The organism is Flavobacterium sp. JLP (assembly GCF_015350755.1).
Lineage (GTDB): Bacteria > Bacteroidota > Bacteroidia > Flavobacteriales > Flavobacteriaceae > Flavobacterium.
The window spans coordinates 1-115,343 of the sequence record NZ_JADKPS010000008.1 but is presented as its reverse complement, the minus strand read 5'-3'; the positions used below and the strand labels follow the sequence as shown (position 1 = coordinate 115,343).

General features: G+C 32.9%; 106 protein-coding genes and 3 tRNA genes (1 of these 109 running past the window's edge). 59 read left to right on the top strand and 50 right to left on the bottom strand.

The window, feature by feature from the left end:
• The 4 genes from IRZ83_RS17520 to map all read right to left on the bottom strand — a co-directional run.
• On the bottom strand, positions 1-2,316 hold the 5' portion of the coding sequence (locus IRZ83_RS17520) for a DEAD/DEAH box helicase (RefSeq protein ID WP_228520718.1). 633 nt of this gene lie to the left of the window's left edge; only the first 2,316 of its 2,949 coding nucleotides appear in the window; it begins with the start codon at positions 2,314-2,316; its stop codon lies off the left edge, out of view.
• A 70-nt stretch (positions 2,317-2,386) separates the two neighbouring features.
• Positions 2,387-3,160, bottom strand: coding sequence for a methyltransferase domain-containing protein (locus IRZ83_RS17515; protein ID WP_194570512.1), 774 nt, complete (start codon positions 3,158-3,160; stop codon positions 2,387-2,389).
• An 80-nt stretch (positions 3,161-3,240) separates the two neighbouring features.
• Entirely contained in the window at positions 3,241-3,615 is a 375-nt protein-coding gene (locus tag IRZ83_RS17510; RefSeq protein ID WP_194570572.1) for a GxxExxY protein, read from the bottom strand.
• 58 nt (positions 3,616-3,673) lie between these two features.
• The gene (gene map / locus IRZ83_RS17505) at positions 3,674-4,492 is read right to left on the bottom strand and encodes a type I methionyl aminopeptidase (RefSeq protein ID WP_194570511.1); all 819 of its coding nucleotides are present in this window, start codon (positions 4,490-4,492) and stop codon (positions 3,674-3,676) included.
• Positions 4,493-4,746: 254 nt separating this feature from the next.
• Here map and IRZ83_RS17500 point away from each other — a divergent pair, with 254 nt between their 5' ends.
• Positions 4,747-6,000: a DUF445 domain-containing protein gene (locus IRZ83_RS17500; protein WP_194570510.1), complete on the top strand. Its 1,254-nt coding sequence runs from the start codon at positions 4,747-4,749 to the stop codon at positions 5,998-6,000.
• Positions 6,001-6,128: 128 nt separating this feature from the next.
• Here IRZ83_RS17500 and gpmI read toward each other — a convergent pair whose 3' ends face one another.
• The gene (gene gpmI / locus IRZ83_RS17495) at positions 6,129-7,646 is read right to left on the bottom strand and encodes a 2,3-bisphosphoglycerate-independent phosphoglycerate mutase (protein ID WP_194570509.1); all 1,518 of its coding nucleotides are present in this window, start codon (positions 7,644-7,646) and stop codon (positions 6,129-6,131) included.
• Positions 7,647-7,787: 141 nt separating this feature from the next.
• On the bottom strand, positions 7,788-10,217 hold the full coding sequence (locus IRZ83_RS17490) for a DUF5916 domain-containing protein (protein WP_194570508.1): 2,430 nt from the start codon (positions 10,215-10,217) through the stop codon (positions 7,788-7,790).
• 300 nt (positions 10,218-10,517) lie between these two features.
• On the opposite strand from IRZ83_RS17490, the gene IRZ83_RS17485 reads away from it, so the two are divergent.
• Complete coding sequence (locus tag IRZ83_RS17485; RefSeq protein ID WP_029273258.1) at positions 10,518-11,240, top strand: murein L,D-transpeptidase catalytic domain family protein; 723 nt, start codon at positions 10,518-10,520, stop codon at positions 11,238-11,240.
• On the opposite strand, the gene IRZ83_RS17480 is transcribed toward IRZ83_RS17485, so the two are convergent.
• Together IRZ83_RS17480 and IRZ83_RS17475 are read right to left on the bottom strand one after the other, a co-directional pair.
• A complete protein-coding gene (locus IRZ83_RS17480; RefSeq protein WP_194570507.1) occupies positions 11,229-12,812 on the bottom strand; it encodes a murein L,D-transpeptidase in 1,584 nt (527 codons plus the stop codon). The two genes, IRZ83_RS17485 and IRZ83_RS17480, sit on opposite strands and share 12 nt — an antisense overlap.
• 1 nt (position 12,813) lies before the next feature.
• Complete coding sequence (locus tag IRZ83_RS17475) at positions 12,814-13,251, bottom strand: GNAT family N-acetyltransferase (RefSeq protein ID WP_194570506.1); 438 nt, start codon at positions 13,249-13,251, stop codon at positions 12,814-12,816.
• 134 nt (positions 13,252-13,385) lie between these two features.
• Between IRZ83_RS17475 and IRZ83_RS17470 the strand changes: the two genes are divergently transcribed.
• A tRNA-Gly gene (locus IRZ83_RS17470) sits at positions 13,386-13,458 on the top strand.
• 105 nt (positions 13,459-13,563) lie between these two features.
• Positions 13,564-13,636: transfer RNA gene (locus IRZ83_RS17465), tRNA-Gly, on the top strand.
• Positions 13,637-13,776: 140 nt separating this feature from the next.
• On the opposite strand, the gene pepE is transcribed toward IRZ83_RS17465, so the two are convergent.
• Positions 13,777-14,484: a dipeptidase PepE gene (pepE, locus tag IRZ83_RS17460; protein ID WP_194570505.1), complete on the bottom strand. Its 708-nt coding sequence runs from the start codon at positions 14,482-14,484 to the stop codon at positions 13,777-13,779.
• 164 nt (positions 14,485-14,648) lie between these two features.
• Between pepE and IRZ83_RS17455 the strand changes: the two genes are divergently transcribed.
• The 7 genes from IRZ83_RS17455 (at position 14,649) to IRZ83_RS17425 (ending at position 20,734) form a co-directional block, all read left to right on the top strand.
• The gene (locus IRZ83_RS17455) at positions 14,649-15,416 is read left to right on the top strand and encodes a carboxypeptidase-like regulatory domain-containing protein (protein ID WP_194570504.1); all 768 of its coding nucleotides are present in this window, start codon (positions 14,649-14,651) and stop codon (positions 15,414-15,416) included.
• A complete protein-coding gene (locus IRZ83_RS17450) occupies positions 15,403-16,131 on the top strand; it encodes a carboxypeptidase-like regulatory domain-containing protein (RefSeq protein WP_029273264.1) in 729 nt (242 codons plus the stop codon). Before IRZ83_RS17455 ends, IRZ83_RS17450 begins: the two co-directional genes overlap by 14 nt.
• Positions 16,121-16,876: a hypothetical protein gene (locus IRZ83_RS17445; protein WP_194570503.1), complete on the top strand. Its 756-nt coding sequence runs from the start codon at positions 16,121-16,123 to the stop codon at positions 16,874-16,876. The genes IRZ83_RS17450 and IRZ83_RS17445 overlap by 11 nt, the downstream gene beginning before the upstream one ends.
• Entirely contained in the window at positions 16,873-17,379 is a 507-nt protein-coding gene (locus tag IRZ83_RS17440) for a DUF6702 family protein (RefSeq protein WP_194570502.1), read from the top strand. Before IRZ83_RS17445 ends, IRZ83_RS17440 begins: the two co-directional genes overlap by 4 nt.
• Before the next feature lie 66 nt (positions 17,380-17,445).
• Positions 17,446-19,692, top strand: coding sequence for a M1 family metallopeptidase (locus IRZ83_RS17435; RefSeq protein WP_194570501.1), 2,247 nt, complete (start codon positions 17,446-17,448; stop codon positions 19,690-19,692).
• Between the two features lie 117 nt (positions 19,693-19,809).
• Entirely contained in the window at positions 19,810-20,169 is a 360-nt protein-coding gene (locus IRZ83_RS17430) for a twin-arginine translocase TatA/TatE family subunit (RefSeq protein ID WP_194570500.1), read from the top strand.
• A 1-nt stretch (position 20,170) separates the two neighbouring features.
• The gene (locus IRZ83_RS17425) at positions 20,171-20,734 is read left to right on the top strand and encodes a phosphatase PAP2 family protein (RefSeq protein ID WP_194570499.1); all 564 of its coding nucleotides are present in this window, start codon (positions 20,171-20,173) and stop codon (positions 20,732-20,734) included.
• 95 nt (positions 20,735-20,829) lie between these two features.
• Here IRZ83_RS17425 and IRZ83_RS17420 read toward each other — a convergent pair whose 3' ends face one another.
• Positions 20,830-21,471, bottom strand: coding sequence for an O-methyltransferase (locus IRZ83_RS17420; RefSeq protein WP_194570498.1), 642 nt, complete (start codon positions 21,469-21,471; stop codon positions 20,830-20,832).
• Between the two features lie 107 nt (positions 21,472-21,578).
• Positions 21,579-21,944, bottom strand: coding sequence for a hypothetical protein (locus IRZ83_RS17415; RefSeq protein WP_029273271.1), 366 nt, complete (start codon positions 21,942-21,944; stop codon positions 21,579-21,581).
• Positions 21,945-22,155: 211 nt separating this feature from the next.
• Here IRZ83_RS17415 and rlmN point away from each other — a divergent pair, with 211 nt between their 5' ends.
• Positions 22,156-23,205: a 23S rRNA (adenine(2503)-C(2))-methyltransferase RlmN gene (gene rlmN / locus IRZ83_RS17410; RefSeq protein ID WP_029273272.1), complete on the top strand. Its 1,050-nt coding sequence runs from the start codon at positions 22,156-22,158 to the stop codon at positions 23,203-23,205.
• A 162-nt stretch (positions 23,206-23,367) separates the two neighbouring features.
• Here the strand turns inward: rlmN and IRZ83_RS17405 are convergent, their stop codons facing one another.
• A complete protein-coding gene (locus tag IRZ83_RS17405; RefSeq protein WP_194570497.1) occupies positions 23,368-24,228 on the bottom strand; it encodes a hypothetical protein in 861 nt (286 codons plus the stop codon).
• A 160-nt stretch (positions 24,229-24,388) separates the two neighbouring features.
• Here IRZ83_RS17405 and IRZ83_RS17400 point away from each other — a divergent pair, with 160 nt between their 5' ends.
• The 5 genes from IRZ83_RS17400 (at position 24,389) to dnaG (ending at position 30,171) form a co-directional block, all read left to right on the top strand.
• Positions 24,389-25,366 carry a polyprenyl synthetase family protein gene (locus tag IRZ83_RS17400; RefSeq protein ID WP_194570496.1) on the top strand — a complete coding sequence of 326 codons (978 nt, stop codon included), beginning with the start codon at positions 24,389-24,391 and terminating at the stop codon, positions 25,364-25,366.
• 183 nt (positions 25,367-25,549) lie between these two features.
• Entirely contained in the window at positions 25,550-26,110 is a 561-nt protein-coding gene (locus IRZ83_RS17395) for an RNA polymerase sigma factor (RefSeq protein ID WP_029273277.1), read from the top strand.
• Positions 26,097-26,813: a hypothetical protein gene (locus IRZ83_RS17390; protein ID WP_194570495.1), complete on the top strand. Its 717-nt coding sequence runs from the start codon at positions 26,097-26,099 to the stop codon at positions 26,811-26,813. The genes IRZ83_RS17395 and IRZ83_RS17390 overlap by 14 nt, the downstream gene beginning before the upstream one ends.
• Before the next feature lie 125 nt (positions 26,814-26,938).
• Entirely contained in the window at positions 26,939-27,985 is a 1,047-nt protein-coding gene (locus IRZ83_RS17385) for a hypothetical protein (protein WP_194570494.1), read from the top strand.
• A 125-nt stretch (positions 27,986-28,110) separates the two neighbouring features.
• Positions 28,111-30,171 carry a DNA primase gene (gene dnaG, locus IRZ83_RS17380; RefSeq protein WP_194570493.1) on the top strand — a complete coding sequence of 687 codons (2,061 nt, stop codon included), beginning with the start codon at positions 28,111-28,113 and terminating at the stop codon, positions 30,169-30,171.
• On the opposite strand, the gene IRZ83_RS17375 is transcribed toward dnaG, so the two are convergent.
• Positions 30,168-30,797, bottom strand: coding sequence for a response regulator transcription factor (locus tag IRZ83_RS17375; protein WP_026730588.1), 630 nt, complete (start codon positions 30,795-30,797; stop codon positions 30,168-30,170). The two genes, dnaG and IRZ83_RS17375, sit on opposite strands and share 4 nt — an antisense overlap.
• A 94-nt stretch (positions 30,798-30,891) precedes the next feature.
• Entirely contained in the window at positions 30,892-31,698 is an 807-nt protein-coding gene (gene nadE, locus IRZ83_RS17370) for an NAD(+) synthase (protein WP_194570492.1), read from the bottom strand.
• 100 nt (positions 31,699-31,798) lie between these two features.
• On the opposite strand from nadE, the gene gldB reads away from it, so the two are divergent.
• Entirely contained in the window at positions 31,799-32,755 is a 957-nt protein-coding gene (gldB, locus tag IRZ83_RS17365; protein ID WP_029273282.1) for a gliding motility lipoprotein GldB, read from the top strand.
• Positions 32,755-33,090, top strand: coding sequence for a gliding motility protein GldC (gene gldC / locus IRZ83_RS17360; RefSeq protein ID WP_194570491.1), 336 nt, complete (start codon positions 32,755-32,757; stop codon positions 33,088-33,090). Before gldB ends, gldC begins: the two co-directional genes overlap by 1 nt.
• Positions 33,091-33,178: 88 nt before the next feature.
• On the opposite strand, the gene yihA is transcribed toward gldC, so the two are convergent.
• Together yihA and IRZ83_RS17350 are read right to left on the bottom strand one after the other, a co-directional pair.
• Positions 33,179-33,799, bottom strand: coding sequence for a ribosome biogenesis GTP-binding protein YihA/YsxC (yihA, locus tag IRZ83_RS17355; protein WP_029273284.1), 621 nt, complete (start codon positions 33,797-33,799; stop codon positions 33,179-33,181).
• A gap of 42 nt (positions 33,800-33,841) precedes the next feature.
• Positions 33,842-34,606 carry an alpha/beta fold hydrolase gene (locus tag IRZ83_RS17350; RefSeq protein WP_029273285.1) on the bottom strand — a complete coding sequence of 255 codons (765 nt, stop codon included), beginning with the start codon at positions 34,604-34,606 and terminating at the stop codon, positions 33,842-33,844.
• A gap of 378 nt (positions 34,607-34,984) precedes the next feature.
• On the opposite strand from IRZ83_RS17350, the gene IRZ83_RS17345 reads away from it, so the two are divergent.
• From IRZ83_RS17345 to IRZ83_RS17240, 22 genes are all read left to right on the top strand, one after another.
• Complete coding sequence (locus IRZ83_RS17345; protein ID WP_029273286.1) at positions 34,985-35,458, top strand: division/cell wall cluster transcriptional repressor MraZ; 474 nt, start codon at positions 34,985-34,987, stop codon at positions 35,456-35,458.
• Entirely contained in the window at positions 35,433-36,341 is a 909-nt protein-coding gene (rsmH, locus tag IRZ83_RS17340; protein ID WP_194570490.1) for a 16S rRNA (cytosine(1402)-N(4))-methyltransferase RsmH, read from the top strand. Before IRZ83_RS17345 ends, rsmH begins: the two co-directional genes overlap by 26 nt.
• An 18-nt stretch (positions 36,342-36,359) precedes the next feature.
• Entirely contained in the window at positions 36,360-36,707 is a 348-nt protein-coding gene (locus tag IRZ83_RS17335) for an FtsL-like putative cell division protein (RefSeq protein ID WP_029273288.1), read from the top strand.
• Positions 36,698-38,707 (top strand): penicillin-binding protein, encoded by a 2,010-nt coding sequence (locus IRZ83_RS17330; RefSeq protein ID WP_194570489.1) that lies wholly within the window; start codon positions 36,698-36,700, stop codon positions 38,705-38,707. Before IRZ83_RS17335 ends, IRZ83_RS17330 begins: the two co-directional genes overlap by 10 nt.
• Complete coding sequence (locus IRZ83_RS17325) at positions 38,704-40,167, top strand: UDP-N-acetylmuramoyl-L-alanyl-D-glutamate--2,6-diaminopimelate ligase (RefSeq protein ID WP_029273290.1); 1,464 nt, start codon at positions 38,704-38,706, stop codon at positions 40,165-40,167. The genes IRZ83_RS17330 and IRZ83_RS17325 overlap by 4 nt, the downstream gene beginning before the upstream one ends.
• Before the next feature lie 52 nt (positions 40,168-40,219).
• On the top strand, positions 40,220-41,455 hold the full coding sequence (gene mraY, locus IRZ83_RS17320) for a phospho-N-acetylmuramoyl-pentapeptide-transferase (protein ID WP_194570488.1): 1,236 nt from the start codon (positions 40,220-40,222) through the stop codon (positions 41,453-41,455).
• Positions 41,456-42,787 (top strand): UDP-N-acetylmuramoyl-L-alanine--D-glutamate ligase, encoded by a 1,332-nt coding sequence (gene murD / locus IRZ83_RS17315; RefSeq protein WP_029273292.1) that lies wholly within the window; start codon positions 41,456-41,458, stop codon positions 42,785-42,787.
• Positions 42,788-42,876: 89 nt separating this feature from the next.
• The gene (locus tag IRZ83_RS17310) at positions 42,877-44,190 is read left to right on the top strand and encodes an FtsW/RodA/SpoVE family cell cycle protein (protein ID WP_029273293.1); all 1,314 of its coding nucleotides are present in this window, start codon (positions 42,877-42,879) and stop codon (positions 44,188-44,190) included.
• Positions 44,191-44,232: 42 nt separating this feature from the next.
• Entirely contained in the window at positions 44,233-45,318 is a 1,086-nt protein-coding gene (murG, locus tag IRZ83_RS17305) for an undecaprenyldiphospho-muramoylpentapeptide beta-N-acetylglucosaminyltransferase (protein WP_029273294.1), read from the top strand.
• A 221-nt stretch (positions 45,319-45,539) separates the two neighbouring features.
• Positions 45,540-46,889, top strand: a complete 1,350-nt coding sequence (murC, locus tag IRZ83_RS17300; protein WP_194570487.1) for a UDP-N-acetylmuramate--L-alanine ligase — start codon at positions 45,540-45,542, stop codon at positions 46,887-46,889.
• A complete protein-coding gene (locus IRZ83_RS17295; protein WP_029273296.1) occupies positions 46,876-47,598 on the top strand; it encodes a cell division protein FtsQ/DivIB in 723 nt (240 codons plus the stop codon). The genes murC and IRZ83_RS17295 overlap by 14 nt, the downstream gene beginning before the upstream one ends.
• Positions 47,599-47,604: 6 nt before the next feature.
• Positions 47,605-49,014, top strand: a complete 1,410-nt coding sequence (ftsA, locus tag IRZ83_RS17290) for a cell division protein FtsA (protein WP_194570486.1) — start codon at positions 47,605-47,607, stop codon at positions 49,012-49,014.
• Positions 49,015-49,099: 85 nt separating this feature from the next.
• On the top strand, positions 49,100-51,088 hold the full coding sequence (gene ftsZ, locus IRZ83_RS17285) for a cell division protein FtsZ (protein WP_194570485.1): 1,989 nt from the start codon (positions 49,100-49,102) through the stop codon (positions 51,086-51,088).
• 203 nt (positions 51,089-51,291) lie between these two features.
• Positions 51,292-51,741, top strand: coding sequence for a GatB/YqeY domain-containing protein (locus tag IRZ83_RS17280; RefSeq protein ID WP_194570484.1), 450 nt, complete (start codon positions 51,292-51,294; stop codon positions 51,739-51,741).
• 76 nt (positions 51,742-51,817) lie between these two features.
• Positions 51,818-51,891, top strand: a tRNA-Arg gene (locus IRZ83_RS17275).
• Positions 51,892-52,204: 313 nt separating this feature from the next.
• Positions 52,205-53,899, top strand: coding sequence for a helix-turn-helix domain-containing protein (locus tag IRZ83_RS17270; RefSeq protein WP_194570483.1), 1,695 nt, complete (start codon positions 52,205-52,207; stop codon positions 53,897-53,899).
• Between the two features lie 134 nt (positions 53,900-54,033).
• Positions 54,034-54,213, top strand: coding sequence for a hypothetical protein (locus tag IRZ83_RS17265; protein WP_194570482.1), 180 nt, complete (start codon positions 54,034-54,036; stop codon positions 54,211-54,213).
• A gap of 12 nt (positions 54,214-54,225) precedes the next feature.
• Entirely contained in the window at positions 54,226-55,935 is a 1,710-nt protein-coding gene (locus IRZ83_RS17260) for a S8 family serine peptidase (protein ID WP_194570481.1), read from the top strand.
• 5 nt (positions 55,936-55,940) lie between these two features.
• Positions 55,941-58,130, top strand: a complete 2,190-nt coding sequence (locus tag IRZ83_RS17255; protein WP_194570480.1) for a lantibiotic dehydratase family protein — start codon at positions 55,941-55,943, stop codon at positions 58,128-58,130.
• Entirely contained in the window at positions 58,087-58,992 is a 906-nt protein-coding gene (locus IRZ83_RS17250; protein WP_194570479.1) for a thiopeptide-type bacteriocin biosynthesis protein, read from the top strand. Before IRZ83_RS17255 ends, IRZ83_RS17250 begins: the two co-directional genes overlap by 44 nt.
• Before the next feature lie 85 nt (positions 58,993-59,077).
• The gene (locus tag IRZ83_RS17245) at positions 59,078-59,875 is read left to right on the top strand and encodes a zinc-dependent peptidase (RefSeq protein WP_194570478.1); all 798 of its coding nucleotides are present in this window, start codon (positions 59,078-59,080) and stop codon (positions 59,873-59,875) included.
• Between the two features lie 28 nt (positions 59,876-59,903).
• A complete protein-coding gene (locus IRZ83_RS17240) occupies positions 59,904-60,353 on the top strand; it encodes a hypothetical protein (protein ID WP_194570477.1) in 450 nt (149 codons plus the stop codon).
• 43 nt (positions 60,354-60,396) lie between these two features.
• Here IRZ83_RS17240 and IRZ83_RS17235 read toward each other — a convergent pair whose 3' ends face one another.
• The 4 genes from IRZ83_RS17235 to IRZ83_RS17220 form a co-directional block, all read right to left on the bottom strand.
• Positions 60,397-61,143 (bottom strand): hypothetical protein, encoded by a 747-nt coding sequence (locus tag IRZ83_RS17235; RefSeq protein WP_157495108.1) that lies wholly within the window; start codon positions 61,141-61,143, stop codon positions 60,397-60,399.
• A 179-nt stretch (positions 61,144-61,322) separates the two neighbouring features.
• Positions 61,323-61,787 (bottom strand): DUF962 domain-containing protein, encoded by a 465-nt coding sequence (locus IRZ83_RS17230; protein WP_194570476.1) that lies wholly within the window; start codon positions 61,785-61,787, stop codon positions 61,323-61,325.
• A 114-nt stretch (positions 61,788-61,901) separates the two neighbouring features.
• Positions 61,902-62,603 (bottom strand): hypothetical protein, encoded by a 702-nt coding sequence (locus IRZ83_RS17225; protein WP_194570475.1) that lies wholly within the window; start codon positions 62,601-62,603, stop codon positions 61,902-61,904.
• Positions 62,604-62,746: 143 nt separating this feature from the next.
• Positions 62,747-63,976: a TMEM143 family protein gene (locus tag IRZ83_RS17220; protein ID WP_194570474.1), complete on the bottom strand. Its 1,230-nt coding sequence runs from the start codon at positions 63,974-63,976 to the stop codon at positions 62,747-62,749.
• Between the two features lie 352 nt (positions 63,977-64,328).
• Between IRZ83_RS17220 and IRZ83_RS17215 the strand changes: the two genes are divergently transcribed.
• The gene (locus IRZ83_RS17215) at positions 64,329-64,937 is read left to right on the top strand and encodes a YkgJ family cysteine cluster protein (protein ID WP_194570473.1); all 609 of its coding nucleotides are present in this window, start codon (positions 64,329-64,331) and stop codon (positions 64,935-64,937) included.
• 1 nt (position 64,938) lies between these two features.
• Here the strand turns inward: IRZ83_RS17215 and IRZ83_RS17210 are convergent, their stop codons facing one another.
• The 5 genes from IRZ83_RS17210 to IRZ83_RS17190 form a co-directional block, all read right to left on the bottom strand.
• On the bottom strand, positions 64,939-65,406 hold the full coding sequence (locus IRZ83_RS17210; RefSeq protein ID WP_029273315.1) for a hypothetical protein: 468 nt from the start codon (positions 65,404-65,406) through the stop codon (positions 64,939-64,941).
• 591 nt (positions 65,407-65,997) lie between these two features.
• Positions 65,998-66,270, bottom strand: coding sequence for a SinR family protein (locus tag IRZ83_RS17205; RefSeq protein WP_194570472.1), 273 nt, complete (start codon positions 66,268-66,270; stop codon positions 65,998-66,000).
• 44 nt (positions 66,271-66,314) lie between these two features.
• Positions 66,315-68,102, bottom strand: coding sequence for a DUF6119 family protein (locus IRZ83_RS17200; protein WP_194570471.1), 1,788 nt, complete (start codon positions 68,100-68,102; stop codon positions 66,315-66,317).
• Between the two features lie 249 nt (positions 68,103-68,351).
• Positions 68,352-69,065 (bottom strand): LytR/AlgR family response regulator transcription factor, encoded by a 714-nt coding sequence (locus IRZ83_RS17195; protein WP_194570470.1) that lies wholly within the window; start codon positions 69,063-69,065, stop codon positions 68,352-68,354.
• A complete protein-coding gene (locus tag IRZ83_RS17190; RefSeq protein WP_317174577.1) occupies positions 69,038-69,952 on the bottom strand; it encodes a sensor histidine kinase in 915 nt (304 codons plus the stop codon). The genes IRZ83_RS17195 and IRZ83_RS17190 overlap by 28 nt, the downstream gene beginning before the upstream one ends.
• Positions 69,953-70,209: 257 nt before the next feature.
• Here IRZ83_RS17190 and IRZ83_RS17185 point away from each other — a divergent pair, with 257 nt between their 5' ends.
• The 5 genes from IRZ83_RS17185 to IRZ83_RS17165 all read left to right on the top strand — a co-directional run bounded on the left by IRZ83_RS17185 (position 70,210) and on the right by IRZ83_RS17165 (position 75,172).
• Positions 70,210-71,199 (top strand): hypothetical protein, encoded by a 990-nt coding sequence (locus IRZ83_RS17185; RefSeq protein WP_194570469.1) that lies wholly within the window; start codon positions 70,210-70,212, stop codon positions 71,197-71,199.
• A gap of 27 nt (positions 71,200-71,226) precedes the next feature.
• Positions 71,227-71,439: a hypothetical protein gene (locus IRZ83_RS17180; RefSeq protein WP_029273322.1), complete on the top strand. Its 213-nt coding sequence runs from the start codon at positions 71,227-71,229 to the stop codon at positions 71,437-71,439.
• A 301-nt stretch (positions 71,440-71,740) separates the two neighbouring features.
• Entirely contained in the window at positions 71,741-73,270 is a 1,530-nt protein-coding gene (locus tag IRZ83_RS17175; protein WP_194570468.1) for a SulP family inorganic anion transporter, read from the top strand.
• A 63-nt stretch (positions 73,271-73,333) separates the two neighbouring features.
• Positions 73,334-74,242 carry a helix-turn-helix domain-containing protein gene (locus tag IRZ83_RS17170; protein WP_194570467.1) on the top strand — a complete coding sequence of 303 codons (909 nt, stop codon included), beginning with the start codon at positions 73,334-73,336 and terminating at the stop codon, positions 74,240-74,242.
• 90 nt (positions 74,243-74,332) lie between these two features.
• Positions 74,333-75,172 (top strand): oxidoreductase, encoded by an 840-nt coding sequence (locus tag IRZ83_RS17165; RefSeq protein ID WP_029273325.1) that lies wholly within the window; start codon positions 74,333-74,335, stop codon positions 75,170-75,172.
• A 226-nt stretch (positions 75,173-75,398) separates the two neighbouring features.
• Here IRZ83_RS17165 and IRZ83_RS17160 read toward each other — a convergent pair whose 3' ends face one another.
• From IRZ83_RS17160 to miaB, 8 genes are all read right to left on the bottom strand, one after another.
• Positions 75,399-76,613: an ectonucleotide pyrophosphatase/phosphodiesterase gene (locus IRZ83_RS17160; RefSeq protein WP_194570466.1), complete on the bottom strand. Its 1,215-nt coding sequence runs from the start codon at positions 76,611-76,613 to the stop codon at positions 75,399-75,401.
• A gap of 241 nt (positions 76,614-76,854) precedes the next feature.
• Positions 76,855-78,483, bottom strand: coding sequence for a chaperonin GroEL (gene groL, locus IRZ83_RS17155; RefSeq protein ID WP_029273328.1), 1,629 nt, complete (start codon positions 78,481-78,483; stop codon positions 76,855-76,857).
• Positions 78,484-78,566: 83 nt separating this feature from the next.
• The gene (gene groES, locus IRZ83_RS17150; RefSeq protein WP_012023920.1) at positions 78,567-78,842 is read right to left on the bottom strand and encodes a co-chaperone GroES; all 276 of its coding nucleotides are present in this window, start codon (positions 78,840-78,842) and stop codon (positions 78,567-78,569) included.
• Positions 78,843-78,982: 140 nt separating this feature from the next.
• Entirely contained in the window at positions 78,983-79,324 is a 342-nt protein-coding gene (gene secG / locus IRZ83_RS17145) for a preprotein translocase subunit SecG (RefSeq protein ID WP_029273329.1), read from the bottom strand.
• Positions 79,325-79,327: 3 nt separating this feature from the next.
• Entirely contained in the window at positions 79,328-80,626 is a 1,299-nt protein-coding gene (locus IRZ83_RS17140; protein ID WP_194570465.1) for a tetratricopeptide repeat protein, read from the bottom strand.
• Between the two features lie 93 nt (positions 80,627-80,719).
• Entirely contained in the window at positions 80,720-81,223 is a 504-nt protein-coding gene (locus IRZ83_RS17135; protein ID WP_029273331.1) for an LptE family protein, read from the bottom strand.
• 98 nt (positions 81,224-81,321) lie between these two features.
• On the bottom strand, positions 81,322-82,575 hold the full coding sequence (locus IRZ83_RS17130; protein WP_194570464.1) for a sigma-54 interaction domain-containing protein: 1,254 nt from the start codon (positions 82,573-82,575) through the stop codon (positions 81,322-81,324).
• Positions 82,576-82,725: 150 nt separating this feature from the next.
• Positions 82,726-84,171, bottom strand: coding sequence for a tRNA (N6-isopentenyl adenosine(37)-C2)-methylthiotransferase MiaB (miaB, locus tag IRZ83_RS17125; RefSeq protein ID WP_194570463.1), 1,446 nt, complete (start codon positions 84,169-84,171; stop codon positions 82,726-82,728).
• Between the two features lie 515 nt (positions 84,172-84,686).
• Here miaB and topA point away from each other — a divergent pair.
• The 8 genes from topA (at position 84,687) to IRZ83_RS17085 (ending at position 95,675) form a co-directional block, all read left to right on the top strand.
• Positions 84,687-87,203 carry a type I DNA topoisomerase gene (gene topA, locus IRZ83_RS17120; RefSeq protein ID WP_194570462.1) on the top strand — a complete coding sequence of 839 codons (2,517 nt, stop codon included), beginning with the start codon at positions 84,687-84,689 and terminating at the stop codon, positions 87,201-87,203.
• A gap of 3 nt (positions 87,204-87,206) precedes the next feature.
• Positions 87,207-88,358 carry a formimidoylglutamase gene (locus tag IRZ83_RS17115; protein ID WP_194570461.1) on the top strand — a complete coding sequence of 384 codons (1,152 nt, stop codon included), beginning with the start codon at positions 87,207-87,209 and terminating at the stop codon, positions 88,356-88,358.
• Positions 88,359-88,621: 263 nt separating this feature from the next.
• Positions 88,622-90,022 (top strand): gliding motility lipoprotein GldK, encoded by a 1,401-nt coding sequence (gldK, locus tag IRZ83_RS17110; RefSeq protein WP_029273336.1) that lies wholly within the window; start codon positions 88,622-88,624, stop codon positions 90,020-90,022.
• 58 nt (positions 90,023-90,080) lie between these two features.
• A complete protein-coding gene (gldL, locus tag IRZ83_RS17105) occupies positions 90,081-90,728 on the top strand; it encodes a gliding motility protein GldL (RefSeq protein WP_029273337.1) in 648 nt (215 codons plus the stop codon).
• 51 nt (positions 90,729-90,779) lie between these two features.
• Positions 90,780-92,318 (top strand): gliding motility protein GldM, encoded by a 1,539-nt coding sequence (gene gldM, locus IRZ83_RS17100; RefSeq protein ID WP_029273338.1) that lies wholly within the window; start codon positions 90,780-90,782, stop codon positions 92,316-92,318.
• Between the two features lie 46 nt (positions 92,319-92,364).
• Positions 92,365-93,354 (top strand): gliding motility protein GldN, encoded by a 990-nt coding sequence (gene gldN / locus IRZ83_RS17095; RefSeq protein ID WP_029273339.1) that lies wholly within the window; start codon positions 92,365-92,367, stop codon positions 93,352-93,354.
• A gap of 181 nt (positions 93,355-93,535) precedes the next feature.
• The gene (gene gldN, locus IRZ83_RS17090) at positions 93,536-94,525 is read left to right on the top strand and encodes a gliding motility protein GldN (RefSeq protein ID WP_194570460.1); all 990 of its coding nucleotides are present in this window, start codon (positions 93,536-93,538) and stop codon (positions 94,523-94,525) included.
• A 76-nt stretch (positions 94,526-94,601) separates the two neighbouring features.
• Positions 94,602-95,675, top strand: coding sequence for an NAD(P)/FAD-dependent oxidoreductase (locus IRZ83_RS17085; protein ID WP_194570459.1), 1,074 nt, complete (start codon positions 94,602-94,604; stop codon positions 95,673-95,675).
• Here the strand turns inward: IRZ83_RS17085 and IRZ83_RS17080 are convergent.
• Positions 95,656-96,039 (bottom strand): DUF983 domain-containing protein, encoded by a 384-nt coding sequence (locus IRZ83_RS17080; protein ID WP_029273342.1) that lies wholly within the window; start codon positions 96,037-96,039, stop codon positions 95,656-95,658. The genes IRZ83_RS17085 and IRZ83_RS17080 overlap by 20 nt on opposite strands.
• A 66-nt stretch (positions 96,040-96,105) precedes the next feature.
• On the opposite strand from IRZ83_RS17080, the gene IRZ83_RS17075 reads away from it, so the two are divergent.
• Complete coding sequence (locus IRZ83_RS17075; RefSeq protein WP_194570458.1) at positions 96,106-98,019, top strand: ABC-F family ATP-binding cassette domain-containing protein; 1,914 nt, start codon at positions 96,106-96,108, stop codon at positions 98,017-98,019.
• 113 nt (positions 98,020-98,132) lie between these two features.
• Here IRZ83_RS17075 and IRZ83_RS17070 read toward each other — a convergent pair whose 3' ends face one another.
• Positions 98,133-99,095: an App1 family protein gene (locus tag IRZ83_RS17070; protein WP_029273344.1), complete on the bottom strand. Its 963-nt coding sequence runs from the start codon at positions 99,093-99,095 to the stop codon at positions 98,133-98,135.
• A 62-nt stretch (positions 99,096-99,157) separates the two neighbouring features.
• Between IRZ83_RS17070 and IRZ83_RS17065 the strand changes: the two genes are divergently transcribed.
• Positions 99,158-100,027: a diacylglycerol/lipid kinase family protein gene (locus tag IRZ83_RS17065; protein ID WP_194570457.1), complete on the top strand. Its 870-nt coding sequence runs from the start codon at positions 99,158-99,160 to the stop codon at positions 100,025-100,027.
• Positions 100,028-100,047: 20 nt separating this feature from the next.
• Here the strand turns inward: IRZ83_RS17065 and IRZ83_RS17060 are convergent, their stop codons facing one another.
• Positions 100,048-101,193 (bottom strand): GNAT family N-acetyltransferase, encoded by a 1,146-nt coding sequence (locus IRZ83_RS17060; protein ID WP_029273346.1) that lies wholly within the window; start codon positions 101,191-101,193, stop codon positions 100,048-100,050.
• 117 nt (positions 101,194-101,310) lie between these two features.
• Entirely contained in the window at positions 101,311-101,799 is a 489-nt protein-coding gene (locus tag IRZ83_RS17055) for a DUF1761 domain-containing protein (protein ID WP_029273347.1), read from the bottom strand.
• Between the two features lie 179 nt (positions 101,800-101,978).
• Here IRZ83_RS17055 and IRZ83_RS17050 point away from each other — a divergent pair, with 179 nt between their 5' ends.
• Both IRZ83_RS17050 and IRZ83_RS17045 read left to right on the top strand, forming a co-directional pair.
• Positions 101,979-102,692: a Two component regulator three Y domain protein gene (locus tag IRZ83_RS17050; RefSeq protein ID WP_194570456.1), complete on the top strand. Its 714-nt coding sequence runs from the start codon at positions 101,979-101,981 to the stop codon at positions 102,690-102,692.
• A gap of 307 nt (positions 102,693-102,999) precedes the next feature.
• A complete protein-coding gene (locus IRZ83_RS17045) occupies positions 103,000-103,305 on the top strand; it encodes a hypothetical protein (RefSeq protein WP_194570455.1) in 306 nt (101 codons plus the stop codon).
• Positions 103,306-103,430: 125 nt separating this feature from the next.
• Here IRZ83_RS17045 and IRZ83_RS17040 read toward each other — a convergent pair whose 3' ends face one another.
• From IRZ83_RS17040 to IRZ83_RS16980, 13 genes are all read right to left on the bottom strand, one after another.
• A complete protein-coding gene (locus IRZ83_RS17040; protein ID WP_194570454.1) occupies positions 103,431-103,937 on the bottom strand; it encodes a hypothetical protein in 507 nt (168 codons plus the stop codon).
• Positions 103,938-103,939: 2 nt separating this feature from the next.
• On the bottom strand, positions 103,940-104,893 hold the full coding sequence (locus IRZ83_RS17035) for a hypothetical protein (protein ID WP_194570453.1): 954 nt from the start codon (positions 104,891-104,893) through the stop codon (positions 103,940-103,942).
• Positions 104,877-105,290, bottom strand: a complete 414-nt coding sequence (locus IRZ83_RS17030; protein ID WP_194570452.1) for a hypothetical protein — start codon at positions 105,288-105,290, stop codon at positions 104,877-104,879. Before IRZ83_RS17030 ends, IRZ83_RS17035 begins: the two co-directional genes overlap by 17 nt.
• Before the next feature lie 103 nt (positions 105,291-105,393).
• On the bottom strand, positions 105,394-106,578 hold the full coding sequence (locus IRZ83_RS17025; RefSeq protein ID WP_194570451.1) for a hypothetical protein: 1,185 nt from the start codon (positions 106,576-106,578) through the stop codon (positions 105,394-105,396).
• Complete coding sequence (locus IRZ83_RS17020; RefSeq protein WP_029273354.1) at positions 106,578-108,482, bottom strand: type II secretion system protein GspD; 1,905 nt, start codon at positions 108,480-108,482, stop codon at positions 106,578-106,580. Before IRZ83_RS17020 ends, IRZ83_RS17025 begins: the two co-directional genes overlap by 1 nt.
• 4 nt (positions 108,483-108,486) lie before the next feature.
• Positions 108,487-109,893, bottom strand: a complete 1,407-nt coding sequence (locus IRZ83_RS17015; RefSeq protein ID WP_029273355.1) for a GspE/PulE family protein — start codon at positions 109,891-109,893, stop codon at positions 108,487-108,489.
• A complete protein-coding gene (locus tag IRZ83_RS19645; RefSeq protein ID WP_410505351.1) occupies positions 109,893-110,351 on the bottom strand; it encodes a prepilin peptidase in 459 nt (152 codons plus the stop codon). The genes IRZ83_RS17015 and IRZ83_RS19645 overlap by 1 nt, the downstream gene beginning before the upstream one ends.
• A 25-nt stretch (positions 110,352-110,376) precedes the next feature.
• Complete coding sequence (locus tag IRZ83_RS17005) at positions 110,377-110,811, bottom strand: type IV pilin protein (RefSeq protein ID WP_029273357.1); 435 nt, start codon at positions 110,809-110,811, stop codon at positions 110,377-110,379.
• Between the two features lie 35 nt (positions 110,812-110,846).
• Positions 110,847-111,968 (bottom strand): type II secretion system F family protein, encoded by a 1,122-nt coding sequence (locus tag IRZ83_RS17000; protein ID WP_194570450.1) that lies wholly within the window; start codon positions 111,966-111,968, stop codon positions 110,847-110,849.
• Positions 111,968-112,465: a type II secretion system protein J gene (locus tag IRZ83_RS16995; RefSeq protein ID WP_029273359.1), complete on the bottom strand. Its 498-nt coding sequence runs from the start codon at positions 112,463-112,465 to the stop codon at positions 111,968-111,970. Before IRZ83_RS16995 ends, IRZ83_RS17000 begins: the two co-directional genes overlap by 1 nt.
• Positions 112,446-112,790, bottom strand: coding sequence for a hypothetical protein (locus IRZ83_RS16990; RefSeq protein ID WP_029273360.1), 345 nt, complete (start codon positions 112,788-112,790; stop codon positions 112,446-112,448). The genes IRZ83_RS16995 and IRZ83_RS16990 overlap by 20 nt, the downstream gene beginning before the upstream one ends.
• Positions 112,765-113,976, bottom strand: coding sequence for a hypothetical protein (locus IRZ83_RS16985; protein ID WP_194570449.1), 1,212 nt, complete (start codon positions 113,974-113,976; stop codon positions 112,765-112,767). Before IRZ83_RS16985 ends, IRZ83_RS16990 begins: the two co-directional genes overlap by 26 nt.
• Positions 113,976-114,818, bottom strand: a complete 843-nt coding sequence (locus tag IRZ83_RS16980; protein WP_194570448.1) for a toxin-antitoxin system YwqK family antitoxin — start codon at positions 114,816-114,818, stop codon at positions 113,976-113,978. Before IRZ83_RS16980 ends, IRZ83_RS16985 begins: the two co-directional genes overlap by 1 nt.
• Positions 114,819-115,343 lie beyond the last annotated feature (525 nt).

The following is a 115,343-nucleotide window of genomic DNA, read 5'->3' as shown; positions in this document are numbered from 1 at the left end:
AGCTTTTGATTTTTCCTGTTCGTATAATTTTTCCTGTTCAGGATCCATGTCGCAATAATAAATCTGCTCTGTTAATTCAGGTAGATCTTTCAAAACCTGTTCTTTGGTTCGTCGCAAAATATAAGGCTGAATAAGATTTTTTAATTCAGATAAGCTATTTTGATCCTGCTTTTTCTCAATCGGAATTTTAAAATTTTCTGCGAAAAAATTATAACTGCCTAAAATATCAGGATTTATAAATTGCATCTGCGACCATAAATCGTCGAGTGAGTTTTCAATAGGCGTTCCGCTCAGCGCAATTTTGTGAGCAGTATTTATTTTATTTATAGCTTTAAAAATCTTAGAATTCTTATTTTTAATGTATTGGCTTTCGTCTAAAATTAAATAACGGAAATCATATTTTTCTAAAATTGAAACATCACGATGAACGATGCTGTAGCTGGTAAAAATTAAATCGGTTGATTCTAATCTATGTGCTAATAATTTTCTGTCGTTACCCACATATTGCATTTTCGAAAAATGCGGTGTGAATTTTCCAGCTTCATTAAACCAGTTAAAAACCAATGAAGATGGTAACACAATCAAGGTTTTTAGTGGTTCTCTTTCTATCGTAGTTTCATTCGCAAACAAATCAAAATTTGTTGTTTTAGTTTTAAACCCCAATTGTTCTTGCACTGCAACGAGAACGGCTAAAGTCTGTAATGTTTTTCCAAGTCCCATATCATCGGCCAGACAAGCTCCTAAATTAGAGTTAAAGTGACCCAAAAGCCATTTTACGCCCTCGATTTGATAGGGTCTCAGCGTTGCTTTCAGCAAATCTGAAGCAGTATATTCAGCTTGCAGCATTACATCTTTTTTGATTTCCGCAATTGCATCTAAAGCAGTGAAATTACTTTTACGCAAAAGCAGTTTTCCGTTTTCTGTATTGGATAATTTTGCCAGTGAACTGTATTTGCTGAGCCATTCTAACGGAATCAAAAAATAGTTTCCGTCAGGCAGTAAAAACAGCCTTTCCTTGCTTTTTATATTTGGGATAATCTCACTAAAATTAATAGTAAAATCTCCAATTGTAATGATTATTTTAATGTCAAACCAATCTTCTTTTGTGTCGTCTTTAGAAGCTGAAATAGTATGATTTCCAGTAATAATTTCTTTGCTTTCAAGTTTTAGATTTTGGATAGAAAATCCTAAACTTTCCAAGTTTTCTTTATGATCAATAACGAATTGAATATTGACATATGGATCATGAATTTCTGCATCAGAATTCAATCCAAATAATTCATTTTTGATTTTTATTAAACCAATTTCAAGCAATTTCTGTGTATATATTTCTTCGTCAGCACTTCTTTTAAACTGAATTATTTTAGGTTCATTAACAATGCTGAAATCAACAAAAGAATGTATTTTTTTCGTTTTGCTGGCATCAAATAAATAACCATTATAATCAAAATAAAGATTAAGATAATAACAGTTTTTAAAGAAATCGTAAACAGGCTGTATAGTGCTGGAAACAATTTTATCACGAAGCTCTATTTCAAAACCAGTTGCTTCAATATCAATTTTTTTAGCGATTTCAGGAATAAAATTTTTAAAATAATTATCGACTAATTTTGAAGGTATTTCGATTGATTTTTTCTTTAAAAAAGGCTGTAGTTTTTTAGTATTAAGGTCTTTTAGCTGTCCTAATTTTTTATCGACAATCAACCAGCCCGGCTCATCTAAAAGAATTTCAACACTCTTGTTCATTGGCAAAAATGAAGTTTCATTTTCTTTTAAGGAAAGCGTATAAGTAATACCTTCGACATGTTTGTCAAACTGAATTTGAGGTTCAAAATAAAGCGGATTGGTATTCACTCTCGAACGATAAAAATCTTTTTCAGGTCCGATGTTGAGCGAAAGCGGAAATTGCTCCTGTACGATTAAAGTATAAAAGGAACTTAGGTTTAGCTGCAAATGCTGGCGAATGGCAAAATCAATTTTAGAATCTTTTTGCAGATCAGCAATTGTTTTTGCCGATTTGATTTTAGCACTGAATTTTTTGAAAATAAAGTCAAGCTTTAAAGATTCGCAGGCACTAAGTATTTTTTTTGTATTGGAATCTAAATTTTCAAAAGAAATTCCAAAACTCTCAAGCACGTTTGTACTAGCTTTTTTATCTAAATATTTAATTTCAGTAGTATTCTCAACTATATAAGCTGTTGGAATATAAGTATTCAGATTTTTTTCAAAACTGATGTCAAAACAAAATTGAAATGATTTTGAAGGTTCCAAGATTTGAGATTTGGTTGGTATGATTTTGATTAGGCTTATAAACATAAAAAGTTTTCAAAATTGGGCTATTCTGAAAACTTTTTAAATGAACTTATATTACTTATATGGTGGAAAACTAATTTTCTGGTTTGAAGCAGAGGGGAATAATTTCGCCTTTTGCCAAGCAGTATTTTTCAACCAATTCTGGTGTCATTTTATTAGTATAATCTTCTTCAATAACAATAAAGCCTATGCTTCTTAATTTATCGAAATAATCACGGCCGTAAATGCGAACGTGATCGTATTGTCCGAATATTTTAGCACGTTCTTTTTGATCTGTAATCGAATCGTCTGCAAATGTAATTTCACGCGATAAATCCTGTGGAATTTGAAGAATAGCCATTCCGCCTGGTTTTAATACGCGAAATAATTCCTGCATTGCTTTCGTGTCATCCGGAATATGTTCTAAAACGTGATTGCATAAAATCACATCATATTCATTGTCTTTAAAAGGCAAATTACAGATATCTGCTTTTACATCTGCAAGGGGCGAAAACAAATCGGTTGTGGTATAATCCAGATTTTTCTGTTTGCGGAATAGTTTGTAAAAAGCTTGTTCTGGAGCAAAATGAAGCACTTTTTTTGGCGCTGTAAAAAAATCGGTCTGATCGTTTAAATACAACCAAAGCAAACGATGTCTTTCTAACGAAAGTGTACTTGGTGAAAGTACGTTATTACGTTGTTTTCCGTATCCGTAAGGCAAAAACGATCTGAAACTTTTCCCGTCAATAGGATCTGTAAATTTATCTCCTTTTAATGATAAGGCTAAAATTGGACGCGCCACATAACTCAAACGAATTAATAATGGGCGGGGAATTGTATTTAAAATAATTTTAAAAAGTTTCTTCACGATTAAATAAATTTGAACACGAATTTCACCAATTGACACAGATTAATGCTTTGGTAAATTTCACGAACTTTTGATTTGGGTTAAAGTATTATTCGTTTGTACTTGAGGCTGTCTTCACCAAAATTAACTAGTAAACCTAGTTTGTTTTTTGATGCAGCTAAATAATTTAATGTCTGCTTGATCTCGCTTGTTGATAATGCTGCAATTGCTTTTAACTCTAAAATAATTTCATCGAAAATAACAAAGTCTGCAAAATAATAACTGGGCAAAATAATGTCTTTATAGGCGATGTTATATCTTAATTCTCTGTTATAAGGAATTTCATTGCGTTGAAACTCATATTCCAAAGCATCACCATAAACTTTTTCACTATGTCCTTTTCCTAAAACTTTATGGACTTCCATACAGATTCCAATAATCTTATAGGACTCTTCTCTTAAATATAATTCACTCATCATTCATTCAGTGAAATTTCAACAAAAAAGGATTTCGTGTTAATTTGTGAAATCCGTGTTACAATACCAACGGCACTTGTCTAAATTCATCTTCTTCATTGCTTTCGATTCCTAAAGCTTTGTAGATATATTGAAAAGTCGATAATAATTCTGGTTTGCCATTAATTAGAGCCACATCATGTTCAAAATGTGCACTTGGTTTTCCGTCAGCGGTTAAAATTGTCCAGCCGTCTTTTAATTGTTTGATGTTTCTTGTTCCCATGTTGATCATAGGTTCAATAGCTACAACCATTCCTTCTACAAAAAGTTTTCCGCGCCCGCGTTTTCCGTAATTTGGCATTTCTGGTTCTTCGTGCATTTTTTGCCCTAAACCGTGTCCAACCAATTCACGAACTACTCCATAACCATGAGATTCAGTATATTTTTGAATTGCGTTTCCAACATCTTCTACGCGATTTCCAGCTTTAAATTCTCTAATTCCAACATACAAAGATTCTTTTGTAACCTTCAAAAGTTGTTTCACTTCTGGAGCAACTTCTCCAATTTCAAAACTGTAAGCATGATCGCCGTGGTATCCGTTTTTAAATGCACCACAGTCTACCGAGATTACATCTCCACTTTTCAAAGGCGTATTATTTGGGATTCCGTGAACAACTTGAGCATTTGGACTCATGCAAAGCGAATTCGGGAAATCATACAATCCTAAAAAGCTAGGAACTGCACCGTGATCACGAATAAATTCTTCGGCTAATTTGTCAAGATATAATGTGGTAACTCCTTCTTTAATTTCAGAAGCAATCATTCCTAATGTTTTAGATACGATCAAAGCACTTTCGCGCATTAATTCGATTTCCTCTCTATTTTTTGGGATAATCATATTTTTCAGATTTTCAGTTCGCAAAAGTACGATTTTAATATTATTTTTTGTCTAATTTTTTTGGGTGACATAAGGTTATTTTCACCACAAATTCACGAAGTATCGCAATGCAAAATTTTCAAAATTAATTTTGTAGCATTTAGTTATGCGTAAAGTTTTGGAGAAAATTCGTGAATTCACGGCTATTTAAACAGCCGTCACAACCCAATATCTCGTAAAAAAGCCCTAAATTAGTAGTAAAAATATTTATAATCATGGAAATTTCTACAGATCAAGATATAGCTAAAATAAAAGCTTTACGAAAAATGAAGCAAAATGCTCTGGCACTTTTGGGCGTTGCTGTGCTTCTGTTTATAATTGCAATTTACTTTAAAATTCCAATGCTTCAGGCTTTTAGCGAAGCTGCAATGGTTGGCGGTATTGCGGATTGGTTTGCTGTCGTTGCCTTGTTTCGTCATCCTTTGGGAATTCCGATTTGGCATACGGCTATTATTCCAACTAAGAAAAATGAGATTGGAGAAAATCTTGGAAGTTTTGTTTCAGAGGAATTTCTGAATCGCGAGAAATTAGAAATTAAATTAGACGAATTCAATTTTGCAACAAAAGCTTCAGATTGGCTTTCGCAGGAAGAAAATGCCAATAAAATTGCCAATTCAATTGCGCTGAATATTATCCCGGGAATTTTAAAAACCATAAAGGATGAAGATATTAAAAGATTCATTCAAGTGCAATTTAAAGAAAAATTAGAAGCTATAAATTTTGGAGATTGGATTGCATTGGCTTTAGAGCCTTTACATAAAGGAAATGTGAAAGATCAGCTGCTGACAAATGTTCTCGAAGTAATGAGTTCTGAATTAACAAACAATAAAGATTTGATTCGGAAAAAAGTAAAAGAATCAACACCTTTTTTAAGTTTTGGCTTAGCCGATAAAAGCATTTCAGAAGGAATTTTTAATGGATTGCAAGAGTTTTTGGATGAAGCAAAAAATCCAGAAAGCGAAATCAGAATTAAAATTGACGAATATGTTCATGATTTTCTGGATAAAGTAAAAAACTCCGAAGAAATGAGAATCAAGATTAACAATATGATTTTGGGTTTTGCCGGCAAAAAAGAAGTTCAGGATTACATTAACGGAATTTGGGATGAAATAAAATTGTCAATTTCGAATGATTTAGAGAAAGGCGATGAATCTTCAATTAAAAATAATATAGCCAATTTAATTCAAGGCTTCGGAAGCGGTATAAAAGAAGATGCTGTAATGATTGAAAAAATCAACAATTTCATCAAAAATGATTTGTTGTCTGTTCTTTTAAACAATAAAAAAGTTATTGGAGATTTAATTTCGTCAACCGTAAAAAGCTGGGACGGAAAAGAAGTTTCTGAAAAACTAGAGTTAGAAATAGGCAAAGATCTTCAATACATCAGAATCAACGGAACATTGGTTGGAGGTTTAATAGGACTTGTTATTTACGGCGTCGAATGGACTTATCATTATTTTATTGTTTAAATAGTAATTTATATAAGTAAATATAATAGGTCTGTAAAAAAAATAAACCATATAAGGAATGTAAGTTTGATTTAATAAATTTTAAATAACTTACATTCCTTATATGGTTTAGTATAAAAAATGGTTTCCTATAAAAGAGAATGACAAGTCATTGCATTTGGCTGCTGTACGCCCATCAATTCTAAAATAGTTGGTGCAATATCACCTAAAACACCGTTTTGAATGTTTTTTAATTGTTTGTCAACTAAAATAATCGGCACTGGGTTTGTGGTGTGTGCTGTATTCGGGCTTCCGTCAGGATTAATCATCGTTTCGCAATTTCCGTGGTCGGCGATTACAATTGTAGTATAATCGTTAGCAAGAGCTGCTTCGATAACTTGCTTTACACAAGCATCAACAGCTTCACAAGCTAAAATTGCAGCGCTCATAATTCCTGTATGGCCTACCATGTCTCCATTAGCAAAATTCAGACATACGAAATCAACTTCGCCTTTGTTTAATTCCGGAACAAGTGCAGCTGTAAGTTCGTAAGCACTCATTTCTGGCTGTAAATCGTAAGTTGCAACTTTAGGAGAATTTCTTAAAATACGAGATTCGCCTTCAAAAGGAGTTTCTCTTCCTCCAGAGAAGAAAAACGTTACGTGTGGATATTTCTCAGTTTCAGCAATACGAATTTGTTTTTTGCCCGCTTTTTCTAAAACCTCACCAAGGGTTTCAGTAATGTTATCTTTATTGTAAACTACTTTTACGTTTTGATACGTTTCATCGTAGTTTGTAAGCGTTACGTAATACAAATTTAATTTGTGCATGTTTTGCTCATGGAAGTCGTGCTGAGAAAGTGCTTCTGTAAGTTCACGGCCCCTATCGGTTCTGAAATTAAAGAAAATCACAACATCGCCTTCAACAATTGTTGCTAATGGTTTTTGCTCTTCATCGACCATAACTATTGGTGCAATAAACTCATCCGTAACATCGTGTGCATAACTGTCAAGAACGCTTGCAACAGCATTTTTTGAAGGAGTCCCGATGGCATTTACCACTAAATCGTAAGCTAATTTTACGCGTTCCCAACGTTTGTCGCGATCCATTGCGTAATAACGTCCAATAATAGAGGCAATTTTTACAGGAGTATCTTTAATATACTCTTCTAAATCATGAATGTATTTTGCTCCAGATTTCGGGTCAACATCACGTCCGTCAGTAAAAGCATGAACATAAACTTGGTCTAAACCATATTCTTGAGAAGCATCGATCAATCCACGTAAGTGTGATGTATGCGAGTGAACTCCACCATCAGAAACTAATCCTAAAAAGTGTACTTTTTTATTGTTTTCTTTAGCATAAGTAAAGGCATCAACAAGAACTTGTTCTTTGGCAAGTGTTTGATGTGCTACGGCTAAATTTATTTTGGCTAAATCTTGATATACAATTCTTCCGGCGCCAAGGTTCATGTGTCCAACCTCGCTGTTTCCCATTTGTCCTTCTGGCAAACCAACGTTTAATCCGTCAGTACGAAGCTGTGCACTTGGGTAATTTTTGTAAAGACTGTTTATAAAAGGAACATTTGCATTGTCTATTGCAGATACTTTAGGGTCAGGAGATTTTCCCCAACCATCTAAAATCATAAGGATAACTTTTTTGTTCATTACTTTTTTGTTTTCTACAAAGATAAGTCATTTCTAAAATTTGCAGGAAAGCATAATGATATTTTATGTTTAATAAAATGAAGCGTAATAAAAAATATTAATTTAATTATAGAAGTCTTTATTTTTTAAAATTAATTCACACTAAGCTCTTTTTCTGAGCTTATTTTTGACAGCATTATAATCAATAAAATATTTTACACTGATTGAAAAAATGTGTTTTAAGGCATCATTGTTTAGTAATCCTGTTACATTGTCTTTGAATTGCTTGTCAATAACGCGTTCAAAATTAGCAGCGCTATTTCGATAAAGAACAGAAACTTGGCTTCCGGGCGCGAACCACCACGAATAAGACAAATCAGCGTTCCAGGAATAAAAACTAGAATTTTTATTGTCAGTGTATTGCGGATAAGGAGTCAAAGTTCCGTTTTGCTGTAATTCGAGAATGTCTTTATTTTCGGCATAAGACCAATATTGACGAACAGCTAAATTGATTGTCATTGCACTGTTAATGGCATATTTTCCACCCAAAGTGTTAGAATACGTTATTACATTTCGATTTGCAAAAACAATAGTTTCGGGAGTGCTTTCATTATCGTCAGCATCAACACTGTCAATATATCCCTTATTATTGTTTTTTCTAAAATAACTAAAAGTATAAGTCAATAAAAGTTTGTCGCTAAAACGGTATCTCGGACCAATGTCAGCTCCATAAGCCATTCTTCCGGATTGATCAGCAATAGATATAGACGGATTTAAATCTATAGCAAATTTATGATTGTAATTGGTCGAAACGCTGGCCCATGCCTCAAATTTTCTCGGAATAATGACATAACGATTTTCAGCTCTTGGTTCGTAATAATCATTAGATTCAAGAGGAAAGAAGGTAAATCCCAAGCCGTAATAATTATTTTTAACCGTAGTTAGGTTTAGATTTGCATTAATGCTGTTGTCTTGAACCTTTCCAGATTCTTTATTAAACTCGGCGTACATGTTATAATTGATTCTAAAACTATTAAAAAGCTTAGTTGGATTTAGAATTCTATAATTGGCATTTCCGTAAAAGTTGTAATAATTAGTGTAAAAATTAATTCCTAAATCATTCGGATCAAAATCTTTGGTAACAAAATCGCCTCCTACACTGTAACGGTATTTTCCGCTTGTTTCTGCAAAACCAACAGTAGCAAAAGTTCCGTTTTTATCTTCAGTATCATTAATAATACTATGTTTTATATTTCCAGATAAATTATAAGTATTTGCCTTTGTATTTAAATCCCATGCTAAACCTGTAACGTTAGCATCTCTAAACTCACCATTTCGAGTAACATTAGTATTGATGAAAGTTACAGACGAATTTTTTCGAAACCGCTGATCTAAAACCAATACATTATAATTAGTCAACGGTTCTACAATAACTTTTCGGGTTTCTCCTGAGATAGTATCTTTTATGGTTGCAAATGTTTTTTCAGTAATAGCATTTAGCACTCCAATTCCTAAACCGTTTTTTGTTCTTCCAGAAACTTTTAAGGCATTAATTAAGTTGACATTCTGAACGTTATCAATAATTTCTTCATTATCATTTAGATCGGGATCTACAGACGGTTTTCCTCCAATCCTCCTGGAATAAAACATGTTTCCTTTATTAAATAAGTCAGTCCCTTCAGTAAAAAAAGCTCTATTTTCGTTAAATTGCTGTTCAAACGGACCCAAATTCAAAATTTGATCATCGTATTTTGTTTGTCCAAAATCTGGAATTAAAATAGCGTCAAGCGTGAAAGCATCAGTAATACCGTATTTAATATCCATTCCGCCTTTAAGTGTTCCATACGTTTTTTGGCCATCAGCAGCATTTAAATAGTAAGATGCGTAAGGCATAAAAAACAATCGGGTAGGAGGTTTGATGTTTTCTATTCCAACTAAATCTCCATTTTGTTGTGTAAATGTTCCAATTTTGGTATCAATTAAAGACCAAGTATATTTTTTGCGTTCACGTTTTACTTCTCGAAAAAAATTAATTCCCCAAGTTTGCTTATTTTCTCCAGAGAAACGCAAAGCGGCGTACGGAATTTTAATTTCGACAATCCAGCCTTTATCGGTCAATTTAGCTTTACTGATCCAAACAGCATCCCACGAATAATCTTCGCCGATTGCATCAGTCATAATACAGTCGCCTTGAACATCTGCGGCAGAAACGAAAAATTCAAAATTTTGCTGGCCATCATTAAAACCATTTATAAAAACGCCAAAAATATCAGCGGTTCCAAAATTATCGCGCTGGGATATTTCTTTTAAAATTTTATTTGGTTCATCGTCATACATCATCGCGCCAATATAAATCGCATCATTATTATATAAGACCTTTATTTCTGTTTTTTTTCCTTCTGTAATTGGTTTTCCATTATCAGGTTCAAACATGATAAAATCAGTCGCAATTGGTGCATTTTCCCAAGCGGTTTCATCAAGCTTTCCGTCTATCGTTATATATTGAGAAATAGGCTGTGCCTGCAAAACTTTTTTCTGGCTGTAACTCCAGAAGCTTGATAAAATAAGTATTATGAAAACTGCTTTCTTCATGCTAATTGTAAGAAAATGTAATAATAGGGTTTCTTTATTTACGAACAATAGACTGCATTTTGTTGTATTTGTTACAGTTTAAGTTTCAAAATTACCACTTATTTCTATATTTTTTAAGAAAAAAGCTATAAACGTTAAGGTTTTATGCATAAGTAATTCTCTTACAGAAATAGCATATTTGTGTTAATAATGTTAAAATTTAAACAAAAAGTGCCTGATTTCCAGAGTTGTATTTTGTAGGCTATGAAAAATGTATAATTTTGCCATACCCAAATTTATTGTTTAACCTAAAGAATTTCAATGATTTACAAAATTTATCCATTGCTAGTGTTTTTGTTATTGTCTTTTGGTAAAGATTCAAAAAGCACTCCCGAAGTTAAAAATGAAACAAGTAAAAGCATTGCTAAAGTTGAAAAACTTACAGTTGATGCTAAAATTGAAAGTGTGTACAATACATTAAATTCAAACCATTTTCAATTGCCTGAACTTAGAACTTTTTCTGAAGCCTTAAAAGGGTTTTATCTTCTAAAAGAAAAAGGAGTTATTCAAAAAGATATTTTGACCTTAATTGATTTTAGTTTGTCTTCAAACATGAAACGTTTATGGGTTATAGATTTGTCGACAAATACTATTTTGTTCCAATCTTTAGTAGCGCACGGAAGAAATACAGGTGAAGAATTTGCATCTGCTTTTTCTAACACAAACTCATCTTTTAAAAGCAGTCTTGGCTTTTATGCTACAGGCGAAATTTATCAAGGTAAACACGGAGCTTCATTACGTTTAGACGGTTTGGAGAGAGGTTTTAATGATAATGCCCGCGAAAGAGGCGTTGTAATGCATGGAGCAGATTACGTTTCAGAATCGTTCATCAGAGATCATAAAAGATTAGGAAGAAGCCAAGGCTGTCCTGCTTTGCCAGTTGAATTGACTGATGAAATAATTCAAACAATAAAAGAAAAATCGTGTTTGTATATCTACCATCCATCAAGAGGTTTTGCGATGGAACAAAAGCTAATTTCTTAATTTAGCATATAAATTCGAATCTAGATTATAAATATCAGCTCTGAAAATGAGCTGATTTTTTTCGTTCCAAGCGGTCCAATACCATTGATATAAAGCGTACTTTTTAACTATTTTGAAACTCATCGTTTTCTTAGATGCAATAATTGTGTCAATTTTTTCTTTAGAGAATCGCAGAGAATCATTCAAAATATGCTCTGCTAATTCTAGCGGGTTTTCGACACGAACACAGCCTGAACTTAAAGAACGATTGCTTCTCCCAAAATAATTTCGATGGTTTGTATCGTGCAGGTATACGCTGTGATGATTTGGAAATAAAATTTTCATTAATCCCAATGAATTGTTATATCCAGGACTTTGTACATAACGATAGTTGTTTGGTTTGTTTTCATTCCAGGCATTTGGTTCTACCACATTTCCAGAAGTATCATATATTGTAATGTTTTTCTTTGCCAAATAGTTTCGATTGCGTTTCATGGCCGGTACAACATCTTCTTTTAAAATAGTTGGTGGAACTGTCCAAGTCGGATTAAAAACAACTGTTTTTAATGCTGAAGTTATAATAGGTGTTTTCCTTTTACTAGTTCCCACTACAACATTTCTTACTAATGTTGTGTCTTTGTTTTCAACAACATTCAAACTGTAATTTGGAATATTAATTATAAAGTAGTTTTCAGCTAAATCAGTTGTATACCACCTCCAGCGTTCTAAATTTGCTATAATTTGCTGCTTTCTTTTTTCTTTAGAATAATTCAAAGCACTAATTGTGCTTTGACCAATAACACCATCAGACGCTAAACCATGTCTTTCTTGAAATTTCTTGATTGACTCAAATGTTTTTTTGTCGTAAATTCTAGTAAGGCTGTCTTTGCCAGACATATCATTCCAATACAAGAGTCTTTTTTTGATGTTTATTAGGGCAGAATTAGTGTCGTTTAAAGTTATTTTATCCTTCGCCTCAATAGTTTTAATATTATCCTCTGGGAAAGTATCAATAATTTCAAGCGCTTTTAATAACTGCTTGTATGTTTGTGACTTTGGCTGAACTGCATCAACAATACTGTCTAGTTTGTTCTTGTTAAAAGCTTTTATTAAAACACTGTTGACGTCAAATGTCTTTTCTTCTAAATCCCAATCTGTATATAGTTTTTTAGGATCTAATTTTCCTTTATATAGGTGATTGAGGTATTTTTCAAAATTATAAGTCAATAAAATGTCATAGGTCGCTAAATCTTTGTCGCTTAGAGAACTGATTCTGTCCTCAAATTTTTTCAGTTGAGTTGCTTTATAATCTTCTGGTTCTAAGCCAAGTTTGTCTGATTTGCTTAGTTGAGATAAAACGTATGCTCTTTTTTTAAGATTTCCCCAAACGGTTTTATTTTCAGATGAATTATAAAACTGCTGAAGTGTTTCGCTTTTATAAGCGTTTATTGTAGCAGTATCAATTTGAACTGTTCTTTCATCAGTAAGTATGATGGCTGGTGCCTTTTTTTTGGCAACAGGAATAGATTTGGGCGTGTCTTTTTTACACGCAATAAAAATGCATATTACTAATAAAAAGTAAAGTTTCTTCATTCTATAATTTTTTATACATCAAATAATGTTCGCCGACATCTTTAATATCAAATGGTTCACCTAGGGGTTGGTAGTCCATTTTTTTGTAAAAGCCAACAGCAGCAGTTCTGGCATTAAACCAAATCAAATCAACTTTGTTTTCATTGCAGTAGGTTTCACAATGTTTAACTAAAGCTTCGCCAAATCCTTTTTTTTGATGCGTTTCTAAAACAGCCATGCCTCGAATTTGAGCTTGATTTTGCTCGGCAAATATAGTATTGATTTTATTGAATAACGAAATAATTCCTATTAATTTTTCATTATTAAACAAACCAAAGTGATGCGTAGTGTTTAAATCGTCTCCTTCAAAGATACAGCTTTCTATGGGTTTTCCTTTTCTGAGAACAGGCTGTCTTACACTATAAGTTTCTTTTGAGGTGATTTCTTTAATAATATTCATGATTTTTGAAAAATATTTAATTCTATAACTTTTTAGTTTTAAATGCATTATAGAAAAATGTTGTTTTTAATTAATTTTTTTTGAAAAAAAGCTTGTTTTGAACTTAACTTATTTTTTATATTTGCACCAGTAATGCGAAAGTAGCTCAGTTGGTAGAGCTCCAGCCTTCCAAGCTGGTTGTCGCGAGTTCGAGCCTCGTCTTTCGCTCTAAGAACCGAAACTTAATTGTTTCGGTTTTTTTATCAAAGCTAAATAATTTTTGATTTTTATTTTTTTAAACCATTTAATTATTTATATTTGCACCCTGTTAATGCGAAAGTAGCTCAGTTGGTAGAGCTCCAGCCTTCCAAGCTGGTTGTCGCGAGTTCGAGCCTCGTCTTTCGCTCTTCAAAAGCCTCAAACATTGTTTGAGGCTTTTTTGTTTTTAAGCAATTACGTAAATTCGAATATTTTAAATTTCAAATTCCAGATATTTAGCATTTGCTTTTTTTAAACTTAGAATTTGAAATTTAAAATATTCGAATTTTATTTTAAGTTGCTCAAATCGCTTTCAGTTTCCAGCTCTATCGGAATTTCATTTTGTTTGAATAAACGTGCAGTCAAACTTCCTTTTAAAGTAATTTTTTCGCCTTTTACTTCAAGCCAGCTTCCTTCTCTTAAACCTAAAACCGGAATTGCATTAAAGGCATGAAATTCTTTAATTCTGGTCTCGCGCGTTTCTCCCATATGTTTTGACTTTAAATCTGGATCTAAGTAATGCGGATTTAAGTTAAAAGGAATTAATCCTAAAGTCTGAAAACTTGGAGGGTAAATTATCGGCATATCATTCGTAGTCTGCATCGATAAACCGCAAATATTACTTCCGGCACTTGTTCCTAAATAAGGTGTTCCGTTTTTTACAGTTTCAGCAAGTAGCTGTATGATATTATGTTTGTATAATTGCGTAACTAATAAAAAAGTATTTCCTCCACCTGTAAAAATGCCTTCAGCATTTTTTATGGCATTTGCAGGGTCTTCAAATTCATGAATTCCTTTTACTGCAATATTAATTGCAAAAAAAGCTTGGGCAACTTTTTGAGTATAATCATCATGCGAAATTCCTCCTGGTCGCGCATAAGGAATAAATAAAATGCTTTTGCAGTTTTTAAAATGAGACTGTAAAGTGGGTAATAAATACTCTAAATAACTGCCTTCGTGAAGGGTAGAAGTACTGGCAATAATAATGCTTTTCATATGATTTTGGACTCGAATTATTTAGGTTAAAGATATTAAAACTGTCTTTTTGATAGTGATAAATCAGGTTTAATTAACATATTTTTACCAAGTCATTAATACTAAATTTGCAATACATTAAGATATTTTTACATCTTTAAGAATAATTCTAATTTTTTATCATTTTGATTAACAAAGTTGCCTGTTTTTTACTCGTTGTTTTCAGTCAGAGTGTTTCTTCTCAAACGCAGGAACGTACTACTATTAGTGGAAAAATTTCAGCTAACACTTCTGATTTGGAGGGAGTTTACGTTGTAAATGCTCAAACAGAAACAATGACGACAACAGATGCTTCAGGAGCTTTTTCGATTTTGGCTAATCCGGGAGAAACACTAGTCTTTTCATCTATACAATTTAAGGAATGTAAAGTTTTGCTGACCGCAGAAAATTTTTCTGATATTAATTTTATCGTAAAATTAAGCATGGTAATGCATCAATTGCAGGAAGTTATTATTAAAAGGTATGATAATATAAATGCAGTTTCTTTAGGAATTGTTCCGTCAGGACAAAAAACGTATACAGAAGCAGAAAGAAAACTGCATACGGCTACAGCTTTAAATCCGCAGGCAAGTGTGAGTGGGATGGTTGGTGCGTCAGTATCTGCAGATCCGTTATTCAATTTGTTGTCTGGACGGACAGCAATGCTGAAAAAGGAATTAGCTGTTGAGAAAAAAGAAGCTTTTATGAAGCTTTTGGAGCGTATGTTTAGTTGGGATCATTTTGTAAATCAACTGCAGATTCCGTCAGAATACGTAAAAGGATTTGAATATTATGCCATAGAGAATGATAAATTTACCGTGATTTTAAACTCTAAAAACAAGACTTCTACAGAATTTTTACTAGCCGAATTAGCGGTTAAATATAAAGAAATAATTGCAAGTGAAATTAAATAATACTTTACATATAATCCTTTTACTGTTCTTCGTTCAACTTGGTTTTTCGCAAAATACGGCTTCAAAAGAAATTTTGGGTCAAATTTTCGAGCAATCTACTTCTGTTGATGGTGTTAATATAATAAATAATAATACTCAGGTTACTGCTATTTCTGATGCAAACGGAATGTTTTCGATTGTGGTCAGAGAAGGTGATGTTTTGGTTTTTTCTTCAGTAAATCTAGAGCCTTTCAAACGGAGAATTACGGCTGATGACTTAAAGTTAAATAAGCTTGAAATCAAAATGACAGCTAAGGAAATAGAGTTAAAAGAAGTTGTAGTAAATGAAAATGCTAATATTACAACTGAAAATCTCGGAATTGTGCCACACGGCCAAAAAACATATACCCCTGCTGAACGAAAAGTTTATACTGCAACTTCTACTTCAATCGATAAGGTTTTGAATAAGATTTCTGGACGAACTGCAATGCTTAAAAAAGAAGTAAATGTAGAGAAGAAAGAAATGCTTTTTAAGAAAATGGAATACCTGTTTGATGGGAATTATTATACGGAAAGATTAAAGATTCCGGCAGATGATGTTAAAGGATTTCAATTATTTTGTATAGATGATTCTGAATTTGCCGTATCTTTGAATACTAAGAACAAAACAATGAGTATGTTTTTAATAACAGATTTAGCCCGAAAATATCTAATAATTCTCGAAAATGAAAAATAAACTTGGAATACTCGTTGTGTGCTTATTTTGCCAGATCGTACTGGGACAAAATAATTCAAGGAAGCCGTTGCATGGTCAAGTTGTAAATAATACTCTTGCCATAGAAAGCGGTTATGTAATGAATATCAATGCAAACGTTAGAACTTTTATTGGTTCTGGAGGCTTGTTTGATATTATGGCAAAACCCAAAGATACTTTACTGTTCACGGGCTTGGCATTTCAATCTAGAAAAATTGTTTTGACAGAGAAAGATTGTGCTGAAATACTTTTTTCAGTTCCTCTAGATTTAGTAAGCAATGAATTAAAAGAGGTTTTGGTTCATAAAGATTTAAAAGTAAAATCGCTGCAAGGCAGTTCACAGGCGATAGTAGATTTACAGTTAGAAGATGACAGGCAGTCTACAGCAAAAAATACGGTGATGTACTCTGATCAAACAATAAAGTATGGAACTGATTTTGTCCGAATTTTTAAAGACGTCAAAAAACTCTTGAAGAAAAATGACGAAGTTAAAGAAGAAGTAATAACAGATATTGCTTTTGTTGAATATGCTAAAGCTAATTTTACGCCCGATTTTTTTTCTAAAACATTAGGTTTAAAGCCAGATGAGGTTGATTTGTTTTTAATGTACTGCTCAAACGATCCAGAATCAAAAAAGCACGTAAAACCAGAAGAAAAATTTGAATTGATCGATTTTATGATCAATAAAAATAAAGAGTTTAAAAAAGTTGAGGTGAGTCAGAAATGAAAAAAAGATTAATTTATCCTTTAATAGGGGTATTGTTTTTGTCGCTTTCGGCCTTTGCGTTTCATAAATTTTATATGGGCGTTTTTCAGGTAAATTATGCTGCCGAAAAAAAAATGATTCAGATTACTTCCCGCATTTTCGTTGACGATTTGAATAGCGGAATGGAGAAAAAATACCACAAAAAAACCTTTGTAGGTACTGATAAAGAAACTCCGGAAGATGTTGAATTATTAAAAAAATATCTTGCTGAAAATTTTTTAATAAAAGTAAACGGCCAGTCAAAAGCAGTTTCCTTTTTATCTAAAGAAGTTGAGTCTGATGATGTTTTAGTATGTTATTCCAGAATAAAAGATATTGAGAAGTTTAAAACGCTAGAAATTTCAAACACTATTTTAGTTGATTGGAATTCAGAACAGCAAAACATTACACATATTTCAGCATTCGGCACAAAAAGGAGCGTGCTATTTACAGAATCTTCAAGGAAAGAATTGTTAAAGTATTAATTAATAGTTAAAATTATCATTTTAATTATTATTTTCACACCCTGACAAAATTACCATTAAATTTTTATGAAAAAACTTTCATTATTATTGCTTTTTCCAGCTATGCTTATGGCTCAGGAAAAAACACCAACTCCAGTTGTTCCAAAACAACAAGGTAAATACGATACAAACAAATTTAGCCAAATGTATGATTTGCTGGCAACTCCAAACATGTTTCGTACTGCTTCTGGAGCACCAGGTCCTGCATATTACCAACAACAGGCCGATTATAAAATTGATATTGAACTAGATGATAAAAATTCAAAATTAACAGGTTCTGAGGTAATTACATATTCAAATAATTCTCCAGACAGTTTAGAATATTTATGGATTCAGTTAGATCAAAATCAAGCGAGACCAAATACGCAGACTTCTTTAGCAGAAAGCGAAAAAATTAATCAGGTATTGCCTCTTGATGGTTTTTCTAGTAAATATTTGAAAAAAGATTTAGAGCGCGGTTTTAACATCGAACAAGTTAAAGATGCGAAGGGAAATCCAATGTCATATACGATTAATGAAACGATGATGCGTATTAATTTGACTTCTCCTTTAAAACCGGGTGAAAAAATTTCTTTAGCAATAAAATGGTGGTATAACATCAATAATTATAGAAAAGAAGGCGGCCGTTCAGGTTATGAATTGTTTGAAAAAGACGGAAATAAATTATATGTAATAGCACAGTTCTACCCAAGAATGGCAGTTTACAACGATGTTGAAGGATGGCAAAATATGCAGTTCTGGGGAAGTGGAGAGTTTGCTCTTCCTTTTGGAAACTTCGATGTAAACATTACAGTTCCTGCAGATCACGTAATTGATGCGACAGGAGAACTAACAAACAGAAGCGAAGTTTTTACAGCAGAACAGGTAAAACGTTACGAACAAGCTCAAAAATCATTTGACAAGCCTGTTGTAATTGTAACTCAAGCTGAAGCTGAAGCAGCAGAAAAAGGATTTTCTGAAAAGAAAAAAACATGGAAATTCAGTGCTAAAAATGTACGTGATTTCGGTATTGCTTCTTCAAGAAAATTCATTTATGATGCAATGGCAGTAAAATTGGGCGGTAAAATTGTTATGGCTGAATCAGTTTATCCAAAAGAAGCAAATCCGCTTTGGGGAGAAACTTCAACAATGGTTGTGGCACATACTTTAAAAAGTTATTCATCTCATACATTTGATTATCCTTATCCAAAAGCGGTATCAGTTTCTGCAGAAGATCAAGGTATGGAATATCCAATGATTTGCTGGAATTTTGGTCGTCCTGATGAAAATGGAGTGACAAGCAAAGAAGTTAAAAACGGAATGATTGGTGTTGTTATTCACGAAGTTGGACACACTTTTTTCCCGATGATTGTAAACTCTGATGAGCGTCAATGGACTTGGATGGACGAAGGTTTAAATTCGTTTTTAGAATATTTGGCTGAACAAGAATTAGATCCAACTTTCCCTTCAAGACGCGGACCTGCAAAAAATATTGTTCCGTACATGAGTGGAGATCAAAAGTTTTTAGAGCCAATTATGTCGAACTCTGAAACAATTGCTCAATTTGGAAATAACGCATACGGGAAACCAGCTACAGGTCTTAATATGTTAAGAGAAGTTGTAATGGGCAAAGAATTGTTTGATTACGCTTTTAGAACTTATGCAAACAGATGGAAGTTTAAACATCCAACTCCAGAAGATTTCTTTAGAACTATGGAAGATGCTTCTGCTGTAGATTTAGATTGGTTTTTCAGAGGATGGTTTTATTCAACTGATTTTGTAGATATCGGAATCAAAAATGTAAAACAATATTATGTTTCCGAAACGCCAACTGCAGATCTTAAAGACGTAAAAGTTAGAAAGGGACGTTTTGGTTTTGATAAAGGACCGTTTGTTTATTTAGTTGCTGGTGATAATGCAGAAGTTAATGCATCAAGCAAAAAAGCCCTAAAAGTGGATGATGTAAAGCCTTTGGCAGATTATGTAAATCAAACCTTTACAGCAGAAGAAAAAGCCAGCTTAAAATCGCCTAAATATTTCTACGAAGTTGAGTTTAATAAACCAGGAGGTATGATTATGCCAATTTTAGTTGAAATCACTTATGAAGACGGATCAAAAGATAATTACCAGTATCCAGCTCAAATCTGGAGAAAAAATAATGATACGGCTAAAAAAGTTTATGCCACTTCAAAAGCAATCAAAAGCATACAAATAGATCCAAAATTAATGACTGCTGATATTGATGTAACCAACAATGCTTGGCCAAAAGTAGAAGAGAAGTCAAAATTTGACTAAAATGCAATTAAAATAGAATTAAAGAAGACTCTTTTTGGAGTCTTCTTTTTTTTAAGTAAATTTTAAAACTCTAAGCTGCAAAATTTAATATCTTTGTGGCACACTAAAATAAAAGATATGTTTGGTATAGGAGGAGGAGAACTAGTTTTCATACTGTTTATAGTACTAATGCTTTTTGGCTCAGATAAAGTGCCTGAAATTGCTCGTACAATGGGTAAAGCGATGGCGCAGTTAAAAAATGCAACCAACGATATTAAAAGCGAAATTCAAAAAGGAGCAGAGGCTAACGGTCTCGATGCAAAAGCGCTGACTGATATTACGGGTAATATAAATGCTCAAATTAACGATGCAAAATCGAACTTATTAGGCGATACGACTAATTTGTCGAGTAATTTATTAGGAGAGACTGCAACGGAAATTGATAAAGTAAAAGAAGACATAGACTCAATCTCAGGACCTGTTAAACGCCAAATGTAATATGCTTGAAAAAATAAAAGAATTAGATATTAATTTACTGGTATATCTGAACGGTTTAGGCTCTGAAACATTTGATAAATTTTGGCTCATTATAACCAATCAGTTATATTGGACGCCATTTTTTTTATTTCTCTTTTTTCTTATTTATAAAAAAGTAGGAGGCAAGCAAACCTTGTATATATTGCTTTTTATAGCAATTCTAATAGCTTTTACAGATCAGACATGCAACCTGTTTAAACATACTTTCGAACGTTTGCGCCCATGCAATAATCCTGATTTAAAATCGATTATTCGAATTGTTCAAGTGCGAACTTCATACAGTTTTTTCTCTGGACACGCAGCAAATACAATGGCTGTTGCAACCTTTTTATATTTGATTCTAAAACGTTATTTCAAGTATTTAGGATTCTTATTTTTATGGCCGTTAATATTCGCTTATAGCCGAATTTACTTAGGATTGCATTATCCAGGAGACATTCTTGCAGGTTTTTTCTTCGGAGCTGTTTTTGGATTTTTACTTTCTTTGGTTTATAAGAAATTAAAACCACAGTATTTTCCGGGATAGTTTTAAAAGATTCTAATTTTCTAAGATGTTGCGTTTTTAAGTTTTTTAAAGACTTTAGAACCTTAGTTCCTATGTATCTTAAGAACTTTAAAAAATTAAACAATCCTGCTCACCGTCAATCCATCACGAATTGGCAATAAAACAGTCTCCACTCGAGGATCATTTTTCAAAAGCAAATTATATTCTAAAAGTACTTTTGTGCTGACATCATTCGGGTGAACTGGCTCCAGAATTTTACCGCTCCATAAAACATTATCAGACAAGATAATACCGCCTTTATTCATTTTCGGAACAATCATTTCCCAATAATTCAGGTAATTTTCCTTATCGGCATCAATAAAAACCAAATCAAACTTCACGTCTAAAGTTGGAATAATATCAACGGCTTCTCCTAAATGCTGAAAAATTTGGTTTCCCCAAGGCGAGGCATCAAAATACTTTCTTTGAAAGTCTACAAGTTCTTCTTTTATATCAATCGTATGCAATTGTCCATTTTCCTGCATTCCTTCGCACAAACAAAGCGCAGCATAACCAGTGTACGTTCCGATTTCAAGGATATTTACTGGGCGAATCAATTTAGACAACATGCTTAAAACGCGCCCTTGAAAATGACCGCTCAACATTCTTGGCAAAAGAATTTTTTGGTGAGTTTCTTTATTAAGTTTTGCTAATAATTCTGGTTCGTTTTCAGAATGTTGTTCGATATAATCTTCTAAGTCTTGTGATATAAAATGCATGTTGTAGTCTTCTAATTTGAAAGCAAAAATACAAAAAATATCCGCTAACTTTTTTGCATAAAAAAACCATTCGTAATGAATGGTTTCAGTTTTGAATTCAAAAGAAATTATTCTTTCAAAGCTTTATTTACTTCTTTAGCAGTTTTTACAGTTCCGTCTTTGGCTGCTTTGGCTGCATTTTCTACTTTTTGTGCTCCTTTTTTAGTAGCATCTTTTACATCCTGAGCAGCTTTAGTTGTAGCGTCTTTTACATCTTGGGCAGCATTTTCAGAAGCTTCTTTAGCTTTAGCAGCAGCATTTTCTGCTTTAATCACTGCACTGTCTTTTGCTTGTTCAATATCTGTTGTTAAAGTGTCAACTTTGTTTCCAAGAGTTAAATTCTCTTCTTCCGGTTTTGGTTCTTTCTTCTCGCAAGATTGAACAGCAAATGCTAATAAAGCAACAACAGCTAAGCTTAAAATTTGTTTTTTCATAATAATCAATTTTTTTTAAAGGTTATAAAATTTAAAGGTTATAAAGCTGAAAAATAAAGATACACATTTTAAAATGATTGCGCGCTTTGTAAGATTATTTTCCTTTTGACAGCAAGACAATTCTCGTGCCAATTTTTTAGATTTTAAAAGTTTACTGCTAAAGTTTTTTCAGAAGTAAAAGGTTTCCATAAATACTTAGTAACTTTGCGGCATGCAAATCGAGAAAAAAGACATAAGAGCCTTATCAAAAGATCAGTTACGAGATTTTTTTGTCGCAAATAATGACAAAGCTTTTCGTGGAAATCAAGTCTATGAATGGTTGTGGAGCAAAGGAGCGCACAGTTTTGAGGATATGACGAATGTTGCCAAAACAACACGTTCTATGCTTGAAGAAAATTTTGTTATCAATCATATTAAGGTTGATACGATGCAGCGAAGCAGTGACGGAACAGTAAAAAATGCCGTTCGTCTTCATGATGGTTTGGTTGTAGAATCTGTTTTGATTCCGACCGACACTCGAACAACTGCTTGTGTTTCAAGCCAAGTAGGCTGTAGTTTAGATTGTAATTTTTGCGCTACTTCACGCTTAAAAAGAATGCGAAATCTAGAGCCAGGCGAAATTTATGACCAGATTTTGGCAATAGATAAAGAAAGCCGTTTATATCATAATCATCCGCTTTCGAATATTGTTTTTATGGGAATGGGCGAACCTTTAATGAATTACAATAATGTCATCAAAGCGATAGATATGGTAACGTCATCTGAAGGCTTAGGAATGTCGCCAAAACGTATTATGGTATCGACTTCTGGAATCCCAAAAATGATCAAAAAAATGGCTGATGATGAGGTGAAATTCAAATTAGCTGTTTCACTGCATTCAGCAATCGACGATATCAGAGCTCGAATTATGCCTTTCAGCAAGAATTTTCCCTTAGCAGATTTACGTGAGGCATTAGAATATTGGTATAAAAAAACCAAAAGTAAAATCTCTTATGAATATGTAGTTTGGAAAGGAATTAATGACGATAAAGCTTCGATTGATGCATTAGTGAAATTTTGTAAATATGTGCCTTGCAAAGTCAATTTAATCGAATACAACCCAATTGATGATGGAGAGTTTCAGCAAGCTTCAGAAGAATCAATAATGGCTTACATTAAAGCGCTGGAAAATATTGGAATAGTGGTGAAAGTACGCCGAAGCCGAGGAAAAGATATTGATGCAGCCTGTGGTCAATTAGCCAATAAAGAAGCAGAAATGTAATATAATATTTCGTAGAAATATATTATCATGAGAAAAAAAAAATATTCAAAATGAGGATAATGTTCCATCGCAACATTTGATAGCATTATGATAAACAAAAAAGCATTAAAAACGAGAGCCTTCTTGTTTTTAATGCTTTTTTTTTGGGCAAAAAGGATGATTCTATTTTTTCAAATCGATTTCTTCCGTTACTCCATCTTTTGTAATCTTAGCAAGCGTATCGCAATCTCCGGTGCCATAATCAATAACTGCTGTTGCTCCATTTTTAGTAATTGAAACAACTCCTTTAACAGCAAATGACTTTTTGCAGGAAGCTTTAAATTCTAAAGGTGTTGTGATTTCAGCTGAAAAAGTATCTCCATTCGGGAAAGTTGTTGTACCGCTTCCTGTTACCACAAAAACATTATCTTCCCAGTTAAACCACGTGTCATAACCAGCAGTCATTTCTTTAACCAAAGAACCTTTTCTGCTGTATACTTTTCCATCATCAAAAGTAATAGTCAAATCAATAGCTGCAGTCAAAACGGGATGCGCTGTCGCTAATAAATCTGTTGTTTTTACAGTTCGCACTAAGCTTTTGCTTCCTTGAAGTTTTTTGCCATTGTGATAAAATCCGTCAAAAGTATAGCTAATAGTCTGGGTCGAAGCTGAAAAATCATTAGAGAAAGAAATAACCATTTTTCCTTTTACTGTATTTCCGTTTTCTAATGTACATCCTTCAACGCCAAAATCGACTGTTCTTGTCCAGGTATTATTTGTTAAAACTGTTGTAATAGTAGCACAGCTCGGAAGAAAGTTTTTTACAGGTCCGCTTGGTTTTGCAGCTATATTTTGCTGTGCGTTAAATTGATCTTCGGCAATGTTTGTTACATCATCTATAGAGGCATCTATAGTAGAATTTGTAATAATTTCATCGTTTGAAATTTTTGCTGATGAACCGTTATTTGTTTTTTCATCAGAATTACAGCTGATAAAAAAAGATAAAGCGACTAATGTTCCAATAAATAAAAATTTTGTTTTCATAATAAATTAAGTTTTACGTGATTTTAATTAATGAATTCAAATTAGGCTTTAACTAGATTGTGTTTTCGGTGTGGTTTTTTAGATTAGTGTATAAAATATTCATATACTAACATAAAATACACAACGTATTTTTATTTAAAATAGTATATTTGAAATCGAAATGAATATTACTTCTCAAATAAAACAGCCCATCTTTAACGAGATGGAACTTTTTGAAACAAAGTTCCATGAATCGATGACTTCAAAGGTTGCATTGCTGAACCGCATAACCTATTACATCGTAAATCGTAAGGGAAAACAAATGCGTCCGATGTTTGTTTTTCTGACTGCAAAAATGGTTTCTGGCGGTATTGTAAACGAGAGAACCTATCGTGGCGCTTCAGTTATTGAATTAATTCATACTGCAACTTTAGTACACGATGATGTAGTAGATGACAGTAATCGCCGTCGTGGCTTTTTCTCCATAAATGCACTTTGGAAAAATAAGATTGCCGTTTTAGTTGGTGATTATTTGCTTTCAAAAGGATTATTGCTTTCTATTGATAATGGCGATTTCGATTTACTACGAATTATTTCAGTTGCCGTTCGTGAAATGAGCGAAGGAGAATTACTTCAAATAGAAAAAGCCCGCAGACTTGATATTACAGAAGATGTTTATTACGAAATTATCCGAAAGAAAACAGCAACACTTATTGCCGCTTGTTGTGCGCTCGGTGCAAAATCTGTAATTGAAGATGATGTTCAGGTAGAAAACATGCGAAAGTTTGGTGAGTTGATCGGAATGGCTTTTCAAATCAAAGACGATTTATTTGATTACAGCGAAGAAGCCATCGGAAAACCAACGGGAATAGATATTAAAGAGCAAAAAATGACTTTGCCTTTAATTCACGTTTTAAATACTTGTACCCCGCAGGAAAAAAAGTGGCTGATAAACTCCATCAAAAACCACAACAAAGACAAAAAACGTGTCAAAGAAGTGATTGCCTTTGTAAAAAACAACAATGGTTTGGCTTACGCCGAAAACAAAATGGTGCAATTCCAGCAGGAAGCACTTTCTCTGCTTCAAAACTTCGAAGATTCTGAGTATAAAGAGGCGCTGACTTTGATGGTAAACTACGTCATCGAAAGAAAAAAATAATTAGAAAATTTATTAATTAGATAATTGATTTACTTTGTTGTGAATCAATTGTTTGTTTCTGTGCGAATGGAATTTTGGATTTTTTTTATTGAAAATTTTCCTATCTCATGCAACCATTTCAAATCGACAATCGTCTATGCTAATAGAAGTCTGTTTCTAAAACCAAAAACCAAAAGCGTATAAATGAAAATTATTCATTTACATCAAGAAGAAACCAAAATCATAAAGTTGGCTGTCGAAAATAATCGTCAGGCACAACAGCAGATTTACAGTAAGTTTTCTTCAAAAATGTTGAGTGTATGTCGACAATATATAAAAGACATTCAATTGGCAGAAGATGTAATGATTACGGCATTTATGAAAGTGTTTACGAATTTAAAAAACTTCGAACACAAAGGAAGTTTTGAAGGCTGGATCCGCCGAATTATGGTTAACGAATGCATTTCTTATTTAAGAGTTCAGAAAAAAGTAAAATTTGCCGAAGATGAGTTTTTTGTTGAAGAAAGCTTTAATGAAATCGATAGCCAGTTTACAGTTGAACAAATTCAATTTTTGATAGACGCTTTGCCAGATGGCTATAAAATGGTTTTCAATTTATACGCTATTGAAGGCTACAAACACAATGAAATTGCCAAGATGTTAGGAATTAATGAAGGAACATCAAAATCGCAATTATCGCACGCTAGAAAAATGCTGCAAACACAAATTACTATTTTAAAAAAACAAGATAATGGAACCGAATAATTTTGAAAAGGATTTCCGTGAAAAACTAAACGAGCGCAAAATTGAACCAAGCAACAAAGCCTGGGACAGATTAGATGCTATGTTGAGTGTTGCTGAAGAAAAAAAACAACCTAAAACGAAAAACAGAAAATGGTTGTATATCGCAGCCAGTTTTATAGGGTTTTTGTTGGTTGGAACTTTCTTTTTGAATCAAAATAAAAATGCAGTTGAAATTCCAAAAACTGTAGTTGTTGAAAAAGAAGTTGAAAAAGAATCAGTTGCAAAAACTACTCTAAACAATGTTGATTCAATAAAAACGGAAAATGTAATTGCTGAAAGAAATTTAGAAGACACTTTAACGAAACAACAAAAAATAAATAATCAAATTTCAAATAAAACCAGTAAAAATGAATCAAAACAAATAGCGGAGTCTTCAATCATCATCAAAAACAATCAAGAAAAACAATCAATCAATAATCAAACTTCAGTCGCAGAAAATCCTAAAAAAGAAACTGTTGATCAGTTGTTAGAATCTGCAGAAAAAACAGTTGTGGCTGAAAGTTCGGAAAAGCCAAAATCAAAAATTAAAATCAATGCCAACGATCTTCTTAATCAAGTCGACGGCGAATTAGAACTTTCGTTCAGAGAAAAAGTAATTACAAAAGTCAATAAAAATTACCAAACGGTAAAAGTGGCCTTGTCAAACAGAAATAAACAAGAATAAGTTATTAAACATCAATTACAATATCAATTGCGATCCAATATAATCTTATATAATAAAAGCAGATAATTTACAATTCACAATTTATAATTCATAATCAAAAATCATCAATCAAAAATCAATCAATCATGAAAAATTTTACCATTTACCTCGTAATTCTAGTATTCTTATTTGTCAGTAAAGTGCTTGGACAAGAGAGTTTTGAATCTAAAGCAAGAAAAATTGCCAATAAAATAGAGAAAATTACAAAAGAAGAAAAAGCAACTCTAAAAGAAGAAGTTGAAGCTGTAAATGTTCAATTATCTGAAGGAAAAATAACTCAGGAACAAGCAGATAAACGCAAAAAAGAATTGGCAGAAGCAAGAGCCGTAATCATCGAAGAAAAAGTGACTTTGGCTCAAAATGAACTTAATGATTTAGTGCAGCAAAAAGTCGACGGAAAAATCAAAGAACAAGATTCAATAAATAAACATACACTGGTTATTCACTGGAATGACAGAGATTGGGAAAAGCGCCATAAAGATTCTATTCGAGGCGAAAGAAGAACTACATCGCAATTTGTTTTTGCAATGGGTTTAAATAATACAATGGTCGATGGCAAACTTCAGGATTCGAATTATAGTTTTATGGGTTCACATTTTTACGAATGGGGTTTTACCTATAACTCTAGATTAATGAAAAACGATAATTTATTGCATGCAAAATACGGACTTTCATTGATGTATAATAATATCCGCCCGACAGATAACAGAAGTTTTGCGGTAGATGGCGATCAGACTAATTTAGAGACAAATGCTATAAATCTTGAGGAATCTCGTTTTAGAAACGTTTACTTAGTAGCACCGGTTCATTTAGAATTTGATTTTTCTAAACCTAAAGAAAGCAACGGAAAAACCTATTTTAGAACGCATAAAAGTTTCCGTTTTGGAGTTGGAGGTTATGCAGGAATCAATGTAAAATCAAAACAAATTTTGAAATTTGATGACAATGATTATAAAAGCACACAAAAAACAAAAGGCGACTTTAATACCAATAACTTCATTTATGGATTAAGTTCTTATATCGGATATAAAGAATTGAGTTTGTATTTAAAGTACGATTTGAACCCTTTATTTCAAGATAATTTAATCAAAGAAAATAATATATCATTAGGATTACGCTTAGATTTGAATTAAGTATATTAAGTTTAGTTAGTGAAAAAAGTGCTTCGAAAGAGGCACTTTTTTTATTTGAAATCGACAAATTTCAAGATGGATTTGTGTACTTTTACAGGCTTTCAACTTAAAAAAATATTTACGTTTTGATTTCACAAAGTACAATTGATTCTGTTTTTGAAACTGCTCGAGTAGAGGAGGTTATTGGTGATTTTGTCAACTTAAAACGTGCCGGAAGTAACTTTAAAGGCTTGAGTCCGTTCTCAGATGAGCGTTCTCCGTCGTTCATGGTGTCGCCTGCCAAAGGAATTTGGAAAGACTTTAGTACAGGAAAAGGAGGGAATTCGGTTAAATTTCTGATGGAACATTCACAATTTACCTATCCGGAAGCTATTCGATATTTGGCTAGAAAATACAATATTGAAATTGAAGAAACAGAACAGACGGATGCTGAAAAAGCCATGACGGATGTTCGCGAAAGCATGTACTTGGTTTCGGAGTTTGCAAAAGATTATTTTCATAAAACACTTTTAAATTCAGAAGAAGGAAAGGCAATTGGACTTTCCTATTTTAAAGAAAGAGGTTTTACAAACGAAACCATCAAAAAGTTTAGTTTAGGATATTCTCCGGAAACTTGGGATGCTTTGACTAAAGAAGCTTTAGGCAAAGGATACAAACTTGAATTTCTAGAAAGTACCGGTTTGACAATTGCCAGAGAAGATCGTCCTTTTGACCGTTTTAAAGGACGTGTAATGTTTCCTATAGAAAGTATGTCCGGACGTGTTTTAGGTTTTGGAGGGCGTATTTTAACGAATGATAAAAAAGCGGCGAAATACTTAAACTCGCCAGAAAGTGATATTTACCATAAAAGTAAAGTGCTTTATGGAATTTTTCAGGCAAAACAAGCAATTGCCAAACAAAACAATTGCTATTTGGTTGAAGGTTATACCGATGTAATTCAGTTTAATCAGGCGGGAATTGAAAATGTCGTGGCTTCTTCAGGAACTGCTTTAACGCCAGATCAGATTCGATTAATTAATCGTCTGACCAGAAACATTACCGTACTTTTTGATGGCGACGCTGCAGGACTACGTGCTTCTATACGCGGAATCGATTTGATTCTGGAAGAAGGAATGAATGTGAGAGTTTGCAGTTTTCCTGACGGGGAAGATCCGGACAGTTTTGCCAGAAAAAATTCGCACGACGATTTAGTAGCCTATTTAGAAGAAAATAGTAAAGATTTTATACAGTTCAAAGCTTCAATTTTAATGAATGAAGCTAAAAACGATCCTATAAAAAAGGCCGACCTGATCAGAGATATGGTAACGAGTATTTCTAAAATACCAGATCGTATTCAACGAGAAGTGTATATTCAGGAATGTGCCAGAATTATGGATATTTCGGAACAGGTTTTGGTAAGTACATTGGCGCAATTGATTCAAAAAGATATTGCCGAAGCTAACAAAAAGCAAAAACAGGAACAAAAACCTTTTGAGGTTGTCAGAAACCAAAATTCAAAAAATGCTGGTTTTTCAGGAGGAGATCCAGAAGATCCAAGAATGGGACCTCCTGATGATTATCCAGGAGAACTGGGATATCCAGGACAGCAAACTGAAAAAGTAGATATTTTATATCGTTTAGAACGAAAAGTAATTGAGATTTTATTGCTTTACGGAGATAAAACCGAAGAATTTGAAGATGTTCTTTTGAAAAGCAATGAAGAAGGCGAAATCGAAATGATTACGGAAAAGAAAGAATACAAAGTTTTTCAGCGAATTTATTTGAGTTTGCAGGAAGACGAAGTAGAGCTTTCTAATAATTTATTCCGAGATATTTTTACCGACTTAACTTCGTTTTATCTTCAAAATGAAAAATTCAGTTTAGAGCAGTATTTAATGCGTCTACAGCCAGATTTTGCTCAAGAGGTAACGGATATTTTGATGGAAGATGAAAAAGTAACACTTCACAATTGGGAAGGGCAAAATATTTTTGCAAAAGACAAACAGGCGAGTATCGCACAATATGTTACGGAAACTATTATGTCTATGCGCTGGTTTTTGGTTGATCGAATTATCGAAGAATTAAAAAGCTCCATACAACCTGATAATTCAGATAATACGGAGCTTTTGTCTATGGTAGTCGACTACTCAAAACTAGTTAATTCGTTCTCAAAAAAACTCGGAAGAGTAATGTCAAGATACCATTAAATAATTTCTAAAGTCTTTGCCTTATTTACTAAGTCAACTAAATTAGTAACATTCAATTTAGTCAATAATCTTAATTTGTAAGTACTGATCGTTTTTTCGTTCAGGTTTAAGATTTTAGAGATTTCATTGTTTTTCTTACCATCGCTTAAATAGCGTAAAACTTCGATCTCGCGATTTGAAAGTTTTCTGTACAAACGTTCGCTTTTGCTTTGTTTAGCAATTAGAGCCATGTTTTTACGAACAGTTTCGTTGATGATAATTTTTCCTTCATGTACTTTAATAATAGAAAGACCTAATGTTTCAAGTTTTTCTGTTTTGTGCACATACCCAGAAACTCCTGCTTTAATTGCATTTGGAGCATACATTTGTTCAGCGAGGTCACTAAAAATTACAATTTTTGTTTTTGGGAAGTTCTTCAGGATCGATTTAACTTCGAAGATGCTCGAAAGACCTTCTAACTCTAGATCTAGAATTAGGATGTCGATCTCCTTCGTCTGAAGAATATCTCTAACCATTGAAAAATTGCCTACGTTGGCAACAATTGAAATTTGATCGTGGTCTTTGAAATAAGACTTAACGCCAAAGTGAGTCACAGGATGATTGTCTGCAAGACATACTTTAATCATAATTTTTACCTTTTTAGAATTATTATCATGTTTTTGGAACGGTAAAATTAATAAATAAATTCTGTAATTAATAGCTGACAAATGTTAAAAATTTCTACTTTAACGTTTTTGGTATTAAACAAACGGGTATTGCATCCATTTTATGCTTGTTGCTGGTGTTTAAACGTTTATAAATTTCAAAGACAGATTTTTCTCTCCCATTAAAGTCAACCGCCGTCTTTCCTGACGCCGCCGCTTCCATCGCCCATTCAAGCTCATCATAACTTGCTCCTAATTGATCTTCATCGGTTCTATTGTCACCAAATAATCCATCTGTTGGAGCAGCTGTTAAAATTGATTGTGGAATTGTTAAAAATTCTCCTAAAGCATAAACATCAGATTTCATTAAATCTGCGATCGGACTTAAATCGACGCCGCCATCTCCATATTTAGTATAAAATCCTACACCAAAATCTTCGACCTTGTTTCCTGTTCCGGCAACTAAAAGACCATGAATTCCGGCCAAATAATATAAAGATGTCATTCGAATACGAGCGCGCGTGTTTGCTAAAGAAAGGCTCACCTTTGCTTCGTCATCAGATTTTGGTACAGATGCCTTAAATGCTTCGAAAACCGCTGTTAAATCAGTTTCTACATTCGAAACGTTCGGAAAACGTTTTTTTAATTGCTCAATATGTTCTCTTCCTCTTGAAACTTGACTTTCTGCTTGATGAATAGGCATTTCAACACATAAAACTTTTAAGCCGGTCTGTGCGCATAGTGTTGAAGTTACTGCAGAGTCAACTCCACCAGAAATTCCGATTACAAAACCATTTACTTTTGCATTGTTAGCATAATTTTTTAGCCACTCTACAATGTGGGTATTTACTTTTTCTGTTTGAATAGTACTTTTTTTAGCCATAATAGTTCAAGTTTTAAGATACAGGGATGTATATTTGCACAAATATTTTTAAGTATGTGTATTTTTTAAATTTATGCAACACAAATCTAATTAAAATAAAATGAAAATATATCGCTTTGCAGTGGTTCTGTGCTTGTTTTTTTTGTCTTGTGATCAAAAAAGCAAAGTAGAAAAAGAAGTGGAAGAAATTCCGGTTGATATTAAAGTAGAACGTTTTGATAAAGTGTTTTTTGAGACCAAACCAGAAGATTTGGCGAAAGTAAAAAGACAGTATCCTTTCTTTTTTCCGGCTGGCAATGATGACTCTGTTTGGCTAAAGAAAATGCAGGAACCAATTTGGAGAGAAGTATATGAAGAAGTGCAGAAAAAATATTCCAATATTGAGCCTGTTCGCCAAGAATTTAATTCGCTTTTTCAGCATGTAAAATATTATTTTCCTAAAACAAAAACGCCAAAAGTAATTACGGTAATTGGGGAAATGGATTATAATGCCAAAGCAATCTATGCAGACAGTCTGGTAATTGTTGCATTGGAATTGTATTTAGGAAAAGAGCATAAATTTTATGAGTTTCCAACTTACTTAAAGCAAAATTTCGAAGAAAAACAGATTATGCCAGATGTCGTATCTAGTTTTGCTTACAGAAATATTCCTGCTTTTCCAGACAGAAATTTAGTTTCTCAAATGATTTTTGAAGGAAAACAATTGTATGCAAAAGATTTATTGCTGCCAGAATATACAGATGCTGAAAAAATAGGCTATACGCCAGAACAAATAAAATGGTGTGAAGAAAATGAAGCTTATATGTGGCGTTATTTTATCGAAAAACAAATGCTGTACAGCGATGATCCGAAATTGACAACACGATTTATGACACCGGCACCTTTTTCTAAATTTTATTTAGAAATTGATAACGATTCGCCAGGACGCATAGGAGCTTGGATTGGCTGGCAGATTGTTCGTTCTTATATGAAAAATAACAATGTTGCATTGTCAGAATTGTTAAAAGTGAATGCAAAAGAAATTTTTGAAAAGTCAAAATATAAACCTAAGAAATAATGTCAGATACAATAAACTCAGAAATTAGATTCAATATAGAATTAGATAAAAACCGTGTTCCAGAAAAATTAACGTGGAGCGCTCAAGATGGCGGAGTGCAGGCAGAAGAAGCAAAAGCAATTATGCTGTCTATTTGGGACAGTAAAGCTAAAGAAACAATGCGTATTGATTTATGGACGAAAGATATGCCGGTTGATGAAATGAAAATTTTCTTTCACCAGACTTTAGTAGCAATGTCTGATACTTTTAAACGCGCAACAGACGACGAAAAAATGTCAGACACAATGAAAGATTTCTGTGATTATTTTGCAGAAAAACTAGAATTGACGAAATAAAATTTCCTTAAATTTCAATAAATAAAAATCCCAAATTCCAATTTTAAAACTCGGAATTTGGGATTTCTATTTATTGAAATTTGTTTTCTTAAAACTGACTATTATTTTTAAAAACCTCCTGATTTACTTCGTCAATGTAAGCTAAAAGCTCTTCTTTTCCAGTCGATTCTGTAGATGAGGTTACAAAATAATGGGGCATTTCTTCCCAGTTATTTGCAAACATTTGTTTTTTGTATGCTGCAACGTGAGAATCAACTTTTACTTTACTGATTTTATCTGCTTTCGTAAAAATAATACAAAACGGAATTTCGCTTTCTCCCATGTATGACATAAATTCAATATCAATATTTTGAGCTTCGTGGCGAATATCAATTAAAACAAAAGCGCAAACTAATTGTTCTCTGGTTTCAAAATAATCAGTAATAAATTGCTGAAAAACTGATTTTGTTTTTTTGGATACTTTGGCGTAACCGTAACCCGGCAAATCGACTAGAAACCAATTGTTGTTAATCTTAAAATGATTAATTAATTGTGTTTTTCCTGGTCTTCCTGAAGTTTTTGCTAAATTTTTATGATTGGTAAGCATATTGATCAAAGACGACTTGCCTACGTTTGATCTTCCGATAAAGGCATATTCTGGCAAAAATTCCTGAGGGCATTTTGCAACTTCAGAATTGCTGACAATAAATTCGGCGGTTGTAATTTTCATGTTTTTGGGTTTTTAAAACCTCCTAAAGTCGAGAGATAGATGCTATAAATTCTTTTTAACGAGCCATTCTTCAAGAATATTATTAAATTCCTGAGGATGTTCCATCATAGCAGCGTGTCCACATTTGTCTATCCAATACAAAGTTGAATTAGGCAATAATTTATCAAATTCTTCGGCAACATTTGGTGGTGTTACAGCATCGTTTTTACCCCAAATAATACAGGTTTCCACTGTCATTTTTGGTAAATCTTTTGCCATATTATGACGAATTGCACTTTTTGCAATCGTTAATGTTTTAATCAATTTTATGCGGTCATTAACTGTTGCGTAAACTTCATCAATAAGTTCTGGAGTAGCAATAGCAGGATCGTAAAATACATCTTCAGCTTTCTTTCTGATGTATTCGTAATCACCTCTCTTTGGATAACTGTCGCCCATCGCACTTTCATAAAGACCAGAACTTCCGGTAATTACAAGTCCAGCTACTTTTTCTGGATATAATTTAGTGTGATAAAGTGCAATATGTCCTCCAAGGGAGTTGCCTAATAAAATAACCTGATCAAAACCTTTAAAAGTTATAAAGTCTTTAACGTACTTGGCAAAGCTTTTCACGTTAGTTTTTAAAATACTTTGAGTATAGATTGGCAAATCTGGGATTACAACTTTGTATCCTTTTGTTGGGAAATATTCCGCTACAGCATCAAAGTTACTTAGGCCTCCCATTAAGCCATGTAAAATAACGATAGGAGTTCCTTCTCCAGCTTCATAATAGCTGTATTTGCCTTCTTTTTTGTAGTGTTTGTCCATTTAATTTAATGCCAATTTCAATTTGGACAAATATAGGGTTTAATAAATAAAAATGAATTTTTGCTGCCATTTTTTAACTAGATAATTTCAGTAGAATATATAAGTGTCTAACAATCAGATTTTAGGCGTGTTTTTGGTAGTTTTCCTAAATGTTAAGAAACTGACATAATAGTTACTTTTTTAAGAAAATCAGTGCGTATTTTTTTTGAATGATTACTGTTATTGGGAATTCACTAATGATTAGCTAAGGTATTGATTGTCCATAAATTAAGCGTAGTGGTAGAAAAGTGGTTAAACTTATTAACAAAGTGGTATTTTGTGGTAAAATGTGGTATTTTTTTTTATATTTTTGTCCTATAACATATTAATTGATTTTTCTTGAACACAATTGTCGGAACATATGAGTGTAAAGTCGATGCTAAAGGAAGGCTAATGATGCCTGCACCTTTAAAAAAGCAATTGGCTTCTTCTCTTCAAAACGGATTCGTTTTGAAGCGCTCTGTTTTTCAGCCGTGTTTAGAATTATATCCGATGGAAGAGTGGGACTTGATGATGCAAAAAATCAACAAGCTTAATCGTTTTGTGAAAAAGAACAATGATTTCATCAGAAGATTTACTGCTGGTGTTAAAGTGGTAGAGATTGATGCATTAGGAAGGTTGTTGGTCCCAAAAGATTTGGTAGCCTTTTCAAGTATTTCTAAAGATGTTGTTTTCTCATCTGCGGTTAATATTGTGGAAATTTGGGATAAAGATTTATATGAAAAATCAATAAGCGGCGAAGATATGGATTTTGCAGATTTAGCCGAAGAAGTAATGGGAAATATTAATGACGACGACAATGGAATATCATAATCCGGTTTTGCTTCATCCTACAGTTGATGGTTTAAATATTAAGCCTGATGGAATATATGTAGACGTGACGTTTGGAGGCGGTGGGCATTCAAAAGAAATTTTGAGAAGATTAGGGCCAAACGGAAAATTATTTGCTTTTGATCAAGACGAAGATGCACTTGCAAATGCATTGCCAGATGAAAGGTTTACTTTGATAAATGAGAATTTCAGATTTATAAAAAGGTTCTTGCGTTTTCATGGTGTAAAAAGTGTTGACGGAATTTTAGCTGATTTGGGAGTTTCATCACATCAGTTTGATGTTCCGGAAAGAGGTTTCTCTACCAGATTCGATGCCGAACTGGATATGCGGATGAGTCAGAAAAATGATTTGAATGCTTATCGAGTGGTTAACGAATATGAAGAACAGGATTTACGTCGTGTTTTTTTTGATTATGGAGAGTTGAAAAATGCGCCAGTTCTTGCAAGAACAATTCTAGAGGCTAGAGAATATCAGCCAATTAAAACTACAGATGAATTGAAAGTAGTTTTAGCAAAATATTTACCTGAAAGAGTTCGAAATAAAATATTGGCTCAAATTTATCAGGCGATTCGAATCGAGGTAAATCAAGAAATGGATGTTTTGAAGGAATTTATTGAGCAATCGTTAGAAATTCTAAATCCGGGTGGAAGATTTTCTGTAATCTCATATCATTCTTTAGAAGACAGATTGGTAAAAAGATTTATTAAGAATGGAATGTTTGAAGGAGAACCAGAACGTGATTTCTTCGGAAATTTTTCAGTTCCTTTTAAAACAATCGGAAAATTGATTGTTCCTGATGATGCAGAGATCAAAATCAACAATCGAGCAAGAAGTGCAAAATTGAGAATTGCAGAGAAGATATAATATATAAGGTATAAAAAAATGAAAGGTGGAGTATTTGGCATATTAAAAGCAAGGTTTCTTATAAATGATGACGCTGTAAAAAATTGGCGATTCATTGTTTTTATCATTTTGCTTGCCATAATAATGATTGCCAATACACAGCGATACGAACAAAAGGTTTTTGAAATTGCAAAACTGAACAATGAAGTAAAAGAATTGCGATCTGAATTTGTAGACCGACGTTCAGAACTAATGAAGTTAAAAATGGAATCAACGATATCGGATAAAATGTTAGAAAAACAGATTTTTCCATCGACAGTTCCTCCAGTAAAAATAGAAGTTAAAAAAGAAGAAGAAAAAAGTTTCTTTAAAAGAATATGGCAGTAGACGATAAACATATATCCTACAGAATTTACCTCGTAGCAGTTTTCATCTTCGTGATGGCAATTGCTATTGTTGTTAAATTAACCAATATTCAATGGGTTGAAGGAGATTATTATAGAAAACTCGCCAAACAGCGTACAGTTAGAAATTTTGTGATTCCGGCAAATAAAGGAAATATTTATTCGGCTGATGGAAGTTTACTGGCAACATCAATTCCCAATTATGAAATTAGATTTGATGCAAAAGCGCCAAAAACAGAAACTTTCGAGAAATTCGTAAAAGCATTATCAGATTCATTGGCAACTGTTTTAGATAGACCAGGAGGTTATTATGAGCAGGAATTAAGAAAAGCAAGAGCCAATAAAAACCGCTATTATTTAATTGCCCGTAATTTGAGCTATACAGAATATGTAAAAATTAAAGGTTTTCCATTATTCAATTTAGGTGCTTTTAAAGGCGGGATTATAATTGAACAAGAAACCGTTAGAAAACACCCGATAGGAAAAATTGCTGAAAGAACAATCGGTTACGATCGAATTGATCCTGCAACAGGAGTAGAAGTAGGAAAAGGAATCGAGTGGGCTTTTAAAAGTTATTTAAACGGAAAAGACGGTAAGATTTTAAAGCAAAAAATAGCAAAAGGACAATGGAAGCCAATTCGTGACGTCAACGAAGTTGATCCTCAAGATGGCTATGATGTTATTTCGACAATCGATGTTTTTATTCAAGATATAGCACATCATGCTTTATTGAAACAATTAGAAGATTATGGAGCAGATCATGGTTGTGTGGTAGTAATGGAAACAGAAACAGGGCATGTAAAAGCGATTTCGAATTTAGGAAGAGCAGAAGACGGGTCGTATTATGAAACAACAAATTACGCAATTGCTGAATCTCACGAGCCAGGATCGACTTTTAAATTGGTCGATTTAATGGCAATCTTAGATGATAAAGTAGCAGATACAAGTACGGTTTATGATAGTCATGGCGGAGAAATTAGATATTACGGAAGAGCTGTTCGTGATTCGCATAAAGGCGGTTATGGAAAAGTTTCATTAGCACGCGGATTTGAGCTTTCATCAAATACGGTAATGGTTCAGGCAGTTTACGAAAATTACAAAAGTAACCCCTCTAAGTTTGTAAATCATATTAATGCGTACGGATTAAATAAGACATTAGGATTGCATTTTAAAGGAGAAGGTAAGCCATATATTCCACAGCCTGGAGACAAACATTGGTCAGGAACTACGCTTCCATGGATGGCTTTTGGATATAATGTTTCGGTTACGCCAATGCAGACTTTAACCTTATATAATGCAGTTGCAAATAATGGTGTAATGGTAAAACCACAGTTTGTTTCAGAAATTAAAGAATGGAATAAAACGATTAAAAAATTCGATACAGAAGTAATTAATCCGAGGATTTGTTCTCCTGAGACATTAAAAAAAGTAAAAGCGGTTTTGCAAAATGTGGTAAAAAAAGGAACAGGTTCTAAGTTATATTCTAAAGATTTTTCGATGGCAGGAAAAACAGGAACAGCTATGGTGAATTATGGTAAAGCTGGAAGAGAAGGAATGTATTATGCTTCTTCTTTTGCAGGATATTTTCCAGCTGATCACCCTAAATATTCTTGTATTGTAGTGGTTCATAAGCCAAATACAGCTAATAATAATTATTATGGAGCAGACGTTGCAGGACCGGTTTTTAAAAGAATTGCTCAAAAGATTTTTACAGACGCGCCTTCAACAAATAAAATTAAAAAATTAGATTCTCGAGTTCCAAAACAAGATTCTAGTTATGATAAATATTATGCTGTTGAAGCCAATAAAAAATCAAATCAGGTTCCGGATTTAAAGGGAATGCCAGGAATGGATGCTATTGCACTACTAGAAAACTTAGGTTTAAAAGTAAAGGTCAATGGAGTGGGAAAAGTAAAAAAACAGTCTTTGCAAGCTGGACAAAGTATTAGTAAAAACACAACTATAGTATTAGAATTATCGTGAAAATACTGAAAGACATATTATATAAAGTAGCTATTGAATCTGTAACAGGTTCGACAGAAATCGATATACATAAAATTGATTTTGATTCAAGAAAAATTGAGACAAATGATGTTTTTGTAGCCATCCGCGGATCCCTTTCTGATGGACATGATTATATCGAAAAAGCAATTCAGCTTGGTGCAATTGCAATAATCTGTGATACGCTTCCAGAAAATATTGAAAAAGGAATTACCTATATAAAAGTAAAAGATACAAATACAGCTCTTGCTTTTATGGCTGCTAATTATTTCGGAAATCCATCTGAAAAATTAAAGCTTGTTGGTGTTACTGGGACAAACGGAAAAACAACAATAGCGTCATTATTATTTCAATTGTTTCAAAAAGCAGGATTTAAAGTCGGTTTATTATCAACTGTAAAAATAATGGTTGATGAAACAGAATATAAAGCCACACATACCACACCAGATTCGATTACAATAAATCATTATTTAAATGAAATGATTGAAGCTGGCGTAACACATTGTTTTATGGAAGTGAGTTCACACGGAATTCATCAAAAAAGGACTGAAGCTTTGCATTTTGTGGGCGGCATTTTTACAAATCTTTCGCACGATCATCTAGATTATCATCCAACTTTTGCAGAATATAGGGATGTAAAAAAATCGTTTTTTGATTCATTGCCAAAAACAGCTTTTGCTTTATCAAACATCGATGATAAAAATGGGACTGTAATGCTTCAAAATACGGTTGCACGAAAGTTTACATATGCTCTAAAATCATATGCTGATTTTAAAGCAACGATTTTAGAGAGCCAATTATCAGGATTATTATTAAAAGTAAATGACAATGAAGTTTGGGTAAAACTTATTGGAACTTTTAATGCTTATAATGTTTTAGCGATTTACGGAACGGCTATAGAGCTAGGAATGGATAGTCTTGAAGCGTTGCGCTTGTTGTCTGATTTAGAGAGTGTTTCGGGTCGTTTTCAATATATTGTTTCAGAAGGAAATATTACAGCAATCGTTGATTATGCACATACGCCGGACGCTTTAGATAATGTTTTAAAAACGATAGACGATATCCGTACTAAAAACGAACAATTGATTTCAGTCGTAGGTTGTGGCGGAAATAGAGATAAAACGAAAAGACCAATTATGGCGAAAATTGCTTCAGATCTTAGTGATAAAGCAATCTTAACGTCAGACAATCCTAGAAATGAAGATCCGGAAGTGATTTTAGATGAAATGGAGAAAGGAGTAGAAGCTCATAATTATAAAAAAATATTAAGAATTACAGACAGAAAGCAAGCTATAAAAACAGCTTGTCAATTGGCGCAGCCAAATGATATTATTTTAATTGCTGGTAAAGGACATGAAACGTATCAGGAAATAAATGGAGTTCGTCATCATTTTGATGATATGGAAACTGTGAAAGAAATTTTAATTCAATTAAACAAATAATCGTTAATCGGGCTTCTGTAAGGAACAAACTAACACAAATAAACCAAGATATATGCTATACTATTTATTTGAATATTTAGACAAAACATTAGATATACCGGGAACTGGAGTTTTTCAGTATATCACTTTTAGATCGGCATTAGCTTTCATGCTTTCATTGCTTTTGTCAACGATTTACGGAAAACGTATTATTAATTTTTTGCGTAAGCAGCAAGTTGGCGAAACAGTTCGTGAGTTAGGTTTGGCAGGTCAAAATGAAAAAGCAGGAACTCCAACAATGGGAGGACTTATTATCATTTTTGCTACGCTTTTGCCTGTTTTGTTATTTGCTCGTCTGCATAATATTTATATCGTATTGCTTATTGTTACTACACTTTGGATGGGAACAATTGGTTTTGTTGATGATTATATTAAAATATTCAAAAAAGATAAAGCAGGACTTAAAGGAATTTTTAAAGTTATTGGTCAAGTTGGTCTAGGGATTATAGTAGGAGCCGTTCTTTATTTTAATCCTGCAGTTACGGTAAGAACCGATACTGGAAGAACCGATGTTTTTAAAACAGCAACAGCTACGACAACAGTAGTTTTGCCGGCACCAGTTGAAGAGAAATCTACAGCAACCACAATTCCTTTTGTTAAAAACAACGAATTTGATTATGCTGAAATTTTATCTTTTTTAGGTGATGGATACGAAAAATGGGCTTGGTTAATTTTTATTCCGGTTGTTATTTTTATCATCACAGCAGTTTCTAACGGAGCTAATTTGACCGATGGAATTGACGGACTCGCTGCAGGAACCTCGGCAATATCGGTGCTCGCGCTCGGAATATTTACGTTTGTTTCAGGGAATATCATTTTCTCAAATTATCTAAACATCATGTACATACCCAATTCGGGCGAAATGACTGTTTTTATATCTGCTTTTGTTGGAGCGCTAATCGGATTTCTTTGGTACAATTCCTATCCCGCATCGGTTTTTATGGGAGATACAGGAAGTTTGACTATCGGTGGAATTATAGCAGTTTTGGCAATTGCAGTTCGTAAAGAAATACTGATCGTTTTGTTCTGCGGAATTTTCTTGGCAGAAAGTGCTTCGGTAATTATACAGGTAGCTTATTTTAAATATACAAAAAGACGTTTTGGAGAAGGAAGAAGAATTTTCTTGATGTCACCACTTCATCATCATTATCAAAAGAAAGGATATCACGAAAGTAAAATTGTAACCAGATTTTGGATTGTTGCAATCATGTTAGCCATATTATCAATTGTTACATTAAAATTAAGATAGATGAGGCTAGTAGTATTAGGAGGAGGAGAAAGCGGCGTTGGTACCGCAATTTTAGGAAAGAAACAAGGATACGATGTTTTTGTATCTGATTTTGGTAAAATAAAAGAAAGCTATAAAGAAGTTCTTATCATTAATAAAATTGCTTGGGAAGAAGAACAGCATACAGAAGACCTGATTTTAAATGCCGACGTGGTAATGAAAAGTCCCGGAATTCCAGATAAATCTCCCATAGTAAAAAAGTTAATTGACACTGGTGTAAAAGTAATTTCTGAAATAGAGTTTGCAGCGCCTTTTACAGAAGCAATGACAGTTGGAATTACTGGAAGCAACGGTAAAACAACAACAACAATGCTGACCTATCATTTACTGAAATCGGCAGGGTTGAATGTAGGACTGGGAGGAAACATAGGAAAAAGCTTTGCCTGGCAGGTAGCCGAAAATAAATATGATGCATACGTTCTTGAATTAAGCAGTTTTCAGCTAGACGGAATTATAGAGTACAGGCCAGATATTGCCATTATTACGAATATTAGTCCAGATCATTTAGACCGATATGAGTATAAATATCAAAAGTATATCGAAGCAAAGTTTCGAATTACAATGAATCAGACTGAAAGCGATTATCTTATTTACGATGCAGATGATGAGACGATTGCAGAATGGTTAAAGAACAACACAACAAAAGCAAAATTAATTCCTTTTTCATTGTCTAAAAAATTCGATGAAGGGGCTTCTATAAATAACAACAAAATGGAAATAAAGATCAACCAAGAAGAGTTTACAATGGAAACAGAATACATTGCGTTAGAAGGAAAACATAATATGAAAAACGCAATGGCAGCAAGCTCTGTAGCAAAATTGATGCAAATTAGAAATGCAACAATACGCGAAAGTTTATCAAATTTTCAAGGTGTTGAACACCGTTTAGAAAAAGTTTTAAAAATTCAGAATGTACAGTACATCAACGATTCAAAAGCAACAAATGTAAACGCTACATTCTTTGCTTTAGACAGTATGAATGTGCCTACAGTTTGGATTGTTGGAGGAGTTGATAAAGGAAATGATTACAACGAATTGATGTCATTAGTTCGAGAAAAAGTAAAAGCAATTATCTGTTTAGGAATAGACAATCATAAAATTATTGAAGCTTTTGGCAATGTAGTTGACATAATGGTTGAGGTAAACAATATGAGCGATGCTGTAAAAACAGCACAAAGATTAACAGAAAAAGGAGATGCCGTTTTATTATCTCCAGCTTGCGCAAGTTTTGACTTATTTGAAAACTACGAAGATCGTGGAAAACAATTCAAGCAAGCGGTTCATAACTTGTAGAAGAAAAGTTTAAAGTTTCAAGTTTCACGTTAGGAGGAACTTGAAACCTGAAACTTGAAACAAAAAAATAAAACCTGAAACTAAAGATTATGAAAGAGCTAGTAAATAAACTAAAAGGAGATAGAGTAATATGGTCATTCGTGGCTTTATTAGCGCTGTTTTCGTTTATGCCTGTTTTTAGCGCAAGTAGTAATTTGGCATACATTGGTCACGGAACCGGAAACACTTTGGGTTATTTAGTAAAACACTTGGCTCACATTTGCATTGGTTTCTTGATTATTTATTGGGTACACAAAGTTCCATATCATTATTTTAGAGCAATTTCAAAAATTGCATTGCCTATTGTTTGGTTTTTATTGCTTTATACATTGCTGAAGGGAACTGTAATTGCAGGAGCAAATGCGAGTCGCTGGATTCAGGTGCCGTTTATCGGAATCACATTTCAGACTTCGACTTTGGCTTCTATTGTTTTGTTCATATTTGTGGCGCGTTATTTGTCTAAAACCAAAGAAGAAAATGAACCTTTTCAAGCTTCATTAATTCAGCTTTGGCTTCCGGTTTTTATCACACTAGCGCTTATTTTACCAGCGAACTTTTCAACAACAGCGTTGATTTTTTCAATGGTAATTATGCTGACATTTATTGGTAAATATCCATTAAAATATATTGGTTTTATTATTGGTTCAGGAATCGCAATGCTGGCATTCTTTTTATTAGTTGCCAAAGCTTTTCCAGATTCGAGATTCTTTAGCAGGGTAGGAACATGGGGAAGCCGTATAGAAAATTTCACCACAGATAAACCTGATGAAGATGATTATCAAATTGAAAAAGCAAAAATTGCAATTGCATCTGGAAGATTAGGGGGTTTAGGACCAGGAAAAAGTGTTCAGAAAAACTTTTTGCCACAATCTTCCTCTGATTTTATTTATGCAATTATAGTTGAAGAATACGGTTTAGTTGGAGGAGTTTCGATATTGCTTTTGTATTTGTTATTGCTTTTCCGGTTTGTAATCGCATCGCATAAAGCAAATACGCTATTTGGAAAATTAGTCGTCGTCGGGCTCGGGTTTCCGATGATATTTCAGGCGATGATCAATATGGCGGTAGCAGTCGAATTATTGCCGGTAACAGGACAAACACTGCCGCTGATAAGTAGTGGAGGTAGTTCGATCTGGATGACTTGTTTCTCTCTCGGAATTATCATAAGTGTAACCAAAAAAGAAGAAGAAGTTGCTGAAGAAAGAGAAGAAAAAGAAAGGCGAAAAGAAGCACTTCAAAGATTAATTGATAAAGAATTAGCAGAAGAAGATTTACCTGCTAATGAAATATATGAAGAAGAAGGAATGATGTATTCAATCGAGGATAATTCTAGAAATCCGATGAATGCAGTATTAAATAAATAAAATAAAAGAGCAGTTTTTAAAAACGCTATAACTTTTAAAAATATGACAAATTATAAATTCATACTAAGCGGTGGCGGAACAGGAGGGCATATTTATCCTGCGATTGCCATTGCTAATGAATTAAAGTTACAATTTCCTGATGCTGATTTTCTTTTTGTAGGCGCCCAAGATAAAATGGAAATGCAAAAAGTGCCTCAGGCAGGTTACGAAATAAAAGGACTTTGGATTGCAGGTCTGCAGCGTAAGTTAACATTGCAAAATTTGATGTTTCCTTTAAAATTGGCAACAAGTTTGCTTGAATCAAGAAGAATCATAAGACAATTTAAGCCAAATGTAGTTATCGGAACTGGTGGCTTTGCCAGCGGACCTTTATTGCAGGCAGCGGGATTATTTGGAATTCCAACTGTAATTCAAGAACAGAATTCGTTTCCTGGAATTACGAATAAGTTACTGAGCAAAAAAGCAAATGCAATTTGTGTGGCTTATGGCAATTTAGAGCGATTTTTTCCTAAAGAAAAAATAGTGGTTACCGGAAATCCGGTTCGCCAGGATTTAATTGATATTGACAGCAAACGCGATGAAGCAATTGCTTTTTACGGATTAGATCCGAATAAAAAAACATTATTGGTTTTAGGAGGCAGTTTAGGTGCTAGAAGAATCAATCAATTAATAGAAAAAGAATTGCATAATTTTCTTTCGCAGGACGTTCAGATAATCTGGCAATGTGGGAAATTATATTTTGAGGATTATAAAAAACATGCTCAGCAAAACGTCAGAGTGGTTGATTTTATTGAAAGAATGGATTTTGTTTACGCAGCTGCAGATGTAATTATATCACGTGCTGGTGCCTCATCGGTTTCGGAATTGTGTATTGTTGGAAAACCAGTAATTTTTATTCCGTCGCCAAATGTAGCTGAAGATCACCAGACAAAAAATGCGCAGGCGATTGTAGATGCAAAAGGTGCTATTTTATTAAAAGAATCAGAATTGGAGAGTCAGTTTAGTATCGTTTTCGAAGCTTTGCTGAAAGATGATGGAAAGCAAAAACAGCTTAGTGCTAACATTAAAAAACTGGCAATGCCAAATGCGACTAAAGTTATTGTAGAAGAGATTAAAAAGTTGTTATAATGTAACTTTTAAAGAAAATTATACAACATCAAGAAAATAGATGAATGCTATTTTAGGCATTTTTGATATGTTAAAACTGTACAAATACAAAGGCTTAATTGTTAGTTTATTACAAAATAAATAAGCGAAAAAGTTAAAGGATTAAAAAACAATTAAAAAATAAAAAGTCATTAAGTTAAAGGCTTATAATCTAAAACTTAGTGCTTAAAGCAAAAAATAAAATGAATTTAAATCAAATACAAAACGTTTATTTTATTGGCATTGGAGGCATCGGAATGAGTGCTCTGGCCCGTTATTTTAAAAATATAGGGAAACAGGTTTCAGGTTACGATAAAACGCCGTCTATGCTAACGAATGAATTGATTGAAAGCGGTATAGATATTCATTTTGAAGATAATATAAGTTTAATTCCGTCTAATTACTATTCAGAGAATACGTTAGTAATTATAACTCCTGCAGTGCCTAAAACACACTCTGAGTGGAATTATTTTTTAGAAAGAGAATATCAGGTTAAAAAACGTGCTGAAGTTTTAGGGATTATCACTAAAGACACTTTTAGTTTTGCTGTTGCAGGAACGCACGGAAAAACAACAACCTCAAGTATTTTAGGTCATATTTTATATGAAAGCGGTGCAGATGTTACTGCATTTGTAGGCGGAATTGTAGAAAACTATAATTCTAACTTAATTGGAAGTGGAAAAACGGTAACCGTAGTGGAAGCTGATGAATTTGATCGCTCGTTTTTGCATTTGCATCCAAATATTGCCTGTATCACGTCTATGGATGCCGATCATTTGGATATTTACGGAACAAGTGAAGCAATTGAAGCTTCTTTTGTAGAATTTGCCTCAAAAGTAGAAGATAAAAATAATCTGTTTATAACAAAAGAATTGCCTCTGGAAGGTGTACAATGTGCTATAAATGAAGATGCTGTATATAAGGCATTCAATGTTCGAATTGAAAATGGAAGTTATGTTTTTGATGTGCAGACGCCAACAGAAATTATGAAAGATTTGCATTTTGGATTGCCTGGCAAACACAATTTAATGAATGGATTAATGGCTATTGCGATGGCGAAAACTTTCGGCACCCCGACCATGTCTATTGCAAAAGCCATTGCTTCATTCAGCGGAATCAGAAGACGTTTTTCATATCAGATTAAATCAGATAAGTTAGTTTATATAGATGATTATGCACATCATCCGACGGAGATAAATGCAGTACATCAGGCAGTTAGAGAATTGTATCCAGGAAAAAAAGTATTAGCGGTTTTTCAGCCTCATTTATTTAGCAGGACAAGAGATTTCGCTGATGGATTTGCAGAAAGTTTATCTCAATTTGATGAAGTATTGCTAATGGATATTTATCCAGCACGAGAATTGCCGATGGAAGGGATCACATCAGAATGGCTGTTGGGAAAAATGACAAATTCGAACAAAAAAATTGTTGCAAAAGAAGATTTATTAGTGGCGATCAAAGCCAGTGATGCGCCAATAATTGTAACAATAGGAGCTGGTGACGTTGGCGAAATGGTTCCATCAATCAAAAAAATGCTAAATGAAAATATTTAACTGGACAAATATTCGATTAGTGCTCATTTTTGGGCTTGTACTTTTTTTGTATTCGTTTGCGCAACACCGAAACGGAGATAGAAAATTAAAAAAATCTATGGTTGTTTTTGTAGGAGAAAATACGCTTTTTGTGAAGCCCGAAACGGTTAATAAATTGTTGATAGAAAATAAAAGAGACGCTTCCAGTATCCGAAAAGATGAGTTAGATTTGAATAAGATAGAAAAATCCCTTGATACGCAAGACATGATTGAAAAGTCAGACGTTTTTGTAAGTATTGATGGAGTTCTAAAAGCGAGAGTAAAACAGAAGACACCAATAGCGAGAGTTTATGATGGTGATCGCTCTTTTTATATTGACTATGAAGGTAATAAAATGCCATTGTCAGATAATTTTACTGCTCGAGTTCCTCTTGTTTCGGGGTCAATAAATGAAAAAAATAACGAAGATTTAGCAGCTCTATTTCGCACAATTTACGACGATGCGTTTTTGAAAAAAAACATCATTGCGATTCAAATTATGCCTAATGGCAGCCTAAAAATGTTTAATAGAAATTATAATTACTTCATTGATTTTGGCAGAACGATGAATGTTGATAAGAAATTTAATAACTATAAAGCTTTTTTTCAAAAAGCAGTTTTAGATAGTTCGTTATACAAATACAATAAAATTGACCTTAGGTTTACGGAACAAGTAGTTTGCACAAAATAATAGAAAATGGAAAAAGATAACATTGCAGTAGGTCTAGATATTGGAACAACCAAAATAGTTGCCATGATAGGCAAGAAAAACGAGTATGGTAAACTGGAAATTTTGGGTATTGGAAAATCCAAAAGTTTGGGTGTGGCGAGAGGCGTTGTAAACAACATTACGCAAACAATTCAATCGATTCAACAAGCGATCCTTGAAGCAGAAAATAATTCCGGTTATAAAATTAAAGATGTTGTTGTAGGTATTGCAGGACAGCACATCAGAAGTATACAGCATACAGATTACATCAGCCGAAGCAATCCGGAAGAAGTAATTGGCGAAAAAGATATTCAGCTTTTGATTGACCAGGTTAATAAACTAGCCATGTTGCCAGGAGAAGAAATTATTCACGTTTTGCCACAAGAGTTTAAAATTGACGGGCAGTCTGAAATTAAAGAGCCAATCGGAATGTACGGAGGAAGATTAGAGTCTAGTTTTCACGTAGTGGTGGGGCAGGCTTCTTCGATCAGAAATGTTGGAAGATGTATTCAGAGTTCAGGAATCGAATTGTCAGGATTGACATTAGAACCTTTAGCGTCTGCAGATGCCGTTTTAAGTCAAGAAGAAAAAGAAGCAGGTGTAGCCCTAATTGATATTGGTGGAGGAACAACTGATTTGGCCATTTTTAAAGATGGAATCATTCGTCATACAGCAGTTATTCCTTTTGGAGGAAATGTAATTACAGATGATATCAAAGAAGGCTGTTCGATTATCGAAAAACAAGCAGAGCTTTTAAAAATAAAATTCGGATCAGCTTGGCCAGGAGAAAATAAGGACAACGAAATTGTTTCTATTCCAGGTTTGAGAGGCAGAGAGCCAAAAGAAATTTCGCTTAAAAACTTATCTAAAATTATTCACGCCCGTGTGGTAGAAATTATAGAGCAGGTTTTTGCAGAAATTAAAGCTTACGGTCACGAAGATCCCCGCAAAAAATTAATTGCAGGAATTGTTCTTACTGGCGGAGGTGCTCAACTAAAACATATTAAGCAATTAGTAGAGTACATTACAGGTATGGATACCAGAATTGGATATCCAAATGAACATTTAGCAGGAAATTCTAGCGAAGAAATCTCTAGTCCGTTATTTGCAACAGCAGTTGGTTTAGTAATGAACAGCATCGAAAATAGTACGCAAAGTGCTATTAGAATGGAAGTTGTAAATGAACAGCCGAAAGTGGTTTACAGAAATGTGCCACCACCTGTGCAACAGCGATACGAAGTAGAAGAAAACTACGTTGAAAGAGTAGAAACTATTGACGAGCCAAGAGATGTTAGAAATAATATGGCTCAAGAAGAATCTACAGAAACAAAAATCAGGAGATCATTTTTTGATAGATATGTCGATAAAATCAAAGATTTTTTAGACAACGCAGAATAAAGTAATAAAGAGAAAAGGATTACTTTTTTGGCCCCAAGTCAGGAAGTAAAAAATGTATTAAATAAGAATTTCAAAAACCAAAAAGATGATGAGCAACTCAGAATTTGGAAGTATTTCATTTGATTTACCAAAAAACCAATCAAATGTAATAAAAGTAATAGGTGTAGGTGGAGGTGGTAGTAATGCTATCAACCATATGTTTAAGCAAGGTATTAAAGGCGTAGATTTTATCGTTTGTAATACTGACTCACAGGCACTTCAAAATAGTTCAGTACCTAACAAAATTCAGTTAGGAGTTAATTTAACAGAAGGTCTTGGAGCAGGAGCAAATCCTGATGTAGGACAACAGTCTGCTATTGAGAGCATCGCTGATATCGAAAAAATGTTAGACCGTGGTACTAAGATGGTATTTATTACCGCTGGTATGGGTGGTGGAACAGGTACTGGTGCAGCTCCAGTAATAGCACAATTAGCAAAAGAAAGAGAAATCTTGACTGTTGGTATTGTGACTATTCCTTTTCAGTTTGAAGGGAAAGTTCGTCAAGAGCAGGCACTTTTAGGAATTGAGAAATTGCGCAAGCAAGTAGATTCGCTAATTGTAATTAATAATAATAAATTAAGAGAAGTATACGGAAATCTTGGTTTCAAAGCAGGATTCTCAAAAGCGGATGAAGTTTTAGCAACTGCCTCTAGAGGTATTGCTGAAGTAATTACGCATCACTATACTCAAAATATCGATTTACGTGACGCTAAAACTGTTCTTTCGAATAGTGGAACAGCGATCATGGGATCTTCTGTTGCATCGGGCGAAAATAGAGCAAAAGATGCTATTATTTCAGCATTGGATTCTCCGTTGTTAAACGATAACAAAATTACAGGAGCCAAAAACGTATTGTTGCTTATCGTTTCTGGATCAAACGAAATTACTTTGGATGAGATTGGAGAAATCAACGATCACATTCAGGCAGAAGCAGGTTACAACGCTAATATTATCATGGGAGTTGGTGAAGACGAAACTCTTGGTGAAGCTATTGCCGTAACTATCATTGCTACTGGTTTTGATGTTGAACAACAAAATGAAATCGTAAATACTGAACCTAAAAAAATAATTCATACGTTAGAAGATGAGCAAAGAAGTGTTCATAATTTGACGAATAAATCGCTTGCGTCTTTTGATTTAAATCCTGAAACACCTACTGCGAAATCAGAAGAGAAAATTGTTTTTGATTTAATGGAAGAGACATTTGCTGATACGGTTGCTCCCGTAGTGCCAACACCTGTTGCTCCAGTTGCAGTTGCTCCATCTATAAATCAGGAAGAATTGGTTGTAATGTCTGAGTTTATCAAAAATCTTGATGTTACTTTTGAAATCGTTTCGCCAATTACAGATATCGATTTTACAATTTCAGCTCCAGAAGTTCCAGCATTTCAAGAAGCTAAACCTGTTCAAAGAACTTTTGAAAGAGAAGAGCAAACAACGTTCTCATTTGATTTGCCTCTTTTTAGATCAGAGCCAGAAGTGAAGAAAGAGCCAGTTGTTGAAGACAATAAAATTTTATTCGAATTGACAAATGAAACTCGTAATATCAAAGTAAATGATCCAGTACAATTTGTACCGGTAACGGAACTTTCTGATAAAGGAGTTATCAAATATTCTTTAGAAGAGTATATGGAAGTTGAGAATGAATTAGTGACTTCAAAACCAGTTGAAAAAATAGAAGATGTAGTTCCTGCAGAATTAAATATCACTATGAAACCAAGAGTTGACTTTGCAAGTGAAGCGGATTATTCGACTACTGCAAATGTTTCTCCAATGGAATTGACAATCGAAGAAACTTTACGCTTAAGAGCTGAAGAAAGAAGAAAGAAACTAAAAGAGTTTAATTATAAATTCCATAATAATGTTTCTAGAATTGACGAGCTTGAAAAAGAGCCAGCTTACAAAAGATTAGGTATCGATTTGTCTAATTCACAGTCAAATAATACTAATTCTAGAATCTCAGTTGGAACAGACAGTAACAACGATTTGCAATTGCGTTCAAACAATTCATTTTTGCATGACAATGTAGATTAATTTTACAAGCATAATAAATAATATAGCCCGAAAATTGGATTTAATTTTCGGGTTATTTTTTTTATCTTCGCACAGAATTTAAAATTTGACTTCTTTAATAGACTTTTAAAGTTAATCTTGTGGTCAGTTCGAGTCAAGTCGAGAAAATTTTTCAATCCTAATATCAATTTATAAGCATCAGCTTATTCAAATAAAATTAAAAAATGAGTTTACAAACACTAATCATGGACGAGATTAAAACCGCCATGAGAGCAAAAGATACAGTAGCATTAGAAGCATTAAGAGCAATTAAATCTGAAATGTTATTAGCTGCAACAGCTTCGGGTTCTAAAGAAGAATTAACAGAAGATGATGAAGTAAAATTACTTCAGAGATTGGTTAAAACTCGTAAAGAAAGTGCTAGAATTTTTACAGAACAAAACCGTCCAGATTTAGCCGAACCAGAATTGGCTCAAGTTGCCGTAATAGAAAAATTCTTGCCAGCTCAATTAAGTGAAGAAGAAGTAGAAGCGGTAGTAGCAAAAATTATTGTTGAAACTGGAGCTTCAGGAATTGCTTCAATGGGAAAAGTTATGGGATTAGCATCTGCACAATTAGGCGGAACTGCTGAAGGAAAAACTATTTCTGCTATTGTAAAGAAATTATTGGTTTAAAAATATTTTAGATTTTAGAGTTCAGATTTTAGATTGAATCTGAATTCTAAAATCATAAATCTACAATCAAAAAAACGACCGCGTAGTTCAACTGGATAGAATATCAGATTTCGGCTCTGAGGGTTGGGGGTTCGAACCCCTCCGCGGTCACTATAAATTTTAAAAGCCTGAGAATTTATGTTCTCAGGCTCTTTTTATTAAAACAAAAACTAATATAGTTCCAATATTCCATTCTTCTAAGTAACTTTTTCATATCTCATTTCATTCAAATAACAACCTTAAACTGCATTGTCATAAAAATTTTTAATCTCAGTTTTTTCGTATAAAAACAACCAACAAACAGTCAATTTTTCTCTTATATCTTTAATTTTCTCTTCTTTAATAACAGAATTTTATTGATAAACTATATTTTTGTGAGAAACCACTATGTATGATTTCTTCCAAATTGTTAAAAATATACTTTTTGCTTTTTTTGTCATTAAGTGTGTTAGGTCAAAATAAAACCAAAGACCTGACTAAACTTACGTATAACGAGCTGCATGATTTGTATTTTGACAATGAAAATAATCCTAAAAAGCAGATTTTATACACGAATGCTTACATGGCAAAGGCAATTCAGGAAAACAGTCGTATTCGAAAAGCTAAGGCTAATTACCAAATCGCATTATTATATTATGCTTCTGATAAAGATAAAGCCATTCAATATTTAGATAGCGTTATCAAATACTCTGAAAATACTGGCGATAAGTTTTTTCCAGCGGCTGCTTATTGTGAAAAAGCTGATTTTCTTAAAAGACAATTGAAGTTGGAAGAAGCGATGAATAATTACAAACTCGCAGAAAAAATAGCACTTCAAACGAATATAGATTATTATTATGTAGTTAGAGATTATATAGGAACTACTAAATCTGAGGATTTGGGCGAGTATAAAGAAGCATTAGCTATCTATAAGGAATGTTATAATTATTATATAACAAAAAATTATAGAAAGCAGTATGCAAATGATTTTCAGATTACAATTTTTGGAATTGCAGACTGTTATAAATCACTACAGAATACAGATTCTACAACATATTATAATAAATTAGGTTTTCAAGAATCAAAAATTACAAAGGATGGCTACATGCATTATCTTTTTATATTAAATGAAGGCGCAAATCAAGTTTTAAAAAAAAATTATAAAGCAGCATTAGACAGTGTTCATAAAGCGCTGCCTAAAATGATAGAAAATAAGGATTTAGGCAATACTTTAGCATCTTATTTTTATTTGGGAAAAGCGTACGACGGTTTAGGGCAAAAGGAAAACGCAGTTAAAAACTTCTTGAAGGTAGATTCTATTTATGCTGAAACAAAAGAGATCACGACAGAATTTATTGATGGTTACCCATATTTGATCAGTCATTACAAAAATATTGGAGATAAAGAAAATCAGCTGAAGTATATTTCTAAATATATGGTGATCGATAGTATTCTGCAAAAAAAATATAGAAACCTAAACAAAATAGTGCATACGGAGTATGATATTCCTCGTCTGATATCTGAAAAAGAAAGCCTGATTACATCATTAAAAAAAGACAATGCAAAATCTTATTTGGGAATTGGAGCCTTGATATTAATAATACTTACTGTTTCTACATTTGGGTTTTATCAATTTGAACTTAAAAAAAAATACCGTACCCGATTTGAAAGAATAATGCAGCGGTCTGCAATTAGAAATAATGAAGAACATAATTTCGAAAAGGCAAAAACAATTAAACCAGCTATTTTAAAAACTGAAGATATTGGTATTGCTGAAGAATTGATTCAGGAGATTTTAGGGAAATTAGATGGTTTTGAAAGAGAAAAAGGCTTTTTAAAATCAGATCTTACCATACAATCCTTATCAAATCTATTTGAAACCAACAGCAAATATTTATCTAAAATTGTAAATGCCTATAGATGCAAAACTTTCATACAATACATAAACGATTTGCGAATTGATAATGCTGTCGAAAATTTAAAAGCAGAATCGAAACTAAGAAAATATACTATTCAAGCACTAGCTTTAGAGTTTGGTTTTAATAGTGCAGAGTCTTTTTCGGCTGCTTTTTATAAAAAACTCGGTATAAAACCTGCTTATTTTATTAAACAGTTAGAAGATTCGTTTAAAATTAACTAATTGAAAATCAATTAATTAAAAATAATTCAATGCCGAAATTCCTGAATTCCGATAAACATAAGCCATAGTTATGCACTTATTTTGGCCTTCAATACATTCAACATTTTATATTTGTAACACCTAAATCAAAAAACATGAAAACAGAAAAGCTTAAAAAAGAAAACAAAAAATTTGACATTGACAAAAAGGAAGTAGCGAAACTGAAAAACCAAACTTTACAACCAGAAGTTCCAGAAGAAGGTTTAGAAACTCCTGAAGATACAAATAAAGATACCGCAGGTTCGTCAAGAAAATGCGGTGGTGATAATGAATAGTATAAAAAACGTATGATTAAATTACGGTTTTTGTTTTTTTTAGCAGCGGTTTTATTAGTAGGCTGTAAGGCTAAGAAAGATTTAAATACTATTACTTCTAAGGGAGTTGCTCTTAAAACAGAGCTTACTCCTTTAGAATTAAAAAATTGGTATTTAAAAGACAATATTGCAGATGGAATTCCTGGAATTTCATTAGATAAATGGTACAAGCAAAATAAGAAGAAAGCAAAAAATACAATTGTTGTTGCTATAATAGATACACCAATTGATACAAAACATGAAGATTTAAAGGGAAAACTCTGGATCAATTCTAAAGAAATTCCAAATAATAACATTGACGACGATCAAAATGGTTATGTAGATGATGTTAACGGCTGGAGTTTTATCGGAACTAAAAAAGGAGATTATGCGGTCTGGAATCATTATGAATATGTTAGAATAGTAAAAGAATGGGGACCAGTTTTTAAGGGCAAAGCCGAAAGCGAAATTGGAATCAAAGAGCTGGCGAATTATAAAGAATACCTGCGAGCCTCAAAAAGATTAGAGGAAAAGGAAAAATATTATAAAAATTGGCGCAGATCTGCAGTTCATAGTATTGAGGTGTTTCCTTTGGTAAAAGATACTTTAAAGCATTTTTTTCCTAAAGAAGATTATACGTTTGCACAGTTAGACAGCTTGTATAAAAAGTATAAAATTAATGACAAAACCTATAAGCAGCGGCGAAATAGCAATGATCTTGATTTAGGTGCTTTGATCGATTATAGGATGGTAAATCTAGAGGTTAATGAGATAACTCTGGAGGATATTGTGAATAAGCGAATGGAACTGGATTCTATAGTATTAAGAAGCTTAAACGCTGATTATAATGAAAGATTGCAAATTGGCGATAATCCGAATATGCTGGAAAAGGGTTACGGCAATAATAATATAGGCAGTTATAAAATAGGTGAACTGCCGGTTCAAGATCATTGTACAAAAATGGCTGGGATTATAGGCGCAGATCGTGAAAATACCATTGGTGTAAAAGGAATTTTGCAAAATGTAAAAATTATGCCCTTAAACGTTTCACAGTCTGGAGAGGAGAATGATAAAGATATCGTGATGGCAATTCGGTATGCGGTAGATAATGGTGCTAGAGTGATAAATATGTCATTGGGCAAAGAATTCTCACTGCATAAAGATTGGATGTTTGACGCTCTTAAATATGCTGAAGAACACAATGTTTTGGTGGTACACAGTGCTGGAAATTTTTCTTTAGATGTAGATCTAAATCAAGAATATCCAAGTGATGTAGCTTTTGATGGAACGCCAGAAGTTTGTCATAATTTTATAAATGTAGGGTCGACAACTTATAAGTTAAATGAATATTTTGTTTCAGACTTTTCAGATTATGGCAAAGAGAATGTAGATTTATTTGCGCCGGGCGCAGAGTTATATACAACCACTGCAGGCAATGGTTACGAAGCCGATTCAGGAACATCTATGTCTGCAGCAGTAGTTTCAGGAACCGCCGCGCTGATTTGGTCTTATTATCCGAATTTGACGGCGAGCGAAGTAAAAAAAATAATAATAGATTCTGGAACTGCTTATAATCTAGAAGTGATTGTTCCGGAAACGAAAGATAAAAAGATTGCATTTTCAGAATTATCTAAATCGGGTAAGGTTTTAAATGTATACAATGCCATGATATTGGCTGAAAAAGTAAGTAAAAATAAAAAATGACAGCGATGTCTAAGATCTTGCCTTTTACGGAATATGTAGTCAGAACACCGTTGTTGCCCATGTCTTTTTACCTGAATTTAATCGAAAATTATTCAGCTGAAAAAGCAAAGGAGCTTTATCAAAATTCTTTAATCAGAGAAGCCATTAACTTGGCTTCTCCAGATTTGAAGAAAGAATTGGATAAATGGGTTAAAAACGATTCTGATTTATCAGATGAAAAAGAAAAGAAGCTAGAAATTACGCTCTTAAAATATATTGCCAGAACATCCTCTAGATGTACGCCTTTCGGACTGTTTGCTGGCTGTTCTTTGGGGGGAACAGCTGCGGAAACAAAAATTACTCTAGAGGGTTCTGACAAATATAAACGCGTCACTCAATTTGATATGCAATTTTGGGTGGCTTTACTACAGGAAATTGCCAATAAAAAAGAGGCAAAATCGCATTTAAAATACTATCCTAATAACAGTATTTATAAAATTGGAGATTTCTACCGGTATGTCGAGTACAAGTATGTGGAAACCAAAAGAGAACATAGCATTACTGCCTTGCGAAAATCTGATGTATTGGCGAAATTGCTTCTAAAAGCCAAATCCGGCTTGACAATAAACCAAATGGTTTTGCTCCTTGCAGATAACGAAAATGAAAAAATAGAGGCTTATCAATTTATTCTAAAACTTATCGATTTTCAATTTTTAGTAAGCGAATTAGATGCTTCTATTACTGGAGATCAGGATTGGAAAAGAGTTTTGACTGTTCTGCATAAAATTCCAGGCTTAGAAAAAGAATGTCAGTTTTTAGAAAATGTTCAAAAGCAGCTTTCTGGTTTAGATGAGACCCTTATTCCTTCTGAAGAAAAATACGAGGAAATCAAAAATGAAATCAGAAAAATTGGAATTCCATTTGATGAAAAATACCTTTTTCAAACGGATTTAAATACATCCGCTTCTGTAAATACATTGAGCGCAAATGTTTCTAAAAAAGTAATTCAGGCGCTTTATTTCTTAAACGGAATACAGCCTAAAAACACGTTTAAAAATCAAGAAAATTTCAAGAAAGCTTTTATTGAAAGATACGAATCCAGAACGATGCCGTTGACTACTGTTTTAGATACGGAAATCGGGATTGGATATCTTCAAAATCAGGAGATGAACGACAGTCATGACATTCTTAAGTTTCTTTCACTTAAATCTAAAAAGACAAAAACTCAAAACCAGACTTGGACCTCGTACGATTTTGTTTTGCAGAAAAAACTTGTCAACTGTATGCTAAAACAAGAGAAGGTAATTTTATTATCTGAAAAAGATTTTAGCCATTTTAATGCTGATTTAAAAGATGTTCCGGCAACATTTTCGGTAATGATTGAAGTTTTTGGAGAGGATGAAATTGTACTAGAATCTTCTGGAGATGTAAGTGCAGCCAAATTATTAGGAAGATTTTGCACCGGCAATCAAGACATTCATAATTTGACCAAAGAAATTATCCAGAAAGAAGAGGAATATTATTCTGATAAAATAATGGCTGAAATTGCTCATATTCCAGAATCAAGAACCGGAAACATATTGCGCCGTCCGGTTTTACGAAAACACGAAATCAGTTATTTGGCAAAATCTGGAGTTGATGAAACGAACATTATAGATTTAAATGATTTATCGATTTCTGTTGAAAACGATACGATAATTTTGCATTCAAAAAAGCATAATAAAGTGGTAATTCCGTGCCTTTCAAACGCACATAATTTTTCAAAAGGGTCATTGCCTATTTATCATTTTTTATGCGACTTGCAATCGCAGCATACAAAACCTATTTATTCTTTTGACTGGGGAGTTTTAAAAAGTCATTATGATTTTTTTCCGAGAGTATTGTATCGCGATATCATTTTATCAAAAGCCAAATGGATCGTAAAAAGAGAAGAAATAAAAGATTTTTTTAAAATGAATGACAAACAGCTTAGTGAAGCATTTTCAATTTGGAAATCGAATCGAAATATACCGCAATATGTAAACTGGGTAAATGGTGACAATACGCTTTTATTTGATTTTGAAACTAAAATTGGAGTAGAATTGTTTTTAAAATCAGTTCAGAACAGAGAAAAAATTACGCTGGAAGAATTTCTATTTACAAAAAAATCAGTTGTACAAAATCAAGAAGCCAATGACTTTTGCAATCAGTTCATATTATCATTTTACAAAGAATAAAAGCATCATGCAAAGAGATTTTAGTTTAGGAAGCCAATGGCTGTATTATAAAATTTATACCGGTGTAAAAACAGCCGATACTATTTTATTAGAAAAACTAGAACCTATTATTGCGCATTTAGAACAAAAGAAAAAAATCCAGAAATGGTTTTTTATACGATATCATGACCCTAAGGAGCACATCCGACTTCGGTTTTTGGTAGACGATACTGATAATCTAGCCATAATTATAAATTCATTTCAGTCGGTTTTTAAAGAATTGATGACTGAAAATCTGGTTTGGAAAATACAAACCGACACCTACCAGCGCGAAATAGAACGATACGGAAAAGAAACAATGTATGCATCTGAATTTCTTTTCTGGAAAGACAGCAAAATGATTTTACAATATTTAAGCATTAAAGACTCTTTTTCAGAAAAAGAAATGCCACTTTTTTTTAGCTTTCTGGCTGTTGATTCTTTTTTAAATTCCTTTAAGCTTTCTAGTTTAGAAAAGCTTTCGCTGATGAGTGAATTGCAAGTTGCTTACAAAAAAGAGTTTGAAGTAGATAAAGTTCAGAAAAAGCAGCTGGATCTAAAATACAGATCTTTAGCTCCTCAAATAAAGCAGTTTTTAGAAGGTTCGATTCAAAATGATTTTTCAGAAATGTACGAGGTTGTCAATCAAAAAGCAGATAAAATCAAGAAAACAGCTTTAGAAATTAGAACTAAAATAGAAATTCCATTAAATGATTTTCTGGCAAGCCATGTTCACATGATGATCAACCGCCAGTATACATCTAAGCAACGCATCTACGAACTCGTCATTTACGATCATCTGTACAGGTATTATAAAACGTTAAGTTATACCAAACAACACTAATTTATTTTAGCTAAAACCTTTTTTAATTTCTATTTTAGCCATGTAGAGACCATTTTATGCTCTATTTCTAAAACGAAATCAATCTATGTTTTTACCTCTTTTTCTTGGAGCTTTATTGGTTGCAATTGTTCTGATTATTGTTTTCAGAATAATCGAACCCGCTTATTTATGGATGTTTAATAAACCATTGTATTTGTTTTGGTATCCTATTTTACAGCGTTTAGAGCCAGTAGAACAAACTATTCTACGAAGAGAATTTCAGTTTTATGAAACCCTTTCAGAAAAAAAGCAAGGCTATTTCGAGCATCGCGTAAACAGCTTTATTAGGCATTATAATTTCTCCGGAAAAGATATTGAAGTTACCCAGGAAATGAAACTGATTATTGCCGGAACCTACGTCATGCTGACTTTCGGAATGCGAAACTACCTTCTCGAATCATTTGAAAACATTATTATTTATCCGAGCTCTTATTACTCCGTTATCAATAAGGATTATCACAAAGGCGAATACAATCCGAGACTGAAAGCGATCGTTTTTTCTTGGGAAGATTTTATAAGCGGTCATCAGACAAAAGACAACATCAATCTAGGATTACACGAATTTACGCATGTTCTTCATTTTAATTCCAGAAAAAGTTCTGACCCAAATGCGATTATTTTCTTTGATGAATTTACCGAAATCGAAAAATATTTTGACGATGAAAAGCTGAAAACACAATTGCAGCAAAAAGAATATTTTAGAGAATACGCATACACCAATAAGTTTGAATTTTTAGCCGTGATTTTAGAAAACTTTTTCGAAACTCCAGAAGTGTTTAAAAAAGAATATCCAGAATTATTCGATCGCGTAAAAACCATGATAAATTATCAAAATATGATTTAATTTGCAATGCTAAAATAAGTTTAGAAATATGATAACAAAAGGCTTCAAAACGACATTTCTTTTTATTGTATCTGTCATTATGCTTTTATCTGCGTGCAATTCTAAAGATAAGAATACTGACCGTCAGATTTATCAGGCCATCCACAATAAAGACACCGCAATTTTATCGATCTGGATCAATAAAGAGCGTTTTCATGGCCAGTATGAAATTCGATATTATAAAACAGGCAAAGATTCTGGAGACGTTCGGGGCAGTGTTTTGAATGATAGTTTGCTCCGCGGCGATTTTCATTATCATAGTTACGGTGGCGGAATGAAGCGTGTGCCTATCGCTTTGCTTCGAAAACAAAATAAGCTTTTTTTAGGCACCGGCGTAATAGGTACTATTTTCAATCTTCCGTGCTACGTTCCGGAAGTTCCTATCGATTACAGTAACCCAGATTTTGTTTTTGAACCTGTAGCATCATCCAAAAAATAAATCATTTTCAAGAAACCGAATACGTTTTACTCTCAGTCGTCTTTTATTCTTCAAATACTTTTTCAGTATCAACCGGATTATTTTCCTGATAGAGTTTTTGGCCAATTTTTCCTTGATCGCCTAAAGCACGTCCTTTTATCAGCCAGGCAATTCCGAAAGCAAAAAGAGCAATTGCCTCAAAAACTAAAGTTGAGTAGGAAAACAGTTTTAATTGATCTGCAACAGGAACAAGAATGACAGAAACTAAAATCGAATAACCGCAAGCGCGATAAATATTGTTTTCGTTTAAAATGCTTTTAGGCGCTCTGGTTTCGTTTTCCTGACCAATGGTAAAAACATTAATCGCCAGCAAAGCCAAAATCAAAAATAAAATGGCCGCAAAACCATAATGAAGCCAGCCAAGCCATTTTTCTGTTAACGGAATAATAGTGTATATTTTTTGTAAAAAATCTTCAGGATTTGTTGGAATCAGTGCCACGCAAATTGCCATAATTCCGGCAATATTGGTGAGTAAATTATCGTTTTTCCAGATTGATTTATTTTTATGTCCTTTATAGCATATTAGAAACAGTCCCACAGCGCATAAAGTTCCGGTGAAAATCTCCCTTAAATTAGTATAATAGTAATGACTTATAGAAGGCTGAATCTGGGTGTGGAAAAAAGAAATGAAGGAAAGTCCAACCAAAAGTATCGGCAGGCTGATGCCTAAATACCCAATTGCACGCCTGATTCGTCTGTAGGTAAAAATGTCATCACTTTCAATTTTAATCTCCGTGTTGTTTATTTTCATAACCTATTTTTGATTGTTGAAAGATAAAGTTACGAGAATATTCTGTAAGTATTTGAATTGTAAAAATTAAGAGGTTTGTTTTTGTCATTTCTAGGAATAACGATTTGGCTTGTTCACTTATTCGTTACAATGAAAAGATTAAGAGCGACTAAGAAAATTAAGTACAAATCTGCAGGCCATTATTTCCTAGAAAATAAATTCTCTACAACCCAAGCCGGACCAATCATTAAAAACTGAAGATCTTTTAAGAAAGAAGGTTTTTTGCCTTCAATATTATGTCCGTAAAATTGTCCGATCCAGGCGATTACAAACACACCAATCGAAAAAATCCACAAAGGCACAACTTGTCCGATGTAATAATTTGCAATCAGGCAAAGTGCAGATAAAACAGCAATTTTAATTGCCATAGAAATCGATAATCTGATGTAGAAAATAAGTACAAAAATTAAAACAAAAACAGCCCAGTTTTCAATAATTGGCGCATTCAGTTTTAAAGTATTGGCAATAACACCACTCGGAATACTCATTAATAATCCCACAATAGAAAAGTAAATTGCAGGCACACAAATATAATGTATTGCTTTGTTTGTTGGGTTTTGATGACTTACAGCATATTCTGCAAACCATTGGTCTAATGTTCTCATTTTTTTGGTTTTAAGTTAGTGAAGTAAATCTAATGAAATTTCTTTTAGTTTGATTAAGCAATAAAAAAATGCGCAAAGTCTTTTTAATTCTTTTGCGCATTTTTTTATAAAACATTAAAAAATATTATTAGTATCCGTAACTAATATCAATTTTTTAAATCGGCTTTTGTCGTAATCGATTCGGCTTGCTTTTACGGCTATCGGAAAATGAATTTCGGCACTCGAAACCATATTCAGTTTGTTCTGATTGCTTATTGTAAAATCAAGTTTACCGCTCGCCACTTCGTTTAAACTGGCTACTAAATTATTGTCTAAAGTAAAATCAGTTTCAATATCGACAATCAGATTTTTTGCAAATACAGTTCCGGTGATAAGCAGAATATAATTTCGGTTTGCATTTTTGAGAAGCGACGGATTTGGATGCAGAAAATCAGCGCCATACATAAAATCTTCCAGATTGCCTATTGCATATTCTTTGGTAATCGAATTGTCATAACTGATCGTTACCTTTTTTCCGGTTTTAATTTTCGTTGACAATTCAAATGTTCCGAGACCGAGAGTTTTCAGGATTTCCTCTAAAAGTGTGATCCCGATATTAAATCCGTACTCATCTGTTTTATTAGAGTTTACGCTTAATGCCGGATTTTCAATTTCGGTTAAAACAACATTGCTTTTAAACGCGTGTTCGATATGCGCGTAATAAAGCTGTGCGTCGTCAAATGGTTTTTTTAGCCATAACTGCAGTGGTTTATGGTTTCTGATAGGTCCGTCAATTATGTCGTAACCTTGTTCGCTTAAAAAAGTTGTAAGTTTCATTTTGGGGTCTTTTAAAGTTATCTTACTTGTTTGTACTCTAATTTAATGAATTTGAAAATTCAAACTGTTTTGTACAAAAATACGTATAGAATTTGAAGAAATTCTAAATATTATAAAAGCTTTAAGACTTGTAAATCAAAATGTTACTTTTGGTTGTATGCAAAAACGCTATCCCACAATTCATCAATGGTAATAAGCGCCTGATTTAGCGGAATAACTTCCCATTTTCCATTGGTTTCTATTCCGAGGCCAATATTTTTTAGTTTCTGCAAAGCATCTTTTACATCAAAATCAAGATCGGTATTTAGTTTAGTTGAAAACCAAGATTCAATTTGATCGTCGAGCTCAACGGCGGTTAAAGGTTTTTCGCTTTTGTATAAAAAAGTATAGGCTAAAATAGTTTCCTTCAGTACTTCTTCTTCAGAAGAATTTAGCAAAGAATAAAAAGCACCGCTGTTGTTTCCGAGATTCTTAAAATAAAGACTGTCCGAAAGTATTTTAGAATATTTGATTTTCTTGTTTACGAAATTGTTGTACTGACGAAACAAATACAGCGACAAAATTCCGAGTGCAATTAAACCCTGATTCAGCGAAGTTTTACTGTTTAATAAATCAATGGTTTCGCCAGATTGGTATGCGTCGTACATGCTGATCAAAGCCGGAATTACTTTTGTACTCAATAATGAAACTCCACCAAAAATTCCAGGAACCCACAAAAGCAGTTTGTCTGTAGTAGACATTCTCGGAATTGCATTTGGAAAAATCGTTTCGAGATCATTTTTAGGAACACGTTTAAAGATTTTTAAAACTACAGATCCGGGTTCAATGGGCATTTTTCCTAATTTAACTTTCTTTTCTTTTAGAAAATGAGTGTCGTTGTAATGCAGATAAATCATAACGCGATCGTAATATTCTATCTGTACTTTTTTCTTCCAAAAGAAATATTTAGTTACTTTTTCTGTCGATGTATGGTGTCCGCGAACATACATTTCATAATCTTTAAAAGCGTTAAAATCGATCGAAAGATTTAGCCCAATCAAATCTGATTCTTTAAAAGCAATATTTAAAGTTTCCTGATCAATACGAGTATAATTTCCCTGTTCTAAAACCGTCAGCAGCGTTTCTTTAAAAACCGTAAAATCACTTTTGTCAATAAATCCTTTTCGCTCTTTTGTACTCAAATCCGGATCGAACAAAGCATAATGCTGTTTTAGATTTCGGTTCAGGTTAAAAGCTTCATAATGAAAATAATGTTCGATAATATCAAACAATTTTTTAAAATCATCGACTTTTTGCTGGTCTTCGGCGAAAGCGTTAATTTGTTGTTCGAGTAAGAATTCCTTGTTGAAGGGAATATAATGTTCTCGTGTCATATTTGTAGGTTCTGAGGATTTGTGCTATTGAGGCTCAAATATACAAAGGATTTTTCTTTAAAGGTTCAAAGGTTCAGAGGTTCATAGGAACAAAGGTTTTTTATAACCTGAAACCTGAAACCTGAAACCTGAAACCTGAAACCTGAAACCTGAAACCTGAAACCTGAAACCTGAAACTTGAAACCTGAAACTTGAAACCTGAAACCTGAAACCTGAAACCTGAAACTTGAAACTTGAAACCTGAAACCTGAAACTTGAAACTTGAAACTTGAAATTTAAACCTAAACTCTTCACAATAAAAACCATAACGCAGCTTGAGCCATTTCTATTAGCCTACCTTACAAAAAAACAAATGGCGATAGAAGACAAGGTTCGGCAAGTTGAAGCGTTATTTGATCGCCTTGAAATTGAAATTAATGTTTTCAAATCTAATACACATTTGTTTTGCAATGCAGGTTGTGGCAAATGCTGTTCGACACCCAATATCGACGCATCGCCTTTAGAATTTTTGCCTTGGGCGTTTCATTTGTTTTTGAATGGAAAAGCCGAAGAAACTTTAGAAGAATTAACAAAAGTTTCGACTAAAAATTGCTTTTTGTACCGTCCGCTTTCGGTTTTAGAACATCATAAAGGGAATTGCAGTAATTACAAGTATCGTGGCTTAATCTGCCGTTTGTTTGGTTATGGTGCAACCACAGACAAATTCGGAAAACTGCGATTGGCGACCTGCAAAATCATAAAAGAAGAACAGCAGGAAAATTTTACAACAGCCGAAATAGTGATTAACAACGGAATACACGTGCCAATTTTTACCGATTATTATATGCAATTGGCTCAAATTGATCTTAGAATGGGAAGGACTTTGCTCCCAATAAATCAAGCATTAAAAATAGCGATTGAAGAAGTCCTGCATTATTACGCTTACAGGCCATTTCCGGGCGGATTAGAAAATATTGCTTAAATTAATTCAGCTCTGACTTTTTTAATTTAATTACTCTCTCAAAATATTGAATCAGGTTTTTTCTTTCGACTGAAAATTGCGCGGATTCATTTTCTGTGCTTAAATATAAATCGGCGATACACTCTGCATCCATTCTGCTGTTTAGGTAATGCTGTTCGGCAAATTTTATAAGATTGTCGAAGAAAAGTTCTCGCATTCTTCCTTTTTCGAGCGTTTCTTCGTTGCCTTCTTTGATTCTTTCCATTTCAGATTCTGGCAAATCTATCGTGAGGTAAGTGTAGTCTACGGGAACCTGAGAAAGCATTTCTTTCGGGACTTTTCCAGTGCCGTAACAGTAGGCGCAGGGGGCTGGAGTCCATTTTAGGAGTTTGTTTAAGCGTCTTATGTCGTCCCAATCAACAAATGTTTTTCCGAGACATCTGGGGCATTCTACTTCTGATTTTCTGAATAGAAATTTAAAAAAGCTCATTTTGTAATATTTTAACGATTTGTGGCATGCTAATATAATTATTTATGTAAGAAAAATTAGTTTGGTGCCGATTTTTTTTTGGAAGAAAAGATTTACGCTTGCTAAAGATTTAGCATAAAACATTGGACGCAGGTATTTGCAGTGCTTTATGACGCTATTTTATGGAGTGAGACCAGCAAAACAGACTAAAAATAAAAAAGAGATTTAAATCGTTACCGATTATAAATCTCTTTTTATGCCCCAAAAAATTAATAATACCATTCAAGATTTCTACCTACAGAAAAACCATGATTATATGTTCTTATTAATAGCAAGTATAATACTTATTTGGGATGTGGCGCCACGTATTTATACGTGTTTTTGTTAGTGAGTTTATTTTTTATTGGAAATATTGACAACGATAGCGCAGATTTAGAATTCGTGCACGAAACTGTTGAATGATTTTTTAATTCTTATTCAAAAATGATTTACTTGTCGGCAGAGATTGAAAAATTCTTGCTATTATTAACGTATATATTTATGAAATCTGGTAAATTTTTTAACAATTATAAAAAAAGAGACTTTGTTAAAAGTCTCTTTTTTTGAAAATAATCATAGATTTTCTTTTAACCACTTTGAACAGTCATCAGAAAATCCTACCCAAGCAGATTCTCCACTTAGACGAACGACTAATAATTTATCATTTGTATCAATAAATTTTTTTAAGTAGTTTCTAATATCAGTTGCGTTTGATTCTGATTTTATTATCCAAGTGCTGTCTAGACAATGCCACCATAATCCTAATTTTTTAATTTCTTCGATTAAAGTTTTATAATCCTGACCAGATTTATTTAAGTCATAGCCTATTAAATAAGTTTTTTTCATAATTAATAAATATTAAGGTTTTTATTTTTAACTCAATTGAAAATTTATCTTTCTAACTGCAATATTTGAAATTCAACTTCTAAATTTCTTAAACCTTTGCAAAGTTCATTTAATGAGAATTTTGCAATATTTGACTCAAATTTATCTATGTCTGTTTCCAATTTTCGAATTGAACCAACACTGTCATCTAATACCGCTAACACAAAAACAAAAGTTCTGTCTTTTACTAAATTTTTAAAATCAGATTTAGTTATGTTTTTAAAAAGATATTTTTTAGCATCTTTAGAGTAATTTGTTACTCCTTTGTTTTTTGTAACTGTTTCATAGAGAAGATCTAAAAAAATATAACCATTTTTTGAATCCTCTTTAATTTTTCGTGAAGCAATAAAAATTTGATTGCATAAATCCCGCATGGAATTGTTAAATCCTTTTTTAACATGGTAAAAATAAACTTTCTCATTGTCCCATCTCATCACATCACAAGCTTCTATATTTTCGGGTGTAAACTTATCAAAGACAAATGAATTTGATATTTTAAAATATTTAGAATTATATTCATTCTCAGTGCCTTTTAACCACTTTTCCATTTTGGGTCCTTTATATTTATTACTTGTAATAAAATGTGTTGATTGTTCATTTATTTTATCTATAAATGTTTTTCCTATTTCATACCAATCCTTTTCAATTAAAAAATAACTTTTATTGGAACCAGAAAGAGATACTTCTGTACAAAAATGGTTTTTTAAAGAATCGCGAGTAAGTACTGAACCATTTTCATCTATTGTTTCAATATATCCACTATCAATACATTTTTCAAAATCTATTAGAGATAGTGAAGAATCTAAAATTCTTATTTGATCAAGTATGGTTTGGATGTTGCGAATTCCCTCCTCAAATAATAATTTTTCAACTTTATTTTTTATCGATATACTTACAGTAGTTGAATTTGCATAATAATACTTTTCAAAATCTTTATTACTAATTTCGACACTAAAAAAAGTATTTGGGTTTATATAATTAGCATAAATTTTTTGATTAAGATCTACCCAAAGATTATAAAGCAGTACACTATCTGATTTACTTATTTTCTCAACACTATTTATTTCGACAATTTTAGGGGTTTTAATAAGGTTTTCACATTTTTCAATTATATTAAGTAATTCTGTAAAGGAGATTGATTTTTTTAGTGAAAAAGAGTTTTTAGCAATACATAAACTATCTAGTTTTAAATTATGTTTTGCAAATCCAAAAACTTTAACTAATTGATCTTTATTAATGGAAGCATTTAGTTCATTATAGATATTTCCAAAACTTTCATTTTCATAAAGATTGTAGTCATTTCGAAAAAATTTAATTGAACCTTGAATTCCTCCTGTTAAGTTTCTTTCTTTAGATGATCGCAGAGCTTTATCATCAGCTTTTAAAATCCGCGAAAGAATTTCTAATCCGAAATCATTCGTTGCAATTTCTTGCACTACTACATGAGCATATCCACCTGTTGATGCAAAATATTTTTTCGTTTTACTATTGTAAAATATTATTATATAACTTTCAGATGTTGAATAGGAAGATTTAAGAATTTCTTGATTAGGATTTACTATTGTTTTTATAAAATCTTTCCATTTTATTGGAGTTGTAGTTTTTTTATAGTATAGCTTTATTTCATACTCTTTGCTTAAATTTGAAAGAATAGTTTGTTCTTTAAATTGTTTTTCTCTAAATAATTTTTTAAGGTAGGTAAAATCGATTTTTTCCTCTACAATTTTTAATTTTTTAAATTCTTTTTTGGTTTCTTTAAGTAAATAAAAGTTATTTTGAATTTTTTCGGACATATAGTTAGTTTTAAGTTTCTACAAAAAGGTTTTATTTTTTTATATAATTTTAAGTAAAGATTAAAGTTTAATAATCAATTACTTTACGGAAATCCATAATCCATTAAAATATTTATTTCCAAACAATTATACCACAAAATAACCTCCAACCACCAAGTACAAATACCCGTTTTAAAAATCCTCCAAAAACAAAAAAGCCCACCAAAAAAGTTGAGCTTCTAAAAATTATCCAATTATCTAATTGACAAATTACCTAATTATCAAATTATCCAACAAAATCTGATATTTCCTCCCAACCGGAATTGTTTCTCCGTTCGACATCGAAAGCGATTTAAAAGTTGTTGCTCTAATTTCGCGGGTGTTTACAATGTAGGAGCGGTGTACTTGCACAAAATCGTTGCAGTCGATTTCGTCGCTTATGCTGGCGAGCGAGCCGTAAATAATGGCAGGCGATTTTAGTTTTTTGCTGTACAATTTCATGTAGTTGCCCAGACTTTCGATATAAATAATATCATGAAGCGGCATATCGGCCATTTGTCCGTTTGTCCGGTACGAAAGCACTTTTGCATTGGTATTATTTTCTTTTTTCAGGCTGTTTCCAGAAAAATAGGTTTTGGCTTTTTCGATTGCTTTGGCAAATTTTTCGGGCGAAATGGGTTTCAGCAAATAATCAATTGCATCGTTTTGGTACGCAGAAAGTGCAAAATCAGAATAAGCCGTGGTAACAATCGTAAGCGGTCGGTTGGGCTGTAATTCCATTAATTCAACACCCGAAATTACAGGCATATTAATGTCTAGAAAAATAATATCATATGGGTTGGCGTTCAGCATTTTTATGGCTTCCATACCATTAAACGCGCTCCCGGAATGTTCCAGTTCGTCAAATTTTGAGATGTGCGAAGCAAGCGCTTTGTGCGCCGGCGACTCATCGTCGATTATAAGACAGCGGTAGGTAAGTGCCATATGCTTAATTTTACAACAAAGGTGTTTTTTTCTTTTTTACAGCTCAAATCATGTTTTAAACCGTAAACCTCTAAACGTCTTTTTAGGTTTTCGATTCCAATTCCCGTACTCGAAAGCCTTGATCCTGAATCCAAATAATTGTTTTTTAAAGTAAAGGTCAAATTTCGGCATTTTACTTTTAAGTCCAATACAATAAATGGTTCGGTAGTTTCGGCAGAAAATTTAACTGCATTTTCTACTAAAGGCAAAAAGAACAAAGGCGGAATTTCGATTTCATCAAAAGCACCTTCAAAGTTTTGGGTAACCTCTAATCGTTCATTTCTAAAACTGTAATATTCAATGTATTTTTTTACGAAAGCAATTTCTTCTTCAACCAAAACATAATCTTTTTTGGTTGCTTCAATCTGGTAGCGCAGCATGTCTGAAAGATTCAGGATTCGGTCTGGCACTTTATCCGGTTCCGCCAAAGCTTCTCCATATAAATTATTCATCGCATTCAATAAAAAATGCGGATTCAGCTGCTGTTTTAAAAACGAAAGTTCTGACTTGAAATTCATGATATCCTTATCCGTATCGGTAATTTTTTTAGTGATGACAATATGAATAAAATAGAAAAACATTCCGTTGATAATCAGCGATAATATCTGCAAGGTTTTTAAATTTCCTAAACCAACATGTGGGAAGAACCAATTCATGAAAAAGTAAAAAGAAGTCCAATAAAGAGCAAAGAGCACAAAAAATAACTTAAGCTTTTTTTTGAACAGAAAAGGTTTGATTATAAAAAGATTGAAGATTGTAATCCAGATAATACAAGGCAAATAACCAACCGCAATTTTATGAAGCAGATAAGGCCAGTCGTGGCCGTCTAATCGTATTTCGTCGTACACACAAGCCAAAATTATGACAATTATGAATGTATGTACGATGAGGTTTCTCAGGAAAAAGTTCTGATAAATTTTAAGAATCTTCATAACGGCAAAAATACTATAATAGTATAGTTTATAAACATTTATGAAGTATAAATTATACAAACGCCATTCGTATAAATGATACGCCATTTGTATAAAAAGGTTATTATAATAAGGACTTCGCCGTTACATTTGCCTCAAGTTTCCAAAACAATTTTTAATTTTTAAACCAGTTTATGAGAGCAAAAATCATTTGTGTTTTAGTTGTTTGCGCGTCTTTAAAAACAATGGCTCAGGAAAAAGAAGTGCCAATGAAAACCTTGGGCAAAGCAATTGTAGACAAATTCCCTACAACACGAACACTGGATGTGCAGTACGAGCAACTGGGGCCAACAAATTACGATTCTGATCTGTTTGGAAATAATTTTGAAAAAGGCCGAATTGAAAGCCACAACCGCTTTAAAGCCGCTTTTAATTTGCCGTTTTATGCCTCAAAATCAAAACGATTTGTGTTAACAGCTTCACTTCGTTATAAATACGAGAGCTATAGTTTTGGATCTATTTACAATTACAATACAACGCAGACGTATACCAGAAACACAGAAGATATTCATTATTGGACGGGAGCTGTAAGCGCAACGTATGTTTCGTCACTTTTTAAAAAACCGGTTATTTACAACGCCACAGCAACTGTTGACGGAAACGAAGATAATTTGCAGCGCTTAAAAGGATTTGTATCTGCAGTTATAGTGCTGAAACGAACCCCAAGTACAACCATTACGATTGGTGCTTTGGCTATGCTCGATCCTTCGTCGATTGTGCCGGTTACACCGCTGTTTACTTTGAATCATAAATTTAAGGATTCGAAATGGGATATGGACTTTATTTTGCCTCAGCGCCTTTTGTTTAGAAGAGAATTATTAGAAAACGGAAGAATTTCCTTGGGAACCGAATTGAATTCTGAAAGTTTTTACTTAAATTTAAATACCTCAAACTTAAATGGCGTTTATGAGCTAAATCAACTGGAATTAAAATCCGGTATTACCTACGAATATTGCTTTACGCCAAAAATAATTGCATTTGTAAAAGGTGGTGTCAATAATGTGTTAAGTACACGCATTACCGAAAAAGGAGAGCGTACCAGCCGCTATGTTTACGATCATAAAGAAGATGCACAAGGTTATTTTAGAGTAGGAATATCATATAATCTTTTTCAGCGAAAATAATTCAGGAACTTAAAAAAATAAATAACTATGGTTGTTGAGGTTTTTAAAACAAACGTTCAGAAAGAATCAGATAAAAATTATGTAATAGCTGTTATTCAAATGCAGTTTCCCGATTATAAAATTAATTTTGATCTGGAAGACTGCGATAAAATACTGCGTGTAGAAGGTGTTGAACCTCAATATGATGATATTATTGATTATGTACATTGTCTGGGCTATACCTGTACTCGGCTGGAATAAATGATTTTAGATTTTAGAGTATAGAATATGAAGAAGAGGTAGAATCAAGAGATTATTTTTTTGTTTATTTCTCTTTAAAATAGGTATAAATACGCAGCTTTATATTTTAATTTATATCTAGTTTTGTACGATAATTTCTTCAAAAATTAAAATTAATAAAATGACAAGTTTCATCCTTTCGGTTTTCGTTTTTCTTTTAGAACAGTTGAGCTAGAAAACTGCTGTACTATTTTGTTAGAACTTTTTCAATACGGAAAGAGCAGTTCTCTTTTTGGGCATTATTTTCTACATTTGTGCTCTTATGAAAAAAGCTTTCCAACTCTTCGACTTTACTCAAAAAGTTAATTATAAAAATGAAATTCTCGCCGGTTTAACGGTCGCTATGACGATGATTCCTGAATCGTTGTCGTTTGCTATTTTGGCTGGATTTCCGCCTTTGGTAGGTTTATATGCCGCTTTTATTGCAGGTTTGGTTACAGCAATTTTTGGAGGAAGACCCGGAATGATTTCTGGCGGAGCGGGAGCAACGGTTATTGTTTTAATCGCACTGATGAAGTCGCACGGAATCGAATATGTTTTTGCTGCCGTCGCACTCGGAGGTGTTGTGCAAATCTGTATCGGACTTTTTAAACTCGGAAAATTTATTCGGCTAGTGCCACAGCCCGTTATGTTTGGTTTTGTAAATGGTCTTGCCGTTGTCATTTTTATGTCGCAGTTAGAGCAGTTTAAAACTATTGTAAACGGTCAAGTTTCTTGGCTTCAGGGAACTCCTTTATATATTATGCTGGGTTTGGTTGCGCTGACAGTGGCGATTGTTTTAATTTTTCCGAAGATTACAAAAACGGTTCCGGCTTCTTTAGTGGCTATAATGGTAGTTTTTGCGCTTGTTATTATCTTTAATATCGAAACCAAAACAGTCGAAGATATTGCTTCCGTTCAAGGCGGATTTCCTCCGTTTCATATTCCGAATATTCCAATTTCTTTTGATACTTTTAAAATTATATTTCCGTATTCGGTAATTGTCGCAGCTGTAGGTTTGACAGAAGGTTTGCTGACGCTGAATTTAGTTGACGAAATAACCGGAACAAGAGGAAATACCAACAGGGAATGTATTGCGCAGGGAAGCTCGAATATTTTAAATGGTTTTTTCTACGGAATGGGTGGCTGTCCTATGATTGCACAAACTTTAGTAAATCTTGGAGCTGGTTCGCGCGCACGCCTTTCGGGAATAATTGCATCTTTGACTATTTTACTAATTATACTTTTTGGCGCGCCTGTAATTGGAAAACTGCCAATGGCAGCTTTAGTGGGTGTGATGATGATGGTTGCTATAACTACTTTTGAATGGGCAAGTTTCAGGATCATCAATAAAATGCCAAAACACGATATTTTTGTTGGAATTTTAGTCGCACTGATTACGATTGTTCTGCATAATCTGGCTTTAGCGGTTTTGATTGGGGTAATAATCTCTGCTCTGGTTTTTGCCTGGGAAAGTGCTAAAAGAATCCGAGCCAGAAACTTTATTGATGAAGCAGGAGTGAAGCATTATGAGATTTACGGACCTTTATTTTTTGGTTCAGTTGCTAATTTTATGGAAAAGTTTGATGTTCAAAACGATCCTAATCATGTGATTATTGATTTTAAAGAAAGCCGTGTTTCAGATATGTCTGCAATTGAAGCTTTAAACAATTTGACTAAAAAATACAGTCAACAAAATAAAACAATAGAATTACAGCATTTAAGCGAAGACTGCAGACAGTTACTTAAAAATGCTGAAGCCGTTATTAATGTCAATGTAATTGAAGATCCTACTTATAAAGTGGTTTCTTAAATAATGAGTTAATTATCAAATTGACACATTCTCTAATTAGTTTGATTTTCGTAACTTTGCTAAATGAAACTCACAGAAACCCTCGAAGATTTTTACACGATAAAAGTAAACGGAATGCCCGAGAATCTTAGAAAAGAAATCGGACATTTTAATGTTTTTAAATTGGATGATTTTGTTGGAAGTATCTGTAAACCATTTCCTTATACTCGAAAGGACTTTTATAAAATAAGTTTGATCATTGGTAAAAATAAAGTACACTACGCAGATAAAGTCGTTGCTTTTGATGATCAGGCATTGTTTTTTGCAAATCCACAAATTCCGTACAATTGGGAACAGTTAGATGAGAATCAAACTGGATTTTTCTGCATTTTTACCGATGCTTTTTTTAGTCAGTTTGGTAATTTAAAAGAATATCCTTTGTTTCAGCCCGGCGGTAATCCGATTGTTCCGATTTCAGCGGAACTAGCCGAATCTTTAAAAACAGTTTATTTAAAAATGTTTGATGAAATCAATTCAGATTACGCTTTTAAATATGATGTACTTCGAAATCTTGTTTTCGAAATTATTCATCTCGCCCTCAAAACACAAACTGTAACTACTTCATTATACAGTAAATCGAATGCTACAATTCGAATTTCGTCTTTATTTTTAGAATTATTAGAACGTCAGTTTCCAATTGAGTCGATTTCGCAGCAAATTAATTTTCGCTCGCCTTCAGAATTTGCAAACCAGTTAAATGTACATGTAAATCATTTGAATAAAGCATTAAAAGAAACCACAGGAAAAACCACTTCGCAGATTATTTCGGAGAGAATTGTGCAGGAAGCGATGATTCTTCTAAAACAGACCAATTGGAATATTAATGAAATTGCATGGTGTTTAGGCTTTGAAGAATTGTCTCATTTTATCAATTTCTTTAAGAAAAACGCTCATGTTTCGCCTAAAAACTACCGTGTGGCCGAAATTGTTTGATTTTTGCAGCTTCTTGCTTGATTGCTTTAATTTTTAAGAAGCACTTCGCCTCTACCTTTGTCCTGTAATTAAACATAAAAATTTAAAATCATGGGAAATAACAAAGTTTGGTTTATCACAGGTGCTTCAAAAGGACTTGGGTTAGAATTAGCAAAAAAATTATTGGCAGAAGGTTATAAAGTCGCAGCTACATCTAGAAGTGAAGAAGCTTTAATAAAAGTATTAGGAAGTGCATCTGAAAATTTTCTTCCTTTAGAAATGGATTTGGTTGATGAAAAAAGCGTCAAAAATGCAATCGAAATAACGGTAAGCCATTTTAAGACAATCGATGTTTTAGTGAACAATGCAGGTTACGGTTTATTAGGTGCGTTAGAAGAGTTAACGGATGCCGAAGCCAGAAAAAACTACGAAGTAAATGTTTTCGGATTATTGAATGTGATCAGAAATACAATGCCGTATATGCGCGCCAACAAATCAGGACATATTTTTAATATTTCTTCTGTTGGAGGTTATTATGGAGAATTTCCGGGCTGGGGAATTTACTGTTCGACAAAATTTGCAGTTGCGGGTTTAACAGAATCGTTAGCTGCAGAAGTAAAAGAATTTGGAGTTCATGCTACGATCGTTTACCCAGGTTATTTTAGAACAGATTTCTTAAAAGACAGTTCGTTATTATTGCCTCAAAATCCGATTGCAGCGTATAAAGAAGTAAGACAATCTGAAAGTGCGCATAAAGATAGCATTAACGAAAATCAGCCAGGTGATCCTGAAAAATTAGCGAATGCTTTAATCAAAATGAGCCACGAAGAAAATCCACCACTGCATTTATTCTTAGGAGAAGATGCCTATAATATGGCAAATCAGAAAATTGCAAGTGTTCAAGGGCAATTAGAAGAATGGAAATCGGTTTCTGTTTCGACTGGGTTTTAATTGGATAATTAGATAATGTGGCAATTAGATAATGTGTCAATTAGAAAATTTGATAATTGTTGCTTTAAAATTTGAATAGACTCCAGCTTTAGCTAGAGAAATCAATTAGATTAAAAGAAAAAGGCTTTAGCCAAACTTTATAGTTCGGCTAAAGCCTTTTTTGTATATTCAATGAGCTAACTCCAGCTAAAGCTGTGGGGTCTATTCAATTCGATAATTTTTAATTTTAAAAATTATCGAATTGACGAAGCATCGCTTTTACATCGCTCAATTTTCCATCAACTTCCTCAATCTGCAATCCTAAAATATGAGCAATTAGAGGATAAACCGATACGTTTTGAAAAGTTTTAATTTTTTTATCTACTTTAAAAGCTGGACCTTTTGCGTAAAAAATAGCGTGCATATCTTTTTCTTTGTTGTCATAGCCGTGCGTACCGCCTTTTATATTTTGATCGATTTTGGAAACTAAACTATATCCTTTTTTAGCTTCTATAACAAAATCATGTACACGCGGATTAGTACCGTAATGCAGTCTTTTCGGAACTTCATTAGATTTCCAAAATTTAATGTGTGGCACTTTCTTTAACGCAATTGCAATAGAATCTTGATAACCAGCTTTTGCCTGAAGACTCATAATCGGATTGATTACTGCTTTATATCCAAGCCATTCTGGTTTTAAGTAATCTAAAACTGCTACTTTTTTATCATTGCTGATATCGGCCATTCCGTGATCTGAAACAATAATTAAATTGATTTGTTTTCCGATGGCTAATTGATCTAATTTTCGAGATAATTCTCCCATAATCGAATCCATTTTAATGACCATTTTTTTGTTTTCCGGAGAAAGCGGGCCAAAGCTATGCCCGGTATGATCAGGTTCATCAAAATACAAAGTGATTAAATGCGGACGTTCTTTTTCAGGAAGTTGCAGCCATTTCATAACGGTATCGATTCTTGTTTCGAACGGAATTTTATCATCATACTTTTTATAATAAAAAGGCCTTTTTTGATCTGTATCTGATCCCGGCCAGAAGAAAGAAGCTGTTTTTACACCTTGTTGCTCCGCAACATTCCATATCGGATTGCCACCAAAAAAACGAGAATCATTTTTCGCATTTGTTGATAATGAAAACGATTCATTTAAGGCCGGATCGAAAAAAACATTATTTATAATTCCGTGGTGATCAGGGTAAAGTCCCGTTACAATAGAATAATGATTTGGAAAAGTTTTACTCGGATAAGAAGGGCGCATTGATTTGGCATGAACACCTTCTTTTGCTATTTTATGCAGATTTTGAAGTTTAAAATGTTTCGCATAATCCCAGCGAAAGCCATCCATAGAAACCAAAACGACATAAGAGTTCTTGTCAGACTGAGCATGTAAAAGAGTTGTAAGAAGGAAGAATGTAAAAGATAAAAGGTGAGCAGTATATTTTCTCATTTTGCAATTTTAATAGAATTGCAAAGGTACTGATAAAGGCTTTTTTAATGAAAAAGAGAATGTTAAACTAAAGAGAAGTTTACACGAATATTAGGGTGTAAGAAAAAATATCATCACGAATTCAGGAATTTATTTTTATTTATAATGAAATACAATTCGTGAATTTGTGGCGAAAACAAATAAAAAAAACGCCAAATAGAATTCTCTATTTGGCGTTTTAAATTTTAAGAAGTTAGAACGATTACATCATTCCTGGCATACCGCCACCCATTGGCATTCCGCCAGCGCTTTCTTCTTTAATATCAATTAGTGCACACTCAGTAGTTAAGATCATTCCAGCAACTGAAGCTGCGTTTTCTAGAGCAACACGGGTTACTTTTTTAGGATCAATAATACCTGCTTTAAGCATGTCTACATATTCGTCAGTTTTTGCATTGTATCCAAAATCACCAGAGCCTTCACCAACTTTTGCTACAACTACAGAACCTTCAAGACCTGCATTTTCAACAATTGTTCTTAACGGAGACTCAACAGCGCGAGATACAATCTGAATTCCAGTTGCTTCGTCAGCGTTATCAGCTTTAAGATCTGCTAAAGCAGCTTTAGCTCTTAATAAAGCTACACCGCCACCAGCAACAATTCCTTCTTCAACAGCTGCACGAGTTGCGTGTAAAGCATCGTCAACTCTGTCTTTTTTCTCTTTCATTTCAACTTCAGAAGCTGCACCAACATAAAGAACGGCAACTCCGCCAGCTAATTTAGCCAAACGCTCTTGCAATTTTTCTTTATCATAATCAGATGTAGTAGTTTCCATCTGACCTTTAATTTGGTTTACTCTGTTTTTGATGATATCAGCTTCACCAGCTCCACTTACAATTGTAGTGTTGTCTTTATCGATAGAAACTCTTTTTGCAGTTCCTAACATTTCGATAGTTGTATTTTCAAGAGTATATCCTCTTTCTTCAGAAATTACAGTTCCACCAGTTAAGATTGCGATATCTTCTAACATTGCTTTTCTTCTGTCTCCAAAACCTGGCGCTTTTACAGCAGCGATTTTAAGAGCTCCACGAAGTTTGTTTACTACTAATGTAGATAAAGCTTCTCCGTCAACATCTTCAGCAATAATTAATAATGGTTTTCCTGATTGAGCAACGGGCTCTAAAACAGGTAGTAATTCTTTTAAAGAAGATACTTTTTTATCGTATAATAAGATGTATGGAGAGTCTAATTCAACTTCCATTTTCTCTGGGTTTGTTACGAAGTAAGGAGAAAGATATCCTCTGTCAAACTGCATACCTTCAACAACATCCACGAAAGTGTCAGTTCCTTTAGCTTCTTCAACAGTAATAACACCTTCTTTTCCAACTTTAGCAAAAGCAGTAGCGATTAATTCACCAATTACTTCGTCATTATTTGCAGAGATAGAAGCAATTTGTTTGATTTTATCAGAATCACTTCCAACTACTTTAGCTTGTTTTGCAAGATCAGCAACGATAGCTTCAACCGCTTTATCGATACCACGTTTCAAATCCATTGGATTTGCTCCTGCAGCAACGTTTTTTAAACCTTCTTTTACGATTGCCTGAGCTAAAACTGTAGCAGTTGTAGTTCCGTCTCCCGCTAAATCATTGGTTTTAGAAGCAACTTCTTTAACCATTTGCGCGCCCATGTTTTCTAATGGGTCTTTTAATTCGATTTCTTTTGCAACAGAAACACCATCTTTAGTAACCGTTGGTCCACCAAATGATTTTCCGATAATTACGTTACGACCTTTTGGTCCAAGAGTTACTTTTACAGCATTTGCTAATGCATCAACACCACGTTTTAATCCGTCACGTGCTTCAATATCAAATTTTATATCTTTTGCCATTTTTTTAATTTTTGTTTAAAGTTTAATTTGTTTCAAGTTATTTTAGTCTTAGTTCTTAGTACTAAAATCTTAATACATATTTTTTAGATTATCGCTAAAATATCATCTTCACGCATGATCAAATAATCAGTTCCTTCCAGTTTTAATTCTGTACCGGCATATTTACCATAAAGAACAGTATCGCCAACTTTTACGGTCATAGTATGATCTTTAGATCCGTTTCCTACTGCTACTACAGTTCCTTTTTGTGGTTTTTCTTTGGCAGTATCTGGAATAAAAATCCCTGAGGCAGTTTTGGTTTCAGCTGCAACAGGCTCAATAAGTACGCGATCTGAAAGCGGTTTAATGTTTAAAGCCATGATTTTATAATGTTATAAGTTATACGTTTTTTATGTTCTATTGGATTTCAGAAATTGTGCCATGCTTGTAAAACTGACATTATTTCTTAAAAAAAATGCCAGCTTTGACAGGCTGGCATTTTATATTTATATCAAAATTATTATTTTGCTGCAGGAGTTGCCGGAGCAGGAGTTTGTTGAACTGGAGCAACTGGTGCGTTGTTCGCAGGAGCTTCAGTTTTTTCAATAATTTTAGAATCAGTATCGCTTAATGATCCTGAAAAGCTTAAGCTTGAAAGCAAAATTAAAGCAATCAAAATAGTAGCTAATGTCCAAGTACTTTTATCTAAAAAGTCAGTTGTTTTTTGCACTCCGCCTAACATTTGAGTTCCGCTGATAGTAGACGATAATCCGCCTCCTTTAGGGTTTTGAACCATGATTACTACGATCAATAGAAAACAAACTATTGTGATTAAAACTAAAAAAATTGAAAATGTGCTCATTGCTTAATTGTTATTGTTATTTTGTTGTAAAATCTTTATATCCGAAATACGGTCTGCAAAGAAACTAATTTTTTCTGGATATTTCAAAATTAATATTTCATATGCTTGTATCGCTTTTGTATATTTTTTTTGTTCCAGATATACTCTGGCCAAAGTCTCTGTCATTAAGTAAGAATTATCTTCTTTATTGATATCGAATTGTACTGCAGGCGTTATTGCAGTTTGTTTTATTGGAGAGATTTTTGGGTTTGTTTCAATAAATTTATCGATTATCTCGGCTTTCTTCTTTTTCTCTTCATCCACTATTTTAGTTTCAACTTTTGCCTCAACTTTTGTTTCGGTTACTTTTTGAACTATTTTTTCTGATTCTATTTCTTTTGGAGCTTCTTTACTGCGGTCAATAGGTTCAGTTCTTGATAATTGAAGCCATTCCTGAAAAGAATGTTTTTCATTAGCAGAAAAATCTAGAGGCTTTCCTATTTCTAAATTTTCTTCTGCTTTTTTTATTGTTTCTTGAACTTCAGTTGGTTTTGGTTCTTCAATATCTTTTGCCTCTTCAATTGAATTTGTTTCTTCAGCTGTTTTTGCTTCTTCAAAAACTACTGTTGAAGCTTCTTTTATAGAGGTAAAAATCGATTGTTTAATTGGATCAACTCTTATGTACGGACTGTCTTCATCAACAATTTCTTCAAAGAAAGTTGGAGTTGGTTCTTTAATAATAGGAGCTTCAATAACTGGAGCTGTCTCACCAATTGGAGTTTCTTCTTCAATTGGCTTTTCCTCTATAATCGAACTCTCTACTATAATAGGAGTAGCTTCCTTAATGGAAGTCAGGATTGACTGCTCAATCGCTGGATCAATTGGTTTTTCTTCAATTTTTGTGGGTGCCTCAAAAGTTACTGTTGTGGCTTCCTTAATAGAATCTAAAATGGATTGCTCAATCGGATCAATTCGAACTTCAGTCACTTTTTTGATTTCTTCAGGCGATATAATTTGGCTGTCAAAAACTTTTATTTCTAAAAGATCCCTCAGTTTGCGATCATAATATTCGCCTTGAATAGTGGTAAAAGTTTCAGAAGTAATAAAATCAAATAAAATTGAACGATCTGTTGTATATGCCGCCGCAACTTTTAAAGCATAATTATACTTAAAGCTATTTTGATTGTAAAGTCCTTTTAATCGCAATGCGCGTGCACTTTGAAAATATGGAAATTCATTCAGAACACTTCCTAACGCTTCTGCCTGCTTTTCTGTAATTGCATCAGGTTTATTTATTAGGTATGTATAATCGGTTACATTCATTATTTATTGTTTAATCGCGGTTTTGTTATTCGTATAATCGGAAATTTGTTTAAGTGTTACCTATTGATTAAACGATTGAAAATTTAACCCAAATTACCATTTTGCCAATGATTCATTAAAAATATCCTGTGTAATTCTTTCAAAGATAGTTTGAATAGCGGTATTCAAAACGGCTCCCGTTGGAAGATCAGTTCCTTCAAAATCATTGTAAAATTCAAATGTTTTGTCGAAATCGTCTGCTTCTTTCTTTTTATTAGTAAATGTCACATGTACTCGAATTGTCAAACGGTTTTGTGCAGCCTGTTGATTAGCAGTTGCTGTCATCGGACTAATTCTATAATCTACGATCTCTCCTTCGTAAACCAAATCACCAGCTTCGCTCACTAAGTTTAGATTGGTTTGATTCTGGATTAAATCCTGCAGAGCTAATGTGAATTGCCTGTCTATTCCTGGTTCAATCAAATCAGCATTATTCTGAAAAAAGTTAACCTGAAAAGTTTTTCCAGTAATTTGCCCTGTTCCTGTAAAATTGTAAACGGAACAACCACTGAAAGTTGTAGCGATTAACAGAATTAAAATATATTTTAAGTGTTTCATTTTTATTTTAAGAATTGCTTCGCCAGTTCGCTGGCGCTTGGTCAAAGATATTCATTTTCGTTTAAAACATTTTGCAGCTAAGCTTCTTTATAGCAAAACTACAAATCAAATTGTTTTATTTTTCGGTACAAAGTTCGCTCAGAAATTCCTAACTCATCTGCAGCAGCTTTACGTTTTCCTTTGTTTTTTTCTAATGATTTTTTGATCATTTCAATTTCCTTTTGTTCTAAACGTAAAATCTCTTCTTCTTCAATCGTTTCAGCAAAAAGATAATTGTCGTCCTGTATCTGATAATTTTCTTCTCTGGCGGCTGGTGTCATAACAGCAGTTCTTGGTTCTTCTTCAAAATCAATTTCACTGTCATTTTCTTGGGAGCCGTATATTTTTTGAATTAAATTCGGATTGATATCTTGGACTTTAGAAGTGCCGTTTTTCATTAATTCTAAAGTAAGTTTCTTTAAATCATTCAAATCGCTTTTCATATCAAAAAGCACTTTGTATAAAATATCTCTTTCAGTACTAAAATCGTCTTTTTTCTTATCACTGATTACAGATGGCAAATTGCTTCCTTCAACAGGCAAGTAAGATCGTAAAGTTGTTAATGTAATGTCGCGATTGGTTTCTAAAACTGAAATTTGTTCTGCTACATTTCGAAGCTGACGAATGTTTCCGTTCCATCTAAATTTTTGCAAAAGCTGTACTGCATCGTCGTCCAACTTTAATGGAGGCATTTTGTATTTATGAGCAAAGTCAGCCACAAATTTTCTGAACAATAAATGAATGTCTTCATTTCTTTCGCGCAAAGGTGGCAAAGTAATTTCGACAGTGCTTAAACGATAGTATAAATCCTCACGGAATTTTCCTTTTTCAATAGCATTAAATAAGTTTACGTTTGTAGCGGCTACAATTCTAACATTGGTTTTTTGAACCTGAGAAGAACCCACTTTTATGAATTCACCATTTTCCAAAACACGAAGCAGTCTTACCTGCGTTGTTAATGGTAATTCACCTACTTCATCCAGAAATATAGTTCCACCATCGGCTACTTCAAAATAACCTTCACGTGTACTTGTTGCACCTGTAAAAGCTCCTTTTTCGTGTCCGAAAAGTTCACTGTCTATAGTTCCTTCTGGAATGGCTCCACAGTTTACTGCAATGTATTTTCCGTGCTTTCTATGTGAAAGTGAATGAATTATTCTTGGAATATTTTCTTTACCAACACCACTTTCTCCGGTCACCATTACTGAAATATCAGTAGGAGCAACCTGAATGGCTTTTTCAATGGCGCGATTTAATTTCGGATCATTACCAATAATCTCAAATCGTTGTTTTATTGCTTGAACTGTTTCCATGTATTTTGTTTCAAGTTTTTATTTGTTTCAGGTTTCAAGTTTCTCATTGAAACTGAAATTTAACTTTTAACCTTGTGCTTATATTTTGTTTTAGGTTTCAAGCTTCAAGTTACGCAAAGAACCTGAAACTTGAAACCTGAAACTAACTTTTTAATTCATTTCACTTAATCCAACCGCTTCACCTTTAAGAGTTCCGCTGGTGCAGCTTGTGATTTTTACGTTTACAAAATCTCCAATTTTATAATTCTCCTTAGGGAAAACAACTGTAATGCTTTGAGAATTTCTTCCTGAAAATTCTTCGGTTGATTTTTTAGAAACTTTTTCTACCAAAACTTCCACAACCTGACCAACAAATTCCTCACTTCTAAACCAGGCATGTTTTTGCTGTAAATCGACAATTTCCTGTAATCTTCTGGCTTTTGTTTCTTCTTCAACATCATCTTTCATTTTTCTTCCTGCCAAAGTTCCTGGGCGTTCAGAATACGAATACATATAACCGAAATTATATTTTACATATTCCATTAAACTCATGGTGTCTTGATGATCTTGTTCGGTTTCTGTTGGGAAACCTGCAATCATATCTTGAGAAATCGAAGCATTCGGAACAATAGCTCTGATCTTGTCAATTAAAGCCATATATTCTTCACGAGTGTGCAGACGATTCATTTCTTTTAAAATTCTATTGCTTCCAGATTGAACAGGCAAGTGAATATGCTTGCAGATATTTGGATATTTCGCAATAACATGCAAAATGCTTTCGTGCATATCCTGCGGATTAGAAGTCGAAAATCGAATACGCATTTTAGGAAAACCAACAGCAACCATTTCAAGCAATTGATCAAAATCGACTGCAGTTGCTTTTTGCATTTCGGAGGCATTTACAAAATCTTTTTTCAAACCGCCACCGTACCAAAGGTAACTGTCAACGTTTTGTCCTAAAAGTGTAATTTCCTTAAAACCTTTATTCCACAAATCCTGAATTTCAGCCATAATACTTTGAGGTTCACGGCTGCGCTCGCGTCCGCGCGTAAAAGGTACCACGCAGAAGGTACACATATTATCGCATCCGCGAGTGATCGAAACAAGAGCTGTAATTCCGTTGCTCATTAAACGAACTGGCGAAATATCTCCGTAAGTTTCTTCTTTTGATAAAATTACATTAATAGCGTCTCGGCCTTCTTCAACCTCTGCTAATAAATTTGGAAGATCTTTATAGGCATCAGGACCAACAACAAGATCGACTATTTTTTCTTCTTCTAAGAATTGACTTTTTAAACGCTCGGCCATACAGCCCAAAACGCCTACTTTCATTTTAGGATTAATACGTTTTACTGCATTATATTTTTCTAAACGTTTACGAATAGTTTGCTCGGCTTTATCTCGAATAGAACAGGTATTTACCAAAACCAAATCAGCTTCTTCTAAAATCGAAGTCGTATTGTATCCTCCGTCAGACAAAATGGAAGCTACGACTTCACTGTCCGAAAAATTCATCGCACAGCCGTAACTTTCTATAAAGAGTTTTTTAGTATTCTCAGGTTTATTTTCTAAAACAAGACTTTCTCCTTGTTTACTTTCTTCAATAATCTTTTCCATTGTAAAATTTCAAAGTGCAAAGATAACGCAAATGCGGTCAATCTGACAAGATGGCAGAGAAAGAATTAACAATGTTTTCATAAATGTTGATAGGATAGGATTATAAATTTGATAAATCAGAATATTAAGATTTAACTTTTAAAAATAACAACACTCAAAAATGATTTTAATATTTTATAATAAAGTAGGTTATATAAAAACCAATAAAAGTTTTTTCTCGTAATTGATGATCAATTAAGTATGAAATTATTTTGCCCTTAATCATTATTATAGTTTTTTTTTGTAATTGAAGTATTTATGCATAAATACTGTAAGTATAATTTTAGGTTTATTTTAAGATATTAATAAGGTAAATGTGCTATTAAACCATTAAAAATTATACCTATATATATAATACATCAGATAATAGATAAATCTGCAATTTTTGGAAACATAATACTAAAATACTTCAAAAATGAGATAGCAAGGTTGATATTTAAAAAAAATAGATACTTTTGTTGCAGAAAAATAGAGCAATGGCAAAGAATTTAGTAATAGTGGAATCACCTGCAAAGGCGAAAACGATAGAGAAATTTCTAGGAAGCGATTTTCAGGTGGAGTCAAGTTATGGTCACATAGCCGACTTACCATCAAAGGAAATAGGAGTAGATGTAGAGAATGGTTTTAAACCTAAATATGAAGTTTCTCCAGACAAAAAAGCCTTAGTAAGCAAACTAAAAACACTATCTAAGAATGCCGAAATGGTTTGGTTAGCAAGCGATGAGGACCGCGAGGGAGAAGCTATTTCCTGGCACTTGGCGGAAGAACTAAAACTAGATATTAAAAAAACCAAAAGAATAGTTTTTCACGAAATTACCAAATCTGCGATTCTTAAAGCAATCGACAATCCAAGAGAAATTGATTATAATCTGGTAAACGCACAGCAAGCACGTCGTGTTTTAGATCGTTTAGTAGGTTACGAATTATCTCCGGTTTTATGGAGAAAAATTAAAGGTGGTTTGTCTGCAGGCCGTGTACAATCTGTTTCTGTTCGTTTAATTGTTGAAAGAGAACGTGAAATTCAGAACTTTAGCGCAGTTGCAAGTTATTCAATCGTAGCAGAATTTGTAAATGAAGCAGGGAAAGTTTTCAAAGCAAAATTGCCAAAAAACTTCAATACTAAAAAAGAAGCCGAAGATTTCTTAAAGAAAAATATCGGATCACAATATAAGGTAGCCGATTTAGAGACTAAACCTACCAAAAAATCACCAACAGCACCTTTTACAACTTCTACGCTGCAACAGGAAGCAGCGAGAAAATTATATTTGCCAGTTGGAATCACAATGCAGTTAGCACAGCGTTTATATGAAGCCGGACTTATTACCTATATGAGAACGGATAGTGTGAATCTTTCTAAAGATGCTATGGATGCTGCAGAAGCTGAAATTATAAAATCATACGGGAAAGAATTTTCGAAGCCAAGAACTTTTGCTAATAAAAGCAAAGGAGCACAAGAGGCACACGAGGCAATTCGTCCTACTGATATGTCACGTCATTCAGTAAATATTGACCGTGATCAGGCTCGTTTATACGATTTGATCTGGAAAAGAACTTTGGCATCTCAAATGAGTGATGCACAATTAGAAAGAACGAATGTAAAAATTGAAGCGAACAATCATAGCGAAATTTTTACAGCTTCTGGAGAGGTTTTGCTTTTTGAGGGTTTCTTAAAAGTATATTTAGAAGGTCACGATGATGATGAAGAAGAACAAGAAGGAATGTTGCCAGCATTAAAAGTGAATGAAAAATTAGCTAATAATTATATCACGGCAACGGAAAGATATTCTAGACCGCCGGCTCGTTATACAGAGGCTTCTTTAGTAAAGAAATTGGAAGAATTAGGAATTGGCCGTCCATCTACGTATGCGCCAACTATTTCGACTATCATCAACAGAAATTATGTTGAAAAAGGAACTTTAGAAGGTCAGGAACGTAATTATACGCAGCTTACATTGCAAGACAGCAAAGTAGGGGAGAAACTGCTTAAGGAAAATACAGGTTCAGATAAAGGGAAATTAGTTCCAACAGATATCGGAACTATCGTTACAGATTTCCTAGTTAAAAACTTCGGTAATATATTAGATTATAATTTTACTGCGAAAGTAGAACAGGATTTTGATGAAATTGCCGAAGGAAATATTGACTGGGCAGTTATGATGCAGGAGTTTTACAATAAATTTCATCCAAATGTAAAAGAGGTTGAAGCTAATGCAGAACGTGAGAGCGGTGAAAGAATTCTAGGAAAAGATGCTGACGGGCGACAAGTTTCTGTTCGTTTAGGAAAATTTGGACCAATGGCTCAAATTGGAGAAGCAGATGATGAAGATAAAAAATTTGCCAGCTTAATGTCTGATCAGAATATCGGAAATATTACTCTGGAGGATGCATTGAATCTGTTTTTGCTTCCAAAAAGCTTAGGTGATTATAAAGGAGAAGAAGTAGAAGTAAGCAATGGTCGTTACGGTCCTTATGTTCGTCACGGAAGTGTTTTTATTTCATTGCCTCGAGGAGAAGATCCTTTAGGAGTTTCTAAAGAAAGAGCTCAGGAATTAATTGACGAAAAAGCACTTGCTGATGCGCCAATTGCTGTTTATAAAGGAGAATCTGTTCAAAAAGGAGTTGGACGTTTTGGTCCTTTCATTAAATGGAATGGTCTTTTTGTGAACGTTAGCAAAAAATACAATTTTGATGATTTATCACAGTCTGATGTTGAAGAATTAATTGAAGATAAATTACAGAAAAATATAGATAAAGTTCTTCATAATTGGGAAGAAGAAGGAATTTTGGTTGAAAAAGCACGTTGGGGCCGTTCTGTTATTACAAAAGGAAAAATCAAAATTGAATTAAGCAAAGATGTTGATGCAACAAAATTGACATTAGCTGAAGTTCAGGAAATGATTGCAAAAAAGACGCCGGCTAAAAAAACACCAGCAAAAAAAGCAACAACAACTAAGAAAGCTGCAGTTAAAAAACCAGCTGCTAAAAAGAAATAAAAAATGGAATTTGATTTTCTAGAACCAGTTAACGACGGAATTGTAAAATTCATTAGTTCGTTGTCTTCACAAGAATTGGGCAGTAAAGTAGTTTTGCATACCCAAGATCAATTTCCGGATATAAGCAAAGTAAATATTGCTATTATTGGTGTTTTAGAAGATCGACGAAACATTAATATGGTGAATGAAGTTAACCTAACTGCAGTTCGTAAAAAGCTTTATGGCATGTTTCCAGGTAATTGGGACGCTTCAATTGCAGATTTAGGAGATATATTGGCGGGAGATTCTGTAGACGATACTTATTTTGCACTTAAGAAGGTTGCATCTTCTTTGATTAAGAACAAAGTAATTCCTATAGTCCTAGGGGGTTCTCAGGATTTGACTTACGCATTATACCGTGCTTATGACGATTTAGAGCAGATGGTAAATATGGTTTCGGTTGATAATCGATTCGATTTTGGTAAGGAGAATGAAACGGTTTCCGCTAATTCTTATTTAACGAAAATCATTATAGATGAGCCTAATAACCTGTTTAACTATTGTAATATAGGTTATCAAACCTATTACAATTCGCAGGAAGAAATAGATTTAATTGAAAAATTGTTTTTTGATGCGTATCGTTTAGGTGAGGTTTCAAACAAAATAGCGCTGGCAGAACCTGTTTTTAGAGATGCTGACTTGGTTAGTATTGATTTAAATTCGGTAAAGTCTTCAGATTCAGGAAATACGATTTCTTTTGAGCCAAATGGTTTTAACGGAAAAGAGATTTGTTCATTGGCAAGATATGCAGGAATTAGTGATAAAGTTTCTTCTTTTGGAGTATTTAATCACAATAGTACAATGGCAGAAGCTGCTATTATTGCACAGATAGTTTGGTACTTTATTGAGGGATATCATTATCGTTCAAAAGAGTATCCTTTTGGAAGCCGAACAAATTATTTAAAATATATTGTACCTCTAGAAGATGAGGAACTTATATTTTACAAAAGCGACAAAACTGATCGCTGGTGGATCGAAATTCCGTTCGAATCTAATGGTCATAATAAATTGAAAAGAAATACGTTATTACCGTGTTCATATGACGAATATTTGTGCGCTTGTAACCAAGAATTGCCAGAAAGATGGTGGAAAGCACAACGAAAAAATGCACTATAAGAAAAATTACGAAAGGAATTCTTAGTTTTTTAAAATTTTAAAAATTTTGTTAAGAAAAATTAGTAAGAAAATAAATATAAAATATAAAATTTAACGTTTTACGTCGATTTTTTAGGTTAGTTTATCGATAAAATATTTTTTTTTTATTTTATTTAACATTATTTTTGAACGGTCAAATAAAATTCGCAACTAGTATTGTTTTTTAGATAAATAATAAATACGTTTACGGACTTATAATAATGAATAGATAATCCCAAATTTATATGAAGAAGTTTATTGCATTTGCAGCAATGTTAACACTGGTAATTGGCTGTGGTAAATCAGGTGACAAAGGTGAGTTAGTTGGTGTTACAGGAGGGAAATGGCATCCTGAAAAACCATACGGAATGACTTTGGTTCCAGGTGGATCTTTTATTATGGGTAAATCAGATGCTGATTTAGCTAATGTGGAAGATGCTCCAACTAAGACAGTAACGGTTCGTTCATTTTATATGGATGAAACTGAGATCACTAATAGTGAGTATCGTCAGTTTGTGGAGTGGGTAAAAGACTCTACAATGAGAGTTCGTTTGGCCATTTTAGCTGATGAAACTGGACAGAAATCTACAGGTGACGCTAAAGGTAAAAAAGGAGGAAGTATCTCTGATTATGCTTTTAACGATTCTGAGCCAGATAAAATGACGGCTTATGATAAGTACATGTACGATAACTACTATAGTGTAGGAACAAAAGACGATCCTTATGCTGGTAGAAAGTTAAATAAAAAAGTTAAGTTAATTAAAGATACAAAAGCTTACCCAGATGAGTATTATACTGAGGTAATGGATTCTATGTATTTGCCAATTGAAGAATCATATAATGGTTTGAGAACAATTGATGTAAATAAATTGAAATTCCGTTATTCGTGGATGGATATTCAGGCTGCTGCAAAAGCTAAAGTTGGAAAAAGAAAAGATTTCGTTAAAACTGAACAAGTTAGTGTTTACCCAGATACAACAGTTTGGATTAAAGATTTCGCTTACTCATATAATGAGCCAATGCACAATGATTATTTCTGGCACAAAGCTTATGGAGATTATCCTGTTGTTGGTGTAACTTGGAAACAAGCTAAAGCATTTTGTGCTTGGAGAACTTTAAATAAAAACAGTTACATTAAGTCTAAGAAAAAAGGACGTGATTTAGTAAATGCTTTCAGATTGCCAACAGAGGCAGAATGGGAGTACGCTGCTAGAGGAGGTCTGGAATCTGCTACTTATCCTTGGGGTGGTCCTTACACTAAAAGTGATAGAGGTTGTTTCTTAGCAAATTTCAAACCAAGCAGAGGAGATTATGCTGCTGATGAAGCTTTATATACTGTTGAAGCTAAATCTTACGAAGTAAACGGATACGGATTGTATAATATGGCAGGAAACGTTTCAGAGTGGACAGATTCAGCTTACAATCCAAATGCATACGAATATGTTTCTACAATGAACCCTAACGTAATTGATGGAAACAACCAAAGAAAAGTGGTTCGTGGAGGATCTTGGAAAGATGTTGCTTACTTCCTACAGGTAAGTACTCGTGACCACGAATATGCTGATTCAGCTAGAAGTTATATTGGTTTCAGAACTGTACAAGATTACATGGGAACTCAAGTAACTGGAGGCAAAACAAAAAAGTAAATTATAATTAAATATCAATAACCAACAAATCTATTTTAAAACCTAAAAAAAAAGTATTATGGCATTATTAAGTAAAAAAGCAATGAATTTCGCTTATGGTATGGGAGCGGCAGTAGTAATCGTTGGAGCATTATTCAAAATTACTCACTTTGAATTGGGACCATTAACAGGAACAGTTATGCTTTCAGTAGGTTTATTAACTGAAGCGTTAATCTTTGCACTTTCTGCTTTCGAACCAGTAGATGATGAGTTAGATTGGACTCTTGTTTACCCAGAACTAGCTAACGGTCAAGCTAGAAAAAAAGAAGATAAAGCTGAAACTCCATCTGATGCCCAAGGATTGTTGTCTCAAAAATTAGACATTATGTTGAAAGAAGCTAAAATTGACGGTGAATTAATGTCAAGCTTAGGAAATTCTATCAAAAATTTCGAAGGAGCTGCAAAAGCAATTTCTCCAACAGTAGATTCTATCGCAGGACAAAAGAAATATGCTGAAGAAATGTCTATGGCAGCTGCACAAATGGAATCATTAAACAGTTTATACAAAGTTCAATTAGAAAGTGCTTCAAGAAATGCACAAGCAAACAGTGAAATCGCTGAAAATGCTTCTAAATTGAAAGAACAAATGCAATCAATGACTGCAAACATTGCTTCTTTAAACAGTGTTTACGGTGGTATGCTTTCTGCAATGAGTAACAAAGGATAATTAGTTTTTGACTATATATTAAAATTATTAATAAGAACTAATTAGAAAAAAATGGCAGGAGGAAAATTAACCCCTAGACAGAAGATGATTAACCTGATGTATCTGGTTTTCATCGCAATGTTAGCAATGAACATGTCCAAAGAAGTTTTATCTGCTTTTGGATTAATGAATGAAAAATTTGAAAGCGCTAATACATCTTCAGAACAGTCAAATGCTGGTTTGTTGACGTCTTTAGATCAAAAAGCTGCTGAAGCAAAAGGAGAATTCGCAATTGCTGCAGTTACAGCTCATAAAGTTGAGACAACTTCAAAAGAATTTTATGCATACATCGGATCCTTGAAAGGTGATGTTTTAAAAGGATTTGAAACTGATAAAGAAACAGGAAAATTACCTTATGAGTCTATGGACAAAGGTGATAATATCGACAACTGGTTTACTGGTGAAGGATATACTGCTAAAGGAAAAGAGATTATTACTAAGATCGAAAAGTACAAGGCAGATATGAAAGCTGCTTTAGCAGATAAAAAATACGCTGCTATCCTTGCAGAAATTGAAAAGAAATTTGATGTTTCTGATGTTAAAAACAAAGAAGGTTTAAAAGATAAGTATTTAGCTTACCACTTTAAAGGTTTCCCTGCAGTTGCTTCATTAGCTAAACTTTCAGCTTGGCAAAATGACGTTCAAAAAGCAGAGTCTGATGTTTATAGTGCTGCTTTAGGAAAAGCTGCAGTTGCGGCTGCTTCTTACAGCAATTACCAAGCAATCGTTGTTTTAGATAAAAACGCTTATTTCCAAGGAGAAAAAGTTACAGGTAAGGTAGTTTTAGGTCGTTATGACGAAAATACTAAACCAACTTCTTTCCAAGGTCCAGGACAAATTGTTAACGGACAAGCTGTTATCTCTTTAACTGCTGGTGGTGTAGGAGAACAAGATATCAATGGACAATTTACATTCTTAGAGGATGGAAAAAATATTCCTTTGAAATTTAAAGGTACTTATGTTGTTGTTCCAAAACCAAATTCAGCTACTATTTCTGCTGATAAAATGAATGTTGTTTATAGAGGTGTTGTTAACCCAATCTCTGTGTCATTTGCTGGTGTTGATGCAAACAAAATTGCTGCAAGTGCTCCAGGATTAGTTTCTGCTGGTAAACCAGGGAAATATAACATGAGCCCAGGTTCAGGTACTGAAGCTACAATTTCTGTTACTGGTACATTGCCAAACGGAGATAAAGTTACAGATAAGAAAACGTTCAGAATTAAAGGTATTCCTGGTCCAACAGGTACAATTAGAGGAGAAATGGGTGTTGTTAAGGGACCTAAATCTAACTTAGAGATTGCTACTATTGGTGCTAAATTACTTGATTTTGATTTCGAAGTTGGTTTAGATGTTGTTGGATTTAATTTAAAAATTGCTGGACAGCCTACAGTTGTTGTTACTGGTAATAAATTAAGTGCACAATGTAAATCAGTTCTTGCTAAAGCAGGTAGAGGAGATCAAGTTACTATTTCTGAAATTAAAACAAAACTTGTTGGAGCTGGTAGTTATTTATTGCCAAGAACTGCTCCGGTAATTTACGAAATACAATAATTTAAGTAGTTAAAAACTACGTTCAATATCTTATAATGATATCATGATGAAAGTAAGAAATTTTTTAATAGCTATTGTTTCTATCGCTGGAGGTTTTGCTTCTAATGCGCAATCGAATCTGCTTAATGCAAAAACACCGGCACAGATAGGACTTAAGACTCCTGCACAACTTATCTCAGACAATGATAAGCCATTGGCTTACGGGTACGTAGATGATAGAGATGTCTTGATGGGAAAAACAACTTGGGAGATTATTGATTTGAATGAAAAAATCAACTTCCCTCTTTATTTTCCAGTTGATACAGCTAATATTGGTTCTGACAGACGTTCACTTTATGACGTATTGACGAAAGCCATCAAAAGTGGTAAAGTAACTGAAATATATACTGACAGTTATTTCAATACTAAAAAATCTATGAAAGACATCGAAGGATCATTATCTCGTATTGATACAACTGATGCTGGTAGAGAGCTTATCAACCAATATCCAGATGACTACAAAACTCACGTTGTGAAGAAAAAAGTGGTTACTGGTACTGGAAAAAAGAAAGTTGTTACTTATGTTGATGAAACTGTTGGTGCAACAAGAACAGTGCCTTCTGAGTATATCTTAAAGCAAGATTTAACTGCACAAGATGTTACTCAATATAAAATTAAAGGATACTGGTATTTTGACAAACGTCAAAGTGAATTGAAGTATCGTTTGCTTGGTATCTGCCCTGTGACGCCAGACGTTTACACAATGAATAGTGATGAGAAGGATTATATCGAATTATTCTGGGTTTTCTTCCCGAATGCAAGAGGGCCGCTTCACGAAGCAAAAGCTTTTAACGATAATAATTCAGCATTGCCAATCTCATTTGATCAGATCTTAAATTCAAGAAGATTTAATGCAGTAATCTATAAAGAAGAAAACTTGTATGGAGATCGTGAGATCAAAGAATACATGAAAGATAATGCACAAAATCAATTGTTAGAATCTGAAAGAGTAAAAGAGAAGATTCGTAACTTCGAGCAAGATATGTGGAACTACTAAGTACTATATACATTATAACAAAAACTCTCGCTACAAATGTAGCGGGAGTTTTTTTTGGAGTCCTATTTAGAAAGCCTAAATATCAGTTAAATTTTGAATACTTTTCGTTGTATTTATTTGTAAGAAAAAAAATACAATAAATGTAATTATTTTACGTTTGTATTTTATAATATTTACGAGGATGAAAGTGAGAATTTTTTTAACAGGTATTTTTTTGATAGCTATCAGTTTTGCGTCTAACGCGCAATCAAATTTGCTTAATGCAAAAACAGCTGATCAAATTGGAAAGAAGACTGCCGCGCAGCAGATTTCTGATAACGACAAGCCACTGGCTTACGGTTATGTAGACGATCGAGATGTATTAATGGGAAAAACAACTTGGGAAATTATTGATTTGAATGAAAAGATCAATTTTCCTTTATATTTTCCTGTTGATACAGCTAATATTGGCAAAGATAGGCGATCACTTTATGATGTCTTGACTAGAGCTATTAAAAACGGAAAGATAACAGAAGTTTATGCAGACAGTTATTTCAATACTAAAAAATCGATGAAAGACATCGAAGGATCCTTATCTCGTATTGATACCACAGATGCCGGCAGAGAATTGATTAATCAATATCCTGATGATTATAAAACTCATGTTGTCAAGAAAAAAGTAGTAACAGGTACTGGAAAAAAGAAATCTGTGCATTATGTTGATCAAACAGTAGGACCAACAAGAACAATTCCTGCTGAGTATATTTTGAAGCAAGATATTACTGCAGCTGATGTTTCTCAATATAAAATTAAGGGATATTGGTATTTTGATAAAAGACAAAGTGAGTTGAAATATCGTCTTCTTGGTATTTGCCCAGTAACTCCTGATGTTTATACGATGAACAGCGACGAAAAGGATTATATAGAATTATTTTGGGTGTTTTTTCCGAATGCCCGCGAAGTACTAAACGAAGCGAAAGCTTTTAACGATAAGAATTCTGCACTCCCAATTTCATTTGATCAAATCTTAAACTCTAGACGTTTTAACGCAGTTATCTACAAAGAAGAAAATATGTACGGCGATCGTGAAATCAAAGATTATATTAAAGATGATGCACAAAATCAATTGCTAGAAGCTGAAAGATTGAAAGAGAAGATTCGAAACTTTGAACAAGATATGTGGATCTACTAAAGAGCTTCATAATAGAATACCAAAAACTCTTACTACCTTTGCAGTAAGAGTTTTTTATTTTACTTAATTTATAAAAATGATTGATTATCTCATTATCGGATCTGGATTAGCTGGAATTTCTTTTGCTGAAGTTGCTCTTAAAAACAATAAAACTATTTTAGTGCTTGATGATAACTCTCAAAATTCTTCGAGAGTTGCCGGAGGTTTATATAATCCTGTTATTTTAAAGCGTTTTAGTGAAGTTTGGAAAGCGGAAGAACAATTGGTCTTGATGAATGATTTTTACGATCATATTGAAGCTAAACTTCAGACAAAGTTTAATTTTAAGCTTCCTATTCTAAGAAAATTTTTCTCTATTGAAGAGCAAAATAATTGGTTTGCAGCTTCGGACAAAAAGAATTTGGCACCTTTTTTATCTACCAAATTAATTACTAAAAAATACAATAGTATTGATTCTCCTTATGATTATGGTGAAGTTTTGCATACGGGTTATGTCGATACAGCTTTATTGCTGGATACTTATAAACAGTATTTAAAGGAAAAGAATTTATTAATAGAGGGTTTTTTTGATAGCCTTTATATTGAGTTTTTTGATTATGGAATTCAATACAAAAACATTCAAGCCCGTCACATTATTTTCGCAGAAGGATTTGGACTTCATAGAAATCCGTTTTTTAATTATTTGCCATTAGATGGTACAAAAGGAGAATTGTTTATTATAAAAGCTCCACAATTAAATCTTGATGTTATTGTAAATACCAGCGTTTTTATATTGCCATTAGGCAATGATTTATTTAAAGTTGGTGCAACCTACAATTGGCAGGATAAAACAGATACGCCAACTGAAGAAGGAAAACAAGAACTTCTAGATCGCATTAAAGAAATTATTACCTGCGATTTTGAAATCGTAAAACACTTTGGCGGTGTTCGTCCTACAGTTAAAGACAGAAGACCTCTTATAGGCACACACCATGAACGAAAATCACTTCATATATTAAACGGCTTAGGGACAAGAGGTGTTATGCTGGGTCCAGCAATGGCAAAGGCCTTATTTGAAAGTATTGAGAATGATATTCCGCTGGATCGTGAAATTGATATTCAGCGATTTCATAAAAAATATTTAAAAACTCTTATTTTCGACCGGCCTTAGGATCATAAGAAACAAACATATTGATATAGATGTTTCTGGAAAGTCGTAAAACGAATGGAAACAAAACAATCAACGTAATTATAATTGATAGAAATGATTCTTCGATTGTAGTTTTAAAAAAGACAAACGAAACAATAAATGCGGCGATTCCGACCGCGACATTTAGTCCGTAACTCACATACATAGCGCCATAAAAAAACGAAGGTTCGATTTGATATTTTAAACCGCAATGACTGCAATTTTCATTCATTTTGAGAACTTTAGTCAAATGAAGCGGATTTTTGTCCGAATACATGCTCTCATTTTGACATTTTGGACAACTTCCTGTTAAAATACTATTTAGTTTGGATCCTTTTTTTAACATTTGCAAAAAATTTAAACAAAGGTACATTTTTTAAACCTTTCCTGCTCGTAACAATAGTCACAAATTATGCTTAATATACACAATCTTTCTGTTTCTTTTGGAGGAACTTATTTATTTGAAGAAGTTACTTTTCGTTTGGGTGCCGGAGACCGTGTAGGTCTTGTTGGTAAAAACGGAGCTGGTAAATCTACAATGCTTAAAATGTTAGCAAGAGATTTTGCTCCTGATTCTGGAGTTATTTCTCAGGAGAAAGATATCCGGATGGGATTTTTACGTCAGGATATTGATTTTGAACGCGGAAGAACTGTATTAGAAGAAGCTTATGAAGCCTTTACTGAAATTAAGGTTGTAGAAAAAAAGCTAGAAGAAATCAATCATCAATTGGTTACAAGAACCGATTATGAAAGTGAAGAATACGGACAGATTATCGAAGACTTATCTGATTACACGCACCGTTTTGAACTTTTGGGAGGTTACAATTATGTGGGTGATACAGAAAAAATTCTTTTAGGTCTTGGTTTTAAGAGAGAAGTTTTTAATAACCAAACTGAAACATTTTCAGGAGGTTGGAGAATGCGTATTGAATTGGCTAAATTATTATTGCAATCTAATGATGTATTGCTTCTGGATGAGCCAACGAATCACCTTGATATCGAGAGTATCATTTGGCTGGAGAGTTTTCTAAGAAATTATCCTGGAGTTGTAGTGATTGTATCGCACGATAAGATGTTTTTAGATAATGTTACGAATCGTACAATCGAAATTTCTTTAGGAAAAGCATACGATTTTAACAAGCCATATTCTCAATATTTAGAATTACGTCATGAAATTCGCGAAAAACAATTGGCGACTCAAAAAAATCAGGCGAAGAAAATTGAGGAAACAGAAAAATTAATCGAGAAATTCCGTGCAAAAGCTTCAAAAGCTTCAATGGCGCAATCCTTGATTAAAAAATTAGATAAAGTAGAACGAATTGAAGTTGATGAAGACGACAATTCTGTAATGAATATTTCTTTTCCAGTCTCGAAAGAACCAGGAAGAGTGGTGGTAGAAGCTGAGCATGTTACAAAAGCATATGGAGATAAAGTTATTCTAAAAGATATTGATTTATTGGTAGAACGCGGCAGTAAAATTGCGTTTGTTGGCCAGAACGGCCAAGGAAAATCAACTTTTATTAAAGCTATTGTAAATGAATTTGAATACCAAGGAAATATCAAATTAGGACATAATGTACAGTTAGGATATTTTGCGCAAAACCAGGCAGAATATCTTGACGGCGAAATTACCTTGTTGCAAACCATGGAAGACGCAGCGATGGACACGAACCGTTCTAAAGTTCGTGATATGCTGGGTTCATTTTTGTTTCGTGGAGATGATGTAGAGAAGAAAGTAAAAGTGCTTTCAGGAGGTGAGCGTAACCGTTTAGCACTTTGTAAGCTATTGTTACAGCCAATAAACGTTTTATTGATGGATGAGCCTACCAACCACTTAGATATTAAATCTAAGAACGTTTTAAAGGCCGCTCTTCAAAAATTTGGCGGAACTTTGCTATTGGTTTCGCACGATAGAGATTTCCTTCAAGGAATGTCTAATATCGTTTACGAATTTAAAGATCAAAAAATTAAAGAATATTTGGGCGACATCAACTATTTCTTAGAACAGCGCAATCTTGAAAACATGCGCGAAGTAGAGAAAAAAGATGTGGCAAAAGCGGCAGCGCCAAAAGAAACAAATAAAGCTTCATACGAAGATCAGAAAAAAGGAAAGGCATTGCAAAACAAACTAAGCAAAGTCGAAAGCCAGATCAAACAATTAGAAAAAGACATTCAGCACGATGATAAATTGTTAGCTTCTAATTATGACAAACATATCGAAGACGCATCTTTTTTTACAGCTTACAACAAAAAGAAAAATGATCTTGATCAATTACTTTTAGATTGGGAAATTGTTCAGGAAGAAATTGATAATTTCAATGCTTAATTAGTTTTTGTTTCAGGTTTCAAGTTTTACGTTACAATTGAAACCTGAAACTTGAAACTTGAAACTTGAAACTTGAAACCTGAAACTTGAAACCTGAAACCTGAAACCTAAAACTACTTTATAATCCCAATAGATTTAGAATGCATAATCGCTTCACTGCTGTCTTTAAAATAGCAGACAGAAACGTTAAGCGATTCTAAATTCTTCATGATTGTTTTTACTTCTGTTTTTTGTGATTTGCCTGTTTGCCTGATATAAACTGCGATTACCGTTACCGGAAATATTTTGCAGATACGTTCGTACAAAACCGGATCGTGCTGCGAATCATCTCCTAGTAAAACATATTTAAGATTTGGGTAAAACTCCAAAACATGTTTTATTTTATCAAATTTATGATCGTGATTACCGCGTCCGCTCATTAAAAAGTCGGTTAGTCCTCTTTTAATATCTTTCAATAAAATAACCGCTCTGGGCAGTTTATGTATTTTGGTGAATTTTACAATAAATCGGTACAAATTCCATTCGCTGCTAGAAACATAAAAAAAAGCATTTTCTTCCTCTTTATTGTTTCGTCCAGCTGAACTTAAAGCTTGATAATGAGGCACGACATCTTTAAAAATTTTCCTGTCATTTACATTTTTAAAAAGTAAAATATACATTTTTTTGAAGACATTGCGAGTATGAGAAATCAGGAAAGTATCATCAATATCAGATATGATTCCTAAGTTTCCTTTATGCGGTCTGATAAAACTTCCTTTTGAAGTTATGATTTGTGAGTCGTATTTTAAACTTACTTCATACTCCATCCATCCAAAGCTCATTTCTTTTTCAAGCGGAATGCAAAACTTAAAATAACCGTCGTCTAGCGTTTTTGTGTGAATTTCAACATCGCCTAATTTAAGGTATATATCAAAATTTTTGATTGTTTTGATTCTAAATTGATTGATTATCGAACGTGCATTTTTTAGGTTTTTCTTCTGAAAATCATAATCATATGTTCTTTTAAAAACATGCCCCATTACAATTAATTCTTCTTCATTGGCATAACCTCGATATAATTGTAGTATTGGTTTCATTAATTACGTATATTTATATAACATGTAAATTAATTATTTTAATTGGTTTTAAAAATAAAATTTTGAAAAAGAATATCATATTTGTTGTTAACCCTATTTCCGGAGATCTTGATAAATCAGATTTAATCGAGGCTGTCGAAGAGTTTGCAACTACAAATCATTTTGATTTGGAAGTTTACGAGACTAAAGGAAAAAGTGATATAAAAGAAATACAATCACTTTATAATCAACATCAACCAGAGCGAATTATAGTTGCTGGCGGGGACGGAACGATAAAAATGGTTGCAGAAGCGGTAGAACAATTCGATGTAATCATCGGAATTTTGCCGGCTGGTTCAGCAAACGGATTGTCTGTCGATCTTAATTTGCCTACGACAATTGAAGAAAATCTTAAAATTGCCTTTTCGAACAAATGTATCGAAATGGATATGATTTGCATCAACGGTAAAAAAAGTATCCATTTAAGTGATATTGGCTTAAATGCTAATTTGGTAAAAAATTATGAAGAAAGTGATACGCGTGGTTTTTGGGGTTATGCGTTACAAGCTTTTACTACACTAAATCAATCTGAAGAACCTTTTGTCGCAACAATTTCGGCTAATAACGAAACCGTCGAACATACGGCAAGAATGATCGTAATTGCCAATTCTCAAAAATACGGAACTGGCGTAGTTATCAACCCAAATGGTGTAATGAACGACGGAAAGTTTGAATTGATCATTTTAAAAAACCTGGATTTATTGTTGATCGGAAAAATTATTACAGGTAATATGCCAATTGATTCTGACGACGTTGTTATTATTTCGACAGATAAAGCAAACATTAAAACAGATTATCCGGTAAATTTTCAAATTGACGGAGAATATTGCGGCGCACAAAGTAATTTAGATATTTATATTTTGCATAAGCAAATGAAAATTGCAATTCCTTAAAATTAAACTTGTGAAAGTTATTATTTAAAAGGATTTCGTTCCTGCCATTCTGTTTTAGGTTCTAGATAATTGAAAAAGCGAGAAATATTGTGATTGATAAGAGCGTTGCTATGCGTAATTAAACCGTACATTTTTACAGGTTTTGCACCAACAGAACTTTTAATTTCTAAAGCAGTTCTTGCGAAAACAATTTCTCTGAAACCTTGATTGATAGAGTACGCAATCATGTCGTATAACATGTTTAAATAAAGCATTTTATCGCGTTGAATACTTTCGTCATAACCAAGAAAATAAGTGTCCATTACAGATCCATTTTTTATGAGTGTATTAAAGCCAATTAGTTTTTCATCTAAAAAATAACCATAAAGCAAAAAGTCGTCTTTCATGATTTCTTTAAAAAAACTAAAATGATTTCTGGCTAGAAAAAAAGTATTAAATGGTGCATTTTTAGCAACATGAAAATAGAGTTCGTAAATCACATCTTCATACTGCCTGATATCAGACAATGACATTTTTTGTTTTTTGATTCCTTCAGATTTCTTGCGGGCGCGTTTGTATTGGTCTCGATATTTTTTTGATAATGCATTAATATAATCTTGCTCTGTTTTCCAGTTTTCATTGATTTCAAAAATCATATTAGGCTGGGTAGAGAATGTATAATTGTTTTTAAACTCAGCTTGCAAGGGTTCAATTTCTTTTGCTGTAAAATCTTTTATACTTGTTATATGAACTTTTTTTCCAGAAGCTTTCAAATCTTTTTTAAGCTGATTAATAGCTTTATGAAGTGTCTTAATTGCTTTTGGCTCTTTTACACTTTTATCAAAAGCAAAAGCATTTTGACCCGTAAGCATATTATTGCCTACAAATAAAACATGTGAAGCAAAATTCTTAAAGGCAAAATTGCGGACAGAAGTTTTTAGGCACTGATCTCGTTCTCCAAAAGATTCTAATTTTTCTGCAAATAAAAATTGAGTTAAGACAATTCCGATAAGTTTTTCTTCTTCAAAGATTCCAATAAAATGACAGATCATGTTTACTGGACACGAATTTTCAAGTACTTCGAGGTATTCTTTAGTTAAAAAGATGTTTTTTGGAGTCAGCGAATTCCATTCTAAAGGCAATGATGATGCGCTATTGTATATTTCGAAAGAATAAGTTGTAGTCAAAGGTGTGAGCTAATTTCGTCAAAATTAGGTAATATTTATAATAACTCCGTTAGATTAAGTTATTATTAAGAAAACCCGCTTGAATTTAGTTTTCAAACGGGTTTCATTTTTTATAATTTATGCAAATCCACAGATGATGCCTCCCATTAAGGTTAAGGTTACAATCCAGAATCCGGCATGAATTAATATATATTTCCAAGATTTTCTTTCGAACAGTCCGTTAATTCCAATTACTGGAAAAGCAAAAAATAAACCTGACATAAAACCATGAAGTGCTCCGTGCTTAAAAGTACGATATGCTTGTCCGTAATCAGCCATAAATGCCGCAAATGATGGTTTGGCACTGTCTATTAATGGTGGTCCGCCAACCATTCCGACTGCTCCAGACTGATGAATTGTTAATGACATTAAAGTCATTGTAATCATTAAAGAAAAAATATACGTTAACCCGAAGATTTTCAGCATATTTCCTGTCCTAAGTTGTTCTTGAGTCAGATTGTTCTCTTTCATCCAGATCGTTCCAAAGACTTTGGGATTGTACCAAATGAAACCCACTACCAATGTGACAATACCTGCAAGCAGCAATGCAATAAAGTTAATTTCCATAATATGAGGTTTTTAGAATTAGTTGGTCAAATTTAAACAAAAATTATCAAATTCAATTTTTTAATGAAAGTAGTATAAAGTATGTTAATTATTTATTTATCAACAGTTTATCGACATAAGGTGCATTATAGCACTGAAATACGTAATTTTGCCAATGAATAACAAAACCCAAATCTGTTATGAAAATCTTAGCCACGTTATTTTTAGCGATTGTTTGTACTTTTCAAACTTTCGCAGATACTGTTTCTGATAAAGAGAAAGATGCTCTTGTAAAATTATACTATGCGACAAATGGTGCAAAGTGGAAGAAAAAGTGGGATTTATCTCTTTCTGTATCTACATGGTACGGAGTAAAGACTGAAAATAATAAAGTTATAGCGATCGATCTGTCGGATAATAATTTAGAAGGAAACTTGCCTGACGAACTTGCTGACTTAGTAAATTTAGTCGAAATTGATTTGCATAAAAATAAACTGAAAGGAGAATTGCCTGTAAATATTGGCAAACTGAAACAGTTGGAGGTTCTTTCGTTGTTTGATAATGAAATCCAAGGGCAATTGCCAAGTTCGATTTATAAGATTACAACTTTAAAAATCTTGTTATTGAACAACAATAAGTTATCAGGCAATTTAAGTAATGAAATTAAGAATTGCAGTTCTTTAGAAAACTTAAGTTTATTTGATAATAATTTTGAAGGCATGATTCCGAATGAACTTGAAAAATTACATCATTTATCAGAAATGAATCTTTCTTATAATAAATTTACAGGAACAGTTTCGAAAAATTTAGCTTTGTTAGACCCTTTAAATATGACAATGTTTGATGAAAATGGAAATCCGTTTTTATTAGAAATTAATGTAGAAAAAGGAACCACAATTGTTACAGAAAATTAATCGTCCTTATGAATGAGTTTTACAATCGTTAAAAAAGTTGATTAAATATATTTAGTTAATTGTTTAAAACCCGTAACGTAATCCGTTACGGGTTTTTTACTTCTAATATTTTGATATTTAGATGAGAATGAGAATAATTCAGCCAAAAAAAAGATTTCCTAAAAATATAATTTATGCTAACTTTGTGCCATATTGATAATTTAATATCGGTTTTTGTAACAACTTACTTTTTTTTCATAACTTTAATATGGAATTCAACATAGCTGAAGCAGTGCAAGAATAATTAACCTTTTTAATAATAAAAATTATGATAATACAATATCAAGGTGAACAATACGGAAAAGCGACAACGTTTACATTAAGAATCATAGGGAATAACCTCTCTAAAAGCAGTTCTAATTATCAAATAGATTTGCTGGTAGGCGATAAGCAGCTGCCGACTTTTACAACTTCAATTCACCAAAGTTTATCTAATTGCTTAAAAGAAATCTATTTATTCAGAAAACATAACGGAATAAAATTCAATGCTTCTTCTGAAAAAGTCTCGTTGCCTTTAGTACCGTATGATCAAGTTTTATACAATTATAATAAATATGCTTTGTTTATGGCGTAATTGCTTATAAAACATAGAAATATAAAAAAAGACCGTTCTGTTTGAACGGTCTTTTTTTATGTCCTAACTACTATAAAAAAAGCTCCAGATTTCTCTGAAGCTTTTTGTATTTTGTTTAAATTTTATTACTTCAAACGAATCATTTTAGTTTGTGTATTAAAAGAAACTTCAATAGAATCTTTATATCTCTTTTTAACAATTAATCCGTTTATAGGATCGTTGACTTTAAGCTTACAAACTTTTGAATCTATTTTCAGCAAAACTAATTCTTCATTTTTAGAACCAATGTATCCGTAATAAGTTAGGGCAGGCCAGTGAAGGTTTGGATCTGATTTTGGCGCAGTTGGTGTAACAGCTTTTTTTACAGGCTTATAATAACTATGAGAAAGGATTTTTCTAGGAACTGCAACAGCAGTTTGAAATTCTTTATTTAAAAACGGATCTCGGTTTATTTTTTCTAGTTTAAAAGTGTCTTTATTAATTTGATTTATAGTTGTATTGCCATGCTGATTCTCTTTTTCAAGAATCATTTCACTGCTAGAAAATTGACGATTGATTGCCCTATACCCAACAGTTCCCCAAAGCCCAAGAACGACTATAATTAAAATTATATTTATTTTCTTTTTAGCCATATTTAATTAACCGTAAACTTAAATCCTGCACTGTTTGTACCAATATTTCCTGCTTCATCAACAGCTCTAACCCTCCAATAATATACACCTGTTGCTGAAAAAGATTGTTGTAAAGTTACAGTATTACTGTTTTGAGTCTGCACAATTGTACTGAAATCAGCATCGCTGGCAAATTCTACAATATAAGAAATTGGTGATTTTGCATTTCCAGTATCTGTTGCAATGCTCCAAGTATAAGCAACATTCGTATTGGCAGTTTGCGTTGAATTATCTGCTGGCGAAGTGTTTTTTGGCTGATTTGGAGGTGTTGTATCAATATTAAATTTACGTGCTGAATACTGCTTTGTTTCACTGTCAGTGTTTTTGGCTTTTAGTCTCCATTCATAATTCCCATCTGCTAAAGCAGTCAAATCAAGCGTCACTGTCGTAGTTGTCAAATCAGTTTTAGAATATACTTCTTGGCTGGTTGCTGTGTTTACAACTTTAACACTATAGCTTGTTGCATTTTTTAATGCTTGCCAATTTAAGGTAACAGCAATAAAATTCAAAAATTTTTCATTATCAGGACTTGACAAAATAACTTGCTGATTGGTTAAATCATTTGGGATTGAGGTCGAAAAATTCGAGGGAAATGAGTAAACAGATTCATAGGCATAATTTTCTCCTCTTACTCTCCAAACATATTTTCCCGAACTCAAAGGCAATGTAATGCTAGTTTTTGTAGTTAAGGAATCTAATATTAAAACCTGATCTGATTCGTATACCTGAATGCGGTATTTATCGGCACCCTTCAAAGTGTTCCATTTAAAACTTGCTACATTACTCTCAATAACAGCATTGTTTATTGGAGAAATAATTTGAACAGTATCGTCGCTGATGTCTTCTTCAAGAATGTCTTCGCAAGAATAGGTAAGGATTGCTAAGGCAATTAGTATAAGTTTATTTATTGTTTTCATAGTTTTGGAAAATCATTTTTAAATGTAAAACTTCAGATTTGTTGTTCTTTTTTGTAGTGTAAAAATTCATGCTTACTATTCTTGACAGATTAAATTTCTTTTCGAAATTATAAGCCAGATTCAAAAGCTGATTGCTGTTTCCTGTAACATCCAGCTGGTTTGTAATAATATGATAGTCATCTTCAGGAAAGTCATGTATAGGTTTTAAGTCGCTTATTGAAACTTCAGGAGAATTTTCAGAAGCAAAACTTACGATTCCTTGCTGTACCATTTCTTTGGTAACTCCTTCTTTTCCGATAATCTTGTCCAGATAAGTGATGTCTTTTGTTAAGCCATCGGTATTTTTGGCCTTTTTATTAATGTCATTTGCTTTTTTTGATAATGTTCTGTATTCCATAACAACATCAAATAAAGTATGAAAGGATCTTTTATATGCTGTAATCGACAGTATACAAAAGAGCACTATCAATGCAAAAAATTTTTGTTTATATGAATAATTTTCAAACATTTTTCAGGGTTATTTTTATTTCAAATATTGATTTATTTTTCTTGTCCTTTTTTAAACTGATAATTTCAAAACGCTGAACCCAGTCCATTTTTTTTAAGCCTTCAAGCCAATTATTAAACGATGATTCCTGAAATGTCTCACCTTTGATTATGATAATTTTGCTCTCAAAAAAAGCTTTTTTATTTTCTTTATACTCTTCTTTTAATGGAATAATATTTAACTCATTTAAAGAGATATTTGCCGGAACAGTCTTTATAAGTTCATAGCCGTAATACGAAAGAAATTTGGATGATAAAACGCCTGACTCTTTTAGAATGTTTAATTTTTTTTCTTTCTGCGCTTCTAAATCTAATATGAGCTGATAAGACTGATTTGAATATACGGTCTGCAGATTGAGTTCTGAATTTTTTGTGCCATAATATTGAATCATAAAATAGCTAGCCATTAATGAAATAAGAAAACCAATCAAAATAGCAGCACCTAAAAATTCAAAAGATTTTTTATAAATTAATTCTTCACTGCTTAAAGTTGGATTGATGGTTTTTGAAACCTCTTTTGGCTTTATAAAAAAGTGAATAATAGCTCCATATAAAGGTAAAAAAGTACTTGAAACATTTTCTTCTCCAATTTTGTACTCTGTTTTTTTAGTTTCATTTTGCTTTGCAAAACTTAAAATTTTATCATTTTCAAATTCTAAACGCAGATCATTAGAAAATAAGATTAGTTTTTTCAGCACATTATTCAACAACGCTGCCAAAAACGAACCGATATAAACATCGACAATTTGGAAACCGTTTTTTTGAAATTTTGATATAATTTCTTCAACAATATTTTTTCTGCAAAAACTGATGAAATTCGATTTTAATCCTTTTAAATCGGTATAGTAAATGGCGTTGTAATCGATGTTCTTTTGCCAGTTTACATCAGCTTCGTTTTCAAAATTAATTTCTTTATTTAAAACTCCTTTTCCTTCAATCACAATCAAAAGTGGCGTCTTTTTATCGGCTGTTTTGCTCAGTTCTTCAAAGCTTTCAAAACTTTGTTTTGATACAATAGAAATCTTGTTTGCTTTCTTTTTTATAGTAAGCAAGTTATATATTTCATAATCTTCTTTTTTGATTACTCCAACGACATTTATGTCATTCAGTTTTATGAATTTAGATAAAGTAGCTAACATTAATAAATAACGGTTGGTTTAATAAAAATATGAAGCTTCGAATCGCTTTTTCCTTTCTTTCTGCTGCTGAAAAACCATTTTATAATTGGAATTCTAGAGATTAGCGGTGTGCCAGTTCCTGAATTTTCTTTCTTTAATTCATCTAAACCGCCAAGTAAAATCATTTCACCATTTTTTACTCTTACTAAAGATTCAAATTTTTGAGTTGCTTTTCCTGGAGGTGCATCTTCACCAACTCTGGCCAAGAAAGAACTTTTTTCTACAGCAATTGTTAAGGTTACATTCTCATCTGTAGATACATATGGTTTAATAGAAACACTCAAATTAGCATCAGTAGATTTCCAAGTTCCTGAATTCAAGATGTCATTACCAATATTGCTGTTTATCAATCTATTGTTTTGTTCAAAATAATAACTGGTTTCTCCAATAGATAATTTGGCTTCGTGTCCGCTTATTGTGGCAATTTTAGGAGTAGATTCTATTTTTAAAACAGAGTTGTTTTCAAGAAGTTTTAAATTAAGATAAAAAGATTCTGTTACTTTTCCGAGTTTAAAAAGGCCAAAACCATTAAAAGCATCTATCAAGCTGTTTACAGAAGACCCGTTTAAACTTACATCAGCATTTGGAAATAAAACGCCTCCGGTTTTGACAGAATTTATTTTGTCTAAACCAGCTTTCATGCCGGTTTGAATATCATACGATTTGTTATACTGAACAATGATAACCTCAATTTGTACCATTGGCACTACCTTGTCAATTTGCTTTATGTAGATTTTTAATTCTTCAAGAATAGAACGTGAACCCGAAACAATTAATCCGTTCAATTCTACGAACTCTTTTATTTCTAACTTTTCAGAAAACACTTTAGGCAATGTAGAAATAATAGATTCAATAGATCTGTTTTCGAGCTGAATTAATTCAGTTACTCTCAAACCTTCTGTGGCTTCTTCTCCAATTAAATATAAGTTGCCTTGCTTCTTAAAAGTATATTTTTTTCCTTTAAAGATGTGTGCTAAAAGTTCATCAAATGTAATATTGTCGGCAGAAAGAGTTGTTTTCTCGTTTTCAGGCTTGTTGTATAAAAAGTAATTAATGTGAAGTTTTTCAGCTGCTTCTGTCAATAAATCAGATGCGTCAGCGATATAAGCATTCACTTGTAAAAAGCCTTGTTTATTAATATTTACTTCGTAAAATCCTGGAACTCCCAGGCTTACTTTTGGCTGTTTTGCTTTTGTAGTTGTACTTTGTATGCTGGCATTTGCAGCCGTGCTTTTTTGTATGAAATATAAACCATTATCGTCTTTAGTTGCTGCTAAATCATTTGATTTTGACATCATTTCAATTACCTGATCAAACGGTCGATTTAAAATATAAGATGAAACTCTAATGTTTTTTACATCCTGCGCTAAGATTAGATTCTTGCCAGATTTATCAATAATGGCTTTTACAACGGCCGATAAAGTATCATTTTCCAATCTTACAGATAAAAAATCATTTTGCGGATTATAACTTACATCAATAACCTTAGGCTGTTTTTTTTCTATAACAGCAATAATTTTTCTTTTTTTGAAGATGATAATGTTGTTCATAAACGAAACTTCAAGATCATATTTTTGAACAAGATGTATAAAAACATCTTTTACAGTTACATCAAAAAAGTTATTAGCAACAGGCTGATTCATATCAATATCAACATCTACATTTAGTTGATGTTCTTCTGCAATTGACGAAATAAAATCATGAAGCGTAAGTCCAGAAACATCAATTTTCATAGTTTCATTTAGCCCTTTTTTTTGTATCGACAATTCGTCAAATTTTCTACTTAATTCAGTAATATCCTGTTGCGCCACAATGATATTAGTGAAAAATAACGCAACTAGTACGCAAACAACTTGTTTAAGCATTTGTTTATATGTTTATTAAAATTGAATATATTTCTTCTAGAGATGTTTCTCCTTTGGCTAAAATCTCAAATGCTTTTTCTGGCAATGATTTATAATTTTTGTCATTACTGTATAATTTTGTAATCGTATTATTTTTAATTGCTTCTGTAATCACATTGTCAATATTTAAAATTTCATAGATAGCTGTTCTACCTTTGTATCCGGTATGAAAACATTTATTACAGCCAACAGGTTTGTTGTAAGAAGTTATTTCATAAGGGAATTTAAAATTCAGCGGAAAATCTTTTGGATTACAGTTGGTTTCTTTTTTGCAGTTATCACAAAGTTTTCGAACTAATCGCTGTGCAACAGACAGATTAAGAGTTTCTGCAATTAAATAAGAAGGAACTCCCATATCTATCAGCCTTGAAATCGTACCAATTGCCGAATTTGTATGTATCGTGGACAGCACCAAATGCCCAGTCAATGAAGCACGAATTGCCATTAAAGCAGTTTCAGAATCACGAATTTCTCCAAGCATAATTACATCAGGATCCTGACGTAAAAATGATTTTAAGGCAGATGAAAAAGTTAATCCAATATCTTCTTTTAGCTGTACCTGATTAATACCTTTTAAAGTATATTCTATCGGGTCTTCGACCGTAACAATGTTTCTTCGGCTATCGTTTAAAAGTCTTAAAGTGGCGTATAGGGTAGTGGTTTTTCCAGAACCCGTTGGACCGCTTATCAAGATAATGCCATTAGGTTTTTTAACCGCTTCTAAATAACTTTCCAGTTCTTCTTTTTGCAGGCCTAAAGTATTCAAATCTATATTAGAAGCATCCTGGCCTAAAAGACGCATCACTATTTTTTCTCCAAATAAAGTGGGCAGAATAGAAACCCTGATATCAAAAGATTCATTGGTAATTCTACCGTCTTGTGGCAATCTTTTCTCGGTAATATTTAGTTTTGCTTTAATTTTTACCTTATTCACTAATTCAAGATAATTTTCGCGCTCAATTTTGTAGCGCTCAATTAACTGACCGTCAATTCTAAATCGAATGCGGGATGAATCTTCATAAACCTCAAAATGAATATCACTGCATTTTAATGATTTTGCTTCTGTTAATAAATTTTCCAGAAAATCACCTTTGTCTACATTCAATGATTTGTTTGAGCTTAAGGCTCTTTCTTTTCTATAATAAATAGATAATGCTTTTTCTATTTCAGAAGCATCTACGGGATGAAAAACAATATTTTTTCCTAGAAAAAGTTCAAGTTCATCTTTTGCGTCTTCATTATTATTCGAATCATCAACATATAATTCCAGAGTGTTTTCGAAAAAAGATTTTGGTAATATTCGATATTGATTTGCAAGATCATTAGTGACCATGTGCTGTACTTCAGAAACGATTACGATATCTTGTGTCATTATAGTAAAGTGATTTTTTGAAAAAACAAATAATGGTCTTTCAGTAGCATAATGAATAAAAACAAAGATGAAAATCCAGCCAGTGGAACCGTTTCTTCTTTAATAAATTTCTTTAATCCAAATTGAAGAAGAATGGCAAATATCATGGATAAAATAAAAAACAAAATGTAATTCTTTAATAGAAACAAAGGCGTAATCGCTGCATAAAATAGCAAGTCACCCAATCCAAAATAATGCTGGAAAGGATTTAGAAATTTTTTAGATTTCAGACTCATGTATGTTGTTAAAATGCTTAATGTAATTAGAAAAAAACTCAGGTTAAAAGCTATAATTTTAACCCAATCATAGTTTTTTATCGAGATTATTAAGATGGATAAACTGAAAATTAATATTGGCAATACAATATGAATTTTGCGGTATTTCCAGTCCTGAATAAAAATTACGATCAAACATAGCAACAAAATTGCTGGGGCTATTTTCAATTTATTCTTTTGTTACTTCTGTTAATATTTTTTTACTGTCGATCTCCCATGTATTAAAACTGCCGTCACTGTCTAAATCAGATGTGGCTGTTGCTCTAGCTGAAAAAGAATCATTTGAAGCTTCTAAAATTTCAATTTTGTAAACTGCCTGACCTCCTTCATCAACTGTTTTTTCTTGTTCAAAACCAATTTCTTCTAAACTGCCAGAGTATTTCGAATGTCTATAGAAATAACTTTTTTCAAGTCCATACACTTGATTAAGCATCGCTTGCGCTTCAATAGCTTTTGCTTGACCAATTACTGAAGTTTGATTTGGCAAAACCATCAAAAGCAATATGCCGATGATGCATAAAACGATTAAGATTTCTGTCAAAGAGTACGCTTTAACTTTAAGCTTTTGGTTTAATTTGTGGTATTTTTCAATCTTATTTAACATGTATGTGATTTTTTTCTTTGTTATTGATATTCATGCTATTTGTTTATAATCTTACTTAAATCGAACATTGGGGCATACATAGACACCATAATAACCCCGACAATTGCGCCAATCACAATGATAATCATGGGTTCTAAAATGACACCAATCATCTTGGTCTGGTGACTAATTTCTTCGTTGTATTGCTCCGTTAATCTTTCAAACATTGTTTCCAGCTGATTGACCTGCTCTGCAACTTCTACCATTGAAACCATCTTGTTTTCGAATACACTGTGTTTCTTTAAACTTTCGTGCAGAGAAGCTCCTCTTGTAATGTCTTCCTTTATCTGATGAATAGCAATTTCGATCGGATAAAAACTAATCATTTTTGCAGTTAGTGATAATGAATTTATTAAAGTTGTTCGAGACGTGATCAATAAATTCATCGCTTGACAAAAACGAGAGATGTATATTTTTCGAATTAAATTTCCAAAATATGGGATTTTTAAAATCATTTTTGTCGTAAACGATCTATAGCTATCCTTTTCTTTTAAAAGCATATGAATGGCTATTAAACCCATTATTACTCCAATTAAAACAGAAAAAATTAATCCAGAATGATTTGATATTTTCAGGATAATCTGTGTGCTTTTTGGCAATTCACTTCCAAATTGTTTAAAGACCGAGCTAAACATCGGAACTACTTTGTTCAGCATAAAATAAAGAACCAAAATCGTTACCAGCATAACAATCGTTGGATAAGTCATAACTGATATAATTTGCCTTTTCATCTGAATTTTTCGGTTGAAGTACTTTTGCAATTCACCTAAAACTTCTTCTAATTTTCTGGTTTCTTCACCAATTTGAATACTGTAATATTCATACGCTGAAAATTGATTGCTTTCTCGCATCGATTCGTAAATACTTCTTCCTTCGACTACTTTTTCCTTAATTTGAAGAATCAGTTCTTTCTCGAATTTATTAGCAGATTGATTGCTCAGAATTTCCAGCGCTTTTTTAAAATCAACACCCGATCTTAAAAGCATGCCAAGCTCTCTATAAAAAATTTCCTTTTTTTTATCAGAAAGTTTTTTAGAGAACTGAAAAGAACCGGTTTCAATTTTGAAATCCTGTTTTTCTGCTTTTGGGGCTTTATATGTGGTTAAATCAAAACTCATTATTTTTTTATCGTTTGCAATAATTCATTAGGATAAACTCTTTTGTAAAATCGTAAATCCAGCTCTTTTTCATTTGATTCGATGCTTAATTTCAATTTCTGAAATACAAACTGCTGTGATTTGCTTTTTACCGTATCAATCAATATTCTATTTAATTTGATTTGGAACGTATCGACAAAGGTTTCGCTGGTTCTCAAAATATAATCTTCTGAAAACTGATAAGAAACGCTTTCGCCACTGTATCCATTAAAATTAATTTCACTTTCTAAAACCGTCATTTTTTCTTTCTCAAAAATATCTTTGTTTATACTGTATGTCAATCTGTTTAAATCATTTACCAATTGATTTTGATTTTTAAAATCCAACATTCTTCCTGTAATAATCGAAAAAATAACAAACAAGACACCCATAATAATTGCCGTTATAGCCATACCTACTACTGCTTCGATTATTGAGAAAGCGGGTACTGATTTTGAGCTATTTTGGATTTTGAACATAAAAACTTTTTTGAAATTTAAATTGCGAACTGTCTTTATATTGTATTGATATTTTTTTTAAATCATCATTAATTGTTTCTTCTTCTATCAGCAGATTTTCGTTGTCACTTTCAGTATTTAGCGAGTCACTTTTTATTTGCTGTAAATAAAAAAGTTCATTGACTTTATTTTGAGTGCTGTAAAATTTAGCAGATGTTTTTGGCGTGTAAACCGATGCAAAGATCATTACTGCAAAATACAGGCAAATCGAAATTATTGTTAAAGCAATAACCGATTCTAATATAGAATTGGCTGGGACTTTATAATACCTTTTTGATAATACCATAAGTTGTTTTTTGAGTGTTAAACAATGGAATCGAAACGTAATAATCTGGACGTTTTAAGACGTTAATTTCAATATTTTGGATCAAATTTTCATAGTTAGATGCTTCAGTTTTAAGAAAGAAGCGATTGGTGTAAACAGAACCATAAACATCACTTTTAAGCATTAATTTTCCAGAGCAGTACAGATCGCCAAAAACCAATCCATCTTCATCTATTTCTATTGAATTCTTATCAATAAGGTTATCTGTATTGCCAAATAAAACAACAGCACCACTTATCCTGCATTCTTTTTTTATTTTAATTTTTGATTCCTCTGAACTTTCATTATAAATGCAAATTACAGACGGATAATTTAAAATTACTTTTTCTTCAAGTTCAATTCCCTTTGTAGCAAATACTTGTACAGTTCCTTTAAAACCGGTTTCAAAAGTTATTTTCGGCGCTATTATAATAACATCTTCAAGCACTGTACTTTTTTTTACGCGAATCGAATCTTCAGATCTTAAAATAAAGTTTCCTTTAAAAATTACATTAGCTAAATTTGATCCTACCTGAATCTCTTTTGTGCTGTTAAAAAAGGAATTATAATATAAAGAATCTTGAGGTTTCTCGACATTAGAAAGTTTTGCTTTTTCTGATTTCAATCCCTGAAACATTTTTTTGAATTCAGGATTGATTTCAGGTAAATGCTTTTCTGAAATTGTAATTTTTCCTTCTGCTGAAAGTTTACTTAGATCATTGTTGATGTAGGAAGTTTCAATAAAAGTACTCGGCAATTGATTATTTCCAACCAATTTTACTGTTCCCGAATAGAATAGTGGTTTTGAAAAATCAGTTAAATAAACAGCATTTTTATCAAGATGATGTGCTCCGGCAAAATGTACCGAAGACACCGTGTCATTTGAAATATAGGATTGCGCCAACACAAGTGTAAGTAATCCATAGGATTTTGTTTCATAACTGCCTTCAATGCCTGAATCTTCATCCTTTTCAATTTCTTCAGAAACCATTTTGTTACCCAAAGCAAAGTTTATAACCGATTGATTTTGAATATAAAGTTCTTCCTGAAGATTATAATACAAATTAAGCTGATTGTACAAATTTGAAAAATAAAGCAGTGCTCCACAAATAATAGATACAATCAAACAAATGTAAATGGCATATAACAAACTGTGCGCCTTAACCATTACTGTTGAGTTTTATCCTTCTTTTTAAAAAGATTTTTAAAGAACGCTTCAATTTTTGAATCTTTTTTAGGCTCATTTTTAGCTTGTTGTTTTGCTCGTTCTTTGGCTTCCTTTTTTGCTGTCTTATTTGCTTTTTTATTTATTGATTCTTTCTCCTTTTCTGCCTTGGCCTTTTCTTTGGCTGCAGTTTTTTCTTCTTTTGTTTTTGCTTTATATGCAACAAGTTTAGCGGCGTCAGATGTTGCGTCTAATTCTTTTTGCATTTCTTGAGCATTTTGTAATCTGATGCTGTCGTGCTTGATTCTGTATTTTTCAGATTTGGTAAAAGTTTCTTTTTTCTTAACAATTACGCCTCTTTTGTAAGTAAGTATTTCTTTGGTCTCGTTATTGGTCCATTTTCCAGTTTTAAGATCAGAACTGAATTTTCCGTTTTCAACTAATTGACCGCTTTCATTATATCTAAAATACTTTCCAGATCGTAAACCATTGCTGTAAGATAGAGTAGTAGCGATAACACCGTTTTGGTGCCAGGTTTTCCACTTGCCTACACGCAAACCATTTTTAAATTGCCCTTGTTCTGCCAATTGGTTGCTGTGAAACATTTTAGTAAACTTGTCATCAAGCAAATCTCCTGCGATACCTCCTTGCGCTTCATGAATAAGACCGCCTTTAAACCAGTAATATGTTTTTGTGGTTTTAGGCGTTATTTTTTTGTCTGTTGTGTAAAATTCATATCTGAACTCTTTATCAGAAATTCGTTTGATCGCATAAGGATCACCAAACGAAACTAATGCGAGCGCAAAAAAGGCTAAAATATAACGTGGTATTATGAATGTTTTCAATGGAAAGTTTTAATTTTAAATGTGAACAATATACTTTTTACTAAATACCGCAGCTCTTTATTTCTGGCAGTACTCTTTACACCTAAGTTATTTTGCTGAACAAAAGTATTTTATATTTATTTAATTTGTTTACGGCTTTCCTCATTTTGGTTTTTTTTCATGAAAATTTATTTCTGATAATTTCTCATCATAACTAAATAAATTTCAGCAAAGAAAATAACGCAATGCAAAAAGAATATAATAGGGTATAGAATATGATGTAGCGGAATTTTATAAACAGCAGAAAGATATTTTTTTGTTTTCATAGAAAAATAATTTGTACGTTTGATAGGACTAATTTTTTATTAAATGGAGTAGGGAATTCTTACTTCTTAATTTATTTCTTTTGAATATTGATTAACACATGTAGATTAAAAAAAACTTCATTTAATTAACTTTTAAATGTCAAAAAGCGCCTAAAAATGTATTTTTAAAGGTTTTAATATTGCTTGGAAGTTCTTTTGTTTATTGGGTTTAATGATGTTT

Bases quoted from the DNA above. Each gene is read 5' to 3' on its own strand.
- murG (WP_029273294.1), top strand. From the start codon at position 44,233: ATGACAAATTATAAATTCATACTAAGCGGTGGCGGAACAGGAGGGCAT.
- IRZ83_RS17040 (WP_194570454.1), bottom strand. From the start codon at position 103,937: ATGGCTAAAAAGAAAATAAATATAATTTTAATTATAGTCGTTCTTGGG.
- IRZ83_RS16990 (WP_029273360.1), bottom strand. From the start codon at position 112,790: ATGGTATTATCAAAAAGGTATTATAAAGTCCCAGCCAATTCTATATTA.
- IRZ83_RS17430 (WP_194570500.1), top strand. From the start codon at position 19,810: ATGTTTGGTATAGGAGGAGGAGAACTAGTTTTCATACTGTTTATAGTA.
- gldC (WP_194570491.1), top strand. From the start codon at position 32,755: ATGTCAGATACAATAAACTCAGAAATTAGATTCAATATAGAATTAGAT.
- IRZ83_RS17050 (WP_194570456.1), top strand. From the start codon at position 101,979: ATGAAAATCTTAGCCACGTTATTTTTAGCGATTGTTTGTACTTTTCAA.
- groL (WP_029273328.1), bottom strand. From the start codon at position 78,483: ATGGCAAAAGATATAAAATTTGATATTGAAGCACGTGACGGATTAAAA.
- IRZ83_RS17310 (WP_029273293.1), top strand. From the start codon at position 42,877: ATGAAAGAGCTAGTAAATAAACTAAAAGGAGATAGAGTAATATGGTCA.
- IRZ83_RS17055 (WP_029273347.1), bottom strand. From the start codon at position 101,799: ATGGAAATTAACTTTATTGCATTGCTGCTTGCAGGTATTGTCACATTG.
- IRZ83_RS17350 (WP_029273285.1), bottom strand. From the start codon at position 34,606: ATGGACAAACACTACAAAAAAGAAGGCAAATACAGCTATTATGAAGCT.
- IRZ83_RS17425 (WP_194570499.1), top strand. From the start codon at position 20,171: ATGCTTGAAAAAATAAAAGAATTAGATATTAATTTACTGGTATATCTG.
- IRZ83_RS17265 (WP_194570482.1), top strand. From the start codon at position 54,034: ATGAAAACAGAAAAGCTTAAAAAAGAAAACAAAAAATTTGACATTGAC.
- IRZ83_RS17500 (WP_194570510.1), top strand. From the start codon at position 4,747: ATGGAAATTTCTACAGATCAAGATATAGCTAAAATAAAAGCTTTACGA.
- IRZ83_RS17225 (WP_194570475.1), bottom strand. From the start codon at position 62,603: ATGAAACTTACAACTTTTTTAAGCGAACAAGGTTACGACATAATTGAC.
- IRZ83_RS17245 (WP_194570478.1), top strand. From the start codon at position 59,078: ATGTTTTTACCTCTTTTTCTTGGAGCTTTATTGGTTGCAATTGTTCTG.
- IRZ83_RS17390 (WP_194570495.1), top strand. From the start codon at position 26,097: ATGGAACCGAATAATTTTGAAAAGGATTTCCGTGAAAAACTAAACGAG.
- IRZ83_RS17480 (WP_194570507.1), bottom strand. From the start codon at position 12,812: ATGAAGAAACTTTACTTTTTATTAGTAATATGCATTTTTATTGCGTGT.
- ftsA (WP_194570486.1), top strand. From the start codon at position 47,605: ATGGAAAAAGATAACATTGCAGTAGGTCTAGATATTGGAACAACCAAA.
- IRZ83_RS17235 (WP_157495108.1), bottom strand. From the start codon at position 61,143: ATGAAAATAAACAACACGGAGATTAAAATTGAAAGTGATGACATTTTT.
- IRZ83_RS17260 (WP_194570481.1), top strand. From the start codon at position 54,226: ATGATTAAATTACGGTTTTTGTTTTTTTTAGCAGCGGTTTTATTAGTA.
- IRZ83_RS17415 (WP_029273271.1), bottom strand. From the start codon at position 21,944: ATGAAAAAACAAATTTTAAGCTTAGCTGTTGTTGCTTTATTAGCATTT.
- IRZ83_RS17025 (WP_194570451.1), bottom strand. From the start codon at position 106,578: ATGTTAGCTACTTTATCTAAATTCATAAAACTGAATGACATAAATGTC.
- IRZ83_RS17385 (WP_194570494.1), top strand. From the start codon at position 26,939: ATGAAAAATTTTACCATTTACCTCGTAATTCTAGTATTCTTATTTGTC.
- murD (WP_029273292.1), top strand. From the start codon at position 41,456: ATGAGGCTAGTAGTATTAGGAGGAGGAGAAAGCGGCGTTGGTACCGCA.
- gldL (WP_029273337.1), top strand. From the start codon at position 90,081: ATGGCATTATTAAGTAAAAAAGCAATGAATTTCGCTTATGGTATGGGA.
- IRZ83_RS17405 (WP_194570497.1), bottom strand. From the start codon at position 24,228: ATGAAAACAAAATTTTTATTTATTGGAACATTAGTCGCTTTATCTTTT.
- IRZ83_RS17255 (WP_194570480.1), top strand. From the start codon at position 55,941: ATGTCTAAGATCTTGCCTTTTACGGAATATGTAGTCAGAACACCGTTG.
- gpmI (WP_194570509.1), bottom strand. From the start codon at position 7,646: ATGAACAAAAAAGTTATCCTTATGATTTTAGATGGTTGGGGAAAATCT.
- gldN (WP_194570460.1), top strand. From the start codon at position 93,536: ATGAAAGTGAGAATTTTTTTAACAGGTATTTTTTTGATAGCTATCAGT.
- IRZ83_RS17445 (WP_194570503.1), top strand. From the start codon at position 16,121: ATGAAAAATAAACTTGGAATACTCGTTGTGTGCTTATTTTGCCAGATC.
- IRZ83_RS17485 (WP_029273258.1), top strand. From the start codon at position 10,518: ATGATTTACAAAATTTATCCATTGCTAGTGTTTTTGTTATTGTCTTTT.
- IRZ83_RS16985 (WP_194570449.1), bottom strand. From the start codon at position 113,976: ATGGTTAAGGCGCACAGTTTGTTATATGCCATTTACATTTGTTTGATT.
- gldM (WP_029273338.1), top strand. From the start codon at position 90,780: ATGGCAGGAGGAAAATTAACCCCTAGACAGAAGATGATTAACCTGATG.
- gldK (WP_029273336.1), top strand. From the start codon at position 88,622: ATGAAGAAGTTTATTGCATTTGCAGCAATGTTAACACTGGTAATTGGC.
- IRZ83_RS17200 (WP_194570471.1), bottom strand. From the start codon at position 68,102: ATGTCCGAAAAAATTCAAAATAACTTTTATTTACTTAAAGAAACCAAA.
- IRZ83_RS17185 (WP_194570469.1), top strand. From the start codon at position 70,210: ATGAGAGCAAAAATCATTTGTGTTTTAGTTGTTTGCGCGTCTTTAAAA.
- IRZ83_RS17130 (WP_194570464.1), bottom strand. From the start codon at position 82,575: ATGGAAACAGTTCAAGCAATAAAACAACGATTTGAGATTATTGGTAAT.
- IRZ83_RS17165 (WP_029273325.1), top strand. From the start codon at position 74,333: ATGGGAAATAACAAAGTTTGGTTTATCACAGGTGCTTCAAAAGGACTT.
- IRZ83_RS17210 (WP_029273315.1), bottom strand. From the start codon at position 65,406: ATGAGCTTTTTTAAATTTCTATTCAGAAAATCAGAAGTAGAATGCCCC.
- IRZ83_RS17215 (WP_194570473.1), top strand. From the start codon at position 64,329: ATGGCGATAGAAGACAAGGTTCGGCAAGTTGAAGCGTTATTTGATCGC.
- IRZ83_RS16995 (WP_029273359.1), bottom strand. From the start codon at position 112,465: ATGTTCAAAATCCAAAATAGCTCAAAATCAGTACCCGCTTTCTCAATA.
- IRZ83_RS17330 (WP_194570489.1), top strand. From the start codon at position 36,698: ATGGCAGTAGACGATAAACATATATCCTACAGAATTTACCTCGTAGCA.
- IRZ83_RS17085 (WP_194570459.1), top strand. From the start codon at position 94,602: ATGATTGATTATCTCATTATCGGATCTGGATTAGCTGGAATTTCTTTT.
- murC (WP_194570487.1), top strand. From the start codon at position 45,540: ATGAATTTAAATCAAATACAAAACGTTTATTTTATTGGCATTGGAGGC.
- IRZ83_RS17440 (WP_194570502.1), top strand. From the start codon at position 16,873: ATGAAAAAAAGATTAATTTATCCTTTAATAGGGGTATTGTTTTTGTCG.
- IRZ83_RS17160 (WP_194570466.1), bottom strand. From the start codon at position 76,613: ATGAGAAAATATACTGCTCACCTTTTATCTTTTACATTCTTCCTTCTT.
- IRZ83_RS17250 (WP_194570479.1), top strand. From the start codon at position 58,087: ATGACTTTTGCAATCAGTTCATATTATCATTTTACAAAGAATAAAAGC.
- mraY (WP_194570488.1), top strand. From the start codon at position 40,220: ATGCTATACTATTTATTTGAATATTTAGACAAAACATTAGATATACCG.
- IRZ83_RS17335 (WP_029273288.1), top strand. From the start codon at position 36,360: ATGAAAGGTGGAGTATTTGGCATATTAAAAGCAAGGTTTCTTATAAAT.
- IRZ83_RS17195 (WP_194570470.1), bottom strand. From the start codon at position 69,065: ATGGCACTTACCTACCGCTGTCTTATAATCGACGATGAGTCGCCGGCG.
- IRZ83_RS17230 (WP_194570476.1), bottom strand. From the start codon at position 61,787: ATGAGAACATTAGACCAATGGTTTGCAGAATATGCTGTAAGTCATCAA.
- rsmH (WP_194570490.1), top strand. From the start codon at position 35,433: ATGACGACGACAATGGAATATCATAATCCGGTTTTGCTTCATCCTACA.
- groES (WP_012023920.1), bottom strand. From the start codon at position 78,842: ATGGCTTTAAACATTAAACCGCTTTCAGATCGCGTACTTATTGAGCCT.
- IRZ83_RS17035 (WP_194570453.1), bottom strand. From the start codon at position 104,893: ATGAAAACAATAAATAAACTTATACTAATTGCCTTAGCAATCCTTACC.
- IRZ83_RS17175 (WP_194570468.1), top strand. From the start codon at position 71,741: ATGAAAAAAGCTTTCCAACTCTTCGACTTTACTCAAAAAGTTAATTAT.
- IRZ83_RS17475 (WP_194570506.1), bottom strand. From the start codon at position 13,251: ATGAATATTATTAAAGAAATCACCTCAAAAGAAACTTATAGTGTAAGA.
- IRZ83_RS17435 (WP_194570501.1), top strand. From the start codon at position 17,446: ATGAAAAAACTTTCATTATTATTGCTTTTTCCAGCTATGCTTATGGCT.
- IRZ83_RS17375 (WP_026730588.1), bottom strand. From the start codon at position 30,797: ATGATTAAAGTATGTCTTGCAGACAATCATCCTGTGACTCACTTTGGC.
- nadE (WP_194570492.1), bottom strand. From the start codon at position 31,698: ATGGCTAAAAAAAGTACTATTCAAACAGAAAAAGTAAATACCCACATT.
- IRZ83_RS17240 (WP_194570477.1), top strand. From the start codon at position 59,904: ATGATAACAAAAGGCTTCAAAACGACATTTCTTTTTATTGTATCTGTC.
- IRZ83_RS17205 (WP_194570472.1), bottom strand. From the start codon at position 66,270: ATGAAAAAAACTTATTTAATAGGCTATGACTTAAATAAATCTGGTCAG.
- map (WP_194570511.1), bottom strand. From the start codon at position 4,492: ATGATTATCCCAAAAAATAGAGAGGAAATCGAATTAATGCGCGAAAGT.
- yihA (WP_029273284.1), bottom strand. From the start codon at position 33,799: ATGAAAATTACAACCGCCGAATTTATTGTCAGCAATTCTGAAGTTGCA.
- gldB (WP_029273282.1), top strand. From the start codon at position 31,799: ATGAAAATATATCGCTTTGCAGTGGTTCTGTGCTTGTTTTTTTTGTCT.
- ftsZ (WP_194570485.1), top strand. From the start codon at position 49,100: ATGATGAGCAACTCAGAATTTGGAAGTATTTCATTTGATTTACCAAAA.
- rlmN (WP_029273272.1), top strand. From the start codon at position 22,156: ATGCAAATCGAGAAAAAAGACATAAGAGCCTTATCAAAAGATCAGTTA.
- IRZ83_RS17005 (WP_029273357.1), bottom strand. From the start codon at position 110,811: ATGTTAAATAAGATTGAAAAATACCACAAATTAAACCAAAAGCTTAAA.
- IRZ83_RS17490 (WP_194570508.1), bottom strand. From the start codon at position 10,217: ATGAAGAAAGCAGTTTTCATAATACTTATTTTATCAAGCTTCTGGAGT.
- IRZ83_RS17510 (WP_194570572.1), bottom strand. From the start codon at position 3,615: ATGAGTGAATTATATTTAAGAGAAGAGTCCTATAAGATTATTGGAATC.
- IRZ83_RS17220 (WP_194570474.1), bottom strand. From the start codon at position 63,976: ATGACACGAGAACATTATATTCCCTTCAACAAGGAATTCTTACTCGAA.
- IRZ83_RS17020 (WP_029273354.1), bottom strand. From the start codon at position 108,482: ATGCTTAAACAAGTTGTTTGCGTACTAGTTGCGTTATTTTTCACTAAT.
- IRZ83_RS17030 (WP_194570452.1), bottom strand. From the start codon at position 105,290: ATGGAATACAGAACATTATCAAAAAAAGCAAATGACATTAATAAAAAG.
- IRZ83_RS17045 (WP_194570455.1), top strand. From the start codon at position 103,000: ATGATAATACAATATCAAGGTGAACAATACGGAAAAGCGACAACGTTT.
- IRZ83_RS17015 (WP_029273355.1), bottom strand. From the start codon at position 109,893: ATGACACAAGATATCGTAATCGTTTCTGAAGTACAGCACATGGTCACT.
- IRZ83_RS17395 (WP_029273277.1), top strand. From the start codon at position 25,550: ATGAAAATTATTCATTTACATCAAGAAGAAACCAAAATCATAAAGTTG.
- topA (WP_194570462.1), top strand. From the start codon at position 84,687: ATGGCAAAGAATTTAGTAATAGTGGAATCACCTGCAAAGGCGAAAACG.
- IRZ83_RS17180 (WP_029273322.1), top strand. From the start codon at position 71,227: ATGGTTGTTGAGGTTTTTAAAACAAACGTTCAGAAAGAATCAGATAAA.
- IRZ83_RS17420 (WP_194570498.1), bottom strand. From the start codon at position 21,471: ATGCATTTTATATCACAAGACTTAGAAGATTATATCGAACAACATTCT.
- IRZ83_RS17080 (WP_029273342.1), bottom strand. From the start codon at position 96,039: ATGTTAAAAAAAGGATCCAAACTAAATAGTATTTTAACAGGAAGTTGT.
- secG (WP_029273329.1), bottom strand. From the start codon at position 79,324: ATGAGCACATTTTCAATTTTTTTAGTTTTAATCACAATAGTTTGTTTT.
- gldN (WP_029273339.1), top strand. From the start codon at position 92,365: ATGAAAGTAAGAAATTTTTTAATAGCTATTGTTTCTATCGCTGGAGGT.
- IRZ83_RS17140 (WP_194570465.1), bottom strand. From the start codon at position 80,626: ATGAATGTAACCGATTATACATACCTAATAAATAAACCTGATGCAATT.
- IRZ83_RS17170 (WP_194570467.1), top strand. From the start codon at position 73,334: ATGAAACTCACAGAAACCCTCGAAGATTTTTACACGATAAAAGTAAAC.
- miaB (WP_194570463.1), bottom strand. From the start codon at position 84,171: ATGGAAAAGATTATTGAAGAAAGTAAACAAGGAGAAAGTCTTGTTTTA.
- IRZ83_RS17075 (WP_194570458.1), top strand. From the start codon at position 96,106: ATGCTTAATATACACAATCTTTCTGTTTCTTTTGGAGGAACTTATTTA.
- IRZ83_RS17070 (WP_029273344.1), bottom strand. From the start codon at position 99,095: ATGAAACCAATACTACAATTATATCGAGGTTATGCCAATGAAGAAGAA.
- IRZ83_RS17295 (WP_029273296.1), top strand. From the start codon at position 46,876: ATGAAAATATTTAACTGGACAAATATTCGATTAGTGCTCATTTTTGGG.
- IRZ83_RS17400 (WP_194570496.1), top strand. From the start codon at position 24,389: ATGAATATTACTTCTCAAATAAAACAGCCCATCTTTAACGAGATGGAA.
- IRZ83_RS17115 (WP_194570461.1), top strand. From the start codon at position 87,207: ATGGAATTTGATTTTCTAGAACCAGTTAACGACGGAATTGTAAAATTC.
- IRZ83_RS17000 (WP_194570450.1), bottom strand. From the start codon at position 111,968: ATGAGTTTTGATTTAACCACATATAAAGCCCCAAAAGCAGAAAAACAG.
- pepE (WP_194570505.1), bottom strand. From the start codon at position 14,484: ATGAAAAGCATTATTATTGCCAGTACTTCTACCCTTCACGAAGGCAGT.
- IRZ83_RS17135 (WP_029273331.1), bottom strand. From the start codon at position 81,223: ATGAAACACTTAAAATATATTTTAATTCTGTTAATCGCTACAACTTTC.
- IRZ83_RS17280 (WP_194570484.1), top strand. From the start codon at position 51,292: ATGAGTTTACAAACACTAATCATGGACGAGATTAAAACCGCCATGAGA.